Below are 115343 nucleotides of genomic sequence, written 5' to 3'. Positions count from 1 at the left end.
CATCGCCCACCGGCTGGCCGCACCGAAGTGATGCGCGTTGCGGACCGAGACCAGGCCGATCCCAAGCCGGCCGGCGCGCTCGATCGCGTGCCCCATCGCTTGCGGGCTGGACAGCTGGCCCATCCCACCGCGGGCATCGACGACCAGGGCCGCGCCGGCGTCGTGCAGGATGTCCAGCTCGCGTTCACGAGTGACGCCGCCGGCGTTCAGCCGTTCGACGTACATCGGGACGAGCATGACGCCGTGCGAGCTGACGCCGCGCAGATCGGCCTCGACGAGCGCGACAGCGATCCGGGTCGCGTCGGTCGGCTCGAAGCCCAGCGCGGTGAAGACGGCCGAGACGGTCGCTTCCAGCCACGCGGGCCGAACGAGTACCCGGCGATCGGCGTCTGAAGCCTGGGTGGTCACCTGGTCTCCTGTGCCCACGGCAACAGCAGGTGCTCCAGCAGTACGAGCGCGTAGAACAACAGGATCGCCATGATGCTGAGCAGCGTGATCGCGGCGAAGGCGAGCGAGGTGTCGGCGCTGGCACCCGACTGGGTGATCACATACCCCAGGCCGGAGGTGGCGCCGACGAACTCGGCGATCACCGAACCGATCACGGCCAGCGAGATCGCCACCTTCAGCCCGGTGAAGATCTGCGGCATCGCGTAGCGCAACCGGAGCTTGAAGAACTCCTGCGTCTTGCTGGCGTTGAGCGACTTGAGCAGCTCGACCAGCTCGACCGGGGTGGACTTCATCCCGCTGGCGGTCGAGATCACGATCGGGAAGAAACAGACCAGCAGCACCATCAGGACCTTCGGCCACTGACCGAAGCCGAACCAGACCACCAGCAGCGGCGCGATGGCGATCTTCGGGATCGCGTTGATGCCCAGCAGCAGCGGGTAGAGCAGCCGCTCGACGATCACCGACCGGACGATCAGCAGCGCGACCGGAACACCGACGACGATCGCGAGCAGGAAACCCTCGAGCGTCTCCACCAGCGAGACACCGGTCTCCTTCAGCAGATAGCCGGGCTGGTCCAGGAACGTGACGAGCACGTCGCCCGGGTCAGGCAGCAGGTAGGAGTCGATCGAGAACACGATGGTGGCCAGCCACCACAGCGCGAGCGCGAGGATCAGGCCGATCGCCGGGAGCAGCACGGCCGCAGTACGGGAGTGCGTGAGCCAGGAGCGCGTCGTCATCGCCGGGCCTCGGGCAGGTCGACGGGACGCTCCTGCTCCGACAGCAGGCCGTGCAGATGACCGCTGATCTGAGCCACCTCGGTCAGGTGGGCGTTCTGGCCCAGGCTTCGGGGGCGCGGGATGTCGATCTCGACGATCTCGCGCAGACGTCCCGGCCGGGGGGTCAGCACGACCACCCGGTCGGACAGGACGACGGCCTCCTCGATCGAGTGGGTGACGAAGACGATCGTCGTGGCCAGCTCCATCTGGATCCGCTGCAGCTCCGCCGACAGTTCGGTCCGGGTCAGCGCGTCGAGCGCCGAGAACGGCTCGTCCATCAACATCACCTTGGGCCGGCGGATCAGAGACCGGCACAGCGACACCCGCTGCTGCATGCCACCGGACAACTCATGCGGGAGCCGGCGCTCGAACCCCTTGAGCCCGACCAGCTCCAGCAGCTCGTGCGCCCGGTCCCGGTACTGCGCCTTGCCGCGCTCGGAGTCGCCGCCGGAGATCTCCACCGGCAGCATCACGTTCGAGACGACCGACCGCCACGGCAGCAGGGCCGGTCGCTGGAACATGAAGGAGACGTCCCGGCGCGGGCCGGAGACGGCCTCGCCGGCCACCTCGATCCGGCCGGACGTCGGCGGCAGCAGTCCCGCGATCAGCCGGAGCAGCGTGGACTTGCCACAGCCGGACCGGCCGATCAACGTGACGAACTCGTTCTCCTGGACGTGCAGGCCGATCTCCTCGAGCGCCCGGACCTCGCCCGCACGCCCGTCGAAGACCTGTCCCACGCCGTCCAGCCGGATCATCTCAGCCCTTCGGCGCCAGGCCGGCGTTCACCACGTCGGCGGGCTTGATCGCGCCTTCTTCGACCACCTTGTACTTGACCAGCGCGTCGATGATCCGCTGGACCCGGACCGGATCGACCTCACCCGGAGCGCCGTTGAAGCCGTCCGGCTTCACGTACTCCTTCATCAGCTCGAGTTCCTTGGTGGCGACGGCGATGTCGGTGCCCGGGACGTACTTCTTCAGCGTCGCCGCGGCATCTGCGGGGTCCGCCATCGCGTCGTTCAGGCCCTTGATCAGCGCCGCGGTGAACTTCTTCACCTGGTCGGGGTGCTCCTTGACCAGGTCGTCCCGGGCGATGATCGCGTTGCCGTAGAGGTCCTGCACCTTGTCGCCGTACGGCAGTACGACCGCTTTGCGCTTCTTCTCCTTGTCGGCCGCCTCCAGCAGCGGAACGCCAACCACGAACTGGCCGATGCCGTCGACCTTGTCGTTGGCGAGCAGCGCCGGCAGCCCGGGCGGCGGCGAGGGGACGAACTCGACGGACTTCGGATCGATGCCGACCTGCTGGGCGTACAGCGGGAAGGTGACCTGGTTGGTCGAGCCCGGCTGGTCACCGATCCGGATCTTCGGGTCGGCGACCAGGGACTTCGGGTCGCCCGCCTTGATCTTGCCGCCCTCGAGAGCGACGATCGCCGCCATCGAGCGCTGGTGGATCATGCCAACCGTGGTGACCGGCAACTTCTGCTTGGCCAGGGTGATCATCAACGCGGTGAAGTCACCGATGCCGTAGTCGGCCTGACCACCGGCGACGATCTTCATCACGTCGACGGTGCCCTTGCCCGGCGTGATCGTCACGTCGAAGCCGGCTTCCTTGAAGTAGCCCTTCTCCAGGGCGACATAGGCATAGGCCTCACGGCCGAAGGTGCCGAAAGAGGTCAGGTAGCTGACCTTCTCCAGTTTCGTGTCCCCGTTCGAGCCGGTCTTGCTGTCGTCGTTGCACGCGCTCACTCCGGTTGCGAGTGCAAGAACCGCCACCAGGGCGACGGCCGAACGTCTGAACCTCATACTGGACCTCTCCTCTCCGATATTTGATCAAACATCAAATATGGAAGGGTGGTCAATCGGCCCTCGGGGACTTCACAGTGTCTTTACGTCGCCGTGCTGACACTGTCCGGATCCCCTCAGAACCCGCTTGCCGCCCGTCCCGGAGCAGATTCCCCTGCCTGTCCAGCCGGACCGACACCCCGCCCCGACCACAGACCGTACCTGCCCGGACAGCAGATCGCGACGTCCGTTCGGCCCCAACCTGCCCGGTTCAGGACAAATTTGTGTAAACCCGGCCACACTGTGATCTCCGTCATGCAACCGCTCTCTGCGTCCGGGAACTGCGCTCGGCGCGCGTTCGTACCGCCCCGCGGCGGTCATTCGCGAGATTGCGGCCGACTAGCCGGTTGTCGGGCGCTATCGGTCAAATATCCGGCTAGTGGGCCAGCCACCCGGGCTGGTCCCGGGTGGCGGCGGTCACCCGGAGGAGGGAGCCGGGAGGACGGGGTAGCTGCGAGGATGGGCTTGTGGCGAATGTCTTGGTGCGGGGATCGACCTATCTGCGCTGGGTCTACCTGTTGCTCGGCGCCGCCCTCGTTCTCGCCTTCATCCTGGTCGACAGCGGTCTCGTCTCACTGATCGACGACTTGCAGCTCCCCGGGGTGCTGACGGCGATCCTCGTCGTCCTGGTGGTTGCCGCCCCGCCACTCGTGCTGGGCACCCTGCCCGCCGTCCGCGAGGTCGAAGGCATCGCGGTCGAATCGCTGCTCGGCGTCCGCTTCGAGGAACGACCACTCGGCCCGTCCCGGACCTGGGCGCAACGGCGCCGGACCACGGCCTGGTTCTGCGTGCACCTGACTGCCGGCGGCCTCGTCGGCATCCTCAGCACCGCCGTCTTCGGCTTCGGCGCCGTGTTGCTCGCGGCCCCCTTCCGCTCCCCCGGCCCGCGCGAACTCGTTCCCGGCCTGACCTATCAGGTGACCGGCCGGTGGACCGACTTCTGGATGCCGTTGGCAACGATCGTGGCGATCGCGGCGCTGTTCCTGCTGTCCGCCGGGATCGGCGCCCTGCTCGCGTACGCCGCCCCGCGGCTGCTCGGCCCGACCCCGGCCGAGCGGATCGAGCTGCTCGAACGCCGGACGGCGACCCTTGCCGAGCGCAACCGGTTGGCCCGCGAGCTGCACGACAGCGTCGGCCACGCGCTCAGCCTGGTCACCATCCAGGCGGCCGCCGCGCGCCGGGTGCTGGCCACAGATCCCGCCTTCGCTGAGACCGCGCTCGCCGCGATGGAGACCTCCGCCCGGGCCGCGCTCGCGGATCTCGATCACGTACTCGGCCTGCTCCGCGACGATCGCCGGCCAGGTTCCCAGACCGCCCCACAGGCCACGCTCGGCAACCTCACCCGGCTCGTCGAGGCGACGCGGGCCGGCGGGATCACGGTCGGCGTACGGCGTACTGGAGACCTCGAGCAGTTGCCCGCGGCCGTGTCCCGCGAGGCGTACCGGATCATCCAGGAGGGCCTCACCAACGCGATCCGGCACGCGGGCCGGCCGGCCGGCGAGCTCACCGTCGACCTGGTGATCAATCTCGACAAGTCCGGCCTGCTGCTGGAGCTGACCAACCCGGTCAGCGCAGGCGCCGCCGACCACTCGGGCGGTGGCCGAGGGCTGGCCGGTATCCGTGAAAGAGTCGCCGTACTGCGCGGCACTGTCGAGGCCGGTCTGGTCGCGGATCGCTGGCGGCTCGCAGTACGGCTACCAGTCGCCGTCACGACGAAGGCCTGACCGAGCGGTGGGGAAGATTTGCCCGACCGGGGCGGTGGGGTGGGCAGAAATGGAGGAGAGAGACAGTGGAGATTTCGGTGGTCGTGGTGGACGACGAGCCGCTGATCCGGAGCGGGCTGCGCGCCATCATCGACGCGGAGCCTGACCTCAAGGTTGTCGGCGAGGCCGGTGACGGCGCCGAGGTACTCCCGGTGGTCCGCCGCACCCAGCCGGATGTCGTCCTGATGGACGTCCGGATGCCCGCTGTCGACGGCATCCAGGCCACCCGGCTGCTGCTGGAAGGTCTCGACCCGGCGCCACGCGTGCTGGTCGTGACGACCTTCGAGAACGACGACTACGTGTACGACGCGCTGCGGGCGGGAGCGTCTGGCTTCCTGCTCAAGCGCACTCCCCCGGACGACATCATCGCGGCGATCCGCACGGTCGCGGGCAGCGAGTCGCTGTTGTTCCCGGAGGCGATCCGGGCGCTGGCCCTCGCGCACGTCACCGAGCAGGCGCAGCTGTCGGGACTCGACGCATATCAATTGACCGAACGCGAGCAGGAGGTACTGCGGCTGATGGCCCGTGGCCTCTCGAACGCGGAGATCGCCGGCGAACTCATCCTCGGAGTCCAGACGATCAAGACCCACGTCGCCAACCTGCTCGCCAAGCTGGGCGCCCGCGACCGCACCCAAGCCGTCATCCAGGCCTACGAGTCCGGCTTCGTCCCCCTGCGCTGACCAACTGCCGCAGGATCAGGTGTCGGCGGGATCGACGCCTTCTTCGGCGAGTACGCAGGCGTTGTGTAGCGGGTCGACCTGGTCGGCCTGGACCGCGATCCGCTTGAGCAGCATCCGGAACACCATCCGCTCACCATCGTCGAGGCTGCCCATGACAGCATCCTCACGGTCCGCGAGCCTGCCCTCCAGATCGCAGAGCGTCTCCTCGCCCTGCGCGGTCGGCACGATCAACCGGGCCCGGCGATCCGCCGGATCCGCCTGCCGCTGCACCAGGCCGGCCTTCTCCAGGTCATCCAGCAGGTAAGTCATCACGGTCCGGTCTACGCCCAGCTGCGCCGCCAGATCGAGCTGCCGCTTCGGCCCTTCGCTGACCGTGGTAGCTAGCACCTGGTAGCCGCGCGGACCGCCTGGGACGTCGTCCAGCGCTTCGGCGGCCGCTTTGGCGTATCGCCGGAACACGACCCCGAGCGCCCAGCCGAGATCAGCCTCGACCGAGGTCCCGCGGGCTCCCCGGGCATTCACCTCCGGCGACGAACTGGTCATGGCACCCATCCTACGTGGTGTATGCCACTCGGAATACGATCTGACTTGAATATGTTCTGCTCTACAGACTATCTTCTGAACAGCTCAGATCGAGTCCCCACTGTGTTTCCAGAGAGGAACGTCATGACCACCCTCCTTCGCGTCGACGCCAGCATCCGGGTCGACGGATCCGTCAGCCGAGCGCTCGCCGACAGCGCCGAGGCAGTCTGGAAGGCGGAGCACCCCGATGGCGTCGTCGTCCGGCGCGACCTCGGCCGGCACCCGATCTCTTCCACCGTCTGGCCGGCTGCGGCCGCCGCCAAGATGGGCCTGGACGCCGGACCGGGCGCCGATCGCGCCGACGTCGCCGAGGCGACCGCGCTCGCCGCCGACCTCACAGCCGAACTGAAGAGCGCCGACGCGGTACTGCTCGCGGTACCGCTGTACAACTACGGAATCTCCCAGCACATCAAGACCTGGATCGACCTGCTGCTCCTCGACACCGAGCTGGCAGGCGGCCCCAGCCCGGTTCAGGGCCGGCCGATCATCTTCACCCTGGCCCGGGGTGGCGGCTACGGCCCCGGTACTCCGCGTGAGGGCTGGGACCACGCGACGCCGTACCTGGAGCGCATCTTCGGGGACATGTTCGGCATGAAGATCCGGAAAGCCGTCGCCGAACTCACCCTGGCACCCGTCACCCCGGCGATGGCGGAACTGATCCCCGCCTCCAAGGTGTCCGAGGAAGAGGCACACGTCACGGCCAAGGAACACGCCGCCGAAGTCGCCAGTGAGCTGACCACTAGCGCTGCTGCCTGACCCCACTCGGGTTCAGCGACTGTCTTACGGGTGCCGTGCTCGAGCCGGCATCAAGTCAGACGGTCTGCCAGACCGACAAGGTCACCGACAACGTGACCCGCACAGGATCAGCCAGTACTGCGATCCGCTCCGCCAACTCGGCCTTGGACGTGTGCCGCGCACTCGGCGTCATCGCGACCAGCCGCTCAACCGCAGCATGATCCAGTCGCATCGCAACCTCCACGACCTCGCTGCCGATCTTCTGGAACGACCCGGCAAGCGACTCGGTCAGCCGTCGCTCCTTCTCCTCATCAACCCGAACCAGCCCGAGTACTGCGACCAACTCGGCCAGGTGAGCCTGATTGGGAGTCACCACAAGCAGCGAGCCGCCGGGCGCAAGAATTCGAGCCATCTCGCTGGCGTTGCGCGGTGCGAACACATTGAGCACCACCTGCGCGGCCTCGTCACGCACCGGCAGCTCACGCCACGCATCACAGACCACGGCGCCGATCTGCTCCGGGTCCACCTTCGCGCCCCGGCGAGCGGCGTACCGGGACACGTCCAAAGCCAAGCCGTGACGCTTCTCCCCCGCCTTCACCACGCCATCCAGGTAGTACCCCGTCCCGGCGCCCACTTCCACCACAAGCCCACTATTGAACACATCCAGCGCCTCGGCGGTTGCGGCGATCAGTGCGTCACGGATCGGGGAGTAGAAGCCTTCAGCCAGGAAGTCCTCGCGCGCCTGGACCATCTCGGCGGTATCGCCTTCGATGCCGGTCGAGGCCGAAGGCAACAAATTGAGGTAGCCCTGCTTGGCCAGGTCATACGCGTGCCGTTGCGGGCAGTTCGCAGTACGGCCGGTCAGCGTGAGTGCATCGCCACAGACCGGACAACGCAGTACGGAGACCAGATCGGGGTGCACACCCGGAGACTAGTACTACGGCTGGGGAGGTCGGGGTTAGCCGTTGATGTCGCGGCTGGTCAGGCGGGCCCAGGCTGCTGTGTAGAAGACGAGTAGGTAGCCGCCTTGGAGGAGGAGGTTGCGGATGATTGCGTCCCAGTACGGCGGATCTCGGAGCAGGTCGGCGAACGAGGGCCAGCCGTACATCAGCAACCACGGGTGGATCTCGTCGATCTGTGGGATCGCGCCGAGAATGCCGAACACGATGAACGCGCCGAAAGTCGCCGCCATCGCCGCGAGGGGTGTCGACGTCAGCGACGACACGAACAGGCCGATCCCGGCGAGCCCGAGCAACGACAACGCGACCAGGATCGCGATCCCGAACGCGCGCAACAGCCCATCGGCCAGCGAGACCGTGGTCCCCGACAGCAGGACGACGTCGCCGATCGGGAAGAGCACCACGCCGGCGATCAGGCCGGAGAGCCAGATCGTCATCGTCGCGACCAGACAGAACACCACCAGCGCGACCATCTTGGCCGCGAGCAAGCGCGATCGTCCGGCCGGTGCCGTCAGCACGGTGCGCAAGGTGCCAAGGCTCGCTTCGCCCGCCAGCGACTCCCCGGACACGACCGTCACGGCAGTGGGCAGGAAGAACGGCAGCGACAACGCCAGACTCGCGACCACGAGGAAGAACCCGTTGCCGGCGACCTGACCGATGAAGCCCTCGCCACCCTCCGCTCCGGACAGCTTGATCGCGACGCCGACCAGCATTGGTACGCCGGCCAGCACCGCGAGCGTCACCCAGGTCCGCGCGCGTCCGAAGACCAAGTGCAACTCAGAGGCGAACAGCGCGATGGTGTGCCGGCCGGCGGTTGGCCGGCTGGCGTTCTGATCGGTCACCTTGCCCAGGTCGCGACGGTCGGCCGTTTCACTCAGCGACATCGAATCCCTCCCCGGTCAACGCGACGAAGGCGTCCTCGAGGCTGGGGTGCTCGAGACCGAACCCGTGGATCCGGACATCCGCTGCGACCAAAGCGGCCGCGAGCTTGTCGATCGGCAGTTCGCCCGGATCGCCGTCGACGGTCGTTTCCAGCTGTCGTACGTCGGTGAGGCCGAGCCCGGTCAGCGTGGTCGCTGCCCGCTCGAGGTCTGGTGTCTTGACGACGAGGCGTGGTCGCAGCTCGGAACGGAGCTCGGCCATCGTCGACTGCCGGACGATCCGGCCGCGGGTCATCACGGCGGCGTGCGTGCAGAGCTGCTCGACCTCGGCGAGGAGGTGGGTGGAGGTGAAGATCGTCGTACCGTCGCCCGCCAGCTGGCGGATCAGCGAACGGACCTCGCGGGTGCCCTGCGGGTCCAGCCCGTTGGTCGGTTCGTCCAGGACGAGCAGGTCGCGGCGCTGCATCAGCGCGACGGCGATCGCCAGCCGCTGGCGCATCCCGAGCGAGTAGGCGCGGACCTTCTTACCTGCGGCGTTGGACAGTCCGACCCGCTCGAGGGCCTGCCCGGCGCGGAGTTTGCGGGTGCGCGGGTCGGCGGTGCGGTCGGCCGCGTCGAAGCGGAGAAGGTTCGCCTGGCCGGACCAGAACGGGTAGAAGGCCGGCCCCTCAACCAGCGCTCCTACCCGCGGCAACACGGAGAGCTGAGCCTTGGGCATCGGCTCTCCCAGCAGTTCGACCGACCCCGAGGTCGGCGCGATCAACCCCAGCAGCATCCGGATCGTAGTGGTCTTCCCGGACCCGTTCGGCCCGAGAAACCCGAAGATGCTTCCCGCCGGCACCTCCAGATCGATCCCGTCCACAGCAACCTGCCCACCCCGGAACCGCTTGGTAAGCCCGCGCGTAACAATCGGCGCGGTGGCGGTGGAGAAGGAAACCGGCTTCCCGGTGAGCCCGGCAGCAGCTTCGGCGGGCTGGGCAGCAGGCTCAGGCGGTTTGGCCGGTGACGCCGCAAGTCCGGCGGGCTGGGCAGCAGGCTCAGGCGGTGTGGCCGGACGCCCGCTGAGCTGAGCAGCAGCCTCCGAGCCTGAGGCCGCAAGTCCGGTGGGCTGGGCAGCAGCCTCGGGGGGTGAGGCTGGCTGCCCAGCGGGCGGGGTGGGGGTCACGGGAGGCACCGGGGTGGCTGAGTGGGAACTCAGCGGGGGGCCTTGGTGGCGGCTTCTTGGAGGGTTTCCGGGGTTACCAGGCCTGCGAAGATCCGGCCGTCGGTGGTGATCAGGGCGCTGACCATCTTGGTGGTCACGATCTTGCCGCTCCCCCACGAGCCCTGGACCGTCGGCGCCTGAGCGAGCAGCTGGTCGAGAGTGCCGTTGCCGGCCGGAGCCTGGCCTCGGAGTACGACGACGCTGTCCCAGCCCTGGCCGATGACGGTCGGCCCGTCGCCGGACGGCTTGGCCGGTTTGGGCGCGCCGGGCTTCGGCGTGATCGGCGGTGTCTGCTTGCCGAGCACCTTCGACGGGAGCTTCTCCTCCGTCACCTTCACACCCTTCGGCGGCGTGAACGCGAACGCACTCGCCGGCGGCACGTCGAACGACACCGCCGAGAAGCCGAGCTGCACCGCCGGGTCCTTGCCGGTTCGTGGCATCACGGTCACCTGCAGCGGCACCCAGGTCTTCGAGTCGACCGCAAGCGTCACCGAACCCACCGTGGTCTTGTCCGTCTTCGGCACTAGCCGCAGCTTGTACGCATCCCGGCCGGCCACCTTCTCCGTGCCGCTGACCTCGACCTTGGTCGACGGGTCGATCGCGGCGAGGAACTTCTTCGCGGCCGCCTGCGGGTCGTACGCCTGCTTCTCCGGCGCGAGCTCCGGCTTGGCCGGGTGCGCGGGTAGCGCGACCTTGGTCGCCTCGCGCTTGGCCGAGTCATAGATCCAGGCGGTCTTACCGTCCGTGGTCAGCACCCGCTCGGCCATGTCGTCGAGCACCGAGACGCGGGCCTTGTCCGGCCCGGCGAAGGCGACTCGCGCGGTGTGGTCACCAGTCAGCAGATCGAGGAACTGAGTGGCCTCACTCCCCATCCCGGGGAGCGCCGGCAGCCCGAGGTCGGTCGAGGACGTGACCGTGCCCGACAGGCCGTCGACCTTGGCCGTCTGGACGCGAGCCAGCAGCTCCTGCGCGCTGATCCCTGGCAGGTCTGGAGACGCGTCGGCGACCATTGGCCCGAACGCCCCCGCACCTGCGACCACTGCGACTGCCGTGACCGGCACCAACCACCGTCGACTGCGCTTCGCTGCACCCATGTCTACAAGACTCGCACCGCACCCCCGCCGAACCAAGCCGCTCAGGGTCGGTTCACCCAAAAGAGGGAGCACCACGTACGACGCTCGCAGTACGCCCCTTCCGGAACGTACCGCGAGCGTGGGATGCAGAAGGTCAGCGACTCTGCAGCGCGTCGAGAGCGACCGTCATCGCGGCGGCCACCCGGAAGTCGAGCCGCGAATCCGGCACGCTCACCCGGTACCGGTCACGGACCGAGATCTTGCGTTCCACCGACAGCACCGGCTGACCGCCGGCCCGATCCTTGAAGTCGAAGTGGAAGATGAACGGCAGCGGGATCTCGCCGACGAACGGAACGAACTGCCAGATCCGCCGGACGATCGCGATGGTCGGGTTCCGCTCGGCGCCGTCCGACTCCAGTCCCGGACAGGACAGCTGCCAGCTCGACCGCAGGAGGCTCTTGCCGAACTCCTTCTTGAACCATCCGATCGGCTGACCGTTCGCGTCGAACACGTCGTACCCGGCGCCGAGGTCGAGCCGCTTGCGGGCCTTGAAGGAGAAGACCGCCTGTGACTTGGAGTCGTCGGCGTAGAAGGTGACCTCTTCCTTGAAGGCCATCCGCTTCTGCTGCGCGAACGCGAGCATCGGCCCGTCGGAGCCGTCCGGGTTGGTGACGATCAGTTCGTACCTGTTCGCCATCAGGGTGATCCGCTGCTTCATCGAGAAGGCGGGAACGTACATAGGCGCAGGGCCTTGAGGTGGGACGGTCATGCTGAGGAGTCTTTCATCTGCAGCGGCTCATCTACAGCCGCTCCACAAGCCAACGCTCCCAGCCGCACGCCGCGGGCCAGCCCAGCCGCCTCAGCAGAGTCGGACGCCAGCTCGAGCCGGATCGTCCCGACGCCTTGCAGCACGAGGTCCCGCGCCACCTCCACGCCTAGCTCGACAGCTTCGTCCACTGTCCGCGCAGGACGCCACAGCACTCCGTAGTCGGCCGCAGGCTTCTCAGCACCAACCTGTACTACGAGTGCCTCCGCATGCTCCAGATACGCCGCAGACGCGACCTCTGCCACGATCAGGTGCACTGCCTGAGCCCCAACAGTCCGTACTGCGCCCGCAGCCGCCGCAGCGTCGTCAGCGATCACCGCGCCGGGATCTACCCCCGGCAAGCCCCGCTGCCCCCACGCCTCTTGATGCACAGCCCACGACAGCGGCCGCCGAGCAGCCCAACCGCTCCGTACCAGCTCCGGCGCCGCAGCGAACTCCCCCACGTGCCCCACACACAGGTAGCCGACCAGCTCCACGTGTGAAGGCAGATCCAGCACCGCAGCGACTTCACCAGGCTCGAAGAACGACACCCAGCCGACGCCAAGCCCTTCGGCACGCGCCGCCAGCCACAGGTTCTGTACTGCGATCGCCGCCGAGAACCACGTGGTCCGCGGATCCGCGTGCCGACCCAGTACGTGCCGACCGCCGCGCCCTGGATCGCAGGTGACGGCGATGTTCAGTGGCGTGTCCAGAATCGCCTCGATCTTCAACCCGTCGAAGGCACTGCGCCGGTCAGCCGGCAGTGACGCCGCAAACGCGTCCCGTTGCGCAGCAGCGAGGTCCCGGACCTTCCGGCGAGTGGCGACCTCCTTGATCAACACGAAGTCCCACGGCTGGCTCAATCCCACACTGGGCGCCCGATGCGCCGACTCCAGCACCCTGGTCAGCACATCGTCGGCAACAGGCCGGTCAAGGAACCCACGCCGCACATCACGCCGCTCTGCCAACACTCGGTGTACTACGTCCCGCTCCCCTACCGCGTACCCCGGAGCAGCCGTCGCCGCTTCCTCCGGCAATCGCCCGACGGCCACAGTCGCTCGGGCCGACACCTGCTTCGGTACTACGAGCTCAGCCCCGCTCAGCATCACAGCTGCCTCGGCGACGCTCGCAGTACCGGCTAGGTGGTCGACCTGGTCGCTGGGGGTCGGTACTGATTGCTGGGAGAGCTCCAGCTTGGTTGCGGTGAAGAGTGAAGCTCCCAGGGAGGCCACTAGTCGCTGGAGGCCGGGCTCTGCTTCCCTGCCGTCGACAGTGGCCACCTCGGTGACTACTGCTGGCTCCAAGCCAGTCAGTGCTGCGTCCACGAGATCCCGCAGCTCCCGGTACGACGTACCGGACCGCAGGCCGATGCCCAGGACGAGGCTCACTTCTCCAACCCCGCATGCACCCGTGCGGCCGCCACGAACCTGGCCGGTACGTCGGGGGTCGCCGTCCAATGCAGGTGGAGATAGGAGGCGTGGATCTGCGCGCGGGCGTAGCCCTCCTGGCCCGTCGGCAGATACCAGGCGGCGGTGACGTCCTCGTCGAACTCCACTGTCGTGCGGTGGAACTCGTGGCCGTGCACGCGACGGCCTTCGTCGAAGATGGCCGTGGTGGAAGCGGCGATGGCGGTGCGGTAGCCGAGGGTCAGGCGGCTCGTCATCTGGCCGACGGCGGGCAGGACGCCGGTCAGTTGATGGCCGTCGAGTTCGCGGCACAGGTACAGCAAACCGGCGCACTCCGCGACCACTGGCAGGCCGGCTGCGATCTCCGCGGCGACCTGGTTGCGCAAGGCGATGTTGTCGGACAGAGCTTCGGCGTGCAGCTCAGGAAAGCCTCCACCCAGGTAGAGAGCAGCAGTTGCTTCAGGCAATGACTCGTGGAGTGGGTCGAAGGTGACGACCTCGGCGCCGGCTGCGGTGAGCAGTTCGGCGGTCTCGGTGTAGCGGAAGGAGAACACGGGGCCGCCGGCCATCGCGATCACCGGGCGGCCCTCTTCGGCGGGCGAGACCTCTGAGGCTGGGTCCCAGGCAGTGACGTCGAGTGGAGCGGCGGCGCGTGCGGCGGCGATGAAGGCCTCCAGGTCGACGCCTTGCCGGACCAGCTCGGCCGCCGCGTCCACTGCGGCCGAAGCCTGGTCACGCTGCTCATCCGCTGGGATGAGGCCGAGGTGACGACTGGGCACGGTCAGCCGGGTATCACGACGCAGTACGCCAAGCACCGGTACGCCGGTCGGCGCGACGCCTGCACGCACTTCGGCCTCGTGACGGTCGGAACCGACCTTGTTGAGGATCACGCCGACGATCCGCACACCGGTGTCGAAGGCAACGAACCCCTGGACGACGGCGCCGACACTGCGACCCGCCGCGGAGGCGTCGACGACGAGGACGACCGGTGCCTGCAGCAACTTCGAGACATGGGCGGTCGAGGAGTAGCCCTCCGTACCGAGCGCGCCGTCGTACAAGCCCATCACGCCTTCGACGACAGCGATGTCGGCACCGGCCGAGCCGTGGGCGAAGAGCGGAGCAACCCGCTCCTCGCCGGACAGCATCGGGTCCAGGTTGCGCCCCGGACGGCCGGTCGCGACCGCGTGGAAGCCGGGATCGATGTAGTCCGGCCCAACCTTGAACCCCGCCACCGTGTGGCCTGCCCGGCGCAACGCAGCCATCAACCCGACCGCGACGGTCGTCTTCCCCGCACCGGACGACGGCGCTGCCACCACAATCCGCGGAATCATGGTGTCGGAGCTCACCACTCGATGCCCTTCTGGCCTTTCTGGCCAGTGTCCATCGGGTGTTTCAGCTTGGTCATCTCGGTGACCAGGTCGGCCGCGTCGAGCAGGCGCTGGTCGGCGTTTCGGCCGGTGATCACGACGTACTGGTGGCCGGGGCGGGAGGTCAGTGTCTCGACCACCTCGTCGACGTCGACCCAGCCCCACTTCATCGGGTAGGTGAACTCGTCCAGCACATAGAGGTCATGCGTCTCGGCGGCGATCCGGCGCTGGATCTCCCGCCAGCCCTCCAGCGCGTCGGCGGCGTGGTCCTCCTCGGAACCGGCCTTGCGCGACCAGCTCCAGCCCTCGCCCATCTTGTGCCACTCGACCGGGCCGCCCTCACCCGTTGCCTCATGCAACTGTCCGAGCGCCTTGAACGCGCTCTCTTCGCCGACCTTCCACTTCGCGCTCTTGACGAACTGGAAGACGCCGATGTTCCAGCCCTGGTTCCAGCCGCGCAGCGCCATCCCGAACGCCGCGGTCGACTTCCCCTTCATCTCACCGGTGTGCACCATCAGCAGTGGCCGGTTCCGGCGCTGCCGGGTGGTCAGCCCGTCCTGCGGTACGACGCTCGGTTGTCCCTGCGGCATCAGGCGGCGCTCCGATCGGTGACGGCGCGAACAAGGTTGCCCGCAGCAACTTCTCCCAGGTCCAGGTACTCCGCGCCGAGATCGGCGGCGAGCTCGGCCGCCAGACCCAGCCGGACACCACGGTGTGGCTCGCAGTCCACCACGACCGACGCGATCCCCTGCTGAACCAGCCAACCCGCAGCCTGCTTGGCCCGGGCGAACGCCTTGTCGCCGGCGGTCGCCCGGCCATCGGTCACGAGCACCAGCAAGGGGCGCCTGCGCGGATCGCGGATCGCGGCGATTCGCAGTACATCGGAAGCTTGCAGCAGCCCCTCGGCCAGCGGAGTGCGGCCACCGGTCGGCAGAGACTCCAGCCGCCGTACTGCGGTCTCCACGCTGCCAGTCGGCGGTAGGGCGATGGTCGCCTCGGCGCCTGCGAACGTGACGAGGCCGACGGTGTCGCGACGCTGGTAGGCGTCGAGCAGGAGCGAGACGATCGCGGTCTTGACCTCGGCCATCCGCTTCTTCGTGCCCATCGAGCCGGACGCGTCGACGCAGAACAGCACGAGGTTGCCCTCGCGACCTTCTCGGACAGCAAGCCGTACGTCGGACGTGCGGACCGCGAGGCCCGGCCCCGAGCGGCCGCGGGTGTACTGGTGAGGCGCGGCGCTGCGGATGGTCGCGAGGAGATGCGGGCGACCGGATTCGCGACCGACACGGGCACGATCGCCGACCACGCGGCCCACGTCGGTGAGCGCTCTCGAGCGTTTGCCGGAGACGCCGGCGCCGGCCGACTGCACGCTCAGGAGACGCGCCTTGTAGGGCTCAGAGCTGGCAGCCACCTGCCCGGTCGGTGCGGTGCCGGGGAGAGCGCTCCCTGCGTTGTCGCCTGGCTCGCGCGGCTCGCTCGCGTCGGCCTGCGGCTGTTCCGTGTCGGGTCGATCGGCTGCCGGTGGCGTGGCGTCGTCGGGTCCGTCGGTGCCTGCTGGTGGCTGCGTCGAGTCGTCAGGGCCGTCGCCTTTGCTTCCACCGTCAGGGCCGCCGCCCTCTGGGTCGTCGTCTGGGTCTGGCTCTGGTGGCGTGCTGTTCTGGATCGCCTGCTCGAGTTGCTCGTCGTCCAGGCCGGGAGCATCGAACGGGTTGCGCCGCTTCCGGTGCGGCAGCGCGAGCTTGGCGGCGGCGCGGACATCTTCCACCTCGACGACGGTCCGGCCGGACCAGGCCGCGTGCGCGACCGCAGTACGGGCGGTGACGAGGTCGGCGCGCATGCCGTCGACGTCGAAGGAGGCGCAGATCTCGGCGATCTGGCGCAGCGCCGAGTCGGTGAGGATCACATCGGCCAGCCTGGACTGGGCTTTGACGATCCGCTCGGACAGTTCGGCCTGCGCGCCGGCGTACTTGCTGATGAAGGCGATCGGGTCGGCCTCGTAGGTGAGGCGCGCGCGCATCACCTCGACGCGGACGGCAGGGTCGCGGCTGGCGACGACGTCGACGGTCAGGCCGAACCGGTCGAGCAGCTGCGGGCGGAGCTCGCCCTCCTCGGGGTTCATCGTGCCGACCAGGACGAAGCGCGCGGGGTGGGTGATCGAAACGCCGTCACGCTCGACGGTCGCCTGTCCCATTGCCGCCGCGTCCAGGAGTACGTCGACCAGGTGGTCGTGCAGCAGGTTGACCTCGTCGACGTACAGGAGGCCGCGATGCGCTGCTGCGAGCAGGCCGGGTTCGTAGACCGTGACGCCTTCAGAGAGCGCTCGCTCAAGGTGCAACGAGCCGAGTACGCGGTCCTCGGTCGCCCCCACCGGCAACTCCACCAGGCGCGCCGGCCGGGCGATTCCCCGCGGGGCCAGGGCGTCGGGGCCCTCAGGCGTGCCAGAGCCTGCGGTCGTGCCGGCGCCCGCGGTCCTGCCGGTGCCCGCGGTCGTGTGGGGGCCGTCGGGGCAGGTCGAGTCGAAGTGGGCGGGGTCGCAGGAGAAGCGGCAGCCTTCGATCACCTCGACGGCGGGGAGGATCTCGGTCAGCGCGCGGACGGCGGTCGACTTCGCCGTACCCTTCTCGCCGCGGATCAGCACACCACCGATCGCCGGCGAGACGGCGGCGAGAATCAGCGCGAGCTGAAGGTCATCCATCCCGACCACCGCGGTAAACGGGAAGCCGGTCGACGGCGGTCGGCCGGTGCCCGAACTGGCCGACGCCGGTCGGCCGGTCGCCGCGTCGGGCGAGGTCGGTTGGCCTGTTGGGGAGCTGGCGGTGGTTGGAGCAGACCGCATCGGCGGTGATTCCCTTCGTCCCGCGGGTGTCCACGCCCGCTCGGCCTTGGTACGCCGGGAGCACAGAGAGCGCTCCCTGACGGACGGTGGCAGATGTCCTGGCTTCCGGGCATGACCCCGGTCACAGTGGCGGGACCGCCCCGGAATCCAGCCCCTTTTCAGGCTGTCACCGGTGTTCCTCCACTACCGTCCCGGCGATCATTCCACACCACCCCGCCCGCACCACGCAGACCTCCACGCACACCCACCTCGCACCAGACGCCGCGACCCATCGAGGCAATCGCTTGCCCCGCAGGTTTGTGCGTGCGTGGCGATCCGCAGCGTGATGTCACCGGCCTGATCACCTGACTGCCCGGACCGCCACCACACACCAACGTCGGCTGAGGGCGGCCTGTCAAGCTGCGATGAGCGTCAACCAAGCTCGGCCGGCGGGGTTGGTGATTGCTGGCGGTCCGGTGCCTGCCCCAAGTCGGCGGCGAACGGCCGGTACGCCGAGCAGCGCCGAGGGCCGGGCTCGGCGGGAGTGGTGGGCCCGGCGGGAGGGCTAGTCGGTGAAGGCGGTTGTTAGGTGATCGGCGGCTGAGTTGCCGGGGAGTTCTCCTACGCCGGTGAGGGGTGTCACGGTGATGTAGCCAGCCGCAAGGAGAGCCTCGTCTGTGTCGGTTTCGGTGGGCGGCGGCAGTGTTTGCAGGCCGACGATCGTCTCGCCGTTCGGCGTTTTCTCGATCACCAGGCGGGACCGCTCGTACGGCGCGAGCCGGGCCCAGCGGGCGCCTTTGAGTTCAGCAATCGGTACGTCGGGCACGTTGACGTTGATGACCGTGCCCACCGGCTGCTCCCGTAGCCAAGAGAGCGCTTCCGCGGCGACGGCGCCCGCCGTTTCCAGGTACGACGGTTGCTCGGAGTCGATGCTGATCGCGAGGCCCGACAAGCCCTGGGTTGCGGCGGTCAGTGCGGCCGCGACCGTGCCGGAGTGCAGGATCGGGCCGATGTTGTGGCCGTGGTTGATCCCGGACACGACGATGTCGGGCGACGGCCCGAAGGCGCCCAGCCGGGCCAGCGTCACCGAGAGCGCCGGGGTGCCGTCGATCCCGATGAACCCGTTCTCACCGACCTTCGACGCGACCCGCTTGCCGATCATGCCGGCCCGCGAACTGCCGACGCCGCTCTGGTCGTCCCACGGCGCCACCACCTGGACCTGGTGGCCGGCCTCCTCGATGGCCGCGGCCAGCGCCTGGATCCCCAGGGACTCGTAGCCGTCGTCGTTGGTGACCAGGACTCTCAACTGTTCGGACGCCATGCGTCCACCCAATCACACCCCGGGTGTCGCCGCGCCGGTCCGGCTCAGCCGCGATCCTCGATGTCACCTTCTGTTTCCAGTACGGCGGTGCGCAGGGTCTCGAGGGCTTCCTTGCTCGGCTCGGACCACAAGCCGCGCTGGGCCGCCTCGAGCAGCCGCTCGGCGATCCCGTGCCGCGCCCAGGGGTTGGACTTGCGGAAGAACTCGGCGATCTCCGGGTTCGCGACATACTCCGTGGTGAGCGTCTCGTACATCCAGTCGTCGACCACGCCCGCCGTGGCGTCGTACCCGAACAGGTAGTCCACCGTCGCCGCCATCTCGAAGGCGCCCTTGTACCCGTGCCGCTGCATCGCCGCCATCCAGCGCGGGTTCACCACCCGGGCCCGGAAGACGCGCTTGGTCTCCTCCTCCAGCGTCCGCGTCTTCACCTGCGCCGGTACTGCGGAGTCGCCGATGTAGGCCTTCGGATTGGAGCCGGTCAGATGCCGGACCATCGCGACCATGCCGCCGTGGTACTGGAAGTAGTCGTCGGAATCCATGATGTCGTGCTCGCGGGTGTCCGCGTTCTTGGCCGCGACCTGGATCCGGGCGTAGGCGCGTTCCATCGACGGCCGGGCCTCCGCGCCGTCGAGGTCCTTGCCGTAGGCGTAGCCACCCCAGACGGCGTACACCTCGGCGAGTTCGGCGTCGGTGCGCCAGTTCCGGGCGTCCACGAGCGGCAGCAGGCCGGCGCCGTACGAGCCGGGCTTGGAGCCGAAGACGCGCGCGGTGGACGAGCGCATGTCGTTGCCCGCAGCAACATCCGCGTCGACGTGCGCTCGCAGATAGTTGCTGTCAGCATCCTCATCCAGCGCGGCCACGGTGCGGACGGCCTCGTCGAGCAACGAAACGACGTGCGGGAAGGCGTCGCGGAAGAAGCCGGAGATCCGGATTGTCACGTCGACGCGCGGCCGGCCGAGCTCCTCCAGCGGAACGACCTCGAAGCCGGTCACCCGACGGGAGGCTTCATCCCAGACCGGACGGCAGCCCAGCAGCCAGAGCACCTCGGCGAGATCGTCGCCCTGGGTACGCATCGCGGAGGTGCCCCAAATGGTCAGGCCGACCGACCGCGGCCACTCCCCCGTCTCGGACTTGTGCCTTGCCAGCAACGAATCCGCGAGTGCGACACCGACATCCCAGGCGTTGCGGCTCGGGATCGCCTTCGGGTCGACGGCGTAGAAGTTCCGCCCGGTCGGCAGCACGTTCACCAGACCGCGCGTGGGCGACCCCGACGGGCCGGCTTCGACGAAACGGCCGGCCAGCGCACGCAGTACGTTCGTCAGTTCGTCGCCGGTCCGCGCAAGCCGAGGTACGACCTCATCCGCGGCGAACTGCAGCGACCTCTCGACCTCAGCAGCTGAGCGACCGAGCACCTCTTCGATGACAACCGGGACCTTGCCGGCGTCCCACCCGAGCGTCTCCATGCCGACGACCAGCTTGCGCGCGATGGCTTCCAGCAGGTCCACGCCATCGGCGCCACTCACGGCAGGAAGGTCTGCCAGCGTTGCGAGTTCGGCAAGCTCCGGTACTGCGGCTCCCGGGTCCGCGAGCATCGCGGCCTCGTCGACTCCGAAGGTCTTCCCGAGTGCCGCCCGCAAACCCGGTACGGCGCCCGAGACGCCTCCCCACATCTGCTGCGCACGCAGTACGGCGAGAACCAGGTTGACCCGGGCCTCGCCGGCCGGCCCGCCGCCGAGGATGTGCAGTCCGTCGCGGATCTGCACGTCCTTGATCTCGCAGAGGTAGCCGTCGAGGTGCAGGACGAACTCGTCGAACTCCTCGTCCTCCGGCTTCTCCGACGTGTGCAGGTCGTGGTGCAGCTGAGCCGCCTGGATCAGGGTCCAGATCTGCGCCCGCAGGGTCGGGACCTTGTCGGGGTCGAGCGCGGAGACCGTCGCGTACTCGTCGAGCAAGTACTCCAGCTTGGCCATGTCGCCGTACGTCTCGGCGCGCGCCATCGGCGGTACGAGGTGGTCGACGATGACGGCGTGCCCGCGACGCTTGGCCTGCGTACCCTCGCCCGGGTCGTTGACGATGAACGGGTAGACCAGCGGCAGGTTGCCCAGTACTGCGTCCGGCGCGCAGTCGGCCGCCATCCCGATGCCCTTGCCTGGTAGCCATTCCAGCGTTCCGTGCTTGCCGAGGTGGACCACGGCGTGCGCCCCGAAGCCGCCCTCTTCCTCGGGCGCCTCCAGCCAGCGGTAGGCCGCCAGGTAGTGGTGCGATGGGGCCATGTCCGGGTCGTGGTAGATCGCGACCGGGTTCTCGCCGAAACCGCGGGGCGGCTGGATCATCAGGACGACGTTGCCGAACTGCAGCGCCGCCAGCGCGATCGCCGGCTCGGGACCCGACTGGTCGACGTACAGGGAACCGGGTGCCTCGCCCCACGCCTCGATCATTGCCGTCTGCAACGTTTCCGGCGTCTTGCCGAACCAGTTCGCGTACGTGGAAAGGGGAATCTTCGCGACCGCGCCCTCAAGCTGGTCGTCGGTGAGCCAGTCGACGTCATGGCCGCCGGCCGCGATCAGTCGGTGAATAAGGCCGTCCGCGCCATCCGCGCCCTGCAGTTCGTCGAGGTTGAGGTCCGGGCCGAGGTCGTAGCCGGCGTCCTTGAGCTGACCGAGCAGGACGACGGCCGAGGCCGGGGTGTCGAGTCCGACCGCGTTGCCGATGCGGGCATGCTTGGTCGGGTACGACGAGAGTACGAGCGCGAGCTTCTTGTCTTTGGGCTCGACGTGCCGAAGCCTCGCCTGGGCGACCGCGATCCCGGCGAGCCGGGTGCAGCGCTCTTCGTCGGGCGCGTAGCTGGCGATTCCCTCGGCGTCGTAGGCCTTGAACGAGAACGGGATCGTGATCAGCCGGCCGTCGAACTCGGGGATCGCCACTTGGGTTGCAGCGTCGAGCGGGCTGATCGCGGCGTCGCTCTCGAGCCACTGCTCGCGAGTCGACGTCAGCGCGAGCCCTTGAATCAAAGGGATATCCAGCGAGGCGAGTGCGCCCGCGTCCCATGAGTCGTCGCCACCGGCCGAGGCGCTTGAGGCGACCGTGCCGCCTGCTGCGAGCAGGGTGGTGACGAGTACGTCGCATTCGCGGAGAAGGGCGAACAGCTCGGCGTTGTCCTCGTGGCTGGGGTCCAGGCCGCGCAGCGTTCCGCAGTACACGGGTAGTGCCTGCGCGCCGGCGGCGTCGATCGCGCCGGCGAGCGTGTCGACGAAGGCGGTGTTGCCGGAGATCTCGTGCGCCCGGTAGTAGACGATGCCGACCACTGGGCGGCTGTCCTTGGCGAACGTGCGACCGGCGCGGATCCCGTACGTCGGGAGGGTGCGCGGCGGGTCGAACGCGTCGCCGGTGAGCAGCAGCGTGTCCCTGAGGAAGCCGGCCAGGTTGCCGAGGTTCTCGGAGCCGCCCTCACGAAGGTAGGCGAGCGCCTCGGTGACCGCGCCCGCCGGGACGGTCGACATCGACATCAGCTCGGCGTCGGGGGCAGCCTCGCCGCTGAGCACGACTGTGGGGATGCCCGAAGAGATGACGGCGTCGAGGCCCTCCTCCCAGGCGCGGCGACCGCCCAGCAGGCGGACCACTACAACCTCGACACCGTCAAGCAAGGTGGGTACATCCGCGAGTTCGACCCGCGCTGGGTTGGCGACCCGCCACCCAGCCTGGGCCTGCGAAGCGGCCAGTAGATCAGTATCGGCGGTGGAGAGCAGCAAAAGGTTCGCGGGCACGCGCGGCCGGTCCTTCCTCGGGGTGTCCACGCCCCAGGTGGCAGGTACGACAGCAGCAGTTCCTGACTCCCGCGCAAGCGCGGTCACAGTGGCGGGACCGTCCCGGACTCACACCGGGTTCCTGCTTTCAAGCCGTCGATGACGCCGCTGACTCTAGCCGACCGACCTGCCGCTGTTCCCACCCCGCCGTCGCTGAGCTGACAGTTGCCCGGACGGCCACCACTACCGAACCTAGCCAGCAAACGTTTCCCCTCGGCGTGTCGAGGCGCCGGAGCCGGGTTCGGTAGTGCCGGCGGTCCGCGGACTGCTAGCCGACGCATGCCATCTGCGTGGGGAGCAGTTCCTCGTAGTACGGGCTAGCGGCGGATCAGGCGGACGTGGGTGGCGGCTGGGGAGCTGGTCTGCTCGGCTACTCGGTACTGCGTGAGTGCGTCGCCCAGGTTGTCGAAGAGGCGCTCGCCTGCGCCTGCGAGGAGGGGGACGACCACCAGGTTCAGCTCGTCGATCAAACCGGCACGGAGGTACTGCTGGACCGTCGCAGCTCCACCCGCAACGACCACGTCCTGCCCGTTGGCGGCCTCGACTGCGCGCTCGAGAACCTTCTCGGCCGGCTCGTCCGTGAAGTGGAACGTCGTGCCGCCCTCCATCGGGAGATCCGGACGCAGATGGTGAGTTCGGACGAAGGTGGCATGGTGGTACGGCGGGTTGGGACCCCACCAGCCGGCCCACGACTCGTCCTCCCAGTCGCCACGCTGCGGCCCGAACATGTTCCGCCCCATGATGGTCGCTCCGACATTGGTGTCCCACAGCTTCAGCCGCTCGACGTCGAGCCCGGTCGCCCCGTCCTCCATCGCCGCCATCATCCAGTCGTGCAGACCCTCGACCCCGTCGCCGAACGGCGCGTCCAGCCGCTGGTTCGGCCCGGCCGCGAACCCGTCCAGAGTGATCGAGAAGTTGTGAACCCGTACCTTCGCCATGATCCGTCTCCTACCGCGTTCTGGTTGCTTTCACCACCATGTCGGAGGCGCCCGATCGACTTTGACATCTCCGGGCGGAAATTTCTGCACTGAAAACGAGTGGACAATAGCGGGCCTCGTTCAGCAGGCTGCTGGACGATGACAAGCAGCGAAGTATGGACCGAAGACACCGCGACCCGGTACGACGAATCGTCCGCCGAGATGTTCGCTTCAGATGTACTCGACCCGACCATCGACTTCCTGGCCGGCCTTGCCGGGTCGGGAGCGGCTCTGGAGTTCGCGATCGGTACTGGGCGAGTCGGCATCCCGCTCGCAGCCCGCGGCGTACCGGTGACCGGCATCGAACTGTCCGAGCCGATGGCAGACCAGCTGAGACAGAAGGTCGACGAAGCGACTCTGCCGGTGGTGATGGGCGACATGGCGACGACGAGAGTGGCGGGCGAGTTCGACCTGGCCTATCTCGTCTTCAACACCATCTCCAATCTCCGCACCCAGGCCGAGCAGGTCGAGTGCTTCCGCAACGCGGCCCGGCATCTCAAGCCTGGCGGCCGATTCGTCATCGAGCTCTGGGTGCCCGCCATCCGCCGGATGCCGCCGGGGCAGTCCGCAGTACCGATGACCATGGGCGATGACGGGCACTTGGTCTTCGACACCTACGACCTGGCGACGCAGGCGTGCACGTCACATCACTATTTCCATGAACCCGACGGCTCTACCCGGTACTCCGCGGGCAACTTCCGCTACATCTGGCCGGCGGAGTGCGACCTGATGGCGCAGTTGGCCGGCTTGGAGTTCGAGTCCCGGTACGCCGACTGGCACCGCGCGCCTTTCACCTCGGACAGCACAAGCCACATCTCCGTCTGGCGAAAGCCGGCAACAGGCGAGTAGACACACCGCTCCTCGGGGCTTTTAGTGGTTGGCGTAGTGGGCGGCCAGTAGGTCTGTGGCCCAGTCGTTGCGGAGGTCTCGCCAGACTGAGTGGATGTGGTTGGCGTCGTCTTGGGTGTTGTCGTACTCCGCGAGGAAGGTCGGCCCGGCGATCGAGTAGTAGTGGCCGCCGCCCGGTTCCGTGGCGCCTGCCCAGGCGAAGGTGAGGCGCTCGATGCCTTGTTCGGTGATGTCCTGCCACGTCTGCAAACCGATCGGCCCGGCGGCTCGGCCGATGTACTGGCCGATCAGCAGGCTGAAGAGCTGACGCTGCTCGGGGTTCAGTTCGCCGTACGGGAGGCCTCGCAGCAGCACCTTCGGGTCGGCCACGGGATCGAAGCGGGTGAGGATGTCGTCCGGGGCCTTCTCCGAGACGACGGCGAGCTCGCGTTGCCCGGGCTCCAGGGAGTGCAGGAAGGAGAAGCCCAGATCCTGCTCAGGCGCCAGAGTCCGCAGTCCTGCTTGCGGCCCGGTCAGCACCATCGCGGGCTCCGCGCCGAAGAACTGGGGCGTGAAGCCGACAGCCCCGGATACGAAGGTCACGTGTAGCGCCAGGTGGTGCCCGTTGATCCGCCACGCCCACGGCTCGAAGCCGCTCGGGTCGCCGAGCACCCGTACGAAGTACCGCTGGTCGGCGCCGGCATCCACCGAAGAACCGGGCGTAGCTTGCGGTAGACCGCGCCGGATCGCCTCGGCGAACATCACCGACTGCGCATCTGCCAGCCCGCGCTCACTCAAGGCCACCTCAAGCAGCCGCAGCGCGAGGCGCCGCTGCTCAAGGGACAACTCCCCCAGCGTCACGCCTGGTCGGTCGCCTGGCAGGTACGTCCAGACCTGGTGATCCGGCGTGTCGAAGGGCGCGCTGATCTTCTCCCGCAGCTCAGGGCTCAAGCTAGCCAACAACTCAACAGCTGCATCGCGGGATTGTTCAACAACCATCTGCGAGCTCCGCCCCTTCGGTACGACGTATGGAATCTCGACCGCATCACAGTACGAGGTCGGCTCGCAACCCCTTCTATGGATCGTTCAGAGCCAGGCCGAGCGTTCCCGCGCGGTCGGCTCGAGGTGGGTCCACTGGTCGAACGGCCGATCCAACTTGTAGCGGAAGTCCGGTTGCCGCAGCAGGACCCGCGTCTCGGCGTTGCCCGGGTTGCGCAGGGTCTCGAAGAACTTCACCGACCAGTGGAACCAGCGCATGCAGAAGAGCCGCATCGTCAGCCCGTGCGACACGAGCAACACGTTCCGCGGCGAGTCGGGCGTCTCGAAGTCGCGGTGCATCGTCTCCAGGAAGCTGGACACCCGGTCGTACACATCGGAGCCGGACTCGCCATGCGTGAAGCGGTAGAAGAAGTGCCCGTACGAATCCCGCAGCGCCTCCTGCCGGACGATGTCCTCGGTGTCCTGGAAGTTGGCCCAGTCCTGCTCGCGCAGCCGCGGCTCCTCCCGGGCGATCCCGATCAGGTCGTCCAGCCCGAGCGAGTCGAGCGTCTGCAAGGCCCGCAGGTACGGCGAAACGTAGACCCGCACCTGCTCGCCCTCGAACAGTTCGCGCAACTCCTTGCCCGCTGCAACAGCCTGCTCGTGTCCGTGAGCGGTGAGCGGGACCGCATGGTCGGGCACCGTCTCGTAGACCTGCTTGTCCAGGTTCGCCTCGGACTCCCCGTGCCTGATCAGCGCGATCCGCAACGGCCGCTGACTCAAATGCATGCCCGCTCCCCTCCCCGCACCCGAAGACCACGCGTCGGACGATCACGCCTCCGAAGACCAGGCGCCCGAAGGCCAAGCATCCGAAGACCAACCTTCGGACGCACCGCCAGGATCGCCGCGGTCACCGCCGCCGCACAGGAGACGCGCCGAGCGAGCGTCGCCGTACGCCGGATGTCGCCGACCCCAGGCGGAAGCCCATCCCCCAGCGTCCCGCGATCCTCCACCTCGGAACCGTAGGTGTTGCTCCCACCCAGCCGCAGATCGAGCGCCCCCGCGAAAGCCGCCTCGACCGGCCCCGCGTTAGGACTGGGATGTCGCGGCGCATCCCGATGCCAAACTCGCCACGACTCACCCAACCGGCCGGACACCAGGCCAGTCAGTACTGCGCATGCCCGCGCCGGCGCCAGGTTGACGAGATCGTCGAGCCGCGCCGACGCCCAGCCGAAGTTCCGGTACCGCGCCGACTTGTAGCCGACCATCGCGTCAAGCGTGTTGACCGCCCGATACCCGATCAACCCAGGGATGCCGAGCAGCCCACCCCAAAACAGCGGCGCAACCGTCGCATCCGACGTGTTCTCCGCCACCGACTCGACAGTCGCGCGAGCCAACTCATCCGCCGGCAGGTCGGTCGCATCCCGGCTGCAGAGGTAGCTCAGTCGCCCGCGAGCCGCTTCGAGATTCTTCGCCTCCAGATGCCCAGCCATCACCGAGGCCTCGCGCTCCAGGCTGCGCCCGCCGAGCACCGCCCAAGTCGCAACCGCCGTCAGCAACGTCTGGGCGACTGGCCGGTCCTTGGTCAGCCGCTCGGCGACAACACCGGCCGCTGTCACCGAACCGACGAGCAGCCCCGCGTACGCCGTACCGGCAGCGCGCGAATCGGAGTACAGGCTGGTCTCGAGCCGTCCGGCCGCCTGGCCGAAGCCCGCCACCGGATGGCACCGTCGCGGATCGCCCAGCCAGCGATCAGCGGCGAAGCCGAGGAGAAGACCGAGGGCTCTGGACACGACGCGAAGTCTGCCAGGCCCGGCAAGTTCAAGGGCGGTCGCAGTGTGGAAGGGTGACGATCATGGGAATCGCAGACCAACTCCTCGAGGTCGCCGGGCGCGGCGAGTTCGGTGTCTGGCTGGGCCGGCTCGACGGAAACGCGGTGTTTCGTCACCACGCGGAGCGCACTCACTACGCCGCCAGCACGATGAAACTGCCGGTCGCGATCGCGATGATGCGCAAGGTCGGGTACGGCGAACTCGCGCTCGACCAGCCCGTCACCGTGCACAACGACTTCGCTTCGGCGGCGGGCGGACGGTTCGGGGTCAACCCGGCCGAGGACGAGGCGCCCGCCGCCTGGACCAAGCTGGGCGAGCAGGTGCCGCTCGGCTGGCTGGCGACCGAGATGATCACGAACTCGAGCAACCTCGCCACCGACCTCGTGCTGGAACAGACCGGGGTGGACGCGGCGAACGCAGTACTGGCCGAGTACGGGTCCGGCGAGAGCGTGATCCGCCGTGGCATCGACGACGCGGCCGCGCAGGCCGTGGGAATCAGCAACCTGATGAGCCCGGCCGACCTCGCGGCCGTTTTGGTTGCGGTAGGCAATGACAAGAGCGACGCGGGCGACTACGTGCGCGACCTGCTCGCGGGCAACACCTGGAACGGTGAGATCCCGGCGCTGCTACCGGAAGGGACCCGGGTCGAGCACAAGAACGGCTGGGACGTCCGGATCCGGCACGACGGCGGCATCGTCCGGCCTCCGGACGCCGAGGCCTTCGTGGTGGTTGTCTGTACGACGTCCGAGCTGCCCGATCCCGAGGCGCAGAAGCTGATCGCCGGCATCGCGGCCGAGGCCTGGACCCATCGACACGATCTGGAGGCGATCCGGTGAAGCTCGCAACCCGCCTGATCTCTGCACCGCTGCACACCCCTTTCGTGACAGCGCTGCGTACTGCGACCCACGCCGACTCGCTGCTGGTCGAGCTCACCGACGGTTCGCTGACCGGCTGGGGCGAGGCGCCGCAGGTCTGGAAGGTGACCGGCGAGTCGCTCGCCGGAGCCCAGGCGTGTGTCGAAGGTCCCATCGCCTCAGCACTGGCCGGGCTCGAGCCTGACGACTTCACCGAGGCATTGCGACGGATCCAAGGCGCCGCGCAAGGCAACTTCGGGGCGAAAGCGGCGGTGGATGTCGCCCTGCATGACCTCATCGCACGCCGGCGCGGGCAGACTTTGCACGGCTTCCTCGGTTCCACCGTCGGGACGGTCCAGACCGATGTGACGTTGTCTGCCGGGGACGCCGAGTCGCTCGCGGCGGCGGGGATTGACCGGATCGCCGACGGGTTCGACGTACTGAAGGTCAAGGTCGGCACGGGTGACGCGAGCGAAGACTTCCATCGGGTACGCCGCGTGCGCGAGGCGGTCGGGCCGGATCCGCGGATTCGGCTGGATGCCAACCAGGGCTGGAGTCGGCGCGATGCGGTCACCGCGATTCGCGCCCTGGAGGACGAAGGGTGCGACATCGAATTCGTCGAGCAGCCCGTCGTCGCGGCCGATCTCGAGGGGATGGCCTGGATCACCGACCGGGTCAGTACGCCGATCCTGGCCGACGAGTCCGTGTACGGCGTACGGGACCTGGTGGCGGTGATCCGGCATGGCGCGGCTGATCTGGTCAACGTGAAGCTCGCCAAGTGCGGCGGACTCGGGCCGGCCCGGACCCTGCTGGAGTTGGCGCGCGACCACGGCGTCGGCACGATCGTCGGATCGATGATGGAGAGCCACGTGGGCGTCGGCGCGGCGGCGGCGCTCGTCGCGGCGTACCCGACGAGCGCGGTCAACGATCTGGACGCCGCCTGGTGGCTGAAGGAGCCGCCGCTCCTTGGCGGGATCCGCTACGAGGGCTCCGTGATCCACCTGCCGACGGCGGCTGGACTCGGCGTGACAGGCTTGACCGCTTGACGTCCTCCCCTGTCCTGAAGAACGGGGGATTCCAACTACTACGTGGAGGTAGCGTGTTGAGGTTCACGCTTCAGCGAGACCCGTACGGGCGTCTCTCGGCGTGCGCTGACGGCCCGTCCGGCCGCGATATTGACTGCCGCGTTCACGTCCGCGTTGGCCCGGTGTCCGCAGGCTACGCACCGGAAGACCGCTTGGCTCTCGCGGTTGTCCGGTGCGCGATGCCCACAGGCGCTGCAGGTCTGCGACGTGTACGCGGGGTTCACTTTCTCGACCCGTCCTGCGGCCTTGTGCTCCAGACGGTTCACCATGTCGCCCCACCCGTTGGCGAGGATGCCGCGGTCGACGCCGACGACCTCGCCCGTACCCGGCGCGGGGATCGGCTCGGGGATGCCGGCGAAGGCGAGGTGCCAGCGGCCCATCCGGTCACGGGTGATGCGGTACGACTTCGCATCCGGAACGGCACGGGAAAGCCGGAACCGCACCCAGCCGACCTTCGGGACGTTCACCGCGGCCCACTTCCGGTTCAGCTTCACTACCCGGGACGCCTGACCACCGACGATACGGAATCCCTCGTGCAGCCCGGCTCTACGCCAGGTCGGGCGCCGGTGGGTCCCTGCGTAGAAGTTCCTGACGGCCTGGCCGAAGTCCCGCAGCGCCTGCTGCTGCACCGTCTGCGACCCCGCCCGCAACCACCCGAACTCGGCTCGCGCCTCGGTCAGTTGCCGTGCCTGCTTGACGTAGCCCCGCGTCGCGCCTTTGTCATGCGTCCACATCGACCACTGCTCAAGCGCCAGGTTCCACACGTATCGGGCGTGCCCGCACTGCTCCAGCAACGCGGTCTGCTGCGCGGGAGTCGGGTACATCCGGAACCGGGACACACCACCAACCCAATCAGCCGGGACCGACAATCCCCGATCCCCGAAGGGAGGCAGTCGCGGTACCTCTCCACCTTGAAGGACGGGTTTTCCCCGCGGCGAATCCGATGAAGCTAGCCGCCGCCAAAGTCCCGGTCAGCACCGTATGGACTTCCCCGGACGCACCGCGTGACATCGACGCTCCGGCGACCGCCGCCCAGCCAGATGTCGCCGCCTGGGCGAAGGCCATGGATGTCGAGAGCCGCCTGGGTCTGCACGACCGGACCCTGACCCAACTGCTGTTCGCCGAGCCCGTAATCGTGCGCTCCGAGCGGAACGGCTGGTCCGAGATCATCGCGCCGTGGCAACCGTCCTCGGCCGACGATCTCGGGTACCCCGGTTGGGTGCCGTCGAGCCATCTCGGTGAGCTGCCGGGGAGCGCGACCGCGCCTGTCGCTGTGACGGTCCCGACCGCTGAACTGTTCTCGGAGCCGGGGTCGGGGCATGTTGCCGAGCTGTCGTTCGCGACGATCCTGGCATCGGTGGATCACGCGGATGGCTTCACTCGCGTCGCGCTTCCCGACGGCGGCTCCGGCTGGCTTGCGGATGAGGTACTGCGCCCGGTCGACTCCCCCGCCGTACCGGACGACCGGATCCGCCTGGGTTCGCTCTTCCTCGGTCTCGATTACCTCTGGGGCGGTACTTCGACGTACGGGCTCGACTGCTCGGGTCTCATCCACGCCGTCAGCAGAGTTCTGGGGCAGCGGATCCCGCGCGATGCTCATGACCAGTGCGCGGCGCTGGAGCAGATCTCCCAAGACGAGGCGCGGGCCGGCGACGTCTACTTCTTCGGCCGCCCCGGCAAGAAGGTCCACCACGTGGGCTTCGTCTCTCCGCAAGGCATGCTGCACGCCTCGGAAACCGGCAAACGCCTGGAAAACGAACCGCTCCTCCCCGAGCGACTCCAAACCCTGGTCGCCACCGCCCGCCTGTAACCCCGGCACTGCGCCCGCCCGGTGTCCGCAGCGCTTGGCATCAGGGCTTGAATTCAAGAAATTGACTCTTCCGCTCGTCCTGGGTGCAGTACTTCAGTAAAGCTTGGCGACAAAACTGCTAACCTCTGAGCTATGGCCGCAGGACGTCGTGACGCTGCGCGTGAGCTCCACCGGGTGCACATTCTCGGGGTACTGCGCGACCACGGATCCGCCAACCGCGCCGACCTGATCCGGGCCACCGGCCTGTCCCGGCCGACGATCTCGAGCATCGTGACGGAGCTGCTCGACGACGGCACCATCCGCGAGGTCGGCAAGTACACATCCGGCACGACCAAGGGCCGGCCGTCACAGCTGCTCGCGCTCACCCCACCCAGCGGTCATGCCTTGAGCGTCGACATCGGACACACGCACGTGCGAGCCGTCGTCGCGGACTCGGCCGGGCATGTGCTGCAGGAACGCGTCGTGGCCTTCGCGCAACGAGCGGCCACCGATCACGCACTGAGCCAGGCCCGCCGGCTGGTTGCCGAGGTCGCGGCCGCTGCCCGGGTGAGCCCCGACGGTGTCATCGGCGCCACCGTGGGTGTTCCCTCGCCACTCGATCGATCCGGGCGTCCGGCCGCGGCCAGGTTCGCCGGTCTGGACCTGATGGATCCGCTCGGCCTGGACAGCTACACCGACCGGATCCGCTTCGTCAACGACGCCGACCTGGGCGCCGTCGGCGAGGCGGCGTTCGGCGCCGGCTCACGGTTCGGAACCTTCATCTACGTCAAGCTCTCGCACGGCGTCGGGGCCGGCCTGATCCTCGGCGGACGCCTCTTCCAGGGCCGTGGCTACGCGGGCGATATCGGCCACATCCGGGTGGTCGACGACGGTGAGGTCTGCCTCTGCGGGAACCGCGGCTGCCTGGAGACGATCGCCTCCAGCGCCGCTCTGCTAAGGGCGCTGCAGCCGGCCCACGACAGCCCCCTCGACTTCACCGATCTGGTGCGTCTCGCCGACTCGGGTGATCCCGGGACGCAGGCACTGCTCAGCGACGCCGGCCGCACCATCGGCCGGGCGCTGTCTGCCGTGGTGACGACGCTGAACCCGGAGGCGATCGTGGTCGGCGGTGCGCTCGGCTCACTCGGCGGTCCTGTTGTGCGAGGCATCCAGGACGCGCTGGACCGCTACTGCCAACCCGCTGCCATGCGCGACCTTGTCGTGACCGTCGCCGCCTGTGGGGATCACGCTGAGGTGCTCGGCGGCGTCGCTGTGGCGTTCGGCCTGGTCGAGTAGCAGGGCCTTCGAAACCGGCAGATAAATATCAGTTCCGTTGACGTAATACGCCCTTCATAGTCCCGTATTCCGCCATTGACACGTCAGAAATCTTCTCTCTAAGCTCTGAACTCAATCGCTGGTCATCGCCCCCGTTACAACGGGGATGCCAGCGACAACGGGGGTCTCAACGGGGTGTTGCGCAGCACCCAGCTCAGGCCTAGAAGCGCGGCGTCGCGCCCTGACACCCACCCCCGGCGATCTCCCTAGGTCCGCAGGTTTTGTGCTGTCCCCAGTGCACAAGGAGATTCACGTGAGATTCCCGTCCAAACACCAACTGTCCGCCATGGCAGCCGCCGTCACCGTTCTGACCGTCGGTGCCTCGGCCCTGCTCCCCGCCGCCACCGTCCCCGCCGCTGTGACCGGAGTTGACCAGGCGCGGGGCGGCGATCCTGTCATCAAGACGACCAGTGGGCTCGTCCGTGGCGTCGGGAAACCGTCGTACGACGAATTCCTCGGCCTGCCGTACGCCGCGCCGCCGCTGCGCGAGCTGCGCTTCGCTCCCCCGGCCGCGCCCGCGTCCTGGCAGGGTATCCGTCCGGCGGATCGCCAATCACCCGCGTGCGTGCAGTTCGAGCCCACCGGGGTCCGCGAGGAGCAGCCCATCAGCGAGGACTGCCTGTACCTCGACGTCTACCGGCCGGCCCAACTCGCGAAGAACGCGAAACTGCCCGTGATGGTGTGGTTCCACGGAGGCGGGTCCACCCAGGGCACCGGTGTCATCTACGGCGGTGGCACGCCGGCCGCGATGACCAACACCATCGTCATCTCGATCAACTACCGGCTCGGCGCGCTCGGGTTCCTCGCTCATCCCGCCCTCAGCGCGGTCACGCCCGGCGGGTCCGGCAACTACGCCCGGATGGATCAGCTGAAGTCGCTGCAGTGGGTCCGCGACAACATCGCCAACTTCGGCGGTGACCCGGGCAACGTGACGATCTACGGACAGTCGGCCGGCGGTGGATCCGTCTGCGACATGCTCGTCATGCCGACGGCGAAGGGCCTGTTCCACAAGGCGATCGTCGAGAGTTCGGTCTGCGGGGCCAACCGCACCACTCTGGCGGCCGGCGAGCAGACCGGCGTCAAGTTCGCCCAGTCGGTGGGCTGCACCGACAACGCAACGGTTGTCGCCTGCCTGCGGAAGGCCTGGCCCGGAACGCTCGTCTCGAACCAGGCCAACTACTCCGGCGGTTCCAAGGTCGGCGGCGAGCTGCTACCGAAGACGTTCCGGCAGGCGTTCGACGACGGCAGCTGGAACGCGGTCCCGGTGCTGACCGGGAACACCAAGTCCGAGAACCGGCTGACCTCGACAGCACTCGCCGGGATCACCGAACAGGGCTATTACGACCTGGTCGGCAAGACGTACGGCGCCAAGGCAGACGGCGTACTGCGGCTGTATCCGCTGAGCAAGTTCAAGAGCCCCTGGGATGCCATCACACAGGTGCAGACCGACTCGCAGCGCGCGTGCGCGAACGATCAGTCCGCGCAGCTGCTCGCGACCAAGGTGCCGACGTATCGCTATGAGTTCAACGACCCCACCTCGCCGACGCTCTACGGATTCCGCGTGCCCGGCGAGGACGTGTCGAACGGGCACAGCGCCGAGCTGGCCTACCTGTTCGACTTCACCTTGGGCGAACGGCCACTGACAAAGGCGCAGGAGAAGCTCTCCGGCCAGATGATGCGCTACTGGGCCGCCTTCGCCCACAACGGCAACCCCAACGTCCAGAACGCCCCGACCTGGCCGCTCTACGGCGCCGCCCACAACGTGATGCAGCTCCGCACCGCCGGAGCGAGCCAGCTGATCACTACCTACGAAGCAGACCACAACTGCGCCTTCTGGCTCAGCTGAGATCGAGGGGTACGCAATGAAGTTCCGCAAAGCACGAGGACTGGTCGCTGCCGTCGTCCTGGCGGTCTCAGTAGGTGTATCGCCGCTGGTCACGACAGCCGTCGTGGGCGGCCAGCAGAATCCCGTTGCCCAGAGCAAAGGACAGTTGCGGGCGGGAGCTGCCCGCGTGGACATCACGCCGCCGGTCAATCCGGCGTACCCGCCGCTCAACGAGTACGAGCACGAGAAGCTTTACCTCCGCGCCATCGTGTTCGAGAACAAGGGCGTTCGCGGTGCACTGATAGGCGCCGACCTGGGCGGGATCGACGAGCCGGTCTGGGCCGACGCGGCCAAGCGGGTCGCCGCCGAACTGAAGACGCCCGTCGAGAACGTCATCATCTCGACCACGCACACCCACAGTGGCCAGCCCGCGGGCCCGCCGTCGCCAACGCCGGCCCCGCGGTACGGCACCGAGTTCCTGGCAAAGGTCGCGCTGCAGGCAGTCAAACAGGCCAAGACCAAGTTGGAGCCGGCACTGGTCGGCTACTCGACCGGTGAGGCCTCGCTGAACGTCAACCGCGACGTCATCAGCCCGGACACGCACAAGTGGACCCAGGCCGCGAACCTCGACGCCCCGGTGGACAGGTCCGTCGGAGTCCTCACGTTCTACCGGCCGAACGGCAAGCCGCTCGCGACGTACGTCAACTACGCCATGCATCCCGTCAACGGCTACCTCAACGGGCTCACCAGCGCCGACTTCGCAGGCGCGACCAGCCGGTACGTCGAGCAGGCCTTCGGCGACGACCTGGTCGCCGTGTTCACCCAGGGCGCTTCCGGCGATGTGAACCCGCGCTGGCTGCGGACCGGAACCAACGTACTGGCGTCCAGGAGCGGCGTCCCGATCACCGGCTATGAGATGGTCCGCGAGACCGTCGAGGCACCGGTCCGGGAGCTCAAAGTCCCGTACGGGGAGGTCGCTCCGTCGGTACTGCGTCAGCTCTTCAACTACCTCGATGCCGTTGGCATCGTGCTCGGCGAGGAAGTCATCCGGGTGATGTCGCACACCGAGGACAAGGTCAGCGATCCGGCCATCAGCGGTCGTCAGCAGCTGATCACCTGCCCCGGCCGCACCCGGCTCGACAACGCTCGCGAGGGCGTGCCCGGTCAGTACGAGGACGGCCCGGACGTGGCGATCCGGATCGGCGCGCTCGAGATCGGCGACATCGCGCTGGCGACGACCAACGCCGAGATCTACACCACCATCGGCCTGCGCGTGAAGAAGCAGTCACCGCTGTCCAAAACGATGTACGTGACGCTCGCCAACGGCCGGGCCGCCTCCGGCTACATCCCCGACGACGAGTCCTACGGCCACCAGACCTTCCAGGTCCTGGGCTCGCGGGTGAAGCCCGGCTGTGCCGAGGACGGCATCGCCGACGGCATCCGGCAACTCGTCTCCAACTAGTCCCCAGGAAGTAGGAACGACATGAGAGCCAGATCGAAGACAGTGCTGGTGGCAGTGGTGTCGGCCGCGGCTGCGGTCGCGACGACCCTCACCGCTGTCGCCCAGCTCGGCGGCGGTTCAACCGACTACCGCGGCCAGTACCCCGTGGTCCGCACGGACAACGGCCTCGTTCAAGGCGAGGCCAAGGCCATGGTCACGTCGTACAAGGGCATCCCGTACGCCGCTCCGCCGGTCGGAAACCTCCGCTGGAAGGCACCGCAACCGGCGCCGGCGTGGAAGGGCGTGCATGACGCGACGCAGTTCGGCGGATCCTGCGTGCAGGGCGCCGGATGGGACCCGGGCTACGACAAGCCGACTCTGACCGAGGACTGCCTCTACCTCAACGTGTACGTCCCGTCGGGCGCCTCGAAGAAGAACCTGCCCGTCTTCGTGTGGAACCACGGCGGCGGGAACACCGGCGGTGCCGGCCGCGACACGAACCCCGACAAGTTCGTGACCCGCGAGGACGTCGTCTTCGTCACCATCAACTACCGCCTCGGCGCGATGGGGTACCTGCTGACCCCGGCGCTGGAGCAGGACAACTCCGACGGAGCCGCCGGGAACTTCGGCATCCTCGACCAGCAGACCGCACTGCGCTGGGTGCAGAAGAACATCCGTTCCTTCGGTGGCAACCCCGACAACGTCACCTTGGCGGGACAGTCCGCCGGTGCGGCCAACACCACCGTCCAGCTGGCGTCACCAACCGCGCGCGGCCTCTTCGATCGCGCCGTCCTGCAGAGCGGAGGCGGCAACTCGGCGAGGACGCCGGCGGCAGCCCGGACCAGCGGCGAGCGTTTCGCGGCCGAGCTTGGTTGCGCTCCGGGCGCGGGGCAGGCGAGCTGCCTTCGTTCCAAGAGCTCGGCGGAGATCCTCGCGGCACAGGGCAAGGTCTCCCAGTCGGGCGCCGTAGCGGGCACTCCCGCGCTGCCCATCGACCCGGTCGAGCTGATGAAGGCCGGCAAGCTGACCAAGCTGCCGGTCATCGTCGGCGGCACCTCCGACGAGCGCCAGCAGGCGGTGTACGGCCAGTACGACTACCGCGGCAATCCACTCACCGCAGCGCAGGTCGACTCACTGATCACCACGACCTACGGAGCCGGAGCCGGCAAGGTCCAGAAGGCGTACGCCGTTGAGGACTACTGGTCGCCGACGGTCGCGTGGGGAGCCATTACAAGCGATGAGCGCGCCTGCCGGGACCAGACGCTGCGCGAGCGGCTCGCGACGAACACCAAGACATGGGTCTACGAGTTCGCCGAGAAGAACGCACCGGCCTTCACGTCCATCTGGCGGCTCAATACCAACTACCCGTTCGGGGCCACTCACGTGAACGATCTCGGCTACCTGTGGGACTACCTCGGAACGGCGCTGCCGTTCAGTACGCAGCAGGTCGACCTGTCCAACCAGATGATCAGCTATTGGGGCAGCTTCGCCAAGGATGGTGACCCGAACGCGTCGCTGGCGCCGGCCTGGCCGAAGTACACCCCGCAAGGTGCCCTGCTGCAGTTCAAGGCACCCGGCGCCGAGCGCGTGAGCCACGCCCAGATCGACACAGCCCACAACTGTTCCCTCTGGGACGAGGTAAGTCCCTCCCCGTAACTCCCGCACGACCTGGTCCGAAAGACCGGGTGTAGGCGGCCGACCACGCAAACGCCCGACTGGGAAACCCCAGCCGGGCGTTTGCGTGGTGAGGTCAGGACTTCTTGGAGTCCGACTGCTCGGGCTCGTGGAGGCCTTCGAGTTCGGCGCGGGTTGCATCGTCCAGCTCGCCGGGGGTGGCAGGCGCCTCATCGACCGGGGTGGCGGCCTCGTCGGCGACGGCGTCCTGCGGCCGGGTGGTGCGGGACTTGCGCAGGCTCAGGATCGTGGTGATGCCGAGCGTCACGATGATGAAGCCGAGGGAGACCAGGATCGGGATCTCCGGGGCCCACTCGATGTGCTTGCCGCCGTTGATGAACGGCAACTCGTTCTCGTGCATCGCGTGGAACACCAGCTTCACGCCGATGAAGGCCAGCACGACCGACAGTCCGAGCGACAGGTAGACCAGCCGCCGCAGCAGGTCGCCGAGCAGGAAGTACAGCTGCCGCAGACCCATCAGGGCGAACACGTTGGCGGTGAAGACCAGGAACGGCTCCTGGGTCAGGCCGTAGATCGCGGGGATCGAGTCCAGCGCGAACAGCAGGTCCGTCGTACCGAGCGCGATGATGACGATCGCCATCGGGGTGACGAGGCGCTTGCCGTTCTGGATCACGGTCAGCTTCACGCCGTTGTACTCGTCGGTCGCGTTCAGCCGCCGCTTGGCGAACCGGATGACCGCGTTCTCCTGGTAGTCCTCGTCGTCGTTCTCACCCTGCTTGGCGAGGTGGATCGCGGTGTAGACCAGGAACGCGCCGAACAGGTAGAAGACCCAGGAGAACTGGTTGATCGCGGCCGCGCCGACGGCGATGAAGATGCCGCGGAAGAACAGCGCCAGGATGATGCCGACCAGCAGCGCCGTCTGCTGGTACTTCCTGGGCACCTGGAACCTGGACATGATGATCAGGAAGATGAAGAGGTTGTCGACGCTGAGGCTGTACTCCGTCAGCCAGCCGGCGAAGAACTCACCGGCGTACTGACCGCCGGAGAACACCCAGACGCCGAGTCCGAAGATCACGGCGAGGGAGACGTAGAAGATGATCGCGGTCGCCGACTCTTTGGTGGTCGGCTCGTGCGGCCGGCGGCCGATGATGAAGACATCGAAGGCCAGCAGGGCCAGCAACACCCCGACAGTGATGTACCAGACGTAGTCGGCAACGTGCACAGGAACCTCCGGAGCGCAGACGAAAAAGTGGACTCCGAAGGTCTCTTCCGCCTGGCTCGATCAGCCGAGCCCGGCCGGCGGCACCGGGCGCGGAGACGAACTCCTTGACCGTGATGACGATACCGCCGCGAAAGGAATACTCCCCTTCAACTGCCCCCATTCTCGCTGGTTGGTGTCCAAGTTTCCAAATCGAGCGTGCCTATCACAGCTGTCGCGATGATCACGTCGAGCGACGGGAATAACCCGCCTGCGTAGTCGGGTTGTGACTCAGTGAGCTGTCCTTTGACGCGACCAGAGCGGTGCCGAGCTCGCTTTGCAGATAGATCATGCTCCGGCCGTGTCGTGCCGCGGTGAGGAGACCGCCCGCGTGCAGGACCCGCAGATGCTGATTGACGGCCGAGGTGGTCACCTCGAACCGGACTGCCAGCTCGGTAGAGGATGCGGGAGCGGCGAGAGCGATGAGCAAGCGAGTCCGGACCTGACCGATCAGGGCGACGACGGCCGGCTGGTCGGGGACCCTCTCGGTCTCCCAAAGCGCGGCCTGCCCGCGGGCCGGGTACATCAGCATCGGTGGCTTGGTGCCGCTGGAGACGTCGGCGCTGTCCTCGAACATCGTCGGCACCAGGGCGAACCCGTCGTCGCCCACGTCGGTGGAGCCGACGACGCGCTCCGCCAGATCGACAATGACGTCGCGGCCGTCGAACGAGACCACGGGCGCGAGGTCGTTCAGCATCGCGTGCAGCCCGCTCTGGGCGATCTGCCGCCCCCGGTAGACGACATCGGCTTCGAGGATTGTCCGCATCCGGGTCCAGTGCGGCTGGAAGCACAGCACCCAGTAGTCCCGTAACGCCTCGACCGTCTTGCGCACGGCCTGCGCAGGCGGACCGGCAAGCGGCGCCGGCGTGCGGCCATGTATCTGCTCCAGCTGTCGCACGAAGGCCCGCTGATCGATCCGTGCCAGCGCGTCCAGTTCGTCCTCGATCCGGGTCAGGGGTGAGGACGGCCGGGGCGAGAGGAAATCGGGGAGCCAGTGCCGGTCGTCGATCAGGGCCAGCAGGGTGTCGTGGTCGATGCGCTCGCGCGCCCGCGCCGTCCGGCTGAGCCATGGCAGCTGGAGCGGATATCGCCCTGGCTCCTTGAGCGCCGACAGCGAGAGACCCATCTCGCACAGAGGCGAGATACCGAACCGGATGCCGCCGAGCGCGGCCGAGGTCAGCCGAAACCTGAACATGAAGCAATACGCTACATCGATTCCGGCGAAGACCCTGAGCATCGAGGGTTGGTCTCGCACCAGGCGACCGGCTGGTGAGCAAGGGCGATAGGGAGCGAGCAATGACGAACGACAACCAGATTCCGCCGAACACAGGGGACCCGGCGCTGAGGCAGCTCGACCGTTTCGTCGGCGACTGGGTGATGGAAGGCAACCTGGTCGGCTCCGATGAGAAGAACATCCAGGGCAAGGTCAGTTTCTCGTGGCTACCAGGTGGCTTTTTCCTGCAGCAGCACATCGAGATGGATTTCGCCGGGTTCGTGCAGATCGACAGCCTCGAGCTGATCGGGTACGACCCGCAGACCCAGACCTACCCGTCCAGGGTGTACTCGAACATGTCGCCGGAGGCGCTTCCGTACTCGTGGCTGGTGGATGGTGACGCCGTGACCATCACCGTCACCTACGGCCCGCTCGACGCGACCTTCACCGGCAGGTTCGGCGATGACGGCAACACCTTCGGAGGCGAGTGGCGACCGAACCCGGGCGCAGACGAGACGGTCAACGTGGCCTACGACATCAGCGGCCACCGCGCATGAGGTGGCGTACGACTGCCGCTGTGGTCGCGCTTGGTCTGGGACTGAGCGGGGGCACAGCGCTGCCGACCGCGACCGCGGGTGCCGGTCAGGACCAGGTGCAAACCTCTGCCGGGCCGGTGCGGGGGCTGGTCGGTGACAAGCATCGCGAGTTCCTCGGAATCCCGTACGCCGCACCGCCCGTAGGTGAACGGCGTTGGGCCTCGCCCAGCCCTGTTCAGCCCTGGACCGCGCCGCGCGACGCGACCGAGCGACCCGCGGACTGTCCGCAGTCGCCGTTCCTGCCTGGCCTTCCGGGCAGCACTACCGAGGACTGTCTCTACCTCAACGTGACGACTCCGCGCAGGACCGGACAGCGCTTGCGTCCCGTGATGGTGTTCATCCACGGCGGCGGTTTCCAGTGGGGCTCGGGCCGCGACCACGACCCGACGGAGTTGGCCGTCACTGGCGACGTGGTAGTGGTCACCATCAACTACCGGCTGGGGGTTCTCGGCTTCCTCACCCATCCCGCGCTGGACGGCGGGCCCGCGCTGCGACGATCTGGTGCTTTCGGGCTTGAGGACCAGCAGGCCGCCCTGCGCTGGGTCCGGGACAACGCCGCGGCCTTCGGCGGCGACGCCGGCAGGGTCACCATCTTCGGCGAGTCCTCGGGCGGGCGCAGTGTGTGCGCTCTCCTGGCGACCCCATCATCGGCCGGCCTGTTCCACCGCGCGATCATCCAGAGCGATCCCTGCACCGCCAAGCAGGGAGTTGGTCTCGACGGGACGCCGGAGCCCACCAGCCCAGGCACGCCGCTGCCGCGCCCGAAGGGCGAGACTCAGGGCCGGGTGCTCGCGCAGCGGGCTGGTTGCGACGTCCCGGACCCAGCGTCCTGTCTGCGGGACAAGTCTGTCCAGCAACTGCTGGCCGCGGTCGCGGGCGACGAGCCGGACGGATCCGGGCTGCTTTTCCTCGCGCCCGTGTTCGGCGACGGTGGGCTGCTGCCCGTCGACCCGGAAGTTGCCCTACGGACCGGACGGTTCGCCAAGGTTCCCGTCATGCATGGGATCACCCGCAACGAGTTGCGCTTCACCGACGCACTGCTCGAAGGATTCGGACTCCCTGCACTCACCCCGGACGAGTACGTGAACCGGGTGCGACGGTACGTCGGCGCCAACCGGGCCGCTGAGGTTCTTGCGCGCTATCCCATCGACGGCCGTCGACCGAGCGAGGCCTGGGGCGACCTGACGACGGACGCGCTGCTGGCCCGGCCACACGTGGAACTCAACCGGATCCTTGCACGTCACGTTCCGACGTACGCTTTTGAGTTCGCCGATCCGGCGACGCCGTGGCTGGACTCACCACACCTGCAGCCGCCGAGCAGCCCACCCGGCGCCTACCACACCGGCGACCTGCAGTATCTGTTCCAGACGGCCGGCTACCCGGGACCGCAGACCGCCAAGCAAGAACGCCTGTCTGGCCAGATGATGCGGTACTGGAGCCAGTTCGCGCACACTGGAAACCCGAATGGCGCCCGCCCGATCTGGCCGCACGCTGGCCTGAGCGCCGACCTCGCGCTACAACTGGCGCCCGGGCCGCACGGCATCCGCTCGATCAACTTCAGCCGGCAACACCAGGTAGCGTTCTGGGAGACGCTGGACCTGGACTAGTGCGCCATGCCGCGGTCAATTCGTCCGTGAGCGTCTGACGGCGTTCACGGACGAATCGTCTCAGGGGATCTGGTTGGGCGGCGTAGGCTCCGGGGATGGGTTCCGTGGTCGTTGCTGCTGTTCAGGCTGGGTCGGTGCTCTTCGACACCCCCGCGACGCTTGCGAAGGGTGAGCGCCTCATCCGCGAAGCCGCTGCGGCCGGTGCTCGCTTGGTGGTGCTGCCGGAGGCTTTCATCGGCGGGTACCCGAAGGGCGTCGACTTCGGTGTGACGGTCGGGTCACGCTCTGCCGAAGGCCGGGAGCTGTTCCGCCGCTACCGCGAGTCGGCAATCGCCGTACCCGGCGCCGAGACCGCACAACTCGCGGAGCTGTCCGGTCAGCTCGGTGTCGACCTGGTGATCGGCGTGATCGAGCGCGACGGCGGCACCCTGTACTGCACCGCGCTGTTCTTCACCGCCGCCGCCGGCCTGGTCGCCAAACACCGCAAGCTCCTGCCGACCGCCGCCGAACGCTACCTCTGGGGTCAGGGCGACGGCTCCACCATGCCTGCGGTCCGCAGCGAGTACGGCGTACTCGGCGCTGCCATCTGCTGGGAGAACTACCTGCCGCTGTTCCGCCAGACGATGTACGCCAAGGGTGTCGACATCTGGTGCGCGCCCACCGTCGACGACCGCGAGCAATGGCAGGCCACGATGCGGCACGTCGCCCTCGAGGGAAGGTGCTTCGTGATCAGCGCCAACCAGTACCTGACCCGCGCCGACCTCCCGGCGGACGTCCATCCCGTCCAGGGCGACTCCCCCGACACCGTCCTCATCAACGGTGGCAGCACGATCATCTCCCCACTGGGCGAGATCCTCACCGGTCCCGCCCGGGCAGGCGAGACCGTCCTCCTGGCCGAACTCGACCTGGCCGACCGCGACCGGTCATTCCTCGACTTCGACGCGGCCGGCCACTACAGCCGCCCCGACATCTTCACCCTGACCGTCGACGAGTCCCCCCACCACACCGTCATCTCCCGACCGGACAGCGTCCGCTCACTCGCCGAACAAACCGCAGAGTCAGAGGACATGCACTTCCGAACGTAGTGAATCGGATGCATGTCCTCTGACAAATGGTCAACGCCGGCGCCAAGTAGACGGGCCGGCGATGGCACTCAAGATCGGCTCAAGGTTGCTTGCTTTCCGGCGATACCGTGCGCGGTGTCACTTCGGGTCGCTCCAACATGAGAAGAGGACAAGTACCCCATGGCCGGAACTATCTCGCGCCGGAACCTGTTCAATCGGCACCGGCGTGGCCGCCGCGGGAGTCGGCGCCTCGCTGACCTCGCCCGTGCAAGCGCAGGATGCCGAGCTGGCCCTGCACTCCAAGCTCGTGTATCCCGGAGCGGATGGCAAGCTCAACTACGCCGCCGAACCGAAGAGCGGCAAGAAAATCCCCAACTTCAGCTGGGCCGGGTACCGCAACGGCGAAGTGCCGATTCCGACGGTACCGACCGTCAAGACGATCGGCCCGATCGCAGGCGAGACGGACGCCACCGCGCGTATTAACGCCGCCTTGGCGGAGGTCGCCGCGATGCCCATGGACCGAACGGTCTTATCGGCGCGCTCAAGCTGGATCCGGGCCTGTACAAGGTCGCCGGGACCGTGGCCTTGAAGTACAGCGGCGTGGTTTTGCGCGGCTCGGGCCGGACCGGCGATCCCGCCGTGAGCACGATCATCAGGTCGACGGCGACTGGGGGCACCGAGAACAACGAGATCGGCGTCGAGTGCCCGATCAGGATCGGCTCCGATGACCCAACCGTCAACTGGGAGACGCGAGTCGGCAACACCATCCCAGTCGCCTCTGTGTTCGTGCCCGCCGGTTCACGGCGGCTCACGCTCAAATCCACCGCCGGTCTCTCGGTCGGCGACAACATCATCATCTGGCACCCGTGCACCCAGGAATGGATCGCGGCGATCGACCACGGCGGCGTGAACCTGGACCCGCCGTGGGCGCCGGGCGACGAACCCATCATGTACAACCGGTTCATCAAGGCGATCCAGGGCAACGACATCGTCATCTGCGCCCCCGTCTCCAACGACCTCGACGCCTCGCTCTCGGAGAGCTTCGTCTACAAGTGGCCCGACATGAACGAAGTGGTCAACGCGGGAGTCGAGAACCTGCGGGTAGACATGGGGGATCCGGACGAGCAGAACGAAGCGCATCCGGACAGCTGCATCGTCGTGTCGCGCAGCCGGGACACCTGGGTGCGGAACGTGTCCACCTTGCACTTCAAGCGCTCTGGCGTCATGGTCCGCCGCAGCCACCTGTTCACGAACGTCTGGGCCTCCCAGGCCAGGCACGCGTTCGTCTCGGGCGGCGGTGCCGCGACCGCAGGCGTCGTCTGGCTCGACAGCCGCTCCAACAACGGCTACCTGGAGTCTGGCGGCCACGCCCACTGGAGCCAAGGCCTGCTGTTCGACAATGTCAGGGAGGAGCTGAACAGCAGCGATCGCCTGCCGGTGCTGAACCTGCACAACCGCGTGGACGGGGGCGCCGACGAGACGGCCCACGCCCACGGCTGGTCCTCGGTCTACAGCGTGCTGTGGAACTGCACGGTCGACAACAATAAGCAGGCGTGCGTCCAGCGCCCGCCGACCTCGCAGAACTTCGCCATCGGCACCGCCGGCCGCATGGGCGTCGTCACTGGCGAGAACTGGCTCGGCGTGGAGAAGATCGGGTACGAAGAGCACACCAACAAGGCCGTGAAGCCGGTGTCGCTGTACCGCAAACAGCTCGCGGACCGGCTGGCTTGACCGCGTAGGGCTGCGATGACGAGCGGGTCCGTGCAGGACCCGCCCGTTGAGATCGCTTACTGACTCGACGGCTATTTGGCGCCGGCGTTGACCATTTGGCGGAGTTCCTTTTTGAGTTCTGAGATTTCGTCTCGGTAGCGGGCGGCTACCTCGAACTGGAGTTCGGCGGCTGCGCTGTGCATCTGGTCGGTGAGTTGCTGGATGAGGTCGGCCAGGTCGGACGACGGCAGGCCGCCGGCCAGTTCCTTGGCCTTCTCGCCGGCTCTGAGCTTGCCGCCGCCGGGGACGGGGGCCTTGCCGCGCGACTGGGTGCGGCCGCTGCCGAGGAGTTCGGCGGTGTCGGCGTCCTCGCGAGCCAGCATGTCGGTGATGTCGGCGATCCGCTTGCGCAGCGGCTGCGGGTCGACCCCGTTCTCGGTGTTGTAGGCGACCTGCTTCGCACGCCGGCGGTTGGTCTCGTCGATCGCCATCTCCATCGACGCCGTGATCTTGTCGGCGTACATGAACACCGCACCCGACACGTTCCGGGCGGCGCGGCCGATCGTCTGGATCAGCGAGCGGCCCGAGCGCAGGAAGCCTTCCTTGTCGGCGTCCAGGATCGCGACCAGCGACACCTCCGGCAGGTCGAGGCCCTCACGCAGCAGGTTGATGCCGACCAGGACGTCGAACTCACCCATCCGCAGCTCGCGGAGCAGCTCGACCCGGCGCAGCGTGTCCACCTCGCTGTGGAGATAGCGGGTCCGGATCCCCATCTCCAGCAGGTAGTCGGTCAGGTCCTCCGACATCTTCTTCGTCAGCGTGGTGACCAGGACGCGCTCGTTCTTCTCCACCCGCAGCCGGATCTCGTGGATCAGGTCGTCGATCTGGCCCTTGGTCGGCTTGACGATCACCTCGGGGTCGATCAGTCCGGTCGGCCGGATGATCTGCTCGACGTACCCGTCGGACTTGTCCTGCTCGTACTGCCCTGGGGTCGCCGACAGGTAGACCGTCTGGCCGATCCGCTCCAGGAACTCCTCCCAGCGCAGTGGCCGGTTGTCCATCGCAGACGGCAGGCGGAAGCCGTGCTCGACCAGAGTCCTCTTGCGGGACATGTCGCCCTCGTACATCCCGCCGATCTGCGGCACGGTGACGTGCGACTCGTCGATCACCAGCAGGAAGTCCTCGGGGAAGTAGTCCAGCAGACAGTGTGGTGCCGTCCCGGGCTCTCTCCCGTCGGTGTGGCGGGAGTAGTTCTCGATGCCCGAGCAGGTGCCGATCTGGCGCATCATCTCGATGTCGTACGTCGTCCGCATCCGCAGCCGCTGTGCCTCCAGCAACTGCCCGCCGCGCTCCAGCTCGGCCAGCCGCTCCGCGAGCTCGGCCTCGATGCTGTTGATCGCATGCTCCATCTTCTCGGGCGCGGTCACGTAGTGCGTCGCGGCGCCGATGTAGAGCTCGGTCTCCTCGCTGAGGATCTCGCCGGTCAGAGGGTGCAGCGTCATCACCCGCTCGATCTCGTCACCGAAGAACTCCACCCGGACGGCGAGCTCCTGGTACACCGGGAAGACCTCGAGTGTGTCGCCCCGGACCCGGAAGGTGCCCCGGGTGCCGGCCAGGTCGTTTCGCGCGTACTGAACGCCGACCAGCTTGCGGAGCAGACCGTCGCGGTCCATCTCAGCGCCGACCTTCACGTGGATCATCCGGTTCAGGTACTCGTCGGCGGAGCCCAGACCGTAGATGCAGGACACGGTCGCGACCACGACCACGTCGCGCCGGGTCAGCAGCGACCAGGTCGCCGAGTGCCGCAACCGCTCGACCTCCTCGTTGATCGAGGAGTCCTTCTCGATATAGGTGTCCGTCTGCGGGACGTACGCCTCCGGCTGGTAGTAGTCGTAGTACGAGACGAAGTACTCGACCGCGTTCTCGGGGAAGAAGTGCCGCAGCTCGGTCGCGAACTGGGCCGCCAGTGTCTTGTTCGGCTGGAGGATCAGCATCGGGCGCTGGATCTTCTCGGCCAGCCACGCCATCGTCGCCGTCTTACCCGTACCCGTGGCGCCCAGCAGCACCACGTCCTGCTCGCGCGCGTTGATCCGGCGCTCGAGCTCGGCGATCGCGGCCGGCTGGTCGCCGGCCGGATCGAAGTCGGACACGACCTTGAGGGGCGCGACCATACGCTGGAGATCGGTGACCTGTCTCATGACAACCACCGTACGGCCCGCCGGGGACAGTTTCCGAAAATCCGCCGGCAGCGGACGTCCGGGAGCCCTACAAGTAGCTCTTGACCAGGGAGTTGTTCATCGCGATCAGCTCGTTGATCCGCCGGTTGTAGATCCGCGCCTCCAGCCCCGCGTCGGTCGCGGTGACCTGGCCGAACTGGTCCTGGTACGCCGTTACGAACCCGCGGAACGGCAGCAGCTTGCCGCTCGCGGTCGGTACGTCGGCGGTGTAGTTGAGCGCGTAGCAGGCCTTCAGCGCCTCCGACGCGCAGGTGGTCGCGACGCCCTTGCCGATCCGGACGTTCTTGAACCCGTTCGACTCGATGTCGACCAGGTGCTCGGCGAACCCCTTCGCGTCGTACAGATTGGTCTGCCGGACCCAGTAGTACCCGTCGATCAGCCCACGCTTGTTGAACTCCTGCATGATGTAGTACTTGCCGGAGATGGTCTTGTCCGGTCCCTGCAGCCAGCCCTTGGCCGGGGTGAACCAGACCCCCTTGCCGACCTCGACACCGACGTCGTTTGGGCCCTTGGTGTTCACCGGCTTGGTCGGCGTCGGCGGCGTGTACAGCGTGCCGACCGGGTCCGGGGTGACGGTGTCGCCGCCGGCGGGCGTCTGGTCGTCCTTGCCGCCGTTGCTGACGAGCAGCACCACGCCGACCGCGATCAGCAGCACCGCGAGTACGGCGCCGCCCATCACGATCCATTGCGTCTTCGACGACTTGGCCGGCGACCGGAACTGTGGCCCGGCCGGACCCGGACCCCAGCCGCCCTGGGCCGGCGGCTGCTGCGGAGTTCCGTACTGCTGACTCATGATCGCCCCTCGCGGTGTGTCATGGGATTAGGCGGTGTGTGTGATCGAACATCAAAGACTGTCGATGACTGACTGCTTCATCGGTACTACGGCGGCGTCGGCGGTCGGCGCGTAGTCGGACCGGGACCGGTAGTCGAGCGCGGTCACCAAGCCGTCCTTGCGCCGGTACACCTCTACTTCGCCCTTCACCGAGACCCCCTTGGCCGGGGTGGAGGTGTAGGAGATCGCTACGCACTCCACCAAGACGTCCTTGGGGCACGGCAGGTTCCGCACGTTGCCGAGCTGCGCGATCTCCTTGTCCGTCTCGCCCTCGACGATGCCGAGGGCGAACGCGTTCGCGGTGACGTTCTGCTTCTGCCGGACCCAGAAGAAGGCGCGTGGCTCGCCGTTGGGCGCGTAGGTGACCAACTGCTTGCCCTTGGTCTCCTTCGCCAGCACGCTCCACCCCGGTGCCGGCACCACCGAGACGCCGAACTCGACCGGGATCGCATTCGCAGGCGGCGTGTACGTCGCAGTGGGCGTGGGCGTAGTACTGGGCGTCTGGGCTGGTCCGGGGTCGGCCTTGTCGTCTCCCCCGGTCAGCAGAGTCAGCGCTACGGCGACCAGCACCACGACCGCCAGACCGGCAGCGATGGGGATGGCCACCGATGGAAGCTTGAAGCCCTTCTTGACCGGCTCGGGCCGTCGCAAGGACGGCGAACCCGTTCCAAAGCTGCTGCCAGGACCCTGTCCTCCGGCGGCAGGCCCGCCCGCAGGAGTACCAGCGTCGCCCCAGGTAGATGGGGCCGAGCCCGCAGCACCGGGAGCGGGGCCACCGGCGCCGGGCTCGCCCCAGCCGCCAGCGCCCGCAGTACTGGCGTCGCCGGCATCAGGTGAGCCGGCCTGGTCAGCTGCGGGGCCGGCAGGCGTAGTACCGGCGTCCGGTGCGTCCCAAGGTGACGTCGGCCGAGGAGGGACCTCGAGAGACCAAGGGGACGGCGGCAGCTCCGGCTCCGGGGTGGCGGCTGCCTCCTCCACCTCCTCGGCGTCGGTCTTTCGGACCCACGGATTACGGGGGCCCTGGCCCTTGTCGCGCTTTCCGTTCACTGGCTCTTGATCACCGAAGCCAGCATTTTGTCCACGTCCTTCTGGATGGTCTCGACCCGGTCCTTGCGGCCGTAGACCTGGATCAGCGTCATCACGCCGTCCTTGCGCTCGATCACGCCGACCATGCCGACCACGGTGAGCGTGCCGTTCTGGGTGGTCGACACCGCACTGTAGCTCTGCGTGGTCATCACCTTGATGTTGCCGTCGGTGGGCGTCTCCGACACCGGCTCCTTGGCCTTGACCTGGGTCAGGCTCTTGGTCTCGGCCTTCAGCAGCAGCGGCAGCACCACCGAGGTGGTCTCGTCCGACTTCGCCTTGAACGCGTTCACCATGAAGTACGCCTCGCCCGACTTGAGCAGGTAGACGCCGGTGTACTTGTCGAGCGGCTTGCGCAGGTAGCCCGGCTGCGGCTTCACGTAGACGCCCTCGGCGACCTCGATGCCCTCGTCAGCCGACGTGGTGGGCTGACCGGTCGGCTCTGTGGTGGGCTCACCAGTCGGCTGCGTAGTGGGCTGGGTCGTCGTCGGGCTCGGTGGCGGCGGCTGGACCTTCTTGTCGTCGCCACCGCTGAACACCAGCGCCAGCACGACACCGATGAGCGCCACTGCGGCGAGACCTCCACCGGCGAGCAGCAGGATCTTGTTGCCACCCTTACCGCGGTTGCCACCGCCGTACTGCGGACCCGGCTGGCCCCACTGCTGCTGTCCCGGGTACTGCTGGCCCGGAAAGCCCTGCTGCTGCGGGTAACCCTGCGGTGCCTGCCCCTGGTACTGCGGCTGGCCCGGCTGCCCATACCCCGGCGGCGGCCCCGGCGGCGGCCCCGGCGGCGGCCCGTAGCCCGGCTGCCCAGGCGGCGGTCCTTGCGGCGGCCGTCCCTGCGGAGGCTGACCCTGGTACGGCGGCTGACCCGGCTGCCCATACCCCGGCGGCGGCCCCTGCTGAGGCTGGCCCTGCTGAGGCTGGCCCTGCGGCGGCTGGCCGTAGCCCGGCTGCCCCGGCTGCGGCTGTTGTCCTTGACCCGGCTGCCCGTAACCCGGCTGCCCGTAGCCCTGCTGGCCTCCGTACGGCGGTTGTCCTGGCTGGCCGCCCGGGTCACCCTGACCGTACGGCGGTTGCTGGTTGCTCATGCCTGCGTCTCCCCAGTCATCCCATCGAAGCCGGCGGCCGGCACACTCCCCTGCACTGCCACTCCACGCTCGGACTTCGGCACGGAACGGACAGAGTTGCCACAGGCGGAGCAGAAGTCCGAGTGCGGCAGCAGCGGCATCTCGCACCGCGAGCAGAACGCCAGGTCTCCTGAGGCGTGGTTCGAGCCGCCGCGGGCGGCGGACTCGAGTGCGGCCTCGAGCAGACCCTTGTGGAGCACTGTACGGACCCGGATGATCAGCGCGCCGAGCAGTGCCAGACCCCAGACCACGCCGAGGATGGCGCCGATCGTGGAGCCGCGCCCGCCGACGAAGCCCAGCAGGTAGACACCACCCTGGAACAGGGCGTTGACGATCATCGCCTGGATCAGACCGAACACCCAGAGCGGGGTGAAGCCGTCGTACTTCTCACCGAGACCGGAGAACTCCGCCACCGCGAGGCCTGTCGCCGAGCCGTAGATCAGCGGCTTCACGAAGCCCTGCAGCAGGACGACGGAGATCCAGGTGCCGGCACTGCTGCCCGGACCGGCGAAGCCGCCGCTGATCCAGCCCCAGTGCAGTACGAGCGTCTCGAAGCAGGCGAACCCGACGCCGGCCACCACGCCGAAGGTGAAGCCGTCCATCAGGTCGTCGTACCGGGGCCGCGAGGCCAGGTAGATCGGGCCGATCTGACGGATCAGCTCCGACACGACCGGGACCAGCAGGATCAGGATCACCAGGTCGCGCCCGGACGGACCGGCCGGGTTGCTCCCGACCAGGTCGGTCGACAGGGCGATCAGGTCGGACCAGAGCCAGGTGAACACCGCGGCCAGCACGCCGGTCAGCACGAAGGCCGCGGCGACGACCGGGATCGGCTCGTCCTCCCAGAGGTTCACGTCGTACAGGTAGAGGATGTAGACGATCGGGATGGCGAAGGCGGCCACCATGATCGCTACCGGCAGAGCACCCAGCGCGGCCGTCACCACGGTCAGCAGCAAGGCGATGCCCAGCGCGACCTTGTAGGTGTACGGCTGGCGGCCGGCGCCCTGCGGCATGATCGTCGAGACCAGCTTGAACGAAGCCACCGGCTCATCCGGTCGGGCCGCGTAGGCCTTCTTGCGCTGAACGTCTCCGGACTGCAGGTCGTTGCCACAGTGATGGCAGAAGTGCGAGACCTCGGGGACGTCAGAGCTACAGCGCGGACATTCCACGCCATCCTCCCTAGCTTGGACTTGCGGACCGACGCGGGGCGCGCGCCGAGGGGTGGTCAGGTCGGCCCGGCCTCGACCGGGCGGACCCGGACAGATTCTCGTACAGCACGACCGGGAATCATCATTTCCCGCCCGAGGGTCACCTTTTCGTGTCCAGACCGTGCTGTGGACAGGCCGTATCCGGACCGTGTCCTGGTCAGCTCGCGCGGGCCGCGAGGCCGGGCCAGAGCTCGTCGATCCGGCGGTCGAGATCGGCGAGGCTGCCCGAGTTGTCGACGACGAGATCCGCGACGGCCAGCCGCTGCTCCCGCGTCGCCTGGCTGGCGATCCGGGCTTTTGCTTCCTCGTCAGTCATCCCGCGATCCCGGGTCAACCGTTCGACCTGAACCTCCTGCGGTACGTCGACCACGAGCACCAGATCGAACTTGTCGCCCTGCCCGGTCTCGACCAGCAACGGAATGTCATGCACCACAACGGAATCCGCCGGCGCCCCGGACTCGATCTCGGCCGCCCGGGCCCGCACCCGCGGATGAATGATGGCCTCCAGCTTCCGCCGGGCCGGCTCGTCCCCGAACACGATCCGCCCGACCGCAGGCCGGTCCAGCTCCCCGTCCGGCGTCAGCACCTGTCCGAAGGCCTCGACCACTTCGGCCAGCCCATCGGTGCCTCGCGCAACCACTTCCCGCGCGAGCAGATCGGAGTCGATCACCACCGCCCCCCGCTCCCGCAAGCGCGCCGACACAGCGCTCTTCCCTGACCCGATCCCCCCGGTCAACCCGACTCTCAGCACGCCAGCACGGTACTACGCCCGCCCCGCGCCTCCGCCGACGGAGGAGGCGCGGAGCGGGCGTAGTACGGGCGAGACCCCCGCACCCAGTACGGGGGTGCGGGGGTCTCGGGTCCTGCAGGTAGATCAGCCCTGGCCGGTCAGCTTCTCGCGGAGAGCCTGAAGCGCCTCGTCGGAAGCGAGCGCACCCTCGACGGGAGCGTCGTCCTTCGGAGCAGCGGCCGAGGAGTACGTGGAGGCCTCGCCGGCCTCGACGTCCGCCGTCTTGGCGTCCTCGATCTGCTTCTTGTGGGCCTCCCAGCGCGTGTGGGCCTCGGCGTACTGCCGCTCCCACTCCTCACGCTGCGAGTCGAAGCCCTCGAGCCACTCGCCCGTCTCGGGGTCGAACCCGTCCGGGTAGATGTAGTTGCCCTGGTCGTCGTACGTCGCCGCCATGCCGTACAGCGTGGGGTCGAAGTCGTCGGAGACGGGGTCGACACCCTCGTTGGCCTGCTTGAGCGACAGCGAGATCCGGCGACGCTCGAGGTCGATGTCGATGATCTTGACCATCACATCGTCGTTCACCTGAACGACCTGCTCCGGGATCTCGACGTGACGCTCGGCCAGCTCGGAGATGTGCACCAGACCCTCGATGCCCTCCTCCACCCGGACGAACGCACCGAACGGAACCAGCTTGGTGACCTTGCCGGGCACGATCTGGCCCATCTGGTGGGTCCGGGCGAACTGCTGCCACGGGTCTTCCTGGGTCGCCTTCAGCGACAGCGAGACGCGCTCGCGGTCCATGTCGACGTCCAGCACCTCGACGGTGACCTCCTGGCCGACCTCGACCACCTCGGTCGGGTGGTCGATGTGCTTCCAGGACAGCTCGGACACGTGCACCAGACCGTCGACGCCGCCGAGGTCCACGAACGCACCGAAGTTGACGATCGAGGAGACGACACCCTTGCGGATCTGGCCTTTCTGCAGCTGGGTGAGGAAGTTCATCCGCACCTCGGACTGCGTCTGCTCCAGCCACGCCCGGCGCGACAGAACCACGTTGTTGCGGTTCTTGTCGAGCTCGATGATCTTGGCCTCGATCTCCTGGCCGACGTACGGCTGGAGGTCGCGGACCCGGCGCATCTCGACCAGCGAGGCCGGCAGGAAGCCACGCAGGCCGATGTCCAGGATGAGTCCACCCTTGACGACCTCGATGACCGTACCGGTGACGACGCCGTCCTCTTCCTTGATCTTCTCGATCGTGCCCCAGGCCTTCTCGTACTGGGCGCGCTTCTTCGACAGGATCAGGCGGCCTTCTTTGTCCTCCTTCTGGAGAACCAGGGCCTCGACGTGATCGCCGACGTTGACGACCTCGTTCGGGTCGACGTCGTGCTTGATCGACAGCTCGCGCGACGGGATGACGCCTTCGGTCTTGTAACCGATGTCGAGGAGAACCTCGTCCCGGTCGACCTTGACGATGGTCCCCTCAACGATGTCGCCGTCGTTGAAGTACTTGATGGTCAGATCGATCGCCGCGAGGAAGTCTTCCTCCGACCCGATGTCATTGACCGCTACCTGCGGGGTGGTGCGTACTGCGGGGTCGAGAGGTGCCTCGATGCTGGCCGTCATGTGGTGGGTTGCTCCGTGGGCTGATGGTGTCGTGCGGGTGCACCCGGGCCGTTGGATCGCAACAGAGGCGCTGGATTACCTGAACAGGACAGAATCACCACCGACTGCTTGCTGCGAGCACGAGCCTGCTCCGTCCGAGGTCGCGCGGGCCCATAGCGCATCTGACAGAATACGGGTAATGCCGAGGGCACGGCAACCCGGGGCACCCGGGTGAGGACCGGCCGCCCGCCGAGGTCTCCCGGCGTACCTGACAATGACAGCTGTCTTCAATGTACGACTTCCGGGTCCGGACGGCCTCCCGCGAGGTCGCCCGTGTCGCCGATCCGGCTGATCAGCGCGTTCGCGGCGGCCGCCACCGGGTTGGCCGCGGGGCGTGCCGCGAGGTCGATCAGCGCCCACAGATCCGCCGCCCGGCCCCGCTCCAGCAGTCTGTCCCCGAGGTCAGGACCGGCCCGTACGACGCTCAGCACCGCCCTCGCGAGCACCGGATCGGTACAGAACCGGAGCAGATTCCCCAGATCGGCGTACGGCGAACCGGCGTGCGCGAACTCCCAGTCGATCAGCCCGGTGATCACCGCGGTCGACGGATCGACCAGCAGATTCTTCGGGTTGAAGTCGCTGTGCACCAGGCAGATCCGGTCCACCCCGGTCTCGGCCAGATCCTCCGCCTGGTCCAGCACCCTCTCGAACCCCGCCGCTTGCGAGGGCGTCAACCCGATCCCGGCGGCGTGCGAAGCGAAGAACTCCCCCAGCCCACCGACGCCGAACGGCGAGATCCCCAACTCGCGTCCAGTGAAGTCGCCGAAGGTCAGGAACGGCATCCCGCTCAGCCGCACCAGGAGCTCGCCAAGCTGCTCCCCCACCTTCCGCCGCTCATCGTCAGCGGCCGTGTCGAGATAGGTCTGCAGATTCACGCCGGGCAGCCGCTCGTTCAGGACATATGGAGGAGCCCCGTCGCCCGCAGGCTCAGGCATCGCGTCCAGCACCCGCGGCACCGGCAGCAACCCGCGCACGAGCCGCATCAGCGAGACATCCACCGCCGCCCGGGCCGGATGCTTGCCATACAGCTTGAGCACAGCATCCTCGCCACCGGCGCTCACCGCGAACGTCTCTCCGCCATGTCCGCCGGTCAGCGGCACGGCGCTGGCCGCGATCGCCCCGAAGTCATCCATGCCGCAGCATCCTGCCCCACCGCACCGACAGCCCCGGACGTCCATCGGCCGCCGAGGGCGAGCCCACCAGTGGTGGGCGTGCACAAGAAGTGGCGACCTTGAACAGGGTCTACCTTGTTCAAGGTCGCCGCTTGGGGTCCGAGCCCACCACTGGTGGGCTCGCGCTACGCCGTGGTGGGTGCTGGGAGTCCGGCTGCCGCCAGGATCGTCGGTACTGCGTTACGCAGGCCGGCCGCGTTCGGGTGCAGCGGCACGATGCCGTTCGTCACCACGCTCGGGATCAGACCCTCGATCCACCTGGTCGCGGCGCCCTTGCACATGTCGTGGCCGACGCTGGGCGTCGCCAGGTCGACGTACGTCGCACCATGCGCCCTAGCCTGCTCGGCCATCCGGAGGTTCAGCCGGGTCAACGACGCCTGCAGGTAGTCCGCGTCCACACTCCACACCGGGACGACCGGCCAGCAACCGCCCTTCTTGATCCCCGTCGGGTAGCCGACCATCAGGATCTTCGCCTGCGGCGCCCGCTGCCGGATCTCCTCGATCACCGTGCCGTACGTCGGCGCGAACGCGTCGATCTTCTGCGCGAGCTTGTCCACGCCGCCCGCGGTGTTGGCCGCCTTGCAGGACGACCCGACCCCCGGAGGCAGCAGGTTCACGCACGAGACCGCCAGACCGACCAGGCCGATGTCGTTGCCGCCGATCCCCACGGTGACGAGCGTGGTGTCCGGGCTCAGAGCGTTGTACTGCGGTGCCGCCGTGCCCGTGATGATCCCCGGCTGCGGATTCGCGAAGTGGGTGGTCTGGGCAGCGCCGCAGGTGACGTCGCGGAACGCCGCGGGCTGGAGCTTGCCGGCGATGATCGAGGCGTAGTTGACCGCCGATCGCGCGCAGGTCAGCAACTCCTTCGCCGGCAGCACGAGCGAGCCGGCCGCGAACGAGTCGCCCATCGCGACGTACACCAGGGGCGCTGGGGCCGCCTGCGCGGTGAGTGGGGTGGCGACGACCAAAGTCGTCACACCGAGCAAAGCCGTGATCCGGGAACGCACTGACCTCTTCTGCATGCTGACCGCCTTCACACCATAAGTAACCGGCCGGTAACACATCGGGTGCGAGTCAGCATGAAGAAAACTCACCTTTTCGGCAAGACCTCAGGGTGACAAATCTGCGGTCGATCATTTACGATACTACGGTAGCGTAAAAAGGAGTTGAGATGGCCGAACGCGGCAGACCGCGAGACGCCGGGATCGAAGGCAGAGTGCTCGCGGCCGCGGCGGCGGAGATCCGCCAGGGCGGGTACGACGCGTTGTCGATCGACCGGGTGGCCGAGCGGGCCGGGGTCGCGAAGACGACGCTCTACCGGCGCTGGGCCTCGAAGGCCGAACTCGTCGTCGCGCTGATCACCAACCTGCGCGAAGACGTCCCGTTCGAGCCGTCCGGCAGTCCACGCGACGACCTGACCGCGCTGGTCACCGCGATCGCGGCGAATCTCACCGCGACCCCGACCACCCTGATCGCCGACCTGGTGGCCGCGGCTGCCCGCGAACCGCGCGTCGGCGAGAGCGTCCGGGCCTTGTGGTCCGAGCGCCACCGCGCCGTGACGGCCGTGGTCGCCAACGCCCAGCAGGCCGGCATCGTGCTCAGCCACGTCTCCCCGGCAGTACTGGTCGATCAACTGGTCGGCCCGCTCTACTACCGGCTCCTCGTCACTGGCGAGCCGCTGACCCCCGACTACGCGCAGACACTCGTGTGCAGCGTTTTAGGCCCTGAGGAGCCCCGATGACCACTACCGCCACGCCGCCCAAGAAGTCCCGAGTACGCCGCCGCGTGCTGACCGGCCTCGCCGCCATCGCCGTACTCCTGATCGGGTACTGCGTGTACGCGATCGCCCACACCACCGTGCTGCGCACCGAGATCGAGGTGGACGCCTCGCCCGACGCCGTCTGGCAGGTGCTCGCCGACCGCGCGGCCTACCCGGCGTGGAATCCGTTCATCATCTCGTCGACCGGCGAACTGAAGGCCGGCGCGATCATCACCAACGTGCTCAAGGACACGAACGGCAAGGAGACCACCTTCGCCCCGGAGCTACTCGCGGTCGAGCCGGGCAAGGAGCTGCGCTGGATCGGCAAGCTCGGCTTCGGTGGAGTCTTCGACGGCGAGCACTCGTTCCGGATCGAGGCACTGCCGGATGGCCGGTCGCGGCTGATCCAGGAGGAGAAGTTCAACGGCATCGCCGTGCCGTTCACGGTCGGCATGCTCGACACCACGATCAAGCCCCAGTTCGAGGCCATGAACCGCGCCCTTGCCGCCCGCGCGGAGGGGCGCACTGCCCGCTAGTGCCCGGACTCGGGGTACTAGGGTGAGGCGGTGGTGGAGCCGCGGCGCGTGGAGTTGACCGAGCCTGAGACGTCGAAGGCCAGCCGGGCCTACTGGGACTCGGCGGCCGCGGAGTATCTCGAGGAGCACGGCGCATTCCTCGGGGACGACCAGTTCATCTGGTGCCCCGAGGGCGTCGACGAGGCGGCCGCGCAACTCCTCGGCCCGGTTCGCGGCCGGCGGATCCTCGAAGTCGGCTGCGGCGCGGCGCAATGCTCGCGCTGGCTCGCCGGTCAGGCGGCGAACGTGGTCGCCTTCGACATCTCTATCGAGCAACTCCGGATCGGCCGCCAGCTGGACCGGCGTACCGGCACCGCCGTACGGACCGTGGCCGCCGATGCCGTGGCCATCCCGTTCAAGGACGAGACCTTCGACATCGCCTGCTCAGCCTTCGGCGCCTTGCCGTTCGTCGCCGACGCCGAGGCAGCCCTCAGGGAGATCGCCAGGACGCTGAAGCCGGGCGGCTTGCTCGTCTTCTCCGTGACGCATCCGATCCGGTGGAGCATGCCGGACGACCCGACCCCGGCCGGTCTGCGGATCACGCAGTCGTACTTCGACCGCACGCCGTACGTCGAAGTGGACGGCCAGGGCACCCCGGTCTACGCCGAGCATCACCGTACGACGGGCGACTGGATCCGCGCGCTCACCGGCGCCGGCCTGATCGTCGACGACCTGCTCGAACCCGAGTGGCCGGCCGGCAACGACCAGGTCTGGGGCGGCTGGGGACCAGACCGCGGCCGGCTCGTACCCGGTACCGCGATCTGGTCAGCCCACAAGAACTAGTCAGCCGGTGTCGAGGCGGCCGGACGTGACCGCAGCTGCAGCGCCACGACCAGCGCCAGCAACAGCAGACCGATGATCAGCGAGATGAGCGGCACCCAGAAGCCGATCAGCTGCAACTGCGCGGCCTTGGCCTTGTAGCCGCCCTCTTCGACGCCGTTCTCCTTGGCGCCTTCGACGTTCTTCTTCACGGTGGCGTCGTCGTAGGCGATCGTCACCTTCGTCGCGGTCACCCGGGGCTCACCATTGTAGCTGAGCGAGGCGAACTGCTCCTCCTGGCCCTTGATGATCGCGCCGGTGACCGGCTCGATCCACAGCGTCCGCTTGTTCTGGTACGTGCGCTGGACGGTGACCGCCTCGGTGCCCTGTTCCTTGATCACCGACGGCGGGACCTGCAGCGGCTTGACCTGCGCGATGTCCTGCTTCGGCACGATCTGCTCGAACTTGTAGACGTTCAGCCCGTGCAGCTTGTCCTCACCCTTGTACTCGGCCGGGAAGGCCTTGCGGGTGCTGGAGTCCCAGAACTGGTAGGTCTTCTTCTCGGTGCCGAACGGGAACTTCAGCACCAGGCCCTGGTGACCCTGGAAGTACGGGTCGCCTTCCTTGGCCGTCTGCCGTTCCGACTTCTCCAGCGAGGTAGTGATGTATTCCCCGGTGTCCGCGTCGGTCCAGCGGACCGACTCACCGGTGTGCGCGTCCAGCACGACCCGCTCCTGGACGAAGCTCAGCGGCAGCTTGGCCGTCTGCGTCTTGTCGTCAGGGAACTTGTAGTCCAACTCGTCGTCCGTGATCACCACGGTGTCGAACACGACGACCTTGCGGTCCAGCTTCTTGCTGATCTCCTCGGCAGCCGCCACGTCCCCCCGGACCGTACGGCGTGCTTCCAGGGTCACCGACTTCTCGCCCAGCTCGGCCACGCTGAAGATGGTGGCGTCCGGACCGGCCGACACGGTGTGCGCGACCTGGTCGGCCGGTGCCACCGCCAGCGTCGGATAGGCATAGAACTTGGCCAGTGCCGCGATCCCTACGAAGAAGATCCCCAATGCGATCACCAGCACACGACTGCGATTCCCCACAACAATCCCTCCCGGTTCGGTCCGCGGGACGCTACCAGCGAGTAGGGGTCTTGAACAGAGACCAGCGGCGAGAAAGTCCAGCAGTGGCCGAACTGTCATATAGTCCGGCCACATGAGTGGGATCTGGGGGGCGTCCGGGCGGCTGCGCGCGGCACCGGACGAGGCAGTACTGCGGGTCGCGGTGGTGGCGGTCGCGGTCGTTCAGGCCGCCGTGTTGGGCTTGCTCGCGCGCCGGGGATCCTGGCAGAGCGACGATCTCGACTTCCTCGTCCAGGGCGGCAAGGGCTTCGCGCCAGGCGAACTGCTCACCCCGGTCAACGATCACATCGCACCCGGCCTGCGCTTCGTCTACGCGATCTTCGCCCAACTGGCGCCGCTCAACTACGACGTCACCGTCGCCTGGCGGGTCATCATGCAGGCGCCCGCGATCGCCCTGATGGGCTTCCTCTTGCTCCGCTTGCTCGGCACCAAGTGGTGGGTCGTCATCGGGACTGCGCTCTACGCGCTGGCTCCCGTCAGCATGCCGTCGTTCATGTCGCTGTCGAGCGCGGTGAACAATCTGCCCGCTCACGTCTTCGGCCTGCTGGTGCTGCACGCGACCGTCGACTGGTACGCCGGCAGCCGGCGCCGAGCGATTGCCTATGGCCCCCTTTCGCTGCTGATCTCGTTGGCCTGCTGGGAAAAGTCGGGCCTGATCATGGCCACCGCACTCGGGTTGGCGCTCTACCTCCGCACGGTGCCGCTGCGCCGATGGCTGCGGGAGAGCTGGCCGCTCGGCGCCGCGTTCGCCGTCCCGGTTGTTGCCTTTGGCATCCTTTATGCGACCCGGGGGAATCCGTCCGAAGGCAAGCTGCCCGGCCTCGGTGAGCTGCTCAAACTGGCCGCGCGCTCGTTCGCAGTACCGATCGGCGGGCTGGCCGGCGGGCCGTGGCACTGGAGCTCCGTGGCGGCGCCGTTCGGCTTGGCCGATGCACCCGTCGCAGCCGTCGCGATCGGGCTGGTCGTGCTGGTGTCCTTGCTCCTCATCGCGTGGCGGACCGACCGGCGGGCCTTGCTGTTGTGGGGATCGCTACTCGTCTATGTACTGACAACTTGGCTGCTGGTGTCGTACGGACGGTTCGAGGTCTTCGGCGCGGTCTTCGTCCTGCACTACCACTACTGGTCGGACGTCTCGATCCCGCTGACGCTCGCTGTCGTCCTGACCGCCCGATCCGTGCAGCCGCGCTCCGCCGCGCTGGCCAGGGTGGCACCCGCCGCCGTCGCCTGCTGCCTGACCGCCTGGACCGGCGGGGTTGTCGTCTCGGACACCGGCTTCGCTCAGCTCTGGGGCAAGAACCCGGCCCGTGCGTACTTCGACAACGTCACCGCCGACCTCAAAGAGGCCGGCCCGTCGGTGAACCTGTGGGACGTCTCGATGCCCTCGACGATCTCCACCATCCTCTCCGACGACAGCCGCCTCTCCCCCGTACTGCGAACGGCCGGTATCCCCTTCCGCCTGCAAGGCCCCGGAGACCCGTACATCGTGTCCGACACCGGGCATCTCCAGCCCGCCACCCTGATCGCCTGGGCGAGAACCAAGACGCCAGGCGGATGTGCCCGGGAGCTGCACGGTACGACGCCCCTGACGCAACCGCTCCAGATCATCCAGGCTCACGACTCGACGCGCTGGTTCGCCAAGCTCGCCTACATCTCGCAGCGGGAGACGCGGGTCCTGGTCGAGCTCATCGATGCCGACGGCCAGGTGGTGGCGATGCCGATGCCCGCCGCCCCCTGGCCGAGCAGCACCCTCGCGAACATGTACTTCGGGCCGTCCGCCCCGATCCGGGCGGTCGCCGTCCGGCTGCGCACTCTCGATCCAGCGGCTACCGTCTGTCTGGGCGATTTCGAGCTCGGCCTACCCAAGGGGATCCGATGAGACGCATGAGGTTTCCGGCACTCGACGGGTTGCGCGCGATCGGCGCGCTCGCGGTACTGACGACGCACGTCGGCTTCCAGAGCGGTGATGCGCTGAGTGGGCCGTTCGCGGGGGTGCTGTCGCGCCTGGACATCGGGGTCGCCATCTTCTTCGCGATCTCCGGTTTCCTGCTCTACCGTCCGCATGTCGTCGCGTGGTTCGAGGAGACCGAGCCGCCGCACCTGTTGCCGTACCTGCGCAACCGGGCGCTGCGCATCGTGCCGGCGCTCTGGGTCGCCGTGCTACTGGCCGCTTTCCTGGTACAGAACGACGAGGCCGTCAGTTGGGTCTACTACCTCCATCACGCCATCTTCACCCAGGTCTACGTCGATGGGCCGACGGTGCACGGCCTGACCCAACTGTGGAGCCTTGCCACCGAGGTGGCGTTCTACCTGCTGCTGCCGTTCCTTGCGAAGCTGCTGACCAGCTACGAGCGGCCGACCCGACGAGCAGTCCGGTGGCGGCTGGCCGTGCTGTTCGGCCTCACCCTGCTCGGACCGATCTGGATGGGCACCATCACCGCGACCGGCAACCCGCTTGCAGGACTGTGGCTGCCGGGCTACATCGGCTGGTTCGCGGTCGGGATGGGTTTCGCGCTGTGGCAGGTCGCCCGGGCCAGCGGGCGGCTCGGGCCGTCCGTGCTGGACACACTCATCAAGATTCCCGGCACCGTCTGGGGAATCGCCGTCGCGCTGTTCCTGATCGCGGCGAGCCCGGTCGCCGGCCCGTACAACCTGAGCCTGCCGAGCGTGGGTCAGGCTGTCATGAAGAGCCTGCTCTACACGGGAATCGCTGCCTGCGTGCTGTTCCCGGCGATCACGCCGACTCGCCGGACGGTCGCAGTACTGGGCGGCAAGGCCGGTCACTTCGCGGGCGACATCTCGTACGGCGTCTTCGTGTATCACCTCATCGTGCTGAGCCTGGTCCAGCAGATCTTCGGCCAGACGCTCTTCGGTGGAAGCTTCGCGGCTCTCTTCTGGCCGACTCTCGTCGCATCAGTCGCGGTGGCCGCGGCGAGCTACTACGGGCTGGAACGGCCGATCATGCGCCGGGGACGGCACGACCGGACCTACGACGTCTCCGGGGTCGGCCGGGACAGCAGCGCCAACGCGCAGCCGAAGAGGATCGACGACTGGACCAAGCCCGAGGTCAAGCCCGCTCCCCCGTCCGGCCATGGCTGAACCGCGGCGACCAGCGATCCCAGTAGGACAACGCCGACCACGACGGCGATGAGTTCGACCCGGCGCCCGTCGAGGAGCCAAGCGAGTACCGCCGCGACCAGCGTTGCGGCGAGCCCGATCCAGCCGGCCATGAACGTCCCGGCCGCCACCGCCAGCACGGAGGCGATCCACGGCCCGACCCGGCCGGCCTCGCGGAGTCTGTGCCCCGCGTGCCGCGACCGCCGACGCGCGAAGATCGCCAGCCCGACAACGCCCACGAAGAGGATCAGGCCGACCAGCAGCCCGGCGCGGTAATCCCGGTCCGGCGTGAACCGGGCAGTGACCACCTGCTCGGGACCGGCCGGAAGGATCCAGCCTTGCTGCCAGCCGCCGATCCGCAGCGGGACCAGCTTGCGGCCACTGCTGTCGTAGGCCTCCCAGCCGGTACTGAAGTTCTGCCCGACTGTCAGCACGGACTGCTCATCCGCCTGCGGTGCTTCGAGAGTCAGCGACGCCGGCGTCGAGCGCCAGACGTCCACACTCTTGACCGGCGAGACCGCCGAGTTGCTGAGTTCCGGCCTGGTCAGCTTGACCTCGACCGGTACGAAGTCGGGGCTCGCCACGACATCCACCGTGTGCCGGCCACGTGGCAGCTGAACGGTGCTCTGCTTGCACAGGGTGAAGCCGACCGGCCGCCGCTGCAGTGCATCGCGAACGGTGCCGGTGAGCTGCGTGGGCAGGTCCACGCCATCGATCCGGACCGACGGGCCGAAGCCACACTGCGATCCGGTCACGGCATTCAGGTCGACTGCCTTCCGGAGGTTGTCGGCGCCGAGCACCCGCAGTTCGGAGACACCGACCGGGAGGTGCCGGGCGAACCCACTCGCGGAATCCACGTCAACGGACTGGTCGTTGCCGGTGAAGGTGAGCACGATGTTCTTCACCACGGTGGTGCCGGCGGGGAAGGTCAGGAAGCCTTGCGGATCGACCTTGCCCTCGATCGCCGGGCCACCATCGAGGCGGACGGAAACCGACGTCGCCCGGGACGCCGCCAGGTATTGGTCATTGAGGAACTGCAGCCCCGTCACCGGCTTTTTCCTTGCCCCAGGCAACCTCAAGGTCAGGGTCGGCTGGAGGTCGTCTGGACCGGCGACCCAGCCGGTACCGAGGTCGCGGTCGACGACCGCGCCCGGACGGCCCTCCGGTGCGGTGACCGCGCGGGACGACGCCGCCGCACGAATGGGCGCCGGCCGGTCCAGGAGGCGTTCCAGTGCGGCGCCGTCCTTCGGCAACGCCGTCCCCTGCAGCCAGTACGACGCTGTCCGGGGCAGGTCGACGCTGCGCAGCAGGCCCGTCGCCTCCTCGGAGTCGCGCGCGGCCCCTTCGCGGCACAACGGCCGGGTGGCGGCGTGCAGACAGGCTGAGCGGCCGGTCTGCTGGTTCCGGAAGACCAGGGCACCCGGCAGCCGATCGAGTCCCGACGGGATCACCAGCCTGCTCACCGGTTTCACGCCGGGCAGAGAGATCTCGGAGATCGAGACACCGTTGGGGTTTCTCCCGTCGGTCACGCCGACGGTGATCCGCAGCCGCTGGGTCGTTCCGGCTGGTGCCGCGATGTGCTGCGGTTTGTCCGTGTCCTGCACGGCCGAGGTCAGCGACCCGCGATCGGTGTCGACCTTCAGCGTGCGGATCGACTCGTTGGTCGGCGCCGCCAGCGAGAACCGCACCTCGAGATTGTCGAGCGACTGCGGCGTTTCGAAGGTCAGCTCGATCCACTCGCCGCTGCTGCGCCCGAAGGTGCCAGAGACCCAGCGGGTGGTGGGATCGCCGTCCACTGCGGCCGACGGCCCGTTGCCAGGTCCGAGCCGTAGCGTCGCGTCCGCATCGGCGGCCGAGGAGGAGGCCCGCACGTCGGTGATGCCGCCCGTCCACGACCTCGTCGTCAGAGCAGCCGCCGGATCGACGACGTAATCGAGGGTGCGCCGCTTCTGCCGTCCCGGGTCCTCTTGGGTCAGTACAGGCGACAGGTTGTCCGCGGGTCTGCCGACAGTCACCTCTCGGCGCTGTAGCCCATCCGTCTGGACCAGCGGAAGCTTGCCGAGGCCCTTGGCGTCAGTGCTCGTCACTGCCTCGCGGTCGCCACCCAGTGCGGCCAGTACGGCCGGTACGTCCTCAGGAGCGCCGCGGACCTCTACCAGTTGCGACTGCGGGACCAGCCGGGCTGGGCTGACGTCGCCCACGTCGTAGATCTCCACGCTCGGGTACGGCAGCCTGGTGTGCTCGTCCAGCGTCAGGCCGGTCTGCTCGATGGAGCTGCCGGTCGGCGGCCCGAAGTACGCGGCTCGCTTCAGGCCGGACTCGTCCAGGCTCTCGTGGACGGCCATCGTCGGCGTCACCTGGGCATCGATGCGCAGATCGTTTCGCACGACGACGTACTTCACGCCTGCCCGTGCAAGTGCTTGCTGCAGAGTCTTGTCACCGACTCCCGAGCCCAGGCGCCGCTCCACCTCGTCCAGCCAGCGCGTAGTACCGGCAGAGCCCAGCGGTACTGCGTCCCTGACCGCCATCGGCCGCTTCAACAACGACTGGAACGGCTCGTCCTTGGTGGAGCCCCAGGTGAAGTCCGCAAAGGACGCAGCCGGTACTACGAGCACGCTGCCGCTTGTCGGCTGGCTGTCTAGCCAGGTGGCCGCTTCGCGCCAGTGTGCCGGGAGGGACTCGTAGGACTCGGGTCGCGGCAGCTGAGCGAACAGCGCAGGCGTGGCGACCGAGACGACCAGGCAGGCGGCCAGTACCGGCACGATGCGGCGGTGGACGCCACGGACCGTCGCCCAGCTAGTCAGACGGGTCAGTGCGTGCGCCGCGGCCAGCGCGAGTGGCAGCCGAACCACCAGCTCGAACTTGTGGGTGTTGCGGAGCGCAGCGAGAGGCCCGTCGAGTAGATCCTGCAGCTGAGGAGCTAGTGGCGAACCAGCCGTGCCTGCGTGGCCGAGGGTCACCAGTAGCAGGCCGACGACTAGTGAGAGCTGCAGGAAGCCGCGGTGCTTCAACGTGCCCATCGCCAGGCCTACCAGGCCCAGCAGAGCGATGGCTGCCGACGTGAGGATCAGTGCCGGCTGCGTGACGTAGAGCCAGCCGGCCGGCCAGGTCGGGCCGTCTCCAGCCGCCAGGAAGTTCAACCACTGCGACGTACCGCGGAACGACTCGAAGACGCTCGCCTTGCTGGTCGTGACGGCGGCGTTCTCGATCCAGTCGAGGAAGGGTGGGCTGTAGCGGCCCAGCATCGCCAGTGGGACCAGCCACCAGAAGGAGACGGCCACCACGCACCCGAACCAGCCCACAGCGACCTTGAGGGTCGACTTGTCCAGCCGACGGGTGATCAGCCACAGGGCCGGCAGGACCAGGGTGGCGCCTGTCGCGACCGCGTTGACTCCCCCGACCAGTCCGAACGCGACAGCGGACCAGCCGACCCGCCACCAGCCGGAGCGGGCTTTGGGAGTCACCAGCGGCAGCAGCACCCAGGGAGCCATCGCCAGCGGCCAGACCTCGATGGAGGTGATCGCCACCTCGCCGAGCATCCGTGGGCTCAGGGCGTAGAACATGGCGACGGCGAACCGCGCCCACGGTACGCCGTACCCGAGAGCGCCGCAGAGCTTCCAGACGCCGAGGAAGGCCACACACATCACCAGTGACCACCACAGTCGCTGGGTGATCCAGCCTGGCACGGACAGTGCGTCCAGCAGCCAGTGGAACGGGCCCATCGGCATCAGGTAGCCGTACGCCTGGTTCTGCAGCTGCCCGAAGGCGCCTTGCGGGTCCCACAGGTGCAGCGAGCGAGCTAGGAAGGCACCTGGTCCGGCAGTGAGGTCGAGCTTGGTGTCCGGGACGATCTTGCCCGGCTCCTGGTGGAAGCACAGGGCGATCAGGACCAGGCACCCCAGCAGCAGCCGGGTCCGCCAGATCACCTTCTCTTTGCTGGGTGCCTTCATTCGTGGGTACCTCATCGGCGCCGGAGCACCACGACGAGGTTCCAGGTCGCGAACTCCCGCACCCCCGGCACAGCCAGTACGCCGTACGCCCAGCGCGGGTGGTAGCGCGGGAACGCGGCCACCAGTTCGGCGTCGCCGCACGAGCGGGCCCAGCGCAGCCCGCCGGCGACGGTGATCGGGAAGAGCGACTCACCGAACTTGTTCTTCGGCGGCTTGCCCTGCCGCCGCTCGTAGCGCCGCGCGGCCCGGTGTCCGCCGAGGAAGTGCCAGGGCGCGGTCTCATGGCCGCCGTGCGGTCCCCACCAGCCGGTGTAGGACAGGAAGATCGTGCCGCCCGGCTTGGTGACGCGGACCATCTCGTCGGCCATCAGCCACGGATCCGGCACGTGCTCGAGGACGTTCGACGAGAAGCAGACGTCGATCGTGCCGTCGCCGATCGGCAGCGCCATCCCGCTGCCCAGGACCGTGCCCGGTACGGGCTCACCGCGGCCACTGAGCTCGCCGAGGTCGGAGTCGATCGCGTAGTACGTCGCTCCAGCGCCGCGGAACGCGTCTGCGAAGTACCCGGGACCGCCGCCGACGTCGAGCATCCGCGCGCCGCGCAGGTCGACGTACGAGGACAGCTGGCCGACCGAGTCCGCGGCCAGGGTTCCGTAGAAGTGATCGGGGTCGGTCTGCTCGGCTCCGAACGCCCGGAACAGCCGCACGGCACGGCCGAGGTCGGCCGTCCAGCCGACGGTGGTCACAGGGCTCGGAATCGCTTCGGACACAGGCCGGACCCTAACCGATATCGCGACCTCTGGCGGACATCGTTACTCCCTGGTAACCTCGCGGCCTTGTGGCCGGGGGCGGATTTGGGTGTGTCGTCCGGTCTCCTGCAGTCGCGAGCAGGTGCTCGGTGCGGTAGCTCGCCGTGCCGAGTGCCGCGCAGCACGCAGGAGACCGGACGACACACCCACTAGTGAGGGTGGGGCATACCAAGTGCGCGAGCAGACGGTGCTGTTGCTGAACTGGCGGGACACGACGAACCCCGAAGGTGGCGGTTCGGAGCGGTGTGTGGAGGAGGTCGCGAGAGGCCTTGCAGCAATGGGCTGGTCCGTCACCATTCTCTGCGCCGCCTACCCCGGCAGTCCTCGGGAAGCCCGCCGCCACGACGTCCGGTACCTGTACCGCGGCAGCAAGGTGACCGTGTACCTCTGCGGCTTGCTGTACACGCTGCTGCACCGCCCGGCCCGCGTCATCGACGTGCAGAACGGTCTCCCATTCTTTACCCGCCTCGTACGTCGTACCGGGGTCGTCGTGCTGGTGCACCACGTCCACGAGGAGCAGTGGCAGGTCGTGTACCCGGGCTGGAAGGGCCGGCTCGGCTGGTGGCTGGAGTCGCGGGTGGCGCCCCGGCTCTACAGCGACTGCCGCTACGTCACAGTGTCGTCGGCATCGCGCGACGAGCTGCAGGCGCTGGGAGTGGACGGTGCACGCATCGACGTCATCCACAACGGCACTGACCCCGCACCGCCTCGCCAGGTGCCGCAGGCGAGTGTGCCGACGGTGGTGTGCGTCGGCCGGATCGTGCCGCACAAGCAGGTGGAGCACGCCGTCGACGCCATCGCTGAAGCCAGGAAGGTGCTGCCGGATGCACGGCTGCTTGTCGTCGGGTCTGGTTGGTGGGAGGACTCGCTGCGCGAGTACGTGACCTCGCGCGGCCTGCAGGACGCTGTGGAGTTCCGGGGGCATGTCAGCGAGGCCGACAAGCACGCGGCGTACGACGAAGCCTGGGTGCTCGCCCTGCCGAGTCTGAAGGAGGGCTGGGGGCTGGTGGTCGGCGAGGCGGCTGCGCACGGCGTACCGACTGTCGCTTATCGCAGTGCAGGCGGGCCGACCGAGTCGGTGCAGCACGACGCCACGGGGGTCCTGGTGGACACCGAGGCTGAGTTCAGCACTGCCATCTTGTCGCTGCTGCAGGACGAGTCGCACCGGCGCAGGCTGTCAGCGGGAGCGCTCGCGTCGGCCGGCAACTTCACCTGGTCAGCCACGGTGAACGGCTTCGACCGCGTCCTCACCGGCTCAGCTGCGGGCGCAGTACCGGCCGTGGACGCAGAAGAGCCGGCCAGCGATGACGCTGACCGGCCTCTGAAGATCTGACTACTTGCTGCCGTAGTCGACGATCGGGACGTCCACCTGACCCTTGCTGGTCTGGCCAGCGGGCTTCTTCGGCTCGTCCTGCACCGTCTGTACGACTCCGACCACAGCCGTGGTTGCAACGGCCATGCCGGCTAGTACTGCGAGTGCAGCACCGATCAGTGTTCCCATGAAGCGTGTCCCCTCCTCGACAAGTAAACCGGATGGTAACAACCGGTCAGTAACTTCGCTAGTGCTCCCCCTCCGTTCATTCGCCCCCTTTTCACCCTCCACTTCAGCGACCCAACGACCCAACGACCGTTTGCGGCCATGGAGGGTGAAAAGGGGGCGAATGAACGGAACGCGGAGTGCTAGAGGGCGGAACGGACTCGTTTTAGCCTTGTGATCGCGCCGACTGCAGCGGCGGCTAGTACAGCAGTTGCGAGGGTCCAGGCGGTTAGGACGAGGACTACTGCCCAGGGGCGATCGTCCTGCGCGGCGGGGGTTCCGGGGAGGCGGTAGACGATCACTGTCGGGCCGGTGAAGACCTCGGCGAGCTGTGGGGTGAAGTCGCGCGGGGACGGGCCGCCTGCCTCGCGGTCGACGATCAGCCAGCGGACGCCTTGCTGCTGCAGGACCGCGGTGGGGTCTGCGCCTGTCCGGACTGCCTCGCGGAGGGTAGTGGCGACCGCGGTTGCTCTGGGGTCCTCCCCGGCCAGGCGGTGGCCGTCGACGATCAGTTCGTCGGGGACTATCGATGGCTTGGAGAAGTAGCGCGGCATGGGGTCCAGGGCCGGGCGGCGTCCGTTCCAGGTCGGGGCGCGGTAGGACTCGAACGGCCAGGGGATGAACTCCCCCGGCAGGTTGTCGGCCGCCAGTACTCGACGCGCCTGGGCCCAGTCAGCCGGGTACTCCGCAGACCTGAGCCCGTCGCCACCTGCCAGCGAGGGCAGCGCGGCGATGGGGATCAGCGCAGCCGTGGCACCCACCACGCGCTTCATCGGTACGACGCGCAGCACTGCGGCTAGCGCGACGCCGAAGCCGACGGACTCGAGCAGGACCAATGGGCCTAGGTATCGCTGCCCATCCCGGAACAAGCCGGCGCCGGGCACCTCGCGTACTGCCCACTCCAACGCGTCGGGCGCCACGACTCCTGCCATCCCGAAGACGACAGCCAGCACTCCGGCCACCACAAGCGCCCGCACCAGGTGATCCCGTCGCCACCAGATCACTACCCCTGCCACAGCCATCACCAGTAGCAAGAACCCGAGCACCATGGGCACCAACTGCCCACGGCTGCTCGGTACGACATCCGCGTTCCAGACGCCACCTAGCGTGAGCAGCGTCGGCAGAGTCCCGCCGTAGCCCTCATCCCTAGCTGCGAAGGCCGGTACTGCCGCAGGGTCCGAGGTAGCCGCAGCAGTCCTCGCCAACCCGGCCACAATCCAAGGCGCGTTCAAAACCACCGTTCCAACCAACATCACCCGCGGAAGCCACCGCCGCCCCTGCCTACCCACCTCCGACTCAGCGACGACGCCCAGGTTCTCCCGGCCCGGCCACAGCAGGATTGCGCCTGCCAGCAGCAGCCCTGTGATTCCGCCGGAGGCGGTCAAGGCGCAGGCGCCGGAAGCCAGTAGGAAGCCCGGCCACCCCTCGCCTCGTCGCACCCTCAGCGCCGCGCGCACCAGCCACGGCAGCGCGGCGTACCCGAGCAGCAGTGCCCACGCACCCAGGTGGAACCGCTCGGCGACGAACGGGTTCCACACGTACAGCGTGGTCGCCACCGCACCCGCGAGTGGGCCACCCAAGCGCAGCTCTCGCCAGAGCGCCGTCAGGCCGAGCCCGCTGAGCAGCGGGATGGCTACCAGCACGACCTTGTTCAGCACCTGGCCGCCGGCGACCTCGTCCAGTACTGCGACGAGCACGTCCGACGGCACCGCTCGCGGCAATGCGGTTGTGACACCGAACAGGTCAAGCCGTAGCGTGAGATCCGGCACGAAGACCATGTCGTAGCCGACCACGTACCCCGGAGCGAGCAGCGGCGCGGTGATCAGCACGGTGAGCAGTACCGGCCAAGCCCACGGCAACAGCCGGGCCAACCGGAAGGATCCCCCCTCCACGCCTACCTCCTCACAAGTACTGTACGAATACCTAGCCCACCCCACCGCCCCGGTCAGGGCAACCTACCCGCCAGCAACCAGAACAGAAGCCGCATGACCTCTGAGATGACTCCCGACCAGCAACCTGCCGCACCAAAGCTCGGTTTCCTGCGCAGTGCGACCGTGGTTGCGGTCGGCATGGCCATCATGAACGTAGCGGCTTACGGTTTCACCTTGTTTGCGGTCCGCAGGCTGGTGCCGGAGCAATTCAGCGCCGTTATCGCCCTTCTGGGCCTGCTGCTGATCGGCAACGTCGTACCGCTCGGGCTGCAGGCGTCAGGCGCCCGCCGGATCGCTACCCACACCGGCCCGGGCCAGGCGGCGCTAGCAGATTCCCTACTGAAGGCAGGGCGTCGGTCCGCACTCGGATTGACCCTGCTGTGCCTACTGGCCACCCCACTACTGATGTGGCTGCTACACATCGACTCGCTGCTCGCAGTACTGCTCCTGGCGCCCACACTCGGCTGCCTGAGCCTGATGGGCTCTCAGCTCGGCGTACTGCAAGGCGGGCAGAACTGGACCGAGCTGGCAGCCATGTACATGGCGGTCGGCGTCGGCCGGTTCGCGTTCGGGGCCGGTGCACTGGTGATCCACCCGAGTCTCACGGCGGCCATGATCGGTGTCGCCATCGGCGCGGCAGTACCGCCGCTGGTCGGCAGCTTCCTCCTCCGCGGCTCCACTGGCGGTACGCCGGAGCAGGTGAAGGAGGTACTGCGAGAAACGGTGCACGGCACCCACGCCCTGCTCGCCTTCTTCGCCATTGCCAACGCTGACGTACTGCTCGCCCGTTCTCTCATGGACGGCCAGCACAGCGGGTACTACGCCGCCGGCGTGATCGTGGCGAAGGCGTGCCTGTTCCTGCCGCAGTTCGTCATCGTGATCGTGTTCCCCTCACTGGCCAACTCCCCCGGCGACACCCTGCGACTCCGCCGGGCGATCCAGGCAGTGGCCGCGCTCGGCGTTTGCTGCGTCCTCGGCGCGCTACTCCTTCCGGACCTGGTGGTGACAGTTGCCGGCGGCAAGGAGAAGTACGCCACCCTCGGCTCCTTCGCGTGGCTCTTCGCCCTCGCCGGTTCCGCGTACGCCGTACTGCAGCTGGTCGTGTACGCCGCGATCGCGCAACAGGAGAAGCGTGCTGCGCTGCTGATCTGGATCGGGCTGGTCAGCTTGGCCGTGGCCGCCCTGATCGTCCTCGGCGCCGACCTCGTCACCGGCATCACCGCCATCAAGGTCCTGGTCGCGATGACCGCCACCTGCGCCCTGGCGCTGTCGGCCGCACTGTCGGCAGGACTCCACCGACAGACGGCCGACACCGCGTAGACCTCACCAGAGGCTGGACTTGGCGAACTTGCGGGCGAGCGTGTTCGCCAGCACCAGCAGGACCAGGCCGATCACCGAGCGGAACAGCCCGATCGCCGCGGCATAGCTGAACTGCGGCACCTGGGAGGCGAAGCCGAGCTTGTAGACGTAGGTGTCGATCACCTCCGACGTCTGCAGGTTCAAGGTGTTCTGCAACAGCAGGACCTTCTCGAACCCGACGGACATGATCGCGCCGATGTTCAGGATCAGCAGGATCACCGCCACCGGCCGGATGGCCGGCAGGTCGATGTGCCACACCCGGCGAAGCCTGGACGCTCCGTCGACGATCGCCGCCTCATGCAACTCGGGCGAGACGCTGGTCAGCGCGGCGAGGTAGATGATCGCCGAGAAACCCATCGTCTGCCAGGCACCGGACCAGACGTAGAGGTGCCGGAAGTAGTCCGGGTTGCTCAGTACGTCGATCGGCCCGATCCCGAACTGACCGAGGAAGAGGTTGAGCACGCCGCTGTTCGGGTCGACGATCACCACGATCAGGCCGACCACGACCACGGTCGAGATGAAGTGCGGCGCGTAGGTGATCAGCTGGACCGACCGCCGGTACCAGCGCCGCCGGGCCATGTTCAGGCCGAGCGCCAGCATGATCGGCAGCCAGAAGGTCGCGACCAGCTCGTAGACGTGCAGAATCAGTGTGTTCTTGATCAGCCGCCAGAACTGGTACGACTCGGCGAACCGCTCGAAATGCTTGAAGCCGACCCACCGGCTGCCGAGGATGCCGTCGACGATGTTGTAGTCCTTGAAGGCGATGATCGCGCCGTACATCGGCCAGTAGGCGAAGATCGCCAGCCAGATCAACGGCACGGCGAGCATCGCGTAGAGCTGCCAGTTGCGCCGCATCCTGGCGCCCAGGCTCTGCTTGTTGGGCCGGGCGCCGGCGTGCGCTGCCGGAATACGTCGTACCAGAGTGTCCGTGGCCATGGCGTCAGCCCTTCAACGAGCCGACCATGGCCCCCTTGACGAAGTGCTTCTGCACGAAGGGGTAGATCAGCAGTGGCGGAATGGTGGCGATCACGATCAGCGAGAACTTCAGCTGCTCCTGGAGTTCCTTCATCCGGATCAGCTCGGCGGTGTCGCGGACCTGGGAGGGGTCGAAGTTGTTCTGGATCAGGATCTGGCGAAGGATCATCTGCAGCGGGAACAGGTGCTCGTTGGTCAGGTAGATCAGCGCGTTGAACCAGGAGTTCCACTGGGCGACGGCGTAGAAGAGCAGGTTCACCGCGATGATCGGCTTGCTCAGCGGCAGGACGACGCGCCAGAAGAAGCCGAGGTCGGTGCAGCCGTCGACCTTCGCGGCCTCCACCAGTTCCTCAGGAATGGTCGACTGGAAGTAGGTCCGGGTGATGATCATGTTCCAGACCGCGAGCGCGGCCGGCAGGATGATCGCCCACCGGGTGTTCAGCAGGCCGACCCGGTCCACCACCAGGTAGGTCGGGATCAGGCCGCCGTTGAACATCATCGTGAAAACGAACAACGCCATGATGATGCCCTTGCCCGGAAGGCCTTTCCGGGACAGCGGGTACGCCGCGAGCAGGGTCAGCACAGTGGCCAGCAACGCGCCGCCGACGGCGTACACGACGGAGTTGCTGAAACCGCTGACGATCGAGTCGTAGTCGAAGACCGCCTTGAACGCTTCGGTGCTGAAGCCGACCGGCCAGAGCCAAACCTTGCCGGAGACAACGTTCTTCGGATCGCTCAGGGACGCGCTGACCACGTAGACCAACGGATAGAGCACCGCCAGCGTGAACAGGCCGAGGGCGGTGTAGTTGCAGATCATCACGATCCGGTCGGACCGGGTCTCACGAACCGGGGCGGGCGCGCCAGTCGGCGTGGCCGTGTCAGTTGCCATTGTCATCACCCCTGGTAGGTCTCGTAGGCGGCCTGCTGGATCTCCAGATAGGGCTGCAGCCCGATCCGGCTGATGCGGTCTTTGTAGTCACGCCACTGCCCGTCGTAGGCCGGATCGAGCTTGCCGGTGACGAACTTGGCCAGCGACGTGGTCACCTCGCCTTTGAGGTTCAGGCCTATCTCGGCGTCCTGCGCGGCCTGGTCGGCCTCCAGGGTGACCGGCGGGAACTCCATCTCCAGCGGCTGCTTGTAAGGGAAGAGCTGGTCCCGGGTCTGCTCGTACAGCGGCGACTCGAACGTCGGCTTCTGCGGATTCACCCGCTCGGCCAGGCGGAAGTCACCCGACCGGTACATCACGCCGAACTGGTCCCAGGTCTTGCCCTTGGTGGCGTCGGAGTTCCAGGTGGCGTCGAAGCCGTAGATGGACTGCTTGCCGTTGATGCCCTTGTCACCCTTGACCGACCAGCGGAAGTCGGGGCCGGCGTACGAGCGCAGTACGGCCTCGAGATCCAGCTGGAAGTCGGCCCAGCGGACCAGCAGATCGGGACGCTTGCACTTGCGGGTGACGACGAGGGTCGAGACCTCGAGACCGACCTTGAGGTAGTTCCAGGCGGCGTACCGGATGCCGTTCGGGCCCTCCAGGGGCGGGACCGTCTCGTACTGGTGCCAGCGCGCGTTCGGGTCGGTCTGGTCGATGGTGAGGAACGAGCCCCAGTAGTACGCACGCGCTCCACCGACCAGCGGGGCGCCGGGATTGTTGCCGTAGCGGTTCATCTGATCGGTGTCGGCGGTGAAGATGTCCTTGTTCAGCAGGCCGTCGGCGTACAGACCGCGCAGGTACTTCAGCGCCTCGCGCCACTCGTCCTTGACGTAGTTCGCCTCGACCTTGCCGTCGTTGACCACCAGCCAGGGGTCGCCGGGGTTGTAGAGGAAGGCGTTCATGAAATAGGTGTCCAGCGCCGCGTCCTTGTAGCCGGCGAACGGGATCGTCTTGCCGCGGCCGCCGAGGTCGGCCTTCTTGAACGCGGTCAGTACTTCGCGGAACTCGTCGGTCGTCTTCGGCATCGCCAGGCCGACCTTGCGGATCCAGTCGGTGTTGAGCAGGGTGCGGCCGTTCGAGGCCCGGCAGTGATAGCAGTCGTTGATGTCGGGGAAGCTGTAGATGCCCTTGTCCGGCGACCTGATCAGCCGGCGCGCCTCGGGGTAGTCCTTCATCGCCTGCTGAAGGTTGGGCGCATATTTGTCCAGGTAGGCGTTCAGGTCGACGAAAAGGTTCTGCGCCCCGTACAGGTAGAGCTGCGAGCGGGTGAAGGTCACGCCCAGGAAGGCATCCGGGATGTCACCGGCCGCCATCATCGCGTTCACCTTCGTCATCGTCTCCGGGTCGTCGCCCTTGCCTGCGACCTGCCGGAACTGGATCCGGATCCCGGTCTGCTGTTCCATCCACTGCGTGAAGGCGTTCTTGTTCCAGTCGCCGATTGTCAGGTTCTGCGGCACGACCACGGTGAAGGTGACCTGCTCCGTGACGATCGCCCGCTGCTCCCGCGCGACCGGACCGACGTACCCGGGCGGGTAGTTGATGCCGGTTTTCTTGGGGGCGAGCTCCACGGCCGGCGCGCTGAGGCTCGCGGGAGCCGCACCGGCCGCGGCCTCGCCGGAACTGCAACCACTCAAGACTCCACTACCGCCCGCCGCGGCTATCCCGAGCGCTCCAGCGACGAACGAGCGCCGCTTCACCCCGGCCGTTCTCAGGTCTTCTTGCATCCCGCCTCCCGATGCAGACAATGAGATATCCGATAGGATCTCGGATCTTTGAAAGGGGAGACTGCCACAGAGTCTTTGACAACGAAAGACCGAACGTTCAGGGAACGATTGCTGACCGACATCGATCGGTCACCGTCAGCTCCTTACGGCAAACGCTTGCTTGGCTTGCTCCCCAGCCGTCGGCTTCTTGCAAGAGGCAACCCTGGCCTGGCTAGGCTCGGGCGCATGACGACGCCGAAGTTCATCCTCACCTTGCGCGAGAAGATCGGCCACGACCTGCTCTGGCTGACCGGGATCACCGGGGTCGTGCTGGACACCGAGGAGCGAGTCCTCCTGGTACGCCGAACCGACAACGGCCGCTGGTCCCTGCCGGCCGGCATCCTCGAACCCGGCGAGCAACCCGCGATCGCCATGATCCGGGAGATCCAGGAAGAGACCGCCGTGGAAGCGGAGATCGACCGGCTGGTCAGCATCGACGCCCTGCCACCCGGCTCCTACCCGAACGGCGACCAGGTCCAGTTCCTCGACCTCTGCTTCCGCTGCCACCCTCTGCGCGGCGAGGCCCGGGTCAACGACGACGAGTCCCTCGCGGTCGGCTGGTTCCCCCTCGCCGCGCTGCCCGAAGGCCTGGCATCCCGTGAGCTCGAGTGCATCACAAACGCTCTGAAACCTGACGAGCTCCCGCTGTTCGCTCGCTGACGCAGTGCATCAGCTTTCAGTCGCGCCAGACATAGAGCACCCACCAGCCGTCGGGCACAGTCAGTTCGCAGACATAACGACCGCCCGAGAGTTTGCCGTCGGCATTGCACTCCTGGAAGGTCGAATACTCCCCTACTCGCTCCCATCCTTGGACGGCGTAGCTCGTCTCGGTCGCCGGGGCCGGTGAAGCGCTGGCGGGCGCCGCACCGAACACGCCGATCCCCGCGGCCAGCACGGCGGTCACCAAAAATGTCTTACGCATGAGCATCATCTCCGCAATGAAGTCGATCATCTGCCGGATCAAGTGCTTCATTTGAAAGCGGATGACAACGACCGTCCATCAATTCGACGAGGACCCGTCGCTATCAGTCTGCGTCACCCGGGCGGCGTAGTTCCTGTTGGAGTTCGCGGAGCCAGCGCTCGCGGGCGGTTGGTTGGTCGGCCAGGACGGCGGCGAGTTGGCGGCGGAGTGCGGTGGACTTGCCGCCTTCGACCAGGAGGGCGGCTTCGGCGAGGGCGTAGCGGGTCTTTTTGTCACGGCCGGGTACGGCGACCTCGGGGTCGCTCCAGCGGGTTCGCCGGAACGACGCCGCCGTCTTCGGCTGGTTGTTACCGAAGTAGCCCCACACCCAGTGGTCAAGAGACACGTTCCGGATGGCGGAAGCCGGCAACGCTCCAGTCCAGTCCGCGTGCTGCTGCCAGCGCCAGGCGTTCGGGCTCGTCTTTCGCCGGATCGTGATCCCGACGAACCGCAACTGCCGCCGGATCACGTCCCACTGCGCACGGTCGTCGTCGATCCACTCGCGCAGCAGCTCGTACAGGTTCTCGAAGGTCGACCCTTCGTGTACGAGATCGACGAAAACCGTCGGCCTCCCCCGCATCAGGTCGGCCGGCGCCAGCCCAGCGGCGCTTAGGTTCGTCCGCAGCTGGGCCGTCTCGGCGACCGTGAGCCCCTTGCCGTCAATCCCGTACAAGGACAGCGGCAGGGGATGCAGCCGGTCCTTCCACGAGGTGCTGGCCAGCGCGCCGCTCAGCAGGTCGAACAGGCTGTCCACGGACCGGCCCACGAAGTACAGATCTCCGTCTGCGCATTGGGCCAGCACCCGGCCGGCGCAGCTGACCAGCTCGTCGAGATACCAGAGGTCGAGCTCGGGCAGGTCGTCAAGCAGGGAGCCGAGCTGGTCCGGCCGCACCAGATCCCACCGGAACGGCCGGTTCGGCTCCTCAGGCATCCTCAGTGGGCGGCTTCGTGCCAGGTACGGCCGACACCCACGGAGACGTCCAGCGGGACGGCCATTTCGACGGCTGCGCCCATGTCGCGGCGGACCAGTTCTTCCAGGGCCTCGCGTTCGCCAGGAGCGATCTCGAAGACCAGTTCGTCGTGGACCTGGAGGAGCATGCGGGACTTCAGGCCGGAGGACTTCAGGGAGGCATCGACCTTCAGCATCGCCATCTTGATGACGTCGGCGGCCGAGCCCTGGATCGGTGCGTTGAGAGCCATCCGCTCGGCCATCTCGCGGCGCTGGCGGTTGTCGCTGGTCAGGTCGGGGAGGTAGCGGCGGCGGCCGAGGATGGTCTCGGTGTAGCCGCTCTTGCCGGCCTCGAGCACGATGCTGCGCAGGTAGTCGCGGACTCCGCCGAAGCGCTCGAAGTACTCGTCCATCAAGCCCTTCGCCTCGTCCACGCCGATCTTCAGCTGCTGGCTCAGCCCGTACGCCGACAGGCCGTACGCCAGGCCGTAGTTCATCGCCTTGATCTTGGCGCGCATCTCCTGCGTCACCTCGCCGGGCTGCACCGAGAAGACGCGCGCGGCCGTCACCGAGTGGAAGTCCTCACCGGAGTTGAACGCGTCGATCAGGCCCTGGTCCTCCGACACGTGCGCCATGATCCGCATCTCGATCTGGCTGTAGTCGGCCGACATCAGGGCCTCGAAGCCCTCGCCGACGACGAACGCCTCGCGGATCCGGCGGCCTTCCTCGGTCCGGATCGGGATGTTCTGCAGGTTCGGGTCGGTCGAGCTGAGCCGCCCGGTCGCAGCGATCGTCTGGTTGAACGTCGTGTGGATCCGCGCGTCCGTCGGGCTGATCGTCTTCAGCAGCCCCTCGACCGTCTGCCGCAGCCGGGTCGCGTCGCGATGCGCGAGCAGGTACGCCAGGAACGGGTGCTCGGTCTTCTCGAACAGCGACTGCAGCGAGTCCGCGTCGGTCGTGTACCCCGTCTTGGTCCGCTTGGTCTTCGGCATCTGCAGCTCGTCGAACAGCACCACCTGCAGCTGCTTCGGCGATCCGAGGTTGATCTCCTTACCGATCACCTCGTACGCCGACGTCGCCGCCTCCCGGACGCCGGTGGCGAACCGCGCCTCGAGCTCCTCCAGGTACGGCCGGTCGACCGAGATCCCGTCGCGCTCCATCGCCGCGATCACGTCGATCAGCGGCAGCTCCACGTCGGCGAGCAGCGGCGTACCGGCCTGCTTCTCCAGCTCGGCGTCGAGCGTGTCGGCCAGGTCGGCGATCGCCCGGGCGCGCAGCATCGTCGCGTCCGCAGCCGGACCGCCCTCGATGTCGTCGAAGCTGAGCTGACCGTTGTCGGCCTCCTCGGTGCGCAGCTCACGCTTCAGGTACCGCACGGTCAGGTCGGCCAAGTCGTACGACCGCTGATCCGGGCGCACCAGATACGCGCTCAGCTGGGTGTCGGAGGTGAGCCCGCCGAGCGACCAGCCGCGCTCCAGGAACCCGAGCAGCGGGCCCTTCGCGTCGTGCAACGCCTTCGGCTGCTTCGGGTCGGCGAGCCAAGCCTGCCAAGCAGCATCGTCATCCGGAGTCAGCGTGCCCGGGTCGAACCAGGCTGCCGCACCCGTCGACGTCGCCAGCGCGAGGCCGGTGATCTCGCCGGTCCCACGACCCCAGCTGCCCTGTACTGCGACGCCGGTGCGCGCGCCGGTGGACACGTGCTCCTTGATCCACGCGGCGACCTCGCCGGGCTTCAGCTGCGTGCCCTCGAGGTCGAAGCCCTCCTCGATCGTCTCCTCGACCTGCTCGTGCTCGGCGACCAGCCGCTCGCGCAGTACCCGGAACTCCAGGCTGTCGAACAGGGTGTGCACCTTGTCCCGGTCCCACGGGTGCCGGACCAGGTCGTCGATGGACACGTCCAGCGTCAGGTCGCGGACCAGCTCGTTGATCTGCCGGTTCCGGATCACGTCGGACAGGTGCTCGCGCAGCGACTCACCGGCCTTGCCCTTGATCTCGTTCACCCGGTCGATCACGTCGTTCAGCGAACCGAACTGGTTCAGCCACTTCGCCGCGGTCTTGTCGCCGACCCCGGGCACGCCCGGCAGGTTGTCGCTCTTCTCCCCCACCAGCGCGGCCAGATCCGGATAGAGCCGCGGCGGGATCCCGTACTTCGCCTCGACCGCCGCCGGGTCCATCCGGGCGATCTCGGAGACGCCGCGCTTTGGGTACAGCACAGTGACGTTCTCGTTGATCAGCTGGAAGGCGTCCCGGTCGCCGGAGCTGATCAGTACCTCGAAGCCCTGCTCGTCGGCCTGCGTCGCGAGCGTGGCGATGATGTCGTCGGCCTCCCAGCCGTCGATCTCGGTGGTCGGCACGCGGAGCGCCTCCAGCACCTCCTTGACCAGCGAGACCTGCCCCTTGAACTCGTCCGGCGACTTCGACCGGCCGGCCTTGTACTCCGTGTACTGCTCGGAGCGGAAGGTCTTGCGGGAGACGTCGAACGCGACACAGATGTGCGTCGGCTGCTCGTCGCGCAACATGTTGATCAGCATCGAGGTGAAGCCGTACACCGCGTTGGTGTGCTGACCGGTCGTGGTGGAGAAGTTCTCCACCGGTAGCGCGAAGAACGCCCGGTACGCGAGCGAGTGCCCGTCCAGCAGCAGGATCCGCGGTCGCGCGGTGGAGCCGTCCACCGCCGTACCCGGGTCCTTGGTCATCGTCGAGGAGTCTGTTTCAGGAGCCACATAGCGACTCTAGTGGGTCCCGCCGACAGTTTTCGCACCCGCACGCGGGGCTCACGTAGCCTTCTCCCCATGAGTGACGACAACACCGGCGCCGAGTTGCCGCCGGGGATGATGACCGAGGGAACGCTGCTCGACCTGATGGGCATCGCCGTCACCGAGGCGACACCGGACCGGGTCGTCGCGACCATGCCGGTGAAGGGCAACGTCCAGCCGTACGGGCTGCTGCACGGCGGCGCGTCCTGCGTGCTCGCCGAGAGCCTCGGCTCGATCGGCTCAGCGCTGCACGCGGCGGCGTACGGGAAGGTCGCGGTCGGCGTCGACATCAACGCGACTCATCACCGGGCGGTCCGTGACGGCATCGTCACCGGAGTCGCCACGCCGATCTACCTCGGCCGCACCACCACGTCGTACGAGGTCGTCATCACCGACGAGCGGGACAAGCGGGTCTGCACCGCCCGGATCACGTGCCAGCTGATTCAGGCGCCGCCGGGAGCCTGAGCTCGCCGAACTCCGCCTCATCGTGATCGTGGTTCTCCAGGGCCGGGCGCGCGAGCTGAGCCCGGCGGGCCAGTACGGAACGCCTTGACGACAGCAGGGCGAGCAGGTTGGGCGCGTGCTCGGCCGCGAGTCGGCGCCGCACGGTGTGGGTGCTCGCGAAGCGCAGTACGCCGGCCTGCCCGAGGCCTAAGCGGGCAAGGAACCTGTTTGCTTCCCGGGCGACCGGTGGGGCGACGACGGCCAGATGCGGGCAGTTCTCGTGCTCGGCCCACGCGGCCGCTTCCGCGATCAGCGCCTTGCCCAGGCCGTGCCGGCGGGCGTGATCGCTGACGTGCAGGTACTCCACGGTCACGGCGACCTCGTCGTGCAACGGGCTGATCGGGGTCTGGCGCAGATAGGCCATCCCACCCAGCTCGCCGTCGATCTCACCGACGATCAGCCGGCCGGACGGATCCTCCGCGTGCTTGGCCACCGACGACTGGGCGGACTCCACGGACGGCGCCGCGAGCAACCGCGCCTGGTGCCCGGTTCCGACCGCCATCTCGCGCCAGAGCGTCACCAATGCATCGGCGTCGGCCGGATGGGCGTCGCGCACCTCGATGGCTGGTGCCACGTGGCCCTCCTAGATCCTGATCCACCCCCGAGGTGAACAGGGCGAGCAGATACGCTCATCCCCCGCGCAACAGTAGGGCTTCAGGGGGCACTTGCAAAGCTGTGACTCGCCCACCCGACCGCCCCATACTCGCGGTCACATCCGGCGCCTGAATGGAATCGGGAGACCAGGGTTTGTTCATCGGGATCGGTACTGTCGTGAACGTCGCGGCAGTCCTCGTCGGCTCTGTCCTGGGCGTTCTGATCGGTCATCGGCTGAGTCTTCGGACCCGCGATCTGGTCACCGACGCGCTCGGCCTGGTCACGCTGCTGATCGCGATCAGCCGACCGGGGCGGTGGGGTGGGCTAAGTATTAGACAGCACTCGCCGTGGGCGACAAGGTGCTGAGCGACGCCGTCGGGGACAGCGCGCCGGTACTGATCGTGCTCGGCGCGATGCTGATCGGCGGGATCGCCGGCTCGTTGCTGCGGATCGAGCAGCGGCTGGAAGGGCTGGGCTCGTGGATGCAGCATCGGTTCAGCCGTGGCGAAGGCGAGAGCACATTCGTTGAGGGCTTCGTCTCCGCCTCGATGGTGTTCTGCGTCGGGCCGCTGACCTTCCTGGGCGCGTTGTCCGACGGTTTGGGTCGCGGTGCCGACCAGCTGTTCCTGAAGTCGGTCCTCGACGGCTTCGCCTCGATCGCCTTCGCGGCATCACTTGGCTGGGGCGTGGCGGCCTCCGCGGTCGTCGTACTGGTCATACAGGGCCTGATGACGGCCGTCGGCGCAGTACTGGGTGACGTACTCCCCGAGGCGCACGTGACCGCCCTGGGAGCCACCGGCGGGCTGTTGCTGATCGGGGTCGCCATGCGACTGCTGAAGATCAAGCAGATCGCCGTCGCCGACCTGCTGCCGGCCCTGATCGTCGCGCCCCTCCTGGTCCAGCTGCTCATCGTCATCCGCCGCTGACCTGGTTGCCAACAGCAAGCAGCCCCGGCCTCGTCTCCGAGGTCGGGGCTGCCGGCAACCAGTACTGCGTTGTGCCTAGTCCTCGCCGAGGTACGCCTTGCGGACGTCGTCGTTGACGAGCAGCTCACTGCCCGAGCCGGACAGCACGATCTTGCCGACCTCGAGCACGTAGCCGTAGTCAGCGCGCTTGAGCGCCGCCTGGGCGTTCTGCTCGACCAGCAGGATCGTCGTGCCCTGCCGCTGCAGTTCCGTCACCGTCGACATGATCCGCTTCATCATGATCGGCGACAGCCCCATCGAGGGCTCGTCCAGCATCATCAGCTTGGGCTTGCTCATCATCGCGCGGCCCATCGCGAGCATCTGCTGCTCACCGCCCGAGAACGTACCGGCCGGCTGCTTGCGCCGCTCCCCCAGGATCGGGAACAGGTCGTACGCCGCATCCAGATCTGCCCGGATCGCCGCCTGATCGTTGCGCGCGAACGCACCGAGCAGCAGGTTCTCCTGCACCGACAGCCGGGGGAAGATCCGCCGGCCCTCCGGCGAGTGGGCCAGACCCATGCTGACAATGTCGTGCGCCGGGGTCTTGTCGATCCGCTGGCCCTGAAAGTAGATCTCCCCATGGGTCGGCCTGAGCAGCCCGGAGATGGTGCGCAGCGTCGTCGTCTTGCCGGCGCCGTTGGTACCGATCAGCGAGACGACCTGGCCCTGCTCAACCGAGAAGCTGATCTTCTTGACGGCGACGATCTTGCCGTAGGCAACTTCCAGGTTCTTGACCTCGAGCATCGCGGTCATGGCGTGACCTCCCCGTCGCCGTCGGCCGCCGGCGCGTCCTGCGGCCGCTCCTCGTCCTCGTCCTCACCGGTACCGATGTACGCCTCGATCACGCGCGGATCGGACTGCACCTCGTCCGGTGTGCCCTCGACCAACGTCTCCCCGCGGACCAGGCAGAGCACCCGGTCACACAGGTTGAAGATGAACCGCATGTCGTGCTCGATCACCACCACCGACAGCCCCGAGTCCCGGATCTTGAAGATCAGGTCACTGGCCTGCCGGGTCTCCTGCGGATTCATGCCGGCCGTCGGCTCGTCCAGCAGGATGAGCTTCGGGTCGGTGGCCAGCGCACGGGCGATCTCGAGCCGCCGCTGGTCGCCATACGGCATGTTCCTGGCGAGGTGCTCGGTGGACTTGCCGAGCCCGACGAACTCGAGCAGCTCCTGGGCCCGGTCCCGGGTGGCGCGCTCCTCGCGGCGGAACTTCGGTCCACGGATGATCGAGGTCAACGCCATCGAGCTGGTCCGGCAGTAGCGTCCGACCATCACGTTCTCGAGCGCGGTCATGTTGGCGAACAGCCGGATGTTCTGGAAGGTGCGGGCCATCCCCGCCCGGACGACGGCCCTGGGCTTGGGCGCCAGCGGTGCGCCCGCGAACCGGACCTGACCCCCGGTCGGCTTGTACAGACCGGTGAGACAGTTGAAGAACGTCGTCTTGCCGGCGCCGTTCGGACCGATCAGGCCGACGATCTCGCCCTCGCGAACAGTCAGGTTCACGTCGTTGACAGCCAGCAGACCACCGAACCGCATGGTCACACCGGCCGCCTCGAGCACCGGCTCGCCGAAGGCCGGAGCCGGTTGGCGGACCGTTTCGGTGACAGTCATTTCGCCTCCTCGACAAGTTCGCTCTCGATGGCCAACGCGAGTTCCTCGTCCTCCTCGTGGAATTCCAGCTTCCGGCGTCTGCTGGCGACCAGCCCCTCGGGCCGGAACCGCATCATCAGAACCAGCGTCAGGCCGAACAGCAGCAGCCGGTACTCGGAGAAGAAGCGCATCTTCTCCGGCAGCAGCTTGAGGAGGGTCGCACCGATCAGCACGCCGGCAATGGTGCCCATTCCGCCCAGCACGATCGCCGCGAGCAGGAACGCCGACTCGAGGAAGATGTACTGGTCGGGACTGACCGCACCGTCCTGGTGCGCCTTCAGCGTGCCCGCCAGGCCGGCCAGGAAGGCGCCGACCGCGAAGGCCAGGATCTTCAGGCCGAAGACGTTCACACCCATCGCCTCGGCGGCCTTCTCGTCCTCGCGGATGGCGATCCAGCCCCGGCCGATCCGGCTGTCGTTCAGCCGGGAGAAGACCAGGATGATGAAGCCGAGCAGCAGCAGGAGCACGAAGTAGTAGTTCGAGAACCGGCCCAGCTCGATGCCCAGCACAGTGTGCGGGTCACCGAAGTTGAAATTGCCGATCTCGAGCTCCGGGATTCCCGGGATGCCGTTCGGGCCGTTGGTCAGGTTCGGACCGTTGTTTCCGTCCAGGTTGAACATCGAGAACCGGAAGATCTCACCGAAGCCCAGCGTCACGATGGCCAGGTAGTCTCCCGAGACCCGCAGGGTCGGCGAACCGATGATCAGGCCGAGCGTCGCTGCCACCAAGCCTCCGACCAGCATGACCACCAGGAACGGCGGCTTCCAGCCGATGGTGGCGAATGCCGACTGCGAGAGCGAGGCCGCGACATACGCACCTGAACCGAGGAAGGCGATGTAGCCGAGGTCGAGCAGACCGGCAAGACCGACCACGATGTTCAGACCCATCGCGGTGGCCGCGAAGATCAGCACGGAGGTGGCGATCGACATGTTCGCGTCCGAACCGTTCTGGGTGAACGGGAAGAAGAACGCGACCGCGAACGCGGCCAGCGTGAGCACCTTCTTCTGACGGGTGGCCACGTGACTGAACCAGGTCATCGTCCCGGTCCTGAACATGGCGGCGATGACCCCGCCGGCGAACACCAGGAAAAGCACGAACGACCAGGCGTCCTCACGGGCCAGCGCGTACGCCGCACCGAAGAGGATGCCCGCCATCACCACCGCGATGCCGGCGATCTCGAGCCAGCCCGGCACCTTGGTCTCGCTCAGGTCGCGAAGCTCTCGCAGCGGGATGACCCGGGAGCCTGCGAAGAGCAACAGCGCGCCGACGAAGGAGACCCAGCCGCCGGGGTCGATGTTGACCAGACCACTCGACTCCGTGGTGATCGCGACCAGGATGCCCACCATATAGATCAGCAGCCAGACACTGAGCGCCCGGAGGCCGAGTGCGGCGTCGAGCCAGTGGCCCATCACGGAGTACAGCGGCCCCTTGACCATGAGCAGCAGGGCGAGTGCAAGCAGCGCGGCGATGATCGCGAGGATCTGCAGCCCGCCCGGATACCCGTAGACCGAGAGGTCACCGAGGATCTGCCGGTCGAAGCTCCAGGACATGAACGAGCCGATGATCACCAGAGCGACACCGGCGAGGCCGACGGGCCAGCCCTTGGCCGCGTGCTTCGCGACGAAGGTGTCGGGCAAGGTTGGGAAACTCATGCGCGGTCCACCACCCTTGCTCCGAGAAGGCCCTGCGGCCGGAAGACGAGGACCAGGATCAGGATGACGAACGCCCAGACATCTTTCCAGGTGCCACCACCGAACTGGCCCGGTACGTACTGCGTGGCCATCGACTCGACCAGGCCGAGCACCAGGCCGCCGACCACGGCGCCCTGGATGTTGCCGATACCACCCAGCACCGCGGCGGTGAACGCCTTCAGACCGGCGATGAAGCCCATCTTGAAGTCGATGTTGTTGTTCTGCAGACCCTGCGAGACACCGGCTATCGCGGCCAGTACGGCGCCGAGCGCGAAGGCGACCACGATGATGCGGTCCACGTTGATGCCCATCAGGCGGGCGGTGTCCGGATCCTGGGAAACCGCCAGCATGCCGCGACCGAGCCGGGTCCGGTTGATGAAGTACCAGAGCAGGATCGCGCAGACGACGAGTGCCCCGATGGTGAAGATCGCCGAGCGCTGGACCGTCACGTCACCGATCTGCACGGCCGTTCCGCTGACCACGTCGAGCTGCGGGAATGGGATCCGCTGCTTCGCACTCGGGAAGTCCGCGAAGGGGATCCGGTCGTAGAAGACCCGGACGAGCTCCTGAAGGAAGACCGAGATGCCGATGGCGGTGATCAGCGGTGCCAGGCGTGGCGCGTTCCGCAGGGGACGGTACGCGACACGCTCCATCAGCACTGCGGTTCCGACCGCCGCGATCATGGCGCCGATGATCATGATCGGCAGGATCCATACGCCGGTCTGACCGTCGAAGAAGAGCAGGTAGGTGCTCAGTGCGCCGAACGCACCGATCATGAAGACCTCGCCATGGGCGAAGTTGATGAGCTGCACGATGCCGTAGACGACGGTGTACCCGACGGCTATCAGAGCGTACAGCGATCCGAGAGTCAGCCCGTTCACGAGCTGCTGAAGAAACTGGTCCACGTCGACCTCCAAACCGAATCAGTTCCGACATGACTCGGGGGTGGGAGTCACTCCCACCCCCGAGTCATGAGGTCGACCTACTACCCCGTGAAGGTCGCGGTCTCCACCGTGGCCCACTTGCCGCTGGCCACCTTGTAGACCGTCAGCACCTTGGACGTGGTGTCGCCGTACTGGTCGAACGCGACCGCACCGGTCACGCCATCGAACTTCACCTTGCTGAGCTCGTCGACCGTGGCCTTACGAGCCGACTCGACGTCCTTTGCGTCCTTCAGCGAGACCTTCAGCGCGGCGATGATGGCGTTGGCCGCGTCGAAGGAGTAGCCGCCGTACGCCGCGTACGGGTCCTTGAAGCCGGCCGCGTTGTAGTCCGTGACGAACTTCTGGGCCGAGGGCAGCGCCTCGACCGGCGCGCCGACGGAGGTGGCCAGGTCGCCCTCACTGGTCTTGCCACCAAGAGCGATGTACTTCGGGTCGTAGATGCCGTCGCCGCCCATCAGGGGGACCTTCAGGCCCGCGGCCTTCATCTGCTGCGAAAGCGGACCGGCGTTCGGGTACTCACCGCCGTAATACACGGCCTGCGGGGCACTCGGCTTCACCGCGGAGATGACGGCCTGGTAGTTCGAGTCGTCCGGGTTGATGGTCTCGGCCGCGACCACCTGACCGCCCAGCTTCTTGAACTCCGCAGCGAAGGTGCCGACCAGACCCTGGCCGTAGGCCTTCTTGTCGTGGATCGTGGCGACCTTGGTGATTTTCGCCTTCTCGAACAGGTACCGGGCCGCGACCGGACCCTGGATCGCATCGGTCGTGCAGGTGCGGAAGTAGGTCGGGTAGGCCCGCTTCGGGTCGGTCTGCCAAGCCGCGCCCGCGGTCAGGCTCGGGTTGGTGTTGGCCGGCGAGACCTGAACGATGTTCTTCGGCGCGAGGACCGGCTGGACCTGCAGTGCGACGCTCGAGTTCAGCGTGCCGACCACGCCGATCACGTCCTTGTCGGAGGACAGGGACGTCGCGGCGTTCTTGCCGACGTCCGGCTTGGCCTCGTCGTCCTTCGCGTCGACCTCGAGCTTCCAACCAGGGATCGCGTTGGAATCGTTGGCCTGCTTGACGGCCAACTCGACCGAGTGCTGGATACCCAGACCCAACGCCGACAGGTCACCCGATAGCGGCGCGATGACGCCGATCTTGGCGGTCTTCGTCGTGGTACCGGAGCCACCGCCCTCGTCGTTGCTGCGTGAACCGCAGGCAGTCAGGGCCAACGACGCAACGATCAGCGACGCGCCGACCCGTACTACGGAACGCTGCTGCACTGTTCCTCCCATGTCTGGATAGTCCGAGCAACCCCCGGACTCCCGCGAAAGCCGCGAGCACCCGCAGGTTAGACCTCCGGGATACCTACAAGCGAACGTGACCCAGCGTGTGTTGTGAGGTCGTTACAGCGGTAAGCAGCATGAGGACGAGTGACGACTGTTGGAACCGCTTACCCGCTCATCTTGGGTGGGCAGAAAGTGATTCAGCCGTCACTGCCTGCCTCGTCAACAACCAACTCCGCGACCTGGCGCATGGAAACTCTCTTGTCCATGGCGGTTTTCTGGATCCACCGGAACGAATCCGGCTCCGACAGCCCGAACTTGGTCTGCAGTACCGACTTGGCCCGATCGACCAACTTGCGCGTCTCCAGCCGCTCGGCCAGATCGGCCACCTCACGCTCGAGCTCGGCCAGTTCGACGTACCGGGAGGAGGCGATCTCGATGGCCGGCAGCAGATCCGCCTTGGAGAACGGTTTCACCAGGTACGCCATCGCCCCGGCGTCCCGGGCCCGCTCGACCAGCTCGCGCTGCGAGAACGCGGTCAGCATCAGCACCGGCGCGATCCGGTCGCCCGCGATCTTCTCGGCGGCACTGAGCCCGTCCAGCTTCGGCATCTTGACATCGAGAATCACCAGATCCGGCCGATGCTCCGTCGCCAGCCGGATGGCTTCCTCCCCATCCCCCGCCTGCCCGACAACGTCGTACCCCTCCTCAGCCAGCATCTCCGCCAGATCCATCCGAATCAGCGCTTCATCCTCAGCAATCACGACCCGCTTGGCATTCACAGGCACCACCCTAGCGATCCCCGCTCAGCTCTTCGGCCCGACAAACCGATCCAACGCCTCGACGCCTTCCTTGCGACTGACAGCAACCAGGTTCCGCCGCGGCAGCCGCCAGGGAATCGCGAGCAGATCGAGGGCGCTGGTCAAGATGCCGATGATGTCCTTCGACTCGTTGGAGAACATGTACCTGCCGTACTCGTACCGCCTGATCTCCCCACCCGCGATCGGGCGAGTAGGTCCAGTTCGCGATCCGGCAGCCGTCGGAATGAAACAAACCCCGCAGCAACTTTTCGGGGTACTTGGCAACGATCTCCAGCTGCCAGTCGACCAACTCGATCTTCCGCAGATGCTTCCGCCCGGGTCCATGCTGAGGAAACAGACAGGGCCAGTGCTTCCACCGCACCTCGATGCGGATCGCATGCCCATTCCGCAGACATGGACTCCCTGTCGGCTTAACCAGCCGCATCGTTGCAGCGATCTCCTGGTTGAGCACCGGATACTTCGGGTCGTTCGAGATCGACAACACATACACACCACGCTTCGCCAGCACGATGTGCCCATCACCCAGGTACCACCCCAGCAACAGCGCGTACGCCGCTTCGTCAAGCTCGGCACCATCGCACCGCGGACACGGTGTCGGCTGGAAGCCCTGCCCACGCGGCAACCCAAGCCGCTGGTACTGCCGACGCCACCGTCTGATGGTCTTGATCGCCACACCGTGGATCTCGGCGTTGGCCCGATCACTCACTCCGTTGTCCGACATCCGTAAAGCGGAGTCAACCGTCTCCTGCGACCGAAAGTGAGGCATGTCTCATGGTGGCGCCGGCCACCGACAGTTTTGTGCCGGGTGTGGGATTTGAACCCACAAGCCCTTGCGGGCAATGGTGTTTGAGACCATCGCGTTTGCCTAGTTTCGCCAACCCGGCAAGGTTGCAGAGAAACTCTAGCCGGTCCGGGCTCAACCTCGCACCTCGCCCCCGCAAGCGGTATGCGTGTCGCCGAAACCGGCCATCCACTTGCTGGCTAGCTCCGGGCTGATTGTCGGTGCTCGCTGGGATGCTCGGTGGATGTACGACGAGCGGGTGCGGCGGTTGGCGGCGGAGGCGCTCGCCGGTGGCGAGACTCTGAGCGCGATCAGTCGGCGGCTCGGGGTGAGCCGGTCTACTCTCCGTGACTGGCGGGACCATCCGGACCCGAAGATCCGCCCGACAGACTGCCAACGCTGCACCAACGGGCAGCTTCCTGGTGCGGACTATGCGCACCTGCTTGGCCTCTACCTGGGCGACGGCTGTCTGTCGGCGCTGAAGAAGGACGTCTACTCGCTGCGGATCGCCTGCGACGACAAGTACCCACGTCTGATCGACGAGGCCGCCGGCGCGATTGCTGCGATCCATCCGAATCGGCCGGTACACCGGGTTCAGGCAGTCGGCTACACGTCAGTTCTTTCGTACTGGAAGCACTGGCCGTGCCTCTTCCCCCAACACGGCGTCGGACCGAAGCACGTGCGCGAGATCGAACTGGCCGATTGGCAGCGGGATCTGGTGATCGGCGAGCCCGGCCTGTTCCTCCGAGGACTGTTCAACTCCGACGGCTGCCGGGTGACGAACTGGACGATCCAGCTCGTCGGCGGCGAGAGGAAGCGGTACGAATACCCGCGCTACCAGTTCTCCAACGAGTCGGCCGACATCATGGCGTTGTGCCAGTGGGCGCTGGACCTGGTCGCCATCCCATGGCGAATGCCCCGGCGCAACATCCTGTCAGTCGCCAGACGAGAGGCGGTCGCGGCGCTCGACCAGTACGTCGGCCCGAAGTCGTGAATGAGAGTCCTGGGGTGGGGAGTTCTTCCGTGGGCGCTGCATGCCATGGAGGGGGCGCGATGGTGGGTCGGCGTACGCGAAATCCGCAGCGCGTGAAGGGTTTTAGCCGCTCCGTGACAAAAATCCTTCACACGAACGACTCCGCCGAGGACCGAACCCTCCGGAGCACGGGTGCCCCACTCAGCCCAGCCACGTCGACGGAGCTGACGGGCTGATCGGCACGGCTGGCCCGGCGCACTCCGCGAGATAGGGCAGCCACTCGCTGCTTTCGTTGGCCGCGACGCAGGAGGGGCGCCCCGGGGTTGGTTGGTCGCGGGGTACAGATGGGTGAGGCGGCCGGTCAGATGGCCGGCCGCCTCGGAGGTGCTTGGTGCGAAGTTGGTCAGTGCCGGTACGCCGGGGCTGCGCCGCCGATGGCGTCGCCCATTCGGTGGACTCGGAGGGCGTTGGTGGAGCCGGGGATGCTGGGGGGTGAGCCGGCCACGATGACGACCAGGTCGCCCTTTTGGAGTTTGCCCAGCTCGAGGAGGCGCTGGTCGACCTGGCGGACCATGTCGTCGGTGTGTTCGACGGTCGGGACGATGTGGGTCTCGATGCCCCAGACGACGCTCAGCCAGGCGCTGACGGACGGGACGGGAGTGAACGCGAGGACCGGGATCTCGGTGCGGTACCGGGCCAGCCGCAGGGCGGTGTCGCCGCTCTGGGTGAAGGCGACCAGGTACTTCGCTTCCATCCGGTCGGCGACGTCGGCCGCCGCCTTGGCGATCACGCCGCCCTTGGTGCGCGGTTCCCAGTCGATCTCCGCGACCCGGCCGAGGCCGTGCTGCTCGGTCGACGCGACGATGCGGGCCATCGTCTTGACCGTCTCGATCGGGAACCGGCCGACGCTGGTCTCACCGGACAGCATCACCGCGTCGGCGCCGTCGAGCACCGCGTTGGCGACGTCGGAGGCCTCGGCCCGGGTCGGCCGCGGCGCCGAGATCATCGACTCCAGCATCTGGGTGGCGACGATCACCGGCTTCGCGTTCAGCCGGGCCTGGTCGATGATCAGCTTCTGGACCAGCGGGACCTCTTCCAGCGGGAGCTCCACGCCGAGGTCACCGCGGGCGACCATGAAGCCGTCGAAGGCCTCGATGATCTCGTCCAGGTTGGCGACCGCCTGCGGCTTCTCGATCTTGGCGATCACCGGTACCCGGTGACCCTCCTCTTCCATGATCTTGTGCACGATCTGGATGTCGGACGCGTCCCGGACGAAGGACAGCGCGATCATGTCGGCCGGCAGGTGCAGGGCCCAGCGCAGGTCCTCCACGTCCTTTTCCGACATGGCCGGCACGCTGACCGCGACGCCCGGCAGGTTGATGCCCTTGTGGTTCGACACCGGCCCGCCGACGACGACCCGGCAGATGACGTCGGTCTCGGTCACCTCTTCGGCTTCCAGAGCGATCCGGCCGTCGTCGATGAGCAGCTGATCACCCGCCTTGACGTCGCCGGGCAGCCCGTCGTACGTCGTACCGCAGATGGTGACGTCACCCGGTACCTCCCGGGTGGTGATGGTGAAGCGCTCGCCGTAGGTCAAGGTGACCTTGCCTTCGGCGAACTCCGCCAGCCGGATCTTGGGGCCCTGCAGGTCGACGAGGATGCCGACGTTTTGGCCGGTCTCCTCCGCTGCAGCGCGAATCCGGTGGTAGATGCGCTCATGCTCGGCGTGGGCGCCGTGGCTCAGGTTCAGCCTTGCGACGTCCATACCTGCTTGGACGAGTTCCAGGATGCGCTCAGGGGCGGCCGTAGCCGGGCCGAGCGTACAAACGATCTTTGCGCGACGCACGTCACAAAACCCTACTCCTACAAGACCACTGGCCCGCTGGTCCGCCCCCGTTACTGGACGGTTGACAACTCAAGAGTCAGGAGGCGATCGGCCGGAACACGCCGACCTTGACCTCGCCCGTCAGCTCGGCCGTCACCGTCTGCAGACCCATCGGCTGACCGTCCCGGTAGGTGATCAGCGTGACCTCACCCGGCCGCCGCAAGGTGTACCCGAGGGCGAACGCGTACGCCGCTCCGCCCGTGGTCCCGTTCGTGAACGTGGTGACCGGTCGGCTGTCGACGGTCTTCGTCTCCGGGCCGACCTGCCGATGCAGGTGGCCGGACAGCAGCAGCGACGCGCAGCCCCGGTTCGCGGTGTCCTGGAACGACGCCGGATCGTGGACGACGAACGTCGAGATCCGCTTGTTTTCGGCTTGTTCACAAGCGATGTCGGCCAGCCGCTTGGATTGCTCGGCCGTCGTCTCGTCGCCCGGGGTGTCGGCGCTGCCGAGGCCGGTCCGGGTCGGATCGCTGTCACCCAGAAAGCGGATGCCTTCGACATCGACCGGCTTGCTGTCGAGCACCGTGAACTTGTTCTTCCGCATCGCGTCCTCGATGTGGCCGCCGGCATCGTGGTTGCCCGCGACCGCGACCACCTTGAGATCCCTGAAGTGCTGGGCCAGCGAGTTGATGCTGAACACCTCCCACGCCTGCCCCGAGGACGAGTCGTCGCCGGCGTCGATCAGTACTTTCGCGCCGGCCACCTTGCCGACCTCCGCGGCGAACGGGTCCATCCCGATGTTGTCGTGCCGGTCGGACACCAGCAGCGCGACGGTCTCTCCCTCCCCCGCCTGCCGGATCCGGCCGCCGACCCGGGTGACGCGCTCGCGTAGCTGGCCGTAGAAGTCGGTGGACCGTTCGTAGGTCTCGACCGCGGTCTTGATCACCCCGATGCCGCCGGTGGTGGAGAAGCCCGAAGCGACCTCGACCGTCTTCAGCCGCTCGTCGAACGACAGCTCCGGCAGCAGTTTCGACAGCGGCTGCCACTCGGTCGGCGCCGTCTCGGGGACCCGCATCCGGCCGGGCCCGAAGATCGACGCGATCGTGATCAGCATCGCGACCAGTACGACGATCGCCCGGTGCTGGACCCGGCGCTCGGAATGGTGCAACGCCACCCAGAGTTCGCGGCGGCGGCGCGGGCCGACCATAGCCCAGGTGGTCGCGACGACCACCGCGGCCAGGAGCCCCGAGCCGGCCCCCGCGACCGCGTTGTCGACGGCCATCTCGCGGATCACCTCGCGGATCCGGGCGATCTCACCGTCGGGCTGGCTGGCGATCAGGGCGTCGCGGTTGAGCAGCTCGGTGAGGTTGTTGGCGTCGGTCTCCTGGATGTCGATGTTGATGCCGAGCCCCGCGGGCATATCGGTCTGCAGGCGAAGGCGCGGTAGCACGGCACCCAGGTCGAGGGTCGCGTGACCGTCGAAGGTGGGTGAGACGTTGGCGGCGTGCGCGCCGATGGTGACGCGTTCGGAGTCGTTCGCGAAACCGAGCAGGCCGATCGACACCGACACGATCAACCAGAGCAGGACCAGCCCACCCCACGGCGCCGCCTTGCGGAGCCGGGACCTGCTCACCAGCTGTCCAGACACGGTCCCCAACCTATTGCTCGGGATCAAACGGTCGCATCACGGCGCGCGGCGTCCGCCCACCCCTTGGTGATCATTCGCCCCCTTTTCACCCTCCCCGCAGACTGCGCAGTGACCGGATCGCGGCCTGGAGGGTGAAAAGGGGGCGAATGATCACCAAGGTGGGGGCTAGACCACCAGGGGGCGGGCCGTGGGCGGGATTGGGGTAGGGAGGGTGGAAGAGCCCGTGAGGAGGGTGTCTACGCCGGCGGCGCAGGAGCGGCCTTCGGCGATGGCCCAGACGATGAGGGACTGGCCCCGGCCCGCGTCGCCGCAGGCGAAGACGCCGTCCACCGAGGTCTGGTAGGACTTGTCGCGCTTGACGTTGCCGCGCTCGTCCAGTTCCACCCCGAGCTGCTCGAGGAAGCCTTCCTTCTCCGGGCCGAGGAAGCCCATCGCGAGCAGCACGAGCTGCGCCGGGATGGTGCGCTCGCTGCCCGGTACCGGCGTGAACCGGCCGTCGACGAGCTCGACCTCGACCAGGTCCAGACCAGAAACGTTGCCATCGGCATCGGCCACGAATCTGTTCGTCGAGACGGCGTAGACCCGGTCGCCGCCCTCCTCGTGCGCGGACGCGACCCGGTAGATCATCGGGTACGTCGGCCAGGGCTGGCCGGCCGGCCGCTCCTCGGTCGGGCGCGGCATGATCTCCAGCTGGGTGACGCTGCGGGCACCCTGGCGGTGCGCGGTACCGAGGCAGTCCGCCCCGGTGTCGCCGCCGCCGATGATCACCACATCTTTGCCAGTGGCAAGGATCTGGTCCTCGACCGTCTCCCCCAGCGCGACCTTGTTGGCCTGCGGCAAGTACTCCATCGCCTGGTGGATGCCGCCGAACTCGCGGCCCGGCACTGGCAGGTCCCTGGCCGCAGTGGCACCCGTCGCGATCACCACGGCGTCGTAGCGCTGCTTGAGCTGGGTGCCGGTGACGTCCACGCCGACGTTGACGCCGGAGCGGAAGACGGTGCCCTCTTCCTTCATCTGCTGGATCCGGCGCTCGACCTGCACCTTCTCCATCTTGAACTCCGGAATGCCGAACCGCAGCAACCCACCAGGCGCGGAGGCCCGCTCGTAGACGGCCACGGTGTGACCGGCCCGGGTCAACTGCTGGGCGACGGCGAGCCCGGCCGGGCCGGAGCCGACGACCGCGATCGTCTTGCCGGTCAGCCATTCCGGCGGCTGGGGCCGGACGTCGCCGGACTCCCAGGCCTTGTCGATGATCGCGACCTCGACGTTCTTGATCGTGACCGGTTCCTGGTTGATGCCGAGCACGCAGGCCGGCTCACACGGCGCCGGGCAGAGCCGGCCGGTGAACTCGGGGAAGTTGTTCGTCGCGTGCAGCCGCTCGATCGCGCCGGTCCAGTCGTCGCGCCAGACCAGGTCGTTCCACTCCGGGATCAGGTTGCCCAGCGGGCAGCCGGAGTGGCAGAACGGGATGCCGCAGTCCATGCAGCGGCCGGCCTGCTTGCCGATGATCGGCAGCAGCGCCTTGCCTGCCCCACCGGGGTAGACCTCTTTCCAGTCCTGCTTGCGCTCCGCCACCGGACGGCGATCCGCGACCTCGCGCGGGGTGGTCAGGAATCCCTTCGGGTCAGCCATCAGATGGCCTCCATCATCGCTCGCGTGGTGGCGTCCTCGTCCAGCCCGTCCCGAACGGCCGCCGCCTTGGCTGCCAGTACGCGGGCGTAGTCTCGAGGCATCACCGTGGTGAAGCGGGCAGCCGCGGCAGCCCAGTCGGCGAGCAGCTTGGCCGCCCGTTCCGAACCGGTCTCCTCGTGGTGCCTGCGGACCAGGTCCTGCAACAAGTCGGACTCCTGCGAGGTGAGCGGGAGCAGGTCGACCAGCTCCGGGTTCACCAAGGCGGGGTCCAGATCGAGCACGTGGGCCACGCCGCCCGACATGCCCGCCGCGAAGTTCCGGCCGACCGCGCCGATGACGACGACGCGACCACCCGTCATGTACTCGCAGGCGTGGTCGCCGACCGACTCGACGACCGCGGTGGCACCGGAGTTCCGGACACAGAACCGTTGCCCTGCGCCACCATTGATGAACAGCTCACCCGACGTCGCCCCGTACGCGATCACGTTGCCGGCGATGATCTGGTCGGCCGCGTCGAACCGCGCCTCGCGGTCCGGGCGGATCACCACGCGGCCACCGGACAGGCCCTTGCCGACGTAGTCGTTGGCGTCGCCCTCCAGCCGGAGCGTGACGCCGCGCGGTACGAAGGCGGCGAACGAGTTGCCGGCCGACCCGGTGAAGGTCAGGTCGATCGTGCCGTCGGGCAGCCCGGCGGCGCGGTACTTCTTGGTGATCGCGTTGCCGAGCATCGTGCCGACGGTGCGGTTCACGTTCCGGATCGCCAACTGCGCCCGGACCGGCTCGCCGTTGTCGATGGCCGGCGCGCAGATCCGGATCAGCTCGTTGTCCAGCGCCTTGTCGAGCCCGTGGTCCTGCAGCACGGTCTGGTGCCGCGAAGCGCCTTCCGGCAGCGAGGGCACGTGCAGGATCGGCGACAGGTCGAGCCCGTCGGCCTTCCAGTGGTCGACCGCGCGCTGGATGTCCAGTACGTCGGCGTGCCCGATCGCCTCGTCCAGGGTCCGGAATCCCAGCTCGGCCAGGTACTCGCGGACCTCCTCGGCGATGAACTCGAAGAAGTTCACGACGAATTCGGGCTTGCCCGCGAACCGCTCCCGCAGTACCGGGTTCTGCGTCGCGACGCCGACCGGGCAGGTGTCGAGGTGGCAGACCCGCATCATGATGCAGCCGGAGACCACCAGGGGCGCGGTGGCGAAGCCGTACTCCTCGGCGCCGAGCAGTGCCGCGACGATGACGTCCCGGCCGGTCTTGAGCTGGCCATCGGTCTGGACGACGATCCGGTCCCGCAAACCGTTCAGCAGCAGGGTTTGCTGGGTCTCGGCCAGGCCGAGCTCCCAAGGTCCACCCGCGTGCTTCAGCGACGTCAGCGGAGCCGCACCGGTACCACCGTCATGACCGGAGATAAGTACGACGTCCGCGTGCGCCTTGCTGACCCCGGCCGCGATCGTGCCGACCCCGACCTCGGAGACCAGCTTCACGTGGATCCGGGCCTGCGGGTTGGCGTTCTTCAGGTCGTGGATCAGCTGGGCGAGATCCTCGATCGAGTAGATGTCGTGGTGCGGCGGCGGCGAGATCAGGCCGACACCGGGGGTCGAGTGCCGGGTCTTCGCCACCCAGGGGTAGACCTTCTGGCCGGGCAGCTGACCACCCTCGCCGGGCTTCGCGCCCTGCGCCATCTTGATCTGGATATCGTCGGAGTTCGTCAGGTACTCCGAGGTGACGCCGAAGCGGCCCGACGCGACCTGCTTGATGGAGCTCCGGCGAGCCGGGTCGTGCAGCCGGTCGGAGTCCTCGCCGCCCTCACCCGTGTTGGACTTGCCGCCGAGCTGGTTCATCGCGATGGCGAGCGTGGTGTGCGCCTCGGCGCTGATCGAGCCGTAGCTCATCGCGCCGGTGGAGAACCTGCGCACGATCGCCGACACCGGCTCGACCTCGTCGATCGAGATCGGGTCACGGCCGGACCTACTGTGATCTTTGAAGGCGAACAGCCCGCGCAACGTCATCAGCCGCTCGGACTGCTCGTCGACGCGCGACGTGTACTGCTTGAAGATGTCGTACCGACCGGTGCGGGTCGAGTGCTGCAACCGGAACACGGTCTCGGGGTCGAACAGGTGCGGCTCGCCCTCACGCCGCCACTGGTACTCGCCGCCGATCTCCAGCTTGCGATGGGCCGCGACGATCCCGTCCGCCGGGTACGCCCGCAGGTGCCGCTGGCGGACCTCTTCGGCGATGACGTCCAGCCCGATCCCGCCGAGCTTGGACGAAGTACCGGTGAAGTAGGTGTCGACCAGGTCCGGGGACAGGCCGTTGGCCTCGAAGATCTGCGCGCCCGTGTACGACGCGACGGTCGAGACGCCCATCTTCGACATCACCTTGAGCACGCCCTTGCCCAGCGACTTCACCAGGTTGCGGACGGCCTGATCGGGCTCGATGCCGGGCAGGTAGGTACCGCGGCGGCAGAGGTCCTCGACGGACTCCAGCGCGAGGTACGGGTTGACGCCGGCCGCGCCGTACCCCATCAGCAGGGCGACGTGGTGGACCTCGCGGACGTCCCCGGCCTCGACGACCAGACCGACCTGAGTGCGGGTCTTCTCCCTCACCAGGTGGTGATGAACCGCGGCGGTCAGCAGCAGCGACGGGATCGGCGCGTTCTCGGCGTTGGAGTGCCGGTCGGACAGCACCAGGATGCGGGCGCCGGCCGCGATCGCCGCGTCGGCCTCGGCGCAGATCTCGTCCAGCCTGGCCTTGAGCGAAGTACCGCCGCCCTCGACCTCGTAGTGACCGCGCAGCACGGTGGTCGCGAGGCCGGGCAGGTCGCCGTCCAGGTTGATGTGGCGCAGCTTGGCGAGCTCGTCGTTGGTGATCACCGGGAACGGCAGCACCACCTGACGACACGACGCCGGGCTGGGGTTGAGCAGATTCGCCTCCGGCCCGAGGGACGAGGACAGCGAGGTGACGAGCTCCTCGCGGATCGCGTCCAGCGGCGGGTTGGTGACCTGCGCGAACAGCTGGGCGAAGTAGTCGAACAGCAGCCGCGGCCGGTCGCTCAGGACGGCGATCGGAGTGTCGGTACCCATCGAGCCGATCGGCTCGGTGCCCGCCTTGGCCATCGGGGTCAGCAGAACCCGCAGCTCTTCCTCGGTGTAGCCGAACACCTGCTGGCGACGGGTGACCGAGGCGTGGCTGTGCACGACGTGCTCACGCTCGTGCAGGTCCTCGAACCGGATCAGGCCGGCGTGCAGCCATTCGTCGTACGGGTGCTCGGCGGCCAGCGCCGACTTCACCTCGTTGTCGGTGACGATCCGGTGCGCCTCGACATCGACCAGGAAGATCTTGCCGGGCTCGAGCCGGCCCTTCTGGACGACGGTCGCGGGGTCGATGTCGAGTACGCCGGCCTCGGAGGCCAGCACGACGAGACCGTCCTCGGTGACCCAGTACCGCGAGGGGCGCAGGCCGTTGCGGTCGAGGACCGCGCCGACCTTGGAGCCGTCGGAGAAGACGACCGAGGCGGGTCCGTCCCATGGCTCCATCAGGGTCGAGTGGAACTCGTAGAAGGCGCGAGCCTTCGGGTCCATCGTGGTGGCGTTCTCCCACGCCTCCGGGATCATCATCAGCATCGCGTGCGGCAGCGAACGGCCGCCCAGGTGCAGGAGTTCCAGCACCTCGTCGAACGACGCGGAGTCGGAGGCGCCCGGCGTACAGATCGGGTACAGCTGCTCCAGGTCGCCCGGGATCAGGTCGCTGGACAGCAGCGCCTCGCGGGCACGCATCCAGTTGCGGTTGCCCTGCACGGTGTTGATCTCGCCGTTGTGGGCGATGTACCGGTACGGGTGGGCCAGCGGCCAGGACGGGAACGTGTTGGTGGAGAAGCGCGAGTGCACGACGCCGATCGCCGATGCGAGGTCCGGGTCGGTCAGCTCGGGGAAGAACTTGTCCAGCTGGTCGGTGGTCAGCATCCCCTTGTAGGTGATGGTTCGGCCCGACAGGGACGGGAAGTAGGTCTCGGTCTCCTTCTCGGCGCGCTTGCGCAGCCGGAAGGCCATCCGCTCCAGTGCCAGCCCGAGCACCCGGCCGGCCTTGGCCGCCACGAACAGCTGGCGGAACACCGGCATCACCGACCGGGCGGTGGCGCCCAGCAGGTCGGGAGTGGTCGGCATCTCGCGCCAGCCGAGTACCTGGAGATTCTCCTCCGCGGCGAGCTCCTCGATCCGCGCGATCGCCTTGGACGCGTCGTCGCCGTCCTGCGGGAGGAAGGCGATACCGGTCGCGTAGCTGCGCGCCACCGGGAGTTCGAAGTCGCACACCTTGCGGTAGTACGCGTCCGGGATCTGCAGCAGGATGCCGGCACCGTCGCCGGAGTCCGGCTCGGCGCCGGAGGCACCACGGTGCTCGAGGTTGCGCAGGGCGGTCAAAGCCTTGGCCACGATGTCGTGGCTCGGTTCACCGGTCAGGGTCGCGACAAAAGCGACACCACACGCATCGTGCTCGTGGCGTCCGTCGTACAAACCCTCGCTCGGCCTCTGCCGACTCAAAAGGGGGGGGCGACCAAACATTCAGGGCTCCCGTCGTCCTACGGTCAATAACTGGCCGCGGGACAACACTGGCCCAAGCCGGGAGTCCCGAGACTACCTCATGACGCCCGACAGGTGGACAGCCATTCCACCGTCAGAGCACATCATGGGCGCCTTTCACAGTCCACAGCTACGCGGCCATCACGCCTTGTAAGCAAGCGCTCACTGTGGCATCTACCCATGGTGACAGCACCCGCTTCCCGCCCACCACCCACGGCACCGAGAATTCACCCGGCCAATCTGGAAAGGCAGCCTCGGCGCCCCGATCGAAGACCGACTGACTTACCTGGTCGAGGAGGCTGCTCGCCAGGCCGTGTAGAAGGCCTCATAGCTTGCGAATCTGGTGGTGACGGCTTCCTGGAGTACGGCGTACAGGGCGTCGGAACCGCGGAAGGCGGGGCGGTCGAGGGTGCCGTCGGAGAGGAAGACGAAGGCAGTACGGGCCATCACGAAGGCTGTGGTGCGGTCGTCGATCAGGGCGGAAGCGCTGGAAGGCGGTGTCTTCAGGTGGCTCGCGAGAAGCGCGGAGGTGCTCGCCGTCGCGCCATTCGTAGACGAGGAGTGGGCCGTCGGGCGACTCGATCAGGCCGTGGTACTCCGGGAGCAGCGGGTGGCTGACCGACTCGGCGAGGCCGGCGGCGTTGCGGAGGATCGCTACACGGCGCTCGAAGGTCGAGAACGGTTTGGGATCGGCTGGGTCGCCCGCGGTCTTGAGGAAGTAGCGGCGGCCGGCGACCTGTACGCCGTACGAGATGTTGCCGGAGCCCTGGGTGTTGGACCCGAAGCGGGCGAAGACCTCGCCGAGTTGGTGGACGTAGGTGTCTGGCCGGTCGTCGATCGCCGCTGGGAACACCTGCGGGAGGCTAGCCCGATGCGGGGCCTACCAGGGTGCACCTTTAGACGGACCGGGCTGTTTTTCGGTGGTGGGAGGCGCGCGCTTTGGCCCGGTTGCCGCAGAGGTCCATCGAGCACCAGGTGCGGCGGCGATTGCGGGAGTAGTCGTAGAAGGCCCATCGGCAGCTGGGCTCTCGGCAGGCCTTGAGTCGGCTCCAGGTCCCGGCGGCTACGGCTTCGGCGACAACGCCCAGCAGGGTGGCGAGCGCGTTGTCGACTGGCTCCCGGCCGTTTGGGGTGAGCCGCGGTGGATGTGCCGTGAGGTCTAGTGCCAGGGGAAGCTGGCGGGCGAGGTCGGCGAGGCTGGTACGGGCGGCGGGGTCGAGGCCGTCCGGACGCGGGCTGGCAACGGGTGGTTCGTTGTTGTCGGCGATGAGCGCCCGCAGTCCCTCGCGGACGGTTTCGGCGCGGTCGCGTTGCCCTGCGGTGACCACGGTGTTGGCGGGTAGCAGGCCTCGGGTCTGCAGCCAGTGCGCCAGTTGGGCGGGGGTGGCGAGGTCGTCGCCGTCGGCGCGGCGGGTGTTGATGAACTCCTCGATTCGACGCAGCGGCAACGGCGCCGGCGTGCGTTCATCCTCAGGCATACCCGCATTCTAACCGACCATTGACAATAGCCGGGTACCTAACTAGCGTCCTGACTACACCAGTTAGATAGCCAAAGAGGAGAAGGACATGGCCAGCGTCATCAGGGAGATCGTCATCGACGCCACGCCCAGCGAGGTCTGGGCCGTCATCGGCGACTTCGCCAGCGGGCCGACCAAGATGGCGCCCGGCTTCGTGACCGACACCCAGTTGGAGGACCCCGACACACGGTTGGTGACCTTCGTCAACGGGGACGTGGCCCGCGAACGGCTCATCGCCCGTGATGCCTCCGCGCGACGCATCGTCTGGGCCTTCACCGATGGATGGGCACGACCTACCCACAACAACGCCGCGATGCAGATCCACGCCGACGGCGACCACCGCAGCCGACTCGTCTGGACCCACGACGTACTCCCCGACAACCTCGCCGAACGCCTGGCCGCCGCCATGGACGGCGGCCTCCCCATCATCAAACAAACCATCGAGAAGCGCACCGCGACCGCTTAGGGATCTTGGGCGGCGAAAGTCATGAAAGTCGAGTCAAGTTTGGTGTTGGTCGGGTCCAGTGGAGTGGTGTCCTGGGCCGCGGGCGCTCACCTCTGTCTGGCCCCCGATTCCGGCCGTGTCCGGGAAGTGCCGACTGTGGGGTGACTTCCCGCTTGAGGCGAGCCACCGTGGATCGCGACGCACGCACCGCCCGGCTCTGGACCCTCGACACGCCGATGGAAGCGCTTGCCAGTCAAGGTTGGGTATGCGCCGACGTCCGTCGCATCCACCAGTTGGCCGGGCCCGGACACTGCCAGCCGGGTCGGTTAATGCCAGCTGGGGTCGATCAGGCCCATGGCTGGCAGGCCGATAGTCCCTTAGCCGGCCGATGGCCTGCTGCAGCCGGCTATCGGTAACGCAGCGCGCCATCGGTGGCGGCCATCTCGGCAACCCGCCCGGTGCCCCGTTAGATCCACAGCTGTGCCGAGTCGCACCGCGAGGCCCCGGACTACCACCACTCACAAACCTCACCTGGCCGGTCCTGGTCAGGCGTGGGTGGGTGTGCCTTGGGCGATGTGGAGCAGGTTTGTCAGTGGTGGCGGTCCGGGTGTCCACCCCGTGAGCGCCTACTCATCAGTAGGCTGCTCAGATGGTGCACACGCTGGCGGGCTAGCCGATGCCGGGGCCCACGAGGGTGCCGACGAAGTAGGTGAGGGCTGCGGCGGCGGCGCCGAGGATCAGTTGGCGGAGGCCGGAGTACCACCAGGAGCGGGAGGTTACGCGGCTGACGACGGCGCCGCAGATGAAGAGGGCGGTCAGAGACATGATCAGCGCGGGGAGCACGGAGGACGCGCCGAGGAGGTACGGGAGGAGCGGGATCAAGGCGCCGACGGCGAAGCAGATGAACGACGAGGACGCTGCGACGACCGGTGACGGGAGGTCGTTGAGGTCGACGCCGAGCTCTTCGCGGACGTGTTCCTCGAGGGCTTGGTCCGGGTTGGCGTGGAATTGCTGGGCGACCTTGTCCGCGAGTTCCGGGTCGAGGCCCTTGCCCTGGTAGGTCTCGGACAGCTCGCGTTCCTCGTCGGTGGGGTGGCGCTGGATCTCGCGGCGCTCGACCTCGATCTCGGCCCGGGCCAGTTCGCGTTGCGAGGCGACGGAGGTGTACTCCCCTGCCGCCATCGAGAACGCACCCGCCGCCAGCCCGGCCAGCACCGCGAGCACGATGAACTTCGAGCCCGACTCGGTGCCGCCGTCCATCCCGGCGATCAGCGCGAAGTTGGAGACCAGCCCATCCATCGCGCCGAAAACAGCCGGCCGCAACCAGCCGCCAGTCACATCCCGGTGGTTGTGATCCCCAGAATGCTCAACAGCACCACTCGGCGCTGAGTACTCATCAGCCGGTACTACGTGCGCCGCGTCGCCGGCCTGTACTGCGCCCGCTGGCTCCCCCGGAATGGCAGCTGCCGGCGGCGAAGGAGTTCCTTCGTCGCCGGCAGCAGGAGTACCAGTGTCAGTCACGAGACCCGTCGGTGCTGTCGAGCCTCAGATCCGTTTTAGTCTCACCCGCACCGCTCGCGCGCGAGTCGCCGGGCTTGGTGTCGGCGGGGGAAGCGTCCGTTGGTTTCGCGACGGGTTCGCCTTCGGTACTGGTGTCCGCTGCGGTTGCCGGCCTCTCGTCGGCGGCCCCAGCTTCGGGCTCCTCAGTGGCGGCGGTGTCGGGCGTGTCAGCGGCTGCGGCATCCGACGGGGTGGTGTCGGCTGGGGTGGTGTCGGCTGGGGTGGTGTCGGCTGGTGCGGTGGAGATGTCTTCCTGGCCGGGCTTGAGGCGGGCGCTCAGGATGAAGAAGGCTACAGCGAGGATGAACAGGATGATCGACGTCCACACGTTCAGCCGCAGGCCGGCGAACTCGTTGACGGTGTCGATCCGCAGGTTCTCGATCCAGGCGCGGCCGGCGGTGTAGCCGGCGACGTACACGGCGAAGGCGCGGCCGTGGCCGAGCTTGAAGCGGCGGCCGAGCACGATCACCAGGGCGATCACGCCGAGGTTCCAGATCGCTTCGTACAGGAAGGTCGGGTGGAAGGTGCCGAAGTCCTGGAAGCCGTCGGGGCGGTGCGCCGGGTCGATCTCCAGACCCCACCAGTGGTTCGTCGGCTTCCCGAACAGCTCCTGGTTGAAGTAGTTGCCGAACCGGCCGATCACCTGGGCCAGCGCGATCCCCGGCGCCATCGCGTCGGCGACGGCCAGGAACGGGACCTTGTGCCGGCGGCAGGCGATCCAGGCGCCGAGCGCGCCGAAGGCGACCGCGCCCCAGATCCCGAGGCCGCCGTGCCAGATCTTCAGCGCGTCGATCGGGTGCTTGCCCTCGCCGAAGTACAGCTCGGCGTCGGTGATCACGTGGTAGATCCGCGCGCCGACCAGGCCGAACGGAACGGCCCACATGATCACGTCGGCGAGCACCTCGGCCGAGCCACCGCGGGCGACCCAGCGGCGGCGGCCCAGCCAGTAACCGGCGAAGATGCCGAGCAGGATGCAGATGGCGTAGGCACGCAACGGCAACGGGCCGAGGTGCCAGACGCCCTGGCTTGGACTGGGGATGAACGCCGGAACGATCACGGCGGGCAGCAGACTAGACATGGCAGTCGGGACCCTACTCGACCCGCCCCGATCGCGACCACCAACCGATGGTCACGATTGGGAACGGAGCGTGTCAGCTGATCCCGGCGACGGCGGACCTGATGCCGTCGACGGTCAGTTGGTCACTCTTCAGCATCTCGTTGTTCACGAACACGGTGGGAGTGCCTTCCACCTTGCGCTCGTTGGAGACCTTCGCGATCGAGTCCAGCCAGCCCTGGTAGCTGTTGTCCTTGATCTCGGCCTCGAAATTCGCGTCGTCGATGCCGAGCTTCTTACCCAGCGCGATCAGTTGATCGTCCGTCCACGCCTTGGTGAAGTCGCCGTATATCTCGCCGGCATAGGTCAAACCCTTACCCTTCGCGGCGGCCGCGGCGAACGCGTTCGCCAGCCGGGGCGACGCCTCCTTGTTGACGAACCCCATCGGCCAGTACGTCACCGTGACCGTGCCATCCGCGACCAGCTCGTCCAGCATCGGACCGGTCTCCTCCTCGAAATCCGCGCAGTGCGGGCAGCGGAAGTCCAGGAACAGGTCGATGTTCGTCTTCGCGCTGTCCTTGCCGACCTTGATGCCCTCGCCGGTGGTGCCCGGGCCGGTGATCACGGCCGGCTCGGTCCGCCCGTTCGTGGTCAGCTCGACCGAGGAGTTCTTGCGCCAGTAGTCGACCCCGACCGCCGCGATGATTGCCAGCACCACGACGGCGACGATGACGATGCCTGGCGTGATGCGGCGCTTCTTCTCCTGCACCAACGGGTTGGCGGGAGCCTTCTTCTTGCTCGCGGGGTTGCCGGGGGCCTTCTTGTTGCTCACGACGCGGTAACTCCTGTCGAGGTGTGCGGATCCGATTCGAGCGCGAACTTGCTGAGCGGTTTCAGGTACAGCCAGCCCGCGAGTACGAGCAGGCCGGTGTCCCGCAGGATCTCCTGTAGGTACTTCGTATCGCCAGGAGCCACCTGACCGCCGCCGCCGAAGCAGCCGCAGTCGATCGCCAGACCACGAGCCCAAGCCGACGACACCGCGGCGATGAACAGCACCATGAAAACGCCGGCGGCCACAGCGGCCGGCCGGACGCCGTAGCCGATGATCAACATCAGCCCGATCGCGATCTCCAGGATCGGCAGCAACATCCCCACGATGCCGTCGAAGCCCTGCGGCAGCAGCTCATAGGCGCGCACCGCCTGGGTAGCAGCCTCCGGGTCGGTCACCTTCAAGGCGCCGGCCACCAGCATCACGCCACCGAGGACCAAGCGGGCGACCAGCGACACCCAGGGAAACCAAGGCTTCACTGGTTGTCCTCCACCAGCTTGCCGAAGTCGTGCGCCAGGTCACCGATCGCGGCGTTCGACAGCCAGAGCACCCCGGCCTTGTCGTTCTTGCCGAAGCCGAGCACCTGCGCGCCGTGACCGACCTCGTACCCGCCGGAGGGCAGCTTCTTCATCCCCTCGACCGGTACGCCGACCGCCTTGGCGATGTCCTTGATCGAGTCCAGCGAGCCGGTCAGCCCGATGAACGCCGGGTCGAACCGGTCCAGGTACTTGCGGATCACCGGCCCGGTGTCGCGGGACGGGTCCGTGGTGATGAACAGCAGCTGCACCTGGTCCCGCACCGACTCGTCCAGCTTTGTCAGCGCCGATGCCACATCGGCCATCACCGTCAGGCAGACGTCCGGGCAGTTGGTGTAGCCGAAGAACACCAGCGTGACGGGCTTCTTGGTCGAGGTGACCAGGTTGAACTCGTTGCCCGAGGTATCGGTCAGCGACTTGGCCGGCAGCGCGTACGGCCGGTCCAAAGTTGCCCCACGCAACCCGTTCGGATCCCCGGCCGGCGTACGGATGATGGCGCCGCCGGGGTTGTCCGCTGTCTGTTTCTGTCCGCCACTGCAGCCCACAAGGGCAAGCAGAGCCACCGCAGCGAAGAAAACAACCGCGTTCTTTGCGCCCCGCGTCCGATGTCCTCTGAGTGATTGCGGTGTCCAGGTGCGTGCATCGCAAGGCGGAGAAGCAGCCTCGATGCGGGTTTCATCGTGGCTGCTTCTCCGCCGCCGCGAGGTGCGTGCCTGGGCGCCGCAAGCGCCAGAGGACATCGGACGCGGGGCGCCAATTCGACTCACGGCTGGTTCAACGGTCAACGGGCTTGCGGGGTTCCCGCCGGACGCCCTCGGCCAGACTTTCGGTCAGTTCCCGTACGCCGGCCGCGCCGCCCGCGTCGAGCGCCTTCACGAAGGCCGATCCGACGATCACGGCATCCGCGTACGCCGCGACGCCCGCCGCCTGGTCCGCGTTGGAAACGCCGAGCCCGACGCCGACCGGCAGCCCGGTCGCCGCCTTCGTCCGGCTGACCAGCGGTGCGGCCAGGTCGGAGATCTGGTCACGCGCGCCGGTGACACCCATCACCGCGGTCGCGTAGACGAAGCCCCGGCAGTTCGCCGTGGTGAGCGCGATCCGCGCATCCGTCGAGGACGGCGAGACCAGGAACACCTTGTCCAGCTCGTACTTGTCGGCCGCCGCGATCCACTCGGCACCCTCGTCCGGGATCAGGTCGGGCGTGATCAGCCCCGCTCCCCCGGCCGCGGCGAAATCGGCCGCGAACCGGTCCACGCCATACCGCTCGATCGGGTTCCAGTACGTCATCACCAGCACCGGTACGTCGGAGTACGCGGCGATCTTCTCCACCGTGGCGAGCACGTCGCGGGTGCGCAGCCCGCCGGCCAGGGCGATCTCGGCGGCGCGCTGGATCGTGACGCCGTCCATCACCGGGTCGCTGTACGGCAGGCCGATCTCGAGTACGTCGGCGCCGCCGTCGACCATCGCCTTGATGGCGTCGATACCGCCGTCGATGGTCGGATAGCCGGCCGGCAGGTAGCCGACCAGCGCGGCCCGGCCCTCGTCGTTGGCCTTCCGGATCGCGGTGCCGGCGTTGCCCAAGGCAACTACGTCGCTCATGCCTCCACCTCGCTGGCGCTCGGTTCCGGCATGAGCGAGAGGTCGGCTGTGTTGTCTGTTCGCTCGCTACGCTCGCTCATGCCTCCACCTCGCTGGCGCTCGGTTCCGGCATGAGCGAGAGGTCGGCTGTGTTGTCTGTTCGCTCGCTACGCTCGCTCATGCCTTGCCGTTCCCGTCGATCAGGCCGAACCATTCGCCGGCCGTGTCCATGTCCTTGTCGCCACGACCCGACAGGCAGACCAGGATGGTCGCGTCGGGTCCCAGCTCCCTGGCGATCTGCAGCGTGCCCGCGATCGCGTGCGCCGACTCGATCGCCGGGATGATGCCCTCGGTCCTGGCCAGCAACCGGAACGACTCCATCGCCTCCGCGTCCGCCACCGGCCGGTACGACGCCCGCCCGGTCTCCGCCAGCCACGAGTGCTCCGGCCCGACGCCCGGGTAGTCCAGCCCGGCCGAGATCGAGTGCGACTCGATCGTCTGCCCGTCCTCGTCCTGCAGCAGATAAGACCGCGCACCATGCAGTACGCCGATCTGCCCGGCCGTGATCGTGGCTGCGTGCCGACCGGTCTCGTACCCGTCGCCGCCCGCCTCGATCCCGAACAGCTTCACCTCGGTGTCAGGCACGAAGGCCGCGAACAGGCCGATCGCGTTGGAACCGCCCCCGACACAGGCGACCGCCGCGTCGGGAAGCCGGCCGAGCAACTCCAGCGACTGCGCCCGCGCCTCGTCGCCGATGCCCCGGACGAAGTCGCGGACCATCGCGGGGAACGGGTGGCCGCCGGCCGCAGTACCGAGCAGGTAGTGGGTGTTGTCGACGCTGGAGACCCAGTCGCGCAGGGCCTCGTTGATCGCGTCCTTCAGCGTGCGGCTGCCGGTCTTGACCGGGATCACCTCGGCGCCGAGCAGCTTCATCCGGGCCACGTTGAGCGCTTGCCGCTCGGTGTCGACCTCGCCCATGTAGACGACGCACTCGAGGTCCAGATAGGCACAGGCCGTCGCCGTGGCGACACCGTGCTGGCCCGCGCCGGTCTCGGCGATGACGCGGGTCTTGCCCATCCGCTTGGTGAGCAGCGCCTGGCCGAGCACGTTGCGGATCTTGTGCGCGCCGGTGTGGTTCAGATCCTCGCGCTTGAGCAGGATCCGGGCGCCGGCGACGTCCGACAGCCGGGTCGCGTCGTACAGCAGGCTCGGCGTCCCGGCGTACTCGCGCAGCATCCGCTCGAACTCGTCCGTGAAGGACTTGTCGGCCATCGCTTCCTGCCAGGCGGCCGTCAGCTCGTCGAGCGGCGCGATCAGCGCCTCCGGCATGAACCTGCCGCCGAAGCGGCCGAAGTGCCCGAGCTGGTCAGGCAACACAGCAGTCATGTTTCGCCTTCCTCCATCAACATCACCGCCGTCCGCCCACCCAGCTGTTCATTCGCCCCCTTTTCACCCTCAGCACCGCGAGCCGGCGGCCACAGCTGGTTCAGAGGGTGAAAAGGGGGCGAATGAACAGGTAGTAGGTGGGGGGGACGAACAGGTGAGTGAACGTCTTAGTGACGCTGCTGGATGGCGGGGTGCGATCCCGCAGCGACGAGATCGGCGACCGAGGCCCGCGGATCGCGGCCGGTCACCAGGGTTTCACCGACGAGGACGACATCGGCCCCGGCGCGCGCGAACTCGATTACATCATGCGGACCCCGGACACCGGACTCCGCCACCCGGATCAGGTTGGTCGGGATCACCGGCGCGACCCGGGCGAAGGTCGAGCGGTCCACCTCGAGGGTCTTCAGGTTGCGGTTGTTGACGCCGATCACCTGGGCCCCCGCGTCCACCGCACGCAGGGTTTCCTCCTCGTCGTGCACCTCGACCAGCGGGGTCAGCCCGATCGACGAGGCCCGCTCGATCAGCGAGACCAGCGCCTCCTGCTCGAGCGCCGCGGCGATCAGCAGGATCATGTCGGCACCGGCCGCCCGGGCTTCCCACAGCTGGTACGAGGACACGATGAAGTCCTTGCGCAGCACCGGTACGTCGACCCGGCCGCGGACGGCGCGCAGGTCCTCCAGGCTGCCACCGAACCGGCGCCCCTCGGTCAGCACGCTGATCGCGGCGGCACCGCCCTCGGCGTACTCGAACGCGAGCGCGGCCGGATCGGCGATGTCGGCCAGGGCGCCCTTGGACGGGCTGGACCGCTTCACCTCCGCGATGATCGCGATCCCTTCGCCGCGGAAGATCGGCATCGGGTCCTTGGCGTCAGGCTTGCGCTGCGCCTCCAGCTTCAGGTCGTCCAGGCTGACCCGCGCCTGGCGCTCCGCGAGGTCCTCCCGGACCCCGGCGAGGATGTCGTCAAGCACAGTCATGATTCGGTCCGTCCGTCAGTCGTGGTCGCTGGACTTGGCACCGAAGCCGAGCAGCTGCATCACCTTGCCGACCAGGCCGCCTGCGAGGGCGATCCCGGCCGAGATCCAGAACAGCAGCCAGTTCGGGCCCATCACCATCGCGATGGCCCCGAGGGTGAAACCGACCAGCACGATGACCACGGCGGTCCAGGCCGCCGGAGTGCTGCCGTGCAGTCCACCCGCGTGAGCTTCGTCGCTCTCGTACGTCACAGGTTGATCAGCGGTCGTATTGTCCATCGTCAGGGCCACTCCTCATCGTCGTCCCGTCCTATTGTGGCGGTAGCCTCCGACAATCAGATCGTCGGGTCCTCACCTGCGTCGATCGCTTTCCATTGATCAGCCGGTGTAGCGGCTGGATCACGCTCGTACCGGGCGGTGGGACGGCGCCATCGGTGCGCGGTCAGTACTGCGATCAGCCCCGCCGCGAGCAGCGCGATGCCGCCTGCCAGCGCCACCCAGGGTGCCGGCCCGGTGCTGAGCGCTACCCGGTCGGTGACGGCCTGGCTGAGCTCCGGCCGGAGCCTGCCCAGCTCGGTCACGTCCGGGCGCACCTGCAGCGCCACACCGACGGCGGCGACGCCCATCACCAGCACCAGAGCGGCCAGGAGGCGGCGTAGGGCAGTACCGGCCAGTTTGGTGACGATCACGGCCACCACGGAGGCCAGCGCCAGCGTCACGGGGGCGCGGGTCACGGAGTACCCGTTGAAGTTCACTACAGGTCTGCCGCTGCCAGGGTCGGCGATCGACCAGGTCAGGTACGCCGAGAGCGCCAGCAGCACGAGAGCCACCAGGGCTAGGAGGTCCACCAGCCGTTGTGGGCGCATCAGATCTCGGAGAACGTGCCTGCGACGGCGACCGCGTTCAGGACGGCCGCAGCCTTGGTACGGCACTCGGCATCTTCGGCGGCCGGGTCTGAGTCCGCGACGATGCCTGCGCCCGCCTGGACGTACGCCGTCGTGCCGCGGAGGACCGCAGTACGAATGGCGATGGCCGTGTCGACGTCCCCGGCGAAGTCGAGGTAGCCGACGACGCCGCCGTAGACGCCGCGTCGGGTCACTTCGAGCTTGTCGATGATCTCCATCGCGCGCGGTTTCGGAGCACCCGACAACGTCCCGGCCGGGAAGGCGGCGGTGAGCGCGTCGAAGGCGGTCTTGCCGGCCTGCAGGCGCCCGGTGACGGTCGACTCCAGGTGCATCACGTGGCTGTAGCGGCGAATGTCCATGAAGTCGACGACCTCGACGGTACCTGGCGCGCAGACACGGCCGACATCGTTGCGGCCCAGATCGACCAACATCAGGTGCTCGGCGCGTTCCTTGGCGTCCGCGCGCAGCTCCTCCTCCAGGGCGTGGTCCTCCTCCGGCGTCGCGCCGCGGGGGCGGGTGCCGGCGATCGGGTGCAGGATCACCTTGTTGTCGGTGACCTTCACCAGCGCCTCAGGGCTGGAGCCGACGATGTCGAAACCGTCGAGACGAACCAGGTACATGTACGGACTCGGGTTCGACCTTCGCAGTACGCGGTAGATGTCGAGGGCGCTCGCGGTCGTCTGCAGCTCGAACCGCTGCGAGACGACGATCTGGAACGCCTCCCCCGCCCGGATCTCCTCCTTGGCGTGCTCCACCGCCTCCCGGTACTCCGCGCTGGAGCGCTGCCGGTGCGGATCGGGCTGCGCGTGGCGGTCCGCCCTGACGACGTACGACGGCGTCGGCTGGGCGAGATCCTTCTCCATCGCGTCGAGCCGGCGGACGGCATCGGCATACGACTCGTCGACGCGCTCGTCGGAGTCGTCCCAGTTGACCGCGTTCGCGATCAGCCAGATCTCGCCGGTCTCGTGGTCGAGCGCGGCCAGATCGGTGGCGAACAGGAAGGTCAGCTCGGGCAGCCCGAGATCGTCGGTCGTTGTGTCCGGCAACTTCTCCAGCCGGCGGACGGCGTCGTACCCGAGGAAGCCGACCATGCCGCCGGTCAGCGGGGGCAGGTCGGGCAGCCGCGGCGTGTGCAGGATCTCCAGCGTCTCGCGGAGCGCCTGGAGCGGGTCACCGGTCTGCGGCAGGCCGACCGGCGGTTTGCCGGTCCAGGTCGCCTGGCCGTCGCGCTCGGTCAGCGTCGCGGCGCTGCGGACGCCGATGAACGAGTAGCGCGACCAGACGCCGCCGTTCTCCGCCGACTCCAGCAGGAAGGTGCCTTCGCGCTCGGCCGCGAGCTTGCCGTACACCCCGATCGGCGTCTCGGCGTCGGCCAGTAGCCGACGTGTCACCGGGATGACCCGGCGGTCCTTGGCGTACTCGCGGAAGGTCTCCAGGTCCGGAGAGTTCATGCCTTGACCTCGATCTCGCCGTGCTCGAAGCAGCTGCGGGTGCCCTTGTGGCAGGCGGGACCTTCCTGGTCGACCAGGACCAGCAGGGTGTCCGCGTCACAGTCGACGAGGATCTGCTTCACGTGCTGGCGGTTGCCGCTCGTCTCGCCCTTCACCCAGTACTCCTGCCGGCTGCGCGACCAGAACGTACTGCGGCCGGTGGCGGCGGTCCGGCGTACGGCCTCGGCGTTCATCCAGCCGACCATCAGCACCTCGCGGGTGTCGTACTGCTGCACCACCGCGGGGATCAGCCCCGCCGCGTCGAAGGTGAGTTCCTGGGTGTCCACGCGGCCATTGTCCCCGATCGATTGTCAGGCCCACACTTTGCCCTGTCACGGCCCTGCTCAGATCGTGCGGGAGCGCGCTGGGCCTGACAAGATATGGGGATGACTTCCAGTGTTGCCCGAGTGCAGGGACTGTTGCAGGACCATCCGCTCATCGACGGCCACAACGATCTCCCGATCGCCTACTACGAACTGGCGCAGTACGACCTCGACGCCTACGACCTGAGCGTCTCGGTGCCGAAGCTGAACACCGATCTGCCGCGGCTGCGGATCGGCCAGGTCGGCGCGCAGTTCTGGTCGTTGTGGGTAGAGCAGGACGAGCACGCGGTCAAGCGCACCTTCGAGCAGCTCGACTTCGTCCGCCGGATGGTGGCGCGCTTCCCCGATTCGCTCGCGCTGGCCGACACCGCCGATGACGTCGACGCGGCCTTCAAGGAGCGCCGGATCGCGTCGCTGATGGGGATGGAGGGCGGCCACTCGATCGGTGAGTCGCTCGCGGTACTGCGGGTGATGCGCTCTTTGGGTGTGCGGTACATGACGCTGACCCACAACCACAACGTCTCCTGGGCCGACTCGGCGACCGACGAGCCGGTGCTGGGCGGGCTCAGCCCGTTCGGTGAGGACGTCGTCCGGGAGATGAACCGGATCGGCATGCTCGTCGACCTGTCCCACGTCTCCGCCGACACGATGCGGCACGCACTGCGGGTGGCGACCGCACCGGCGATCTTCAGCCACTCGTCGGCGCGCGCGGTCTGCGACGTACCGCGCAACGTGCCGGACGACGTGCTGCAGACCCTGGCCGGCAACGACGGCGTCTGCATGGTGACCTTCGTCCCGTACTTCGTCTCGCAGGCCTACGTCGACTGGGTCGCCGGGGCTCGTGAGGCCGCGGGCGAGCTCGACCTCGATCCGCTGGTGCCGGCGCAGCAGAAGAAGCTGAAGGACGCGTACGACGTACCGAAACCGCGGGTGACTCTCGACGACGTCGTGGCGCATGTCGAGCACGTCCGCGAGGTCGCCGGCATCAACCACCTCGGCCTCGGCGGCGACTACGACGGCTGCCCGGAGTTCCCGGACGGGCTGCCGGACGTCGCGTCCTATCCGTCTCTGTTCTACGCCTTGGCCGACCGCGGCTGGAGCGACGAAGACCTCGCAAAACTTGCCGGCGGCAACATCCTCCGAGTACTCCGCGCCGCGGACGAGGTCGCAGACTAAGCCCCTCTCCCCGCTCGCACCGGCACGGCGAACCCTGCATCGCCTCCGAGCCCACCAGTGGTGGGCTCGGACCCCGAACGGTGACCTTGAACAAGGTGTGCCCTGTTCAAGGTCACCAGAAGATGTTCAAGCCCACCACTGGTGGGCTCGGTCGCGGGCGAGGGGGCTCTGCACTGCGCTCGTCTCCGGGCGGCTGGCGGGCTAGATGTTTCTGTACTGGTCCCGGATCTCCGGCAGGGGCTCGAAGCCGGCGGCGCGGTAGGTGGCTACCGCGCCGATGTTGAAGCTCGGGGTGCAGACCATCGCGCTCGACGCTTCCAGCTCGCGCAGGGCGGCGGCCGCGGCGACGGTGATCGCCTGCCCGTAGCCGTTGCCGCGATGGTCGCGGTGCACGCCCATCGGTTCGATCAGCCCAGGCCTGCCTGGCCCGGCTGACCAGACCGTTACGCCCGCGACCGCCACGCCCTGCTCGTTGCGCGCGACGAGACACCGAGCACCCGCGTACGGCGTACCGGCTGCCATTGCGCGCCAGCGCTCATCGGTGAAGGTGGATCCGTCGAATGATGCGCGCTGGACAGCCGTGCGCTCGGGAGCGGAGTCGGGCCCGACCGCTTCGACCGCCACGCCAGCGTCCTCCACCGGTTCGGTGAGATCGCGGCGGAGCGGCGTCCACGGGTCGTCGGGACTCCAGCCGGCCTTGAAGAGCAACTCCTGAAGCACGGCCTCGGGCGGCGCATCGACGTACACCTTGCCCTCGATCAGTACGCCGCGAGCCGGATCGCTCGTGTCCTCGACGATCCGCTGCGCCAGCTCCTCGTCCCCCAGCGCCTCCGGAGCGAACGCGAGCCGCAACAGATCCGGCTCAACCAGCAACCCGATCGCCACCGGCTCACCGTCACGCTCCCAAACCCGCACCGCTCCCGCCGTACGCTCCGCCCCGAACCGCCAGAACCACCCCAGATCCCCCGGATGCAACTGCACCACCCCACGATCCCCTTGCCACTCCCCCAACTTCCCCGCGACCCCCGCGAGCCCCTCCACCCCCGGCGTCCCCAACCAAATCGTCATACCCGCCATCCCACACCACCCCACCGACACCCCGCACCCCACTTTCCCCAAAACCCATCTCCACCGCACCGCGCCATCTCCACCGCATACCCGCACCGCGCTGTCCCCCCGCACATCAAGCACCTTGCCACCGCTCGCGCCACGCACCACCTCACCACCCACCACCTCGCACGACGCGCCCTCACGCGCCGCACCTTCGCCACGTCCCCCCACTTTGAGCACCCGTCGGGCACTTCCCCGCCGGAATCACGCCCACCCATGCCCAAAGTGATCCGCAGCTAGGCGAAGACGCGCGCCATCACACGCCTTCCCCACTTCGAGCACCCGTCGACCACTCGCCAACCCTCGCGTCACGCACCACCTCCCGCCACGCGGACCTCACGCGCCTCACCGCGTCTCCTTCGGCACGCCTCCCCGCACTTTGAGCACCCGTCGGGCACGTCGCCGCCGGAACCGCGCCTACCCGGTGCCCAAGGTGATCCGCAGCTAGGCGAAGACGCCGACCTTGGGCACGGGGTGGGTGCGAGGTCGGCGAGGTCACGCCTGGCGGGTGCTCAAGGTCGAAGGCGGCCCGCCCGGACCGGCACGGCCCTCGCCCGTACCGCGGCGGAACGGGCCGTCAGTCGCACCGCGCCACTCGGCGCCACGCCGCGCCGTCGCAACTTTGAGCACCCGCCAGCCACCCCAGCACCAAAGTCGCGCCTACCCCGTGCCCAGAGTGACCCGCACCTCTCCGTGATTGGCGACCTTGGGCACGGGGTGGGTGCGAGGTCGGCGAGGTCACGCCTGGCGGGTGCTCAAGGTCGAAGGCGGCCCGCCCGGACCGGCACGGCCCTCG

At 67.8% G+C, this 115343-nt stretch carries 100 protein-coding genes, 1 tRNA gene and 2 riboswitches (1 of these 103 running past the window's edge); of the genes, 30 read left to right on the top strand and 71 right to left on the bottom strand.

What is annotated here, in order from left to right:
* The 4 genes in view from A3ES_RS0121425 to A3ES_RS0121410 are tightly spaced (at most 1 nt apart) and all read right to left on the bottom strand, a layout consistent with a single transcriptional unit that may run on beyond the window.
* On the bottom strand, window positions 1-408 hold the 5' end (the start) of the coding sequence (locus tag A3ES_RS0121425; protein ID WP_020388895.1) for an Ldh family oxidoreductase. Its footprint begins 681 nt before the window's first position; only the first 408 of its 1089 coding nucleotides appear in the window; it begins with the start codon at window positions 406-408; the stop codon falls past the left edge of the window.
* The gene (locus tag A3ES_RS0121420) at window positions 405-1184 is read right to left on the bottom strand and encodes an ABC transporter permease (protein WP_020388894.1); all 780 of its coding nucleotides are present in this window, start codon (window positions 1182-1184) and stop codon (window positions 405-407) included. Before A3ES_RS0121420 ends, A3ES_RS0121425 begins: the two co-directional genes overlap by 4 nt.
* Window positions 1181-1978, bottom strand: coding sequence for an ABC transporter ATP-binding protein (locus A3ES_RS0121415; RefSeq protein WP_020388893.1), 798 nt, complete (start codon window positions 1976-1978; stop codon window positions 1181-1183). The genes A3ES_RS0121420 and A3ES_RS0121415 overlap by 4 nt, the downstream gene beginning before the upstream one ends.
* Window position 1979: 1 nt before the next feature.
* Complete coding sequence (locus tag A3ES_RS0121410) at window positions 1980-3023, bottom strand: ABC transporter substrate-binding protein (RefSeq protein WP_020388892.1); 1044 nt, start codon at window positions 3021-3023, stop codon at window positions 1980-1982.
* Window positions 3024-3529: 506 nt separating this feature from the next.
* Here A3ES_RS0121410 and A3ES_RS0121405 point away from each other — a divergent pair.
* Both A3ES_RS0121405 and A3ES_RS0121400 read left to right on the top strand, forming a co-directional pair.
* On the top strand, window positions 3530-4786 hold the full coding sequence (locus tag A3ES_RS0121405; RefSeq protein WP_020388891.1) for a sensor histidine kinase: 1257 nt from the start codon (window positions 3530-3532) through the stop codon (window positions 4784-4786).
* Between the two features lie 65 nt (window positions 4787-4851).
* Window positions 4852-5505 carry a response regulator transcription factor gene (locus tag A3ES_RS0121400; RefSeq protein WP_020388890.1) on the top strand — a complete coding sequence of 218 codons (654 nt, stop codon included), beginning with the start codon at window positions 4852-4854 and terminating at the stop codon, window positions 5503-5505.
* A 15-nt stretch (window positions 5506-5520) separates the two neighbouring features.
* Here the strand turns inward: A3ES_RS0121400 and A3ES_RS0121395 are convergent, their stop codons facing one another.
* Window positions 5521-6048 (bottom strand): MarR family winged helix-turn-helix transcriptional regulator, encoded by a 528-nt coding sequence (locus A3ES_RS0121395; RefSeq protein ID WP_020388889.1) that lies wholly within the window; start codon window positions 6046-6048, stop codon window positions 5521-5523.
* A 123-nt stretch (window positions 6049-6171) separates the two neighbouring features.
* On the opposite strand from A3ES_RS0121395, the gene A3ES_RS0121390 reads away from it, so the two are divergent.
* Window positions 6172-6843 carry an FMN-dependent NADH-azoreductase gene (locus tag A3ES_RS0121390; RefSeq protein WP_020388888.1) on the top strand — a complete coding sequence of 224 codons (672 nt, stop codon included), beginning with the start codon at window positions 6172-6174 and terminating at the stop codon, window positions 6841-6843.
* A gap of 55 nt (window positions 6844-6898) precedes the next feature.
* Here the strand turns inward: A3ES_RS0121390 and A3ES_RS0121385 are convergent, their stop codons facing one another.
* The 12 genes from A3ES_RS0121385 to A3ES_RS0121330 all read right to left on the bottom strand — a co-directional run bounded on the left by A3ES_RS0121385 (window position 6899) and on the right by A3ES_RS0121330 (window position 23394).
* The gene (locus A3ES_RS0121385) at window positions 6899-7744 is read right to left on the bottom strand and encodes a putative RNA methyltransferase (RefSeq protein WP_020388887.1); all 846 of its coding nucleotides are present in this window, start codon (window positions 7742-7744) and stop codon (window positions 6899-6901) included.
* A gap of 36 nt (window positions 7745-7780) precedes the next feature.
* Entirely contained in the window at window positions 7781-8665 is an 885-nt protein-coding gene (locus A3ES_RS0121380) for an ABC transporter permease (protein ID WP_020388886.1), read from the bottom strand.
* A complete protein-coding gene (locus A3ES_RS0121375; protein WP_237745013.1) occupies window positions 8652-9827 on the bottom strand; it encodes an ABC transporter ATP-binding protein in 1176 nt (391 codons plus the stop codon). Before A3ES_RS0121375 ends, A3ES_RS0121380 begins: the two co-directional genes overlap by 14 nt.
* Before the next feature lie 29 nt (window positions 9828-9856).
* Window positions 9857-10960, bottom strand: a complete 1104-nt coding sequence (locus A3ES_RS0121370; protein WP_026163083.1) for a LolA family protein — start codon at window positions 10958-10960, stop codon at window positions 9857-9859.
* A 133-nt stretch (window positions 10961-11093) separates the two neighbouring features.
* Window positions 11094-11708, bottom strand: coding sequence for an LURP-one-related family protein (locus A3ES_RS0121365; protein ID WP_051084763.1), 615 nt, complete (start codon window positions 11706-11708; stop codon window positions 11094-11096).
* Complete coding sequence (gene bluB / locus A3ES_RS0121360) at window positions 11705-13132, bottom strand: 5,6-dimethylbenzimidazole synthase (RefSeq protein ID WP_020388882.1); 1428 nt, start codon at window positions 13130-13132, stop codon at window positions 11705-11707. The genes A3ES_RS0121365 and bluB overlap by 4 nt, the downstream gene beginning before the upstream one ends.
* Window positions 13129-14496, bottom strand: coding sequence for a cobyrinic acid a,c-diamide synthase CobB (locus A3ES_RS0121355; protein ID WP_237745012.1), 1368 nt, complete (start codon window positions 14494-14496; stop codon window positions 13129-13131). The genes bluB and A3ES_RS0121355 overlap by 4 nt, the downstream gene beginning before the upstream one ends.
* Entirely contained in the window at window positions 14493-15107 is a 615-nt protein-coding gene (cobO, locus tag A3ES_RS0121350; protein ID WP_020388880.1) for a cob(I)yrinic acid a,c-diamide adenosyltransferase, read from the bottom strand. Before cobO ends, A3ES_RS0121355 begins: the two co-directional genes overlap by 4 nt.
* Window positions 15107-17212, bottom strand: coding sequence for a magnesium chelatase subunit D family protein (locus A3ES_RS0121345; RefSeq protein WP_020388879.1), 2106 nt, complete (start codon window positions 17210-17212; stop codon window positions 15107-15109). The genes cobO and A3ES_RS0121345 overlap by 1 nt, the downstream gene beginning before the upstream one ends.
* A gap of 212 nt (window positions 17213-17424) precedes the next feature.
* Window positions 17425-17556, bottom strand: a riboswitch (cobalamin riboswitch).
* Window positions 17557-17897: 341 nt separating this feature from the next.
* Window positions 17898-18653 carry a 5'/3'-nucleotidase SurE gene (gene surE, locus A3ES_RS0121340; RefSeq protein ID WP_020388877.1) on the bottom strand — a complete coding sequence of 252 codons (756 nt, stop codon included), beginning with the start codon at window positions 18651-18653 and terminating at the stop codon, window positions 17898-17900.
* Window positions 18654-18697: 44 nt separating this feature from the next.
* A complete protein-coding gene (gene cobN, locus A3ES_RS0121335) occupies window positions 18698-22417 on the bottom strand; it encodes a cobaltochelatase subunit CobN (protein WP_026163081.1) in 3720 nt (1239 codons plus the stop codon).
* A gap of 37 nt (window positions 22418-22454) precedes the next feature.
* A riboswitch (cobalamin riboswitch) is annotated at window positions 22455-22588 on the bottom strand.
* Window positions 22589-22773: 185 nt separating this feature from the next.
* Window positions 22774-23394, bottom strand: coding sequence for a dihydrofolate reductase family protein (locus A3ES_RS0121330; protein WP_020388875.1), 621 nt, complete (start codon window positions 23392-23394; stop codon window positions 22774-22776).
* A 138-nt stretch (window positions 23395-23532) separates the two neighbouring features.
* Here A3ES_RS0121330 and A3ES_RS0121325 point away from each other — a divergent pair, with 138 nt between their 5' ends.
* Entirely contained in the window at window positions 23533-24282 is a 750-nt protein-coding gene (locus A3ES_RS0121325; protein WP_020388874.1) for a class I SAM-dependent DNA methyltransferase, read from the top strand.
* A gap of 21 nt (window positions 24283-24303) precedes the next feature.
* Here A3ES_RS0121325 and A3ES_RS0121320 read toward each other — a convergent pair whose 3' ends face one another.
* The 3 genes from A3ES_RS0121320 to A3ES_RS47925 all read right to left on the bottom strand — a co-directional run bounded on the left by A3ES_RS0121320 (window position 24304) and on the right by A3ES_RS47925 (window position 27032).
* Window positions 24304-25260 carry a DUF3500 domain-containing protein gene (locus A3ES_RS0121320; protein ID WP_026163080.1) on the bottom strand — a complete coding sequence of 319 codons (957 nt, stop codon included), beginning with the start codon at window positions 25258-25260 and terminating at the stop codon, window positions 24304-24306.
* Window positions 25261-25347: 87 nt separating this feature from the next.
* The gene (locus A3ES_RS0121315; RefSeq protein ID WP_026163079.1) at window positions 25348-26028 is read right to left on the bottom strand and encodes a phosphoglycerate mutase family protein; all 681 of its coding nucleotides are present in this window, start codon (window positions 26026-26028) and stop codon (window positions 25348-25350) included.
* Window positions 26019-27032, bottom strand: coding sequence for a cobalamin biosynthesis protein (locus A3ES_RS47925; RefSeq protein ID WP_083933583.1), 1014 nt, complete (start codon window positions 27030-27032; stop codon window positions 26019-26021). Before A3ES_RS47925 ends, A3ES_RS0121315 begins: the two co-directional genes overlap by 10 nt.
* A 62-nt stretch (window positions 27033-27094) precedes the next feature.
* Here A3ES_RS47925 and A3ES_RS0121305 point away from each other — a divergent pair, with 62 nt between their 5' ends.
* Both A3ES_RS0121305 and A3ES_RS0121300 read left to right on the top strand, forming a co-directional pair.
* Entirely contained in the window at window positions 27095-27907 is an 813-nt protein-coding gene (locus A3ES_RS0121305; protein WP_040455165.1) for a serine hydrolase, read from the top strand.
* Window positions 27904-28971, top strand: a complete 1068-nt coding sequence (locus A3ES_RS0121300) for a mandelate racemase/muconate lactonizing enzyme family protein (RefSeq protein ID WP_020388868.1) — start codon at window positions 27904-27906, stop codon at window positions 28969-28971. The genes A3ES_RS0121305 and A3ES_RS0121300 overlap by 4 nt, the downstream gene beginning before the upstream one ends.
* Window positions 28972-29009: 38 nt before the next feature.
* On the opposite strand, the gene A3ES_RS0121295 is transcribed toward A3ES_RS0121300, so the two are convergent.
* Window positions 29010-29849 (bottom strand): RNA-guided endonuclease InsQ/TnpB family protein, encoded by an 840-nt coding sequence (locus A3ES_RS0121295; protein WP_026163078.1) that lies wholly within the window; start codon window positions 29847-29849, stop codon window positions 29010-29012.
* A gap of 104 nt (window positions 29850-29953) precedes the next feature.
* Here A3ES_RS0121295 and A3ES_RS0121290 point away from each other — a divergent pair, with 104 nt between their 5' ends.
* From A3ES_RS0121290 to A3ES_RS47915, 5 genes are all read left to right on the top strand, one after another.
* On the top strand, window positions 29954-30820 hold the full coding sequence (locus A3ES_RS0121290; RefSeq protein WP_020388866.1) for a C40 family peptidase: 867 nt from the start codon (window positions 29954-29956) through the stop codon (window positions 30818-30820).
* 132 nt (window positions 30821-30952) lie between these two features.
* Window positions 30953-32095, top strand: a complete 1143-nt coding sequence (locus tag A3ES_RS0121285; protein ID WP_026163077.1) for an ROK family transcriptional regulator — start codon at window positions 30953-30955, stop codon at window positions 32093-32095.
* Window positions 32096-32387: 292 nt separating this feature from the next.
* Window positions 32388-33980 carry a carboxylesterase/lipase family protein gene (locus tag A3ES_RS47920; RefSeq protein ID WP_020388864.1) on the top strand — a complete coding sequence of 531 codons (1593 nt, stop codon included), beginning with the start codon at window positions 32388-32390 and terminating at the stop codon, window positions 33978-33980.
* Between the two features lie 16 nt (window positions 33981-33996).
* The gene (locus A3ES_RS0121275; RefSeq protein ID WP_020388863.1) at window positions 33997-35421 is read left to right on the top strand and encodes a neutral/alkaline non-lysosomal ceramidase N-terminal domain-containing protein; all 1425 of its coding nucleotides are present in this window, start codon (window positions 33997-33999) and stop codon (window positions 35419-35421) included.
* A 21-nt stretch (window positions 35422-35442) separates the two neighbouring features.
* Window positions 35443-37056 carry a carboxylesterase/lipase family protein gene (locus tag A3ES_RS47915; RefSeq protein ID WP_083933579.1) on the top strand — a complete coding sequence of 538 codons (1614 nt, stop codon included), beginning with the start codon at window positions 35443-35445 and terminating at the stop codon, window positions 37054-37056.
* Window positions 37057-37150: 94 nt separating this feature from the next.
* Here the strand turns inward: A3ES_RS47915 and A3ES_RS0121265 are convergent, their stop codons facing one another.
* Together A3ES_RS0121265 and A3ES_RS47910 are read right to left on the bottom strand one after the other, a co-directional pair.
* The gene (locus A3ES_RS0121265) at window positions 37151-38257 is read right to left on the bottom strand and encodes a TerC family protein (RefSeq protein WP_020388861.1); all 1107 of its coding nucleotides are present in this window, start codon (window positions 38255-38257) and stop codon (window positions 37151-37153) included.
* A gap of 220 nt (window positions 38258-38477) precedes the next feature.
* Window positions 38478-39488 (bottom strand): ArsR/SmtB family transcription factor, encoded by a 1011-nt coding sequence (locus tag A3ES_RS47910; RefSeq protein ID WP_020388860.1) that lies wholly within the window; start codon window positions 39486-39488, stop codon window positions 38478-38480.
* 101 nt (window positions 39489-39589) lie between these two features.
* Between A3ES_RS47910 and A3ES_RS0121255 the strand changes: the two genes are divergently transcribed.
* From A3ES_RS0121255 to A3ES_RS0121235, 5 genes are all read left to right on the top strand, one after another.
* Window positions 39590-40063, top strand: coding sequence for a DUF1579 family protein (locus tag A3ES_RS0121255; protein WP_020388859.1), 474 nt, complete (start codon window positions 39590-39592; stop codon window positions 40061-40063).
* Window positions 40060-41709 (top strand): carboxylesterase/lipase family protein, encoded by a 1650-nt coding sequence (locus A3ES_RS0121250; RefSeq protein ID WP_026163076.1) that lies wholly within the window; start codon window positions 40060-40062, stop codon window positions 41707-41709. Before A3ES_RS0121255 ends, A3ES_RS0121250 begins: the two co-directional genes overlap by 4 nt.
* 95 nt (window positions 41710-41804) lie before the next feature.
* A complete protein-coding gene (locus tag A3ES_RS0121245; protein ID WP_020388857.1) occupies window positions 41805-42794 on the top strand; it encodes a nitrilase-related carbon-nitrogen hydrolase in 990 nt (329 codons plus the stop codon).
* 205 nt (window positions 42795-42999) lie between these two features.
* Complete coding sequence (locus A3ES_RS0121240; protein WP_026163075.1) at window positions 43000-43362, top strand: hypothetical protein; 363 nt, start codon at window positions 43000-43002, stop codon at window positions 43360-43362.
* On the top strand, window positions 43353-44504 hold the full coding sequence (locus A3ES_RS0121235) for a hypothetical protein (RefSeq protein ID WP_026163074.1): 1152 nt from the start codon (window positions 43353-43355) through the stop codon (window positions 44502-44504). Before A3ES_RS0121240 ends, A3ES_RS0121235 begins: the two co-directional genes overlap by 10 nt.
* Window positions 44505-44575: 71 nt before the next feature.
* Here the strand turns inward: A3ES_RS0121235 and uvrB are convergent, their stop codons facing one another.
* The 9 genes from uvrB to A3ES_RS0121190 form a co-directional block, all read right to left on the bottom strand.
* The gene (gene uvrB, locus A3ES_RS0121230) at window positions 44576-46681 is read right to left on the bottom strand and encodes an excinuclease ABC subunit UvrB (protein ID WP_026163073.1); all 2106 of its coding nucleotides are present in this window, start codon (window positions 46679-46681) and stop codon (window positions 44576-44578) included.
* Between the two features lie 67 nt (window positions 46682-46748).
* A complete protein-coding gene (locus tag A3ES_RS0121225; protein ID WP_020388855.1) occupies window positions 46749-47513 on the bottom strand; it encodes a hypothetical protein in 765 nt (254 codons plus the stop codon).
* Window positions 47514-47564: 51 nt separating this feature from the next.
* A complete protein-coding gene (locus tag A3ES_RS54155; protein WP_157630657.1) occupies window positions 47565-48599 on the bottom strand; it encodes a hypothetical protein in 1035 nt (344 codons plus the stop codon).
* Window positions 48596-49726, bottom strand: coding sequence for a hypothetical protein (locus A3ES_RS55540; protein ID WP_051084762.1), 1131 nt, complete (start codon window positions 49724-49726; stop codon window positions 48596-48598). The genes A3ES_RS54155 and A3ES_RS55540 overlap by 4 nt, the downstream gene beginning before the upstream one ends.
* Complete coding sequence (locus A3ES_RS0121210; RefSeq protein ID WP_020388852.1) at window positions 49723-50934, bottom strand: PrsW family glutamic-type intramembrane protease; 1212 nt, start codon at window positions 50932-50934, stop codon at window positions 49723-49725. Before A3ES_RS0121210 ends, A3ES_RS55540 begins: the two co-directional genes overlap by 4 nt.
* Before the next feature lie 196 nt (window positions 50935-51130).
* Window positions 51131-51724 carry a dephospho-CoA kinase gene (gene coaE / locus A3ES_RS0121205; protein WP_026163072.1) on the bottom strand — a complete coding sequence of 198 codons (594 nt, stop codon included), beginning with the start codon at window positions 51722-51724 and terminating at the stop codon, window positions 51131-51133.
* A gap of 123 nt (window positions 51725-51847) precedes the next feature.
* Window positions 51848-53326: a 30S ribosomal protein S1 gene (gene rpsA / locus A3ES_RS0121200; RefSeq protein WP_020388850.1), complete on the bottom strand. Its 1479-nt coding sequence runs from the start codon at window positions 53324-53326 to the stop codon at window positions 51848-51850.
* A gap of 266 nt (window positions 53327-53592) precedes the next feature.
* Complete coding sequence (locus A3ES_RS0121195; protein ID WP_020388849.1) at window positions 53593-54498, bottom strand: phosphotransferase family protein; 906 nt, start codon at window positions 54496-54498, stop codon at window positions 53593-53595.
* A gap of 164 nt (window positions 54499-54662) precedes the next feature.
* Window positions 54663-55559: an SGNH/GDSL hydrolase family protein gene (locus A3ES_RS0121190; protein ID WP_040455184.1), complete on the bottom strand. Its 897-nt coding sequence runs from the start codon at window positions 55557-55559 to the stop codon at window positions 54663-54665.
* Window positions 55560-55708: 149 nt separating this feature from the next.
* Here A3ES_RS0121190 and A3ES_RS47895 point away from each other — a divergent pair, with 149 nt between their 5' ends.
* The 3 genes from A3ES_RS47895 to A3ES_RS0121175 are packed head-to-tail and all read left to right on the top strand — an operon-like array spanning window position 55709 to window position 57654.
* Window positions 55709-56278: a TetR/AcrR family transcriptional regulator gene (locus A3ES_RS47895; protein WP_020388847.1), complete on the top strand. Its 570-nt coding sequence runs from the start codon at window positions 55709-55711 to the stop codon at window positions 56276-56278.
* Window positions 56275-56832 carry an SRPBCC domain-containing protein gene (locus A3ES_RS0121180; RefSeq protein ID WP_020388846.1) on the top strand — a complete coding sequence of 186 codons (558 nt, stop codon included), beginning with the start codon at window positions 56275-56277 and terminating at the stop codon, window positions 56830-56832. Before A3ES_RS47895 ends, A3ES_RS0121180 begins: the two co-directional genes overlap by 4 nt.
* A 30-nt stretch (window positions 56833-56862) precedes the next feature.
* On the top strand, window positions 56863-57654 hold the full coding sequence (locus A3ES_RS0121175) for a class I SAM-dependent methyltransferase (protein WP_026163071.1): 792 nt from the start codon (window positions 56863-56865) through the stop codon (window positions 57652-57654).
* Here A3ES_RS0121175 and pgfA read toward each other — a convergent pair.
* Window positions 57651-58727 (bottom strand): cell envelope lipid trafficking protein PgfA, encoded by a 1077-nt coding sequence (gene pgfA / locus A3ES_RS0121170; protein WP_157630656.1) that lies wholly within the window; start codon window positions 58725-58727, stop codon window positions 57651-57653. The genes A3ES_RS0121175 and pgfA overlap by 4 nt on opposite strands.
* Window positions 58728-58839: 112 nt before the next feature.
* Here pgfA and A3ES_RS0121165 point away from each other — a divergent pair, with 112 nt between their 5' ends.
* Both A3ES_RS0121165 and A3ES_RS0121160 read left to right on the top strand, forming a co-directional pair.
* Window positions 58840-60642, top strand: a complete 1803-nt coding sequence (locus A3ES_RS0121165) for a hypothetical protein (protein WP_020388843.1) — start codon at window positions 58840-58842, stop codon at window positions 60640-60642.
* Window positions 60639-61862, top strand: coding sequence for an acyltransferase family protein (locus A3ES_RS0121160; protein ID WP_026163070.1), 1224 nt, complete (start codon window positions 60639-60641; stop codon window positions 61860-61862). The genes A3ES_RS0121165 and A3ES_RS0121160 overlap by 4 nt, the downstream gene beginning before the upstream one ends.
* Here the strand turns inward: A3ES_RS0121160 and A3ES_RS0121155 are convergent.
* Together A3ES_RS0121155 and A3ES_RS0121150 are read right to left on the bottom strand one after the other, a co-directional pair.
* Window positions 61751-65830 (bottom strand): alpha-(1->3)-arabinofuranosyltransferase, encoded by a 4080-nt coding sequence (locus A3ES_RS0121155; RefSeq protein ID WP_020388841.1) that lies wholly within the window; start codon window positions 65828-65830, stop codon window positions 61751-61753. The two genes, A3ES_RS0121160 and A3ES_RS0121155, sit on opposite strands and share 112 nt — an antisense overlap.
* Window positions 65831-65841: 11 nt before the next feature.
* On the bottom strand, window positions 65842-66600 hold the full coding sequence (locus A3ES_RS0121150; RefSeq protein WP_202806553.1) for a class I SAM-dependent methyltransferase: 759 nt from the start codon (window positions 66598-66600) through the stop codon (window positions 65842-65844).
* Between the two features lie 211 nt (window positions 66601-66811).
* Here A3ES_RS0121150 and A3ES_RS0121145 point away from each other — a divergent pair, with 211 nt between their 5' ends.
* Window positions 66812-67972 (top strand): glycosyltransferase family 4 protein, encoded by a 1161-nt coding sequence (locus A3ES_RS0121145; protein WP_020388839.1) that lies wholly within the window; start codon window positions 66812-66814, stop codon window positions 67970-67972.
* On the opposite strand, the gene A3ES_RS53455 is transcribed toward A3ES_RS0121145, so the two are convergent.
* Together A3ES_RS53455 and A3ES_RS0121135 are read right to left on the bottom strand one after the other, a co-directional pair.
* Window positions 67973-68140, bottom strand: coding sequence for a DUF2613 family protein (locus tag A3ES_RS53455; protein ID WP_020388838.1), 168 nt, complete (start codon window positions 68138-68140; stop codon window positions 67973-67975). It lies immediately after the preceding gene.
* A gap of 179 nt (window positions 68141-68319) precedes the next feature.
* Window positions 68320-70068 (bottom strand): MmpA family trehalose lipid delivery protein, encoded by a 1749-nt coding sequence (locus A3ES_RS0121135; protein WP_020388837.1) that lies wholly within the window; start codon window positions 70066-70068, stop codon window positions 68320-68322.
* Between the two features lie 93 nt (window positions 70069-70161).
* On the opposite strand from A3ES_RS0121135, the gene A3ES_RS0121130 reads away from it, so the two are divergent.
* Window positions 70162-71427 carry an MATE family efflux transporter gene (locus A3ES_RS0121130; RefSeq protein ID WP_157630655.1) on the top strand — a complete coding sequence of 422 codons (1266 nt, stop codon included), beginning with the start codon at window positions 70162-70164 and terminating at the stop codon, window positions 71425-71427.
* A 3-nt stretch (window positions 71428-71430) separates the two neighbouring features.
* On the opposite strand, the gene A3ES_RS0121125 is transcribed toward A3ES_RS0121130, so the two are convergent.
* Genes A3ES_RS0121125 through A3ES_RS0121115 form a run of 3 tightly spaced genes read right to left on the bottom strand, consistent with a single transcriptional unit; the run spans window position 71431 to window position 75093 of the window.
* Window positions 71431-72402 carry an ABC transporter permease gene (locus A3ES_RS0121125; protein WP_020388835.1) on the bottom strand — a complete coding sequence of 324 codons (972 nt, stop codon included), beginning with the start codon at window positions 72400-72402 and terminating at the stop codon, window positions 71431-71433.
* 4 nt (window positions 72403-72406) lie between these two features.
* Window positions 72407-73330 carry a carbohydrate ABC transporter permease gene (locus A3ES_RS0121120; protein WP_026163068.1) on the bottom strand — a complete coding sequence of 308 codons (924 nt, stop codon included), beginning with the start codon at window positions 73328-73330 and terminating at the stop codon, window positions 72407-72409.
* Window positions 73331-73335: 5 nt separating this feature from the next.
* Window positions 73336-75093 (bottom strand): extracellular solute-binding protein, encoded by a 1758-nt coding sequence (locus tag A3ES_RS0121115; protein WP_020388833.1) that lies wholly within the window; start codon window positions 75091-75093, stop codon window positions 73336-73338.
* A 225-nt stretch (window positions 75094-75318) separates the two neighbouring features.
* On the opposite strand from A3ES_RS0121115, the gene A3ES_RS0121110 reads away from it, so the two are divergent.
* Window positions 75319-75792 (top strand): NUDIX hydrolase, encoded by a 474-nt coding sequence (locus tag A3ES_RS0121110; protein WP_020388832.1) that lies wholly within the window; start codon window positions 75319-75321, stop codon window positions 75790-75792.
* A 16-nt stretch (window positions 75793-75808) separates the two neighbouring features.
* Here the strand turns inward: A3ES_RS0121110 and A3ES_RS0121105 are convergent, their stop codons facing one another.
* From A3ES_RS0121105 to polA, 3 genes are read right to left on the bottom strand one after another with little or no spacing between them, the layout of a single operon-like run.
* Window positions 75809-76105: a hypothetical protein gene (locus A3ES_RS0121105; protein ID WP_020388831.1), complete on the bottom strand. Its 297-nt coding sequence runs from the start codon at window positions 76103-76105 to the stop codon at window positions 75809-75811.
* Window positions 76106-76157: 52 nt separating this feature from the next.
* A complete protein-coding gene (locus tag A3ES_RS55535) occupies window positions 76158-77024 on the bottom strand; it encodes a hypothetical protein (RefSeq protein ID WP_020388830.1) in 867 nt (288 codons plus the stop codon).
* 2 nt (window positions 77025-77026) lie between these two features.
* A complete protein-coding gene (gene polA / locus A3ES_RS0121095) occupies window positions 77027-79738 on the bottom strand; it encodes a DNA polymerase I (protein WP_020388829.1) in 2712 nt (903 codons plus the stop codon).
* A gap of 96 nt (window positions 79739-79834) precedes the next feature.
* Between polA and A3ES_RS0121090 the strand changes: the two genes are divergently transcribed.
* On the top strand, window positions 79835-80263 hold the full coding sequence (locus tag A3ES_RS0121090; RefSeq protein WP_020388828.1) for a hotdog fold thioesterase: 429 nt from the start codon (window positions 79835-79837) through the stop codon (window positions 80261-80263).
* Here A3ES_RS0121090 and A3ES_RS0121085 read toward each other — a convergent pair.
* On the bottom strand, window positions 80226-80876 hold the full coding sequence (locus A3ES_RS0121085) for a GNAT family N-acetyltransferase (RefSeq protein WP_020388827.1): 651 nt from the start codon (window positions 80874-80876) through the stop codon (window positions 80226-80228). The two genes, A3ES_RS0121090 and A3ES_RS0121085, sit on opposite strands and share 38 nt — an antisense overlap.
* Window positions 80877-81028: 152 nt before the next feature.
* Between A3ES_RS0121085 and A3ES_RS56780 the strand changes: the two genes are divergently transcribed.
* Window positions 81029-81262: a DUF554 family protein gene (locus tag A3ES_RS56780; RefSeq protein WP_272944632.1), complete on the top strand. Its 234-nt coding sequence runs from the start codon at window positions 81029-81031 to the stop codon at window positions 81260-81262.
* Complete coding sequence (locus A3ES_RS47885) at window positions 81244-81822, top strand: DUF554 domain-containing protein (protein ID WP_272944631.1); 579 nt, start codon at window positions 81244-81246, stop codon at window positions 81820-81822. The genes A3ES_RS56780 and A3ES_RS47885 overlap by 19 nt, the downstream gene beginning before the upstream one ends.
* A 75-nt stretch (window positions 81823-81897) precedes the next feature.
* Here the strand turns inward: A3ES_RS47885 and A3ES_RS0121075 are convergent, their stop codons facing one another.
* From A3ES_RS0121075 to A3ES_RS0121040, 8 genes are all read right to left on the bottom strand, one after another.
* On the bottom strand, window positions 81898-82614 hold the full coding sequence (locus tag A3ES_RS0121075) for an ABC transporter ATP-binding protein (RefSeq protein WP_020388826.1): 717 nt from the start codon (window positions 82612-82614) through the stop codon (window positions 81898-81900).
* On the bottom strand, window positions 82611-83477 hold the full coding sequence (locus tag A3ES_RS0121070) for an ABC transporter ATP-binding protein (protein ID WP_020388825.1): 867 nt from the start codon (window positions 83475-83477) through the stop codon (window positions 82611-82613). Before A3ES_RS0121070 ends, A3ES_RS0121075 begins: the two co-directional genes overlap by 4 nt.
* Entirely contained in the window at window positions 83474-85168 is a 1695-nt protein-coding gene (locus A3ES_RS0121065) for a branched-chain amino acid ABC transporter permease (RefSeq protein ID WP_020388824.1), read from the bottom strand. The genes A3ES_RS0121070 and A3ES_RS0121065 overlap by 4 nt, the downstream gene beginning before the upstream one ends.
* Window positions 85165-86112: a branched-chain amino acid ABC transporter permease gene (locus A3ES_RS0121060; protein ID WP_026163066.1), complete on the bottom strand. Its 948-nt coding sequence runs from the start codon at window positions 86110-86112 to the stop codon at window positions 85165-85167. Before A3ES_RS0121060 ends, A3ES_RS0121065 begins: the two co-directional genes overlap by 4 nt.
* A gap of 80 nt (window positions 86113-86192) precedes the next feature.
* Window positions 86193-87428 carry a branched-chain amino acid ABC transporter substrate-binding protein gene (locus tag A3ES_RS0121055; RefSeq protein WP_169501787.1) on the bottom strand — a complete coding sequence of 412 codons (1236 nt, stop codon included), beginning with the start codon at window positions 87426-87428 and terminating at the stop codon, window positions 86193-86195.
* Between the two features lie 191 nt (window positions 87429-87619).
* The gene (locus A3ES_RS47880; protein WP_040455160.1) at window positions 87620-88210 is read right to left on the bottom strand and encodes an ANTAR domain-containing response regulator; all 591 of its coding nucleotides are present in this window, start codon (window positions 88208-88210) and stop codon (window positions 87620-87622) included.
* A gap of 15 nt (window positions 88211-88225) precedes the next feature.
* The gene (locus A3ES_RS56155; RefSeq protein WP_020388820.1) at window positions 88226-88381 is read right to left on the bottom strand and encodes a hypothetical protein; all 156 of its coding nucleotides are present in this window, start codon (window positions 88379-88381) and stop codon (window positions 88226-88228) included.
* 658 nt (window positions 88382-89039) lie between these two features.
* Window positions 89040-89124: transfer RNA gene (locus tag A3ES_RS0121040), tRNA-Leu, on the bottom strand.
* A 141-nt stretch (window positions 89125-89265) separates the two neighbouring features.
* Between A3ES_RS0121040 and A3ES_RS0121035 the strand changes: the two genes are divergently transcribed.
* Window positions 89266-90015, top strand: a complete 750-nt coding sequence (locus A3ES_RS0121035; protein WP_020388819.1) for a helix-turn-helix domain-containing protein — start codon at window positions 89266-89268, stop codon at window positions 90013-90015.
* 382 nt (window positions 90016-90397) lie between these two features.
* On the opposite strand, the gene pyk is transcribed toward A3ES_RS0121035, so the two are convergent.
* The 6 genes from pyk to A3ES_RS0121005 all read right to left on the bottom strand — a co-directional run bounded on the left by pyk (window position 90398) and on the right by A3ES_RS0121005 (window position 101145).
* Complete coding sequence (gene pyk, locus A3ES_RS0121030; RefSeq protein WP_026163065.1) at window positions 90398-91840, bottom strand: pyruvate kinase; 1443 nt, start codon at window positions 91838-91840, stop codon at window positions 90398-90400.
* 76 nt (window positions 91841-91916) lie between these two features.
* A complete protein-coding gene (locus A3ES_RS0121025; protein WP_157630654.1) occupies window positions 91917-93467 on the bottom strand; it encodes a metallophosphoesterase family protein in 1551 nt (516 codons plus the stop codon).
* A 165-nt stretch (window positions 93468-93632) separates the two neighbouring features.
* A complete protein-coding gene (locus A3ES_RS0121020) occupies window positions 93633-95099 on the bottom strand; it encodes a glutamate synthase subunit beta (protein ID WP_020388816.1) in 1467 nt (488 codons plus the stop codon).
* Window positions 95099-99649, bottom strand: coding sequence for a glutamate synthase large subunit (gene gltB, locus A3ES_RS0121015; protein ID WP_051084760.1), 4551 nt, complete (start codon window positions 99647-99649; stop codon window positions 95099-95101). Before gltB ends, A3ES_RS0121020 begins: the two co-directional genes overlap by 1 nt.
* A 343-nt stretch (window positions 99650-99992) precedes the next feature.
* Entirely contained in the window at window positions 99993-100520 is a 528-nt protein-coding gene (locus A3ES_RS0121010; protein ID WP_020388814.1) for a hypothetical protein, read from the bottom strand.
* Between the two features lie 43 nt (window positions 100521-100563).
* Window positions 100564-101145: a CGNR zinc finger domain-containing protein gene (locus A3ES_RS0121005; RefSeq protein WP_063745983.1), complete on the bottom strand. Its 582-nt coding sequence runs from the start codon at window positions 101143-101145 to the stop codon at window positions 100564-100566.
* 88 nt (window positions 101146-101233) lie between these two features.
* Between A3ES_RS0121005 and A3ES_RS0121000 the strand changes: the two genes are divergently transcribed.
* A complete protein-coding gene (locus A3ES_RS0121000) occupies window positions 101234-101650 on the top strand; it encodes an SRPBCC family protein (RefSeq protein ID WP_020388812.1) in 417 nt (138 codons plus the stop codon).
* 648 nt (window positions 101651-102298) lie between these two features.
* Here the strand turns inward: A3ES_RS0121000 and A3ES_RS0120995 are convergent.
* The 12 genes from A3ES_RS0120995 to hisI form a co-directional block, all read right to left on the bottom strand.
* On the bottom strand, window positions 102299-103150 hold the full coding sequence (locus A3ES_RS0120995; RefSeq protein WP_237745010.1) for a VIT1/CCC1 transporter family protein: 852 nt from the start codon (window positions 103148-103150) through the stop codon (window positions 102299-102301).
* A complete protein-coding gene (gene lgt / locus A3ES_RS0120990) occupies window positions 103143-104267 on the bottom strand; it encodes a prolipoprotein diacylglyceryl transferase (protein WP_020388810.1) in 1125 nt (374 codons plus the stop codon). Before lgt ends, A3ES_RS0120995 begins: the two co-directional genes overlap by 8 nt.
* A 73-nt stretch (window positions 104268-104340) precedes the next feature.
* Window positions 104341-105075, bottom strand: coding sequence for a DsbA family protein (locus A3ES_RS0120985; protein ID WP_020388809.1), 735 nt, complete (start codon window positions 105073-105075; stop codon window positions 104341-104343).
* Window positions 105072-105551 (bottom strand): DoxX family protein, encoded by a 480-nt coding sequence (locus A3ES_RS0120980; RefSeq protein ID WP_020388808.1) that lies wholly within the window; start codon window positions 105549-105551, stop codon window positions 105072-105074. The genes A3ES_RS0120985 and A3ES_RS0120980 overlap by 4 nt, the downstream gene beginning before the upstream one ends.
* Window positions 105548-106171, bottom strand: coding sequence for an SCO family protein (locus tag A3ES_RS47870; protein ID WP_063745982.1), 624 nt, complete (start codon window positions 106169-106171; stop codon window positions 105548-105550). Before A3ES_RS47870 ends, A3ES_RS0120980 begins: the two co-directional genes overlap by 4 nt.
* A 211-nt stretch (window positions 106172-106382) precedes the next feature.
* On the bottom strand, window positions 106383-107207 hold the full coding sequence (gene trpA / locus A3ES_RS0120970; protein ID WP_020388806.1) for a tryptophan synthase subunit alpha: 825 nt from the start codon (window positions 107205-107207) through the stop codon (window positions 106383-106385).
* 156 nt (window positions 107208-107363) lie between these two features.
* Window positions 107364-108572: a tryptophan synthase subunit beta gene (trpB, locus tag A3ES_RS0120965; protein WP_020388805.1), complete on the bottom strand. Its 1209-nt coding sequence runs from the start codon at window positions 108570-108572 to the stop codon at window positions 107364-107366.
* Between the two features lie 167 nt (window positions 108573-108739).
* Complete coding sequence (gene trpC / locus A3ES_RS0120960) at window positions 108740-109546, bottom strand: indole-3-glycerol phosphate synthase TrpC (RefSeq protein WP_020388804.1); 807 nt, start codon at window positions 109544-109546, stop codon at window positions 108740-108742.
* A gap of 15 nt (window positions 109547-109561) precedes the next feature.
* Window positions 109562-109822 carry an HGxxPAAW family protein gene (locus A3ES_RS0120955; RefSeq protein WP_051084764.1) on the bottom strand — a complete coding sequence of 87 codons (261 nt, stop codon included), beginning with the start codon at window positions 109820-109822 and terminating at the stop codon, window positions 109562-109564.
* A 56-nt stretch (window positions 109823-109878) separates the two neighbouring features.
* Window positions 109879-110409, bottom strand: a complete 531-nt coding sequence (locus A3ES_RS0120950) for a Trp biosynthesis-associated membrane protein (protein WP_020388802.1) — start codon at window positions 110407-110409, stop codon at window positions 109879-109881.
* Entirely contained in the window at window positions 110409-111899 is a 1491-nt protein-coding gene (locus A3ES_RS0120945) for an anthranilate synthase component I (RefSeq protein WP_020388801.1), read from the bottom strand. Before A3ES_RS0120945 ends, A3ES_RS0120950 begins: the two co-directional genes overlap by 1 nt.
* Window positions 111896-112225 carry a phosphoribosyl-AMP cyclohydrolase gene (hisI, locus tag A3ES_RS0120940; protein ID WP_020388800.1) on the bottom strand — a complete coding sequence of 110 codons (330 nt, stop codon included), beginning with the start codon at window positions 112223-112225 and terminating at the stop codon, window positions 111896-111898. The genes A3ES_RS0120945 and hisI overlap by 4 nt, the downstream gene beginning before the upstream one ends.
* Before the next feature lie 99 nt (window positions 112226-112324).
* Here hisI and A3ES_RS0120935 point away from each other — a divergent pair, with 99 nt between their 5' ends.
* Complete coding sequence (locus A3ES_RS0120935) at window positions 112325-113437, top strand: dipeptidase (protein WP_051084759.1); 1113 nt, start codon at window positions 112325-112327, stop codon at window positions 113435-113437.
* Between the two features lie 201 nt (window positions 113438-113638).
* Here the strand turns inward: A3ES_RS0120935 and A3ES_RS0120930 are convergent, their stop codons facing one another.
* The gene (locus A3ES_RS0120930; protein WP_026163063.1) at window positions 113639-114505 is read right to left on the bottom strand and encodes a GNAT family N-acetyltransferase; all 867 of its coding nucleotides are present in this window, start codon (window positions 114503-114505) and stop codon (window positions 113639-113641) included.
* Window positions 114506-115343: the final 838 nt, after the last annotated feature.

The organism is Kribbella catacumbae DSM 19601, from assembly GCF_000372465.1.
GTDB lineage: Bacteria > Actinomycetota > Actinomycetes > Propionibacteriales > Kribbellaceae > Kribbella > Kribbella catacumbae.
The sequence above is the reverse complement of the archived record's forward strand: the minus strand, read 5'-3'. Positions and strand labels throughout refer to the sequence as shown.

Bases quoted from the DNA above. Each gene is read 5' to 3' on its own strand.
- A3ES_RS0121420 (WP_020388894.1), bottom strand. From the start codon at position 1,184: ATGACGACGCGCTCCTGGCTCACGCACTCCCGTACTGCGGCCGTGCTG.
- A3ES_RS0121415 (WP_020388893.1), bottom strand. From the start codon at position 1,978: ATGATCCGGCTGGACGGCGTGGGACAGGTCTTCGACGGGCGTGCGGGC.
- A3ES_RS0121410 (WP_020388892.1), bottom strand. From the start codon at position 3,023: ATGAGGTTCAGACGTTCGGCCGTCGCCCTGGTGGCGGTTCTTGCACTC.
- A3ES_RS0121395 (WP_020388889.1), bottom strand. From the start codon at position 6,048: ATGACCAGTTCGTCGCCGGAGGTGAATGCCCGGGGAGCCCGCGGGACC.
- A3ES_RS0121390 (WP_020388888.1), top strand. From the start codon at position 6,172: ATGACCACCCTCCTTCGCGTCGACGCCAGCATCCGGGTCGACGGATCC.
- A3ES_RS0121380 (WP_020388886.1), bottom strand. From the start codon at position 8,665: ATGTCGCTGAGTGAAACGGCCGACCGTCGCGACCTGGGCAAGGTGACC.
- A3ES_RS0121370 (WP_026163083.1), bottom strand. From the start codon at position 10,960: ATGGGTGCAGCGAAGCGCAGTCGACGGTGGTTGGTGCCGGTCACGGCA.
- A3ES_RS0121365 (WP_051084763.1), bottom strand. From the start codon at position 11,708: ATGACCGTCCCACCTCAAGGCCCTGCGCCTATGTACGTTCCCGCCTTC.
- cobO (WP_020388880.1), bottom strand. From the start codon at position 15,107: ATGCCGCAGGGACAACCGAGCGTCGTACCGCAGGACGGGCTGACCACC.
- A3ES_RS0121345 (WP_020388879.1), bottom strand. From the start codon at position 17,212: ATGGATGACCTTCAGCTCGCGCTGATTCTCGCCGCCGTCTCGCCGGCG.
- surE (WP_020388877.1), bottom strand. From the start codon at position 18,653: ATGGCGTCCGAACAGTTGAGAGTCCTGGTCACCAACGACGACGGCTAC.
- A3ES_RS0121330 (WP_020388875.1), bottom strand. From the start codon at position 23,394: ATGGCGAAGGTACGGGTTCACAACTTCTCGATCACTCTGGACGGGTTC.
- A3ES_RS0121325 (WP_020388874.1), top strand. From the start codon at position 23,533: ATGACAAGCAGCGAAGTATGGACCGAAGACACCGCGACCCGGTACGAC.
- A3ES_RS0121320 (WP_026163080.1), bottom strand. From the start codon at position 25,260: ATGGTTGTTGAACAATCCCGCGATGCAGCTGTTGAGTTGTTGGCTAGC.
- A3ES_RS0121315 (WP_026163079.1), bottom strand. From the start codon at position 26,028: ATGCATTTGAGTCAGCGGCCGTTGCGGATCGCGCTGATCAGGCACGGG.
- A3ES_RS0121305 (WP_040455165.1), top strand. From the start codon at position 27,095: ATGGGAATCGCAGACCAACTCCTCGAGGTCGCCGGGCGCGGCGAGTTC.
- A3ES_RS0121290 (WP_020388866.1), top strand. From the start codon at position 29,954: ATGAAGCTAGCCGCCGCCAAAGTCCCGGTCAGCACCGTATGGACTTCC.
- A3ES_RS0121285 (WP_026163077.1), top strand. From the start codon at position 30,953: ATGGCCGCAGGACGTCGTGACGCTGCGCGTGAGCTCCACCGGGTGCAC.
- A3ES_RS0121275 (WP_020388863.1), top strand. From the start codon at position 33,997: ATGAAGTTCCGCAAAGCACGAGGACTGGTCGCTGCCGTCGTCCTGGCG.
- A3ES_RS47915 (WP_083933579.1), top strand. From the start codon at position 35,443: ATGAGAGCCAGATCGAAGACAGTGCTGGTGGCAGTGGTGTCGGCCGCG.
- A3ES_RS47910 (WP_020388860.1), bottom strand. From the start codon at position 39,488: ATGTTCAGGTTTCGGCTGACCTCGGCCGCGCTCGGCGGCATCCGGTTC.
- A3ES_RS0121255 (WP_020388859.1), top strand. From the start codon at position 39,590: ATGACGAACGACAACCAGATTCCGCCGAACACAGGGGACCCGGCGCTG.
- A3ES_RS0121250 (WP_026163076.1), top strand. From the start codon at position 40,060: ATGAGGTGGCGTACGACTGCCGCTGTGGTCGCGCTTGGTCTGGGACTG.
- A3ES_RS0121245 (WP_020388857.1), top strand. From the start codon at position 41,805: ATGGGTTCCGTGGTCGTTGCTGCTGTTCAGGCTGGGTCGGTGCTCTTC.
- uvrB (WP_026163073.1), bottom strand. From the start codon at position 46,681: ATGAGACAGGTCACCGATCTCCAGCGTATGGTCGCGCCCCTCAAGGTC.
- A3ES_RS0121225 (WP_020388855.1), bottom strand. From the start codon at position 47,513: ATGAGTCAGCAGTACGGAACTCCGCAGCAGCCGCCGGCCCAGGGCGGC.
- A3ES_RS55540 (WP_051084762.1), bottom strand. From the start codon at position 49,726: ATGAGCAACCAGCAACCGCCGTACGGTCAGGGTGACCCGGGCGGCCAG.
- rpsA (WP_020388850.1), bottom strand. From the start codon at position 53,326: ATGACGGCCAGCATCGAGGCACCTCTCGACCCCGCAGTACGCACCACC.
- A3ES_RS0121195 (WP_020388849.1), bottom strand. From the start codon at position 54,498: ATGGATGACTTCGGGGCGATCGCGGCCAGCGCCGTGCCGCTGACCGGC.
- A3ES_RS0121190 (WP_040455184.1), bottom strand. From the start codon at position 55,559: ATGCAGAAGAGGTCAGTGCGTTCCCGGATCACGGCTTTGCTCGGTGTG.
- A3ES_RS47895 (WP_020388847.1), top strand. From the start codon at position 55,709: ATGGCCGAACGCGGCAGACCGCGAGACGCCGGGATCGAAGGCAGAGTG.
- A3ES_RS0121180 (WP_020388846.1), top strand. From the start codon at position 56,275: ATGACCACTACCGCCACGCCGCCCAAGAAGTCCCGAGTACGCCGCCGC.
- A3ES_RS0121165 (WP_020388843.1), top strand. From the start codon at position 58,840: ATGAGTGGGATCTGGGGGGCGTCCGGGCGGCTGCGCGCGGCACCGGAC.
- A3ES_RS0121160 (WP_026163070.1), top strand. From the start codon at position 60,639: ATGAGACGCATGAGGTTTCCGGCACTCGACGGGTTGCGCGCGATCGGC.
- A3ES_RS0121155 (WP_020388841.1), bottom strand. From the start codon at position 65,830: ATGAAGGCACCCAGCAAAGAGAAGGTGATCTGGCGGACCCGGCTGCTG.
- A3ES_RS53455 (WP_020388838.1), bottom strand. From the start codon at position 68,140: ATGGGAACACTGATCGGTGCTGCACTCGCAGTACTAGCCGGCATGGCC.
- A3ES_RS0121130 (WP_157630655.1), top strand. From the start codon at position 70,162: ATGACCTCTGAGATGACTCCCGACCAGCAACCTGCCGCACCAAAGCTC.
- A3ES_RS0121125 (WP_020388835.1), bottom strand. From the start codon at position 72,402: ATGGCCACGGACACTCTGGTACGACGTATTCCGGCAGCGCACGCCGGC.
- A3ES_RS0121120 (WP_026163068.1), bottom strand. From the start codon at position 73,330: ATGGCAACTGACACGGCCACGCCGACTGGCGCGCCCGCCCCGGTTCGT.
- A3ES_RS0121115 (WP_020388833.1), bottom strand. From the start codon at position 75,093: ATGCAAGAAGACCTGAGAACGGCCGGGGTGAAGCGGCGCTCGTTCGTC.
- A3ES_RS0121110 (WP_020388832.1), top strand. From the start codon at position 75,319: ATGACGACGCCGAAGTTCATCCTCACCTTGCGCGAGAAGATCGGCCAC.
- A3ES_RS0121105 (WP_020388831.1), bottom strand. From the start codon at position 76,105: ATGAAGCACTTGATCCGGCAGATGATCGACTTCATTGCGGAGATGATG.
- A3ES_RS55535 (WP_020388830.1), bottom strand. From the start codon at position 77,024: ATGCCTGAGGAGCCGAACCGGCCGTTCCGGTGGGATCTGGTGCGGCCG.
- polA (WP_020388829.1), bottom strand. From the start codon at position 79,738: ATGACCAAGGACCCGGGTACGGCGGTGGACGGCTCCACCGCGCGACCG.
- A3ES_RS0121090 (WP_020388828.1), top strand. From the start codon at position 79,835: ATGAGTGACGACAACACCGGCGCCGAGTTGCCGCCGGGGATGATGACC.
- A3ES_RS56780 (WP_272944632.1), top strand. From the start codon at position 81,029: ATGGAATCGGGAGACCAGGGTTTGTTCATCGGGATCGGTACTGTCGTG.
- A3ES_RS0121075 (WP_020388826.1), bottom strand. From the start codon at position 82,614: ATGACCGCGATGCTCGAGGTCAAGAACCTGGAAGTTGCCTACGGCAAG.
- A3ES_RS0121070 (WP_020388825.1), bottom strand. From the start codon at position 83,477: ATGACTGTCACCGAAACGGTCCGCCAACCGGCTCCGGCCTTCGGCGAG.
- A3ES_RS0121065 (WP_020388824.1), bottom strand. From the start codon at position 85,168: ATGAGTTTCCCAACCTTGCCCGACACCTTCGTCGCGAAGCACGCGGCC.
- A3ES_RS0121055 (WP_169501787.1), bottom strand. From the start codon at position 87,428: ATGGGAGGAACAGTGCAGCAGCGTTCCGTAGTACGGGTCGGCGCGTCG.
- A3ES_RS56155 (WP_020388820.1), bottom strand. From the start codon at position 88,381: ATGTTCTCCAACGAGTCGAAGGACATCATCGGCATCTTGACCAGCGCC.
- A3ES_RS0121035 (WP_020388819.1), top strand. From the start codon at position 89,266: ATGTACGACGAGCGGGTGCGGCGGTTGGCGGCGGAGGCGCTCGCCGGT.
- A3ES_RS0121020 (WP_020388816.1), bottom strand. From the start codon at position 95,099: ATGGCTGACCCGAAGGGATTCCTGACCACCCCGCGCGAGGTCGCGGAT.
- gltB (WP_051084760.1), bottom strand. From the start codon at position 99,649: ATGTTTGGTCGCCCCCCCCTTTTGAGTCGGCAGAGGCCGAGCGAGGGT.
- A3ES_RS0121005 (WP_063745983.1), bottom strand. From the start codon at position 101,145: ATGCCTGAGGATGAACGCACGCCGGCGCCGTTGCCGCTGCGTCGAATC.
- A3ES_RS0121000 (WP_020388812.1), top strand. From the start codon at position 101,234: ATGGCCAGCGTCATCAGGGAGATCGTCATCGACGCCACGCCCAGCGAG.
- lgt (WP_020388810.1), bottom strand. From the start codon at position 104,267: ATGTCTAGTCTGCTGCCCGCCGTGATCGTTCCGGCGTTCATCCCCAGT.
- trpA (WP_020388806.1), bottom strand. From the start codon at position 107,207: ATGAGCGACGTAGTTGCCTTGGGCAACGCCGGCACCGCGATCCGGAAG.
- trpB (WP_020388805.1), bottom strand. From the start codon at position 108,572: ATGACTGCTGTGTTGCCTGACCAGCTCGGGCACTTCGGCCGCTTCGGC.
- trpC (WP_020388804.1), bottom strand. From the start codon at position 109,546: ATGACTGTGCTTGACGACATCCTCGCCGGGGTCCGGGAGGACCTCGCG.
- A3ES_RS0120955 (WP_051084764.1), bottom strand. From the start codon at position 109,822: ATGGACAATACGACCGCTGATCAACCTGTGACGTACGAGAGCGACGAA.
- A3ES_RS0120950 (WP_020388802.1), bottom strand. From the start codon at position 110,409: ATGCGCCCACAACGGCTGGTGGACCTCCTAGCCCTGGTGGCTCTCGTG.
- A3ES_RS0120945 (WP_020388801.1), bottom strand. From the start codon at position 111,899: ATGAACTCTCCGGACCTGGAGACCTTCCGCGAGTACGCCAAGGACCGC.
- A3ES_RS0120935 (WP_051084759.1), top strand. From the start codon at position 112,325: ATGACTTCCAGTGTTGCCCGAGTGCAGGGACTGTTGCAGGACCATCCG.
- A3ES_RS0120930 (WP_026163063.1), bottom strand. From the start codon at position 114,505: ATGACGATTTGGTTGGGGACGCCGGGGGTGGAGGGGCTCGCGGGGGTC.